This is a genomic window from Litoribrevibacter albus (assembly GCF_030159995.1).
In the GTDB taxonomy this organism is placed as follows: domain Bacteria; phylum Pseudomonadota; class Gammaproteobacteria; order Pseudomonadales; family Litoribrevibacteraceae; genus Litoribrevibacter; species Litoribrevibacter albus.
The window spans coordinates 115,343-230,685 of record NZ_BSNM01000027.1 but is presented as its reverse complement, the minus strand read 5'-3'; the positions used below and the strand labels follow the sequence as shown (position 1 = coordinate 230,685).

The following is a 115,343-nucleotide window of genomic DNA, read 5'->3' as shown; positions in this document are numbered from 1 at the left end:
AACAGTGGATCGTCGCGTTTGACGCGTTTCGACGTGTCCGGATTGTGTTTTGGCGAATTACTGGCTTCCTGTGGAAGATGGCGATAGCCAGGAATCTCTGAAACGGTATCTCCGTCCGGTACAAAGAAAAATTGATCTTCAGACAGTGGAAGTTCTGCTTTGATGTCATCAATGGATTGATGCAGTTCCGATCCGACGATAACACCTTTAGGATTAACGATCGAAATACTGTGCGTGAGTACTTTGTGTGTCTGTGCGGTATTAACCATCGCCGCCGCAACACCGATTTTTGCCAACGCCGCAATGGTAATTAATAGCTCGGCGCGGTTATCCATCATCACTGCGATGGTGTCACCAATCTGATAGCCCTGCGCTTCCAGGAAGTGTGCGATTTGATTGGCTCGTTGATTAAATTCCCGATAGGTGATGTTGCCCTGATCGCTTTTAATCGCAATACCATCCGGATTACGTTTAACGGCTCTTTCGATACACCATGCAAGCCCGTGATTCTTTTCCGGATTGGTGTTGTTTGCCAGTACCAGACCTTTCACTACGTTATGAAGGTTTGCAAGCAATGTTGGTACTCTAGGCAGGATTTGTTTGAACTGAATAGTTTGTTGTACTTCTGACATAAATTTCCCTTGTTTTCTTTATTCTGTTGTCTGTCGTTTATGTCTCTTTGGCCTTTTCTTTCCCTTCGGAAGGAAGGTTCTCCCTGAATTAGCTAGCTGGGAGATCCTATCATAAGATAGCCAAAGTGGAGTGTTTGTGCAGGACAAACATAGCGCTCTGTCTTTACGATGTAAAGATTTTAGAGGTTTGTTGTCTGGGTCTACTATAAAACTGAATTTGGAAGAATCGAATGGCCGAAATGAAACCAATTATTAGCATTACTTACTGTTGCCAGTGTCAGTGGTTATTAAGAGCCGCGTGGATGGCTCAGGAACTGCTTTCAACGTTTTCTGACGATCTCGGCGGTGTCACTTTGATACCAGCTACGGGTGGGGTCTATCAAATTGAAATTGATGGTCAGCTTATCTGGGAACGAAAGCGTGATGGCGGGTTTCCTGATGCTAAACTGATCAAACAAAAAGTTCGTAACTACGCATGGCCTGAACGGGATTTAGGACATGTGGATAAATAGTAATAATCAGGAACAGCGCAACGTAGCGACGGCGATGGTTATTGTGTACAGGGAATATAAGGCGTTGGCTTAGTGTTAGTGACATTCAGGGAGGAAAATATGGTGAAAGAACAGGCATCAACCTTAGTATCGAAAGTTGGACGAAGATATCGATCAAATCGAGTGGACGCGCTGGTCGAAGCATCAAAGATTGATCATGTGGTGATTGGTTCCGGTATCGGTGGGCTCAGCTGTGCGGCGAGCCTGGCTAAGATGGGACGAAAAGTTCTGGTGTTGGAACAGCATTACACGGCGGGCGGGTTTACTCACAGCTATGAACGAAATGGCTTCGAGTGGGATGTGGGGGTTCATTATGTTGGGCAGGTGGGGAATCGCCTGACCGGACCGGGCGCATTGTTTCATTGGATGTCAGAGGGACGACTGGCCTGGGATAGTCTGGGCGAGGTCTATGATGAATTTATCATTGGCGGGCAAACCTATCGGCCGCCCTTGGGCAAAGGCGCTTATCGTCGATTCCTGGAATCACATTTTCCAAATGAGACTAATGCCATAAAACAGTACTGCCACTACCTGTTTTCTGTTGAGCGTTGGCTACCTTTATTTTTTGCAGGAAAAACATCGTCATTCCCGGGGGCTGCCTCCATCGGTCGAACCGTAAGTAAGCTTGTGCCCTCGTGTTATTACCAGACGACGGCCGAAGTGTTTAATCAATTAACGGATAATGTGGAGCTCAAGGCTGTATGGTCGGCACAATGGGGTGATTTGGGATTGCCGCCAGGTCAATCTTCTTTTTTTCTTCATTGTCTGATTGCCAATCATTATATGAGTGGGGGCTGGTATCCTCGGGGGGGCTCTTCTGAGATTGCTCGATCCATTTTACCGACCATCGAACAGGCGGGTGGATCTGTCATGACCTACGCAGAGGTGGCTCGCATATTAGCGACTGACGGTGCAGTGACCGGGGTAGAAATGGCGGATGGTTACCGTATCGCATGTGATTCGGTGATCAGTAATTGTGGTTGGTTTAACACTCAATCCTTGTTGGATTTACCCTCGGCTAAGCGTTTCAGTAAACCGATGGAAGAGAAGGTGGTTGAGTCGTCAGCCTGTCACATTTGTTTATATCTTGGTTTTGATGTGGATATCTCCGAGTTAGGTGTTCCAAAGGGAAATCGTTGGCTTCATCACTCTGCGGATTTTGATCAAGCTCTGACAGCCTTTGAAGAGGATTCAACGGCTGACTTTCCTTTTGTGTATGTCTCCAGCTCTGCGGCAAGAGACTCCACTTGGCCTGTTCGTCACCCAGGAAAGTCGGTGATGGAGCTGGTGAGTGTAATTCCGAAAACCGAGTTCTCTCAGTGGTTTGGTTCTCAGTGGGGAAAACGGGACACTGACTATGAAGAACGAAAGACCTATTGGAGTGAGCGGTTATTGGCCGTGTTGTATCAGCAATATCCTCATTTAAAAGGGAAGGTGAGTTATTACGAACTCTCTACGCCTTTGTCGACGCATCATTTCATGAAATACCAGGACGGTGAAATTTACGGTTTGGCTCATACGCCCCAGCGTTATCTGCAAAAAGGGCTGAAACCAAAAACGGAAATTGCTGGATTGTTTCTAACCGGACAGGACGCTCTGACCTCTGGTGTGGTTGGTGCAGCTATGTCGGGTGTGTTTAGTGCCGCAGAAGTGTTAGGGGATACGTATAAGCGTCAGTTATGGCGAGGTGTGAAAGGGATGCTACCTAATGCGGGTGGATGGCGTTCGATGATCAGGCAGAAGAAAGCCCCTCAGTCCTAGACGAAACAGTGCAGAGGCGAGACCCGTTTGAGGCTGTGGCGCGTTTAATGTGTATAGCTTTGAATACGTTGAGTATTGATTGGGTGACTATGTGACCCCTGTTAATGGTCGAAGTGGGTTAAGTGTGCGAGTATAAGGCATTACTTGATGTGCACCGTTGTGATGCTTTGCGTGCGCTGTAAATTTTACCTTCGAGATGTTCGGTGGTTGGTCAATGAACATGACGTTGATCACTATAAGGAGAGCAGAATATGTCCATGTCTTGGGACACCTTGTTAACCCGAGAGCGATTGGGGAAATCTTCGGCAACACAAGAAGAGTTAGCCAGAACGCCTTTCCACAAAGACCATGACAGGGTGGTGTTTTCCGGTGCATTTCGTCGTTTGGGTAAAAAGACTCAGGTACATCCTGTGGATGAAAATGATCACGTTCATACGCGATTAACCCACAGTCTTGAAGTCGGATGTGTTGGGCGTAGCTTAGGTACTCGGGTGGGGGAGTATCTCAATGACGTGACTCCTGAATGGATCAATCCCGAAGACATCGGTGTGATTGTTCAGGCTGCTTGTTTGGCGCATGACATAGGTAATCCTCCGTTTGGTCACAGTGGTGAAGATGCCATTCGACATTTTTTCCATGAGGCGGCTGAAAAAGGCATGCTGGATGGTCTTTCTGATGCAGAGAAAAGCGATTTACTGAATTTTGAGGGGAACGCTCAGGGGCTGAGGATTCTTACCCAACTGGAATATCATCTCTTTGATGGTGGAATGCGATTGACCTATGCCACTCTCGGAGCCTATTTGAAATACCCTTGGACGTCTTTGTCGTTAAAGGATAACCCAGCAAACAAAGGTAAGTTTGGCTGTAATCAGTCGGAACTTGAGATCATGCGGGGCATTGCGGATAAGCTTGGGCTTATTAAACTCAGTGATGACACCTGGTGCCGACATCCCTTGGTGTACCTGATGGAAGCGGCAGATGACATTTGCTATGCCTTGCTGGATCTGGAAGACGGCTTGGAGATGAACATCCTTCCCTATAAGGAAGTAGAAGCCTTGATGTTTGAGTTACTTCAGGGGGATATTCCAGACACCTATTGGCGCATCAACGATACCGGAACCGGCCGTCGCAAGTTGTCCATGCTACGTGGGAAGGCGATTGATCATTTGGTGACGGCGACAGCTCGTACCTTTATGGAAAAGCAGGATGACATCCTGAATGGTCGGCTTCAGGGCGATCTGGTAGAGCATCTGCCGGAGCGCGCTCGTAAGTGTGTACTCACTGCTAAAAACATGGCCCGGGAACGCATCTTCAATAGCCGCAACAAAACCTTGTTGGAAGTTGGGGCGTACTCGGTACTTGAAGAGCTATTGTCTGCCTTCTGCAGTGCCGTCCATCAATTCCATCAAGGCGGCGGGCTGAATTATAAAAATCAGCGTGTGATTGATTTAATGGAGTATCGGGCACCTCAAGCGGATTGGAGTCTGTATGAGTGCTATATGCGGGTGGTGGACTTCATAGGCGGTATGACCGATCGTTATGCGATTACAATGGCACAACAAATTTCTGGTCGACCTCTAGGATAAAGTTTTGATCATAATGTAAACTCTAGCGTTGGAAAATGAGATCAGGTCATCAGGATCTGAGGTGATAACAGCAAGGATGCGATCATGCCAAGGTCATTAAAAGTTGCAGTCGTCGGAGCAGGTGCTTCAGGAATCGCTACCGCGTATTACTTAAAACAAGCGGGCTATTCCCATATTACGATCTTTGAAAAAGAAGAACGTATCGGCGGGAAATGTTTGACCTTTAAGCATGGCGATCATGAGTTCGACCTTGGTGCTAACTACATTACCCCTTATTACCATGAAGTCCTTCGTATCGCGAAAGAACTGGATCTTAAAACACAGCCAGCACCGCAACGTAAATCCTTCGACCTAACCACCGGCAACTTTTTGAATACCTTACGAACTACCTTGATGGGTAAGTCGTTATTGTCGTTTGGTGCCGCCTCCGCGAAATATTTGTACCTCGCCTTTAAATACCGTAAGCAGATCAATGAGCCTGGGTTTACCGAGTTAGAAGCCTGTCCTGAGTTGTGTCATCCCTTTGGCAAGTGGTTAGACATCAATGGTATGTCGATTCTGCGTCAGTTATTTCTGATTCCTGTGACTATTTTTGGCTATGGCGCGTTGGATGACGTTCCTACACCTTATGTCCTCAAATACATGGATGCGAAGAATTTCTTATTGTTGGCAAGAGTTGGTGCAGGATTGTCGAAAGAATGGCCCAGGCATTTTCTGGATGGTTATCAAGGGTTCCTTAATGCCATTATTCGCAGTGAGCAGTTGGATGTCCGTTTAAATTCTCACATCGTTTCGATCAAGCGTACCCCTAACGTGGTGGTTGGGTTAGCTGATGGTTCTCTGCATGAATTTGATCGCATCGTTTTTGCCTGCCCGTTGGATAAAATTCTGCCCGTCATAAGTGATGCCAGTGAGCATGAGCAAGCCTTGCTCTCTCGAATTAAATATCGAAATTATTATGTGTCGGCGTGTGACGTGGATGGCATGCTGGATATCACCACAGATGAGTTGCAGTTGCCGCCCGCTAAGCCATTGCCTGCGATAGGTCACCCTTGGGGGATTGTGAAATTCTGGAAGGATTCCGATGTGAATCTGTTTTTCACTGTGGGTGATGGGGAAGACAAAGATAAAACTCAGCCACAGGATGCCTTACCGGCTGTAACGCCGAAAATGGTGGAAGCGAATATCCGCGCTGATGTTAAACGGATGGGCGGCGTGTTTCAGTCTGTGGTGCATCAGCAATTGTGGACGACCTTTTTTCCGCACGTTGAAGCGGCTGACTTTATAGACGGATATTATCAGCAACTGGAACGACAGCAAGGCAAATTAAATACCTATTACGTGGGGGCGATCATGGCCTTAGAGTTGGTTGAACCTATCTTTAACTACAGCAAACAGTTAGTGGATCAACACTTCAGCTCTTAGCCTCGTATTCAAGGACGAACGTATGTCGAAATTAAGAAGAGTATTGGTTGTCGGAGCCGGGGCGGCTGGCTTATCTGCGGCCTGGTACTTAAAGAAGAAAGGATACCAGCACGTAGATGTGGTGGAATCTTCAGGGCGCGTGGGTGGCAAGTGCAAAACCATCAAACATGAGGGAAAACCTTATGAGATGGGCGCGTTCACTGTGACACCGGGTTATCGCAATGTGCTCAAGTTAGCGAAGACCTTTGGGGTGGCTCTCGAACGTCAGCCGCCAAGATATGCCTTTTCAATGCGACGCAAACAAGTGATGGCGATCAAAGATGCCATGCTTAAAGACTTTACCTTTCTTACGTTGTTTTTGTCGGTGCTTCGATATTACGGGAAATTACTCCGTTATCGCAGCGCTTTGTCGAAACCGGGGTTAGCATCCAAAGGGTCTTCCAAAGTTTATGACGAATTGGCCCAACCCTTTCAGAAGTGGTTGGTCGATAACAAGATGCTTGGTCTTCAAGGGTTGTTCCGCATAACGATTACCGATATGGGCTACGGTCGCTTTTCAGAAATTCCTGCGCTCTATGTGCTGAAATATCTTAACTTCTGGAATTTTACCACCTTGCTATTGTATGGCGCAGGTTTAGGTAAAGGGCTACCAAAACGCTTTACTCACGGGTTTGAATCACTTTGGCAGTCGGTGGCGACCTCTCTTAACGTGTCTTTGAATACGGATGTTGTATCGATTAAGCGTGGCGAACAAATTCAGGTTGAGATGTTGTTTCATGGCACCACTGCGAAACACAACAAACAAGAAACCCGAAACTACGATGCTATAATTGTTGCATGCCCTCCTGATCGGTTGATGGATGTTATGGATTTCAACGAGTCAGAGAAGGCTCTGATGACAAAGTTCCGCTACAGTCCTTATGTGGTCAATCTCTTCGAAGTCTCCGGTATGCCTAATGAGGTCATTGGTGCGATAAACGAAGAAAAGATCGGTGATCCGAAAGAAATTATGCGTCCTTGGGCGACCGCTAATGGCGCAGTTGCCTACAGCGTTCAAAAAGGAGATTTGTCTGATGACGATATTATCCATCAAGCATCACAGTCAATACGAACCTTGTACCGTCATTACCCGGTAACTGTTGACGGACACATACATACCCAGAAGTGGCATTATTTTCCTCATGTCACCTCCGAAGAGATTGGTGATGGCCGGTTTTATTACAAGTTTGAGCAGTTACAAGGGCAGAACAACACCTATTACACAGGGAGTTATTTGTCCTTTGAAACGGTTGAACTGGCAGTCAGTTATTCCAAGCAAATAGTCAGTAAATTTTTCTAATTTCAGCAAACAGAATTTTTAACAGTAGCCGAGCGTTATGCAATTAACTGAACATGCCACCATTGAACACAAACCTTTTGAGTTACAGCGAAAGAAAGGTTTGAAGTCACTTAAACGTCATTCCATTACCCGTTTGGTCGGGATGGCGATGTGTACCGGAACCGGGGTTGCTTACCTATATTATGAAATGGGCCACCCTTTATGGGCCTGGTTGATTTGGGCTTATGCCAGTCTGCTTCATACGCCGCTTTGGTATCTGATTTGCCGTCAGTCGAAGAATATCCTTAAGGCTGAACAGCGAGTGATGATCCTGGATTTCTTCATTTTTGGTCATTTCATGGCGATGGTCGATTTTCAGCCCTGGGTTGTGTTTGCGCTGTGTATGGTGACGACAGTTAATACCCTGACCGGGGCGGGGCTCAATATGATCTTTAAAGCGGTACCCAGTATTTTTGCGGGTGCTTTGATCACGGTTGGCTTGGTTGGTTTTAATTTTCAAGCCGAGTCATCGTTGGTGATTATGGGGCTGTGTATCGTCGGGGTGACCTTTTATACCGGCTATACCGCGTTTATCGCGGGGAAATCGATGCGTGATTTGCGTACCAGTCGGCATCAAATTCAAGAGCAAGCCAGCGCTCTTAAAATGTCGAACGAGTGTCTTGAGCAAAGTATTCAGGACCTGAAGCAGACCAGTTTTGCCTTGGCACAGTCGGAGCAGGAACGTATCGCGGCGGAAGTCCGTGAGAAGACCAAAGCTGCATTCCTGGCCAATATGAGTCATGAGCTAAGAACACCAATGAACGGTGTGATGGGCATGCTGAGTTTGCTGAAAAGTACCGGTTTAAACGATGAACAGCAGAATTACGTGTGTACCGCCGATAATTCAGCCAACACCTTGCTGCTGTTATTGGATGACATTCTGGATTACGCCAAGCTGGAAACCACCAGTATCGGTCTGGATGTGGATACCTTCGAAATCGAAGATTTGGTGGAAGAGGTACTACAAATTTACGGTGAAGAAGCGTTAGCTAAAAACGTGGATCTGGTGTACTGGCATGATTACGGCATTCATTACGCATTACGTGGTGATCCAAATCGTCTCAAGCAAGTCTTTACTAACTTGATCGGCAACGCTATTAAATATACGCCTAAGGGGCATATCATCGTTCGTTCCCGGATTGTCGGTGAAGATCCTGAAAGTTATCGCATTCGCTTTGAAGTGGAAGATACCGGCATTGGTATTTCCGAGAATAAGCAAAACCATGTCTTTGAGGCCTTCTATCAGGTCGATCAATCGAATACCCGAAGCTATGGCGGTGCAGGTTTAGGGTTAGCACTTTGTCGTCAGATCTTACGTCATATGGATGGCATCATTGGTCTGGAGTCTGAACAAGGCCGGGGCAGTACCTTCTGGTTTGAAGTGCCGCTAGAGAAAAATCCTGAGCGCTTGTATCAAATCAAGCCTAACTTCGATGGTGTGATGTTGGTGGTTGATGCAAACGTGATCAGCCGGGATAACTTGCGTCACCGTGCGAAAGCTTTGGGCTGTGATGTGATTGCCGTGTCGAAATGGCATGAAGCAGAGGCATTGCTCGAACGTGAACATAATGATGTGATTTTGCTGGTGGATGTGGATATTACCAGCAGCGACGAGTTCCGTTTATGGCGTACGGCAGGTGGCCGGACGGAATTGAGCTGGGCATTAATGGGCTGCACCAGTGCTCGTTATAGCTTGCCTGATTGGTTGAAGGGGATGTCACCGCAGTTCCTTAGCAAGCCAATCCGACAGAAAGAGCTGGCTCAGTATTTGGTGATGCAGAAGCCGATGAAAGTACAGGTCACCGGTATTTCGGCAGGCCGGATTGATGAGCAATTCAAACCGATTCAGAATTTGAACCAGCTGCTGGCCGGCAGTTTGCTCAGAGGCACGGATGTGGATTCCTCCTTCGGTCATGGTCATCAAGTGTTGGTTGTTGAAGACAATAAAGTGAACCAACGAGTTGCCGTTGCGAGACTCCAAAAAATGGGCTTTTTGGTGGATGTGGCTGATCATGGTGAACAAGCGCTGACTATGGTTTCAACCTGTCATTACGATCTCATCTTCATGGATTGCCAAATGCCGATCATGGACGGCTTTGAAGCGACCAAGCGAATCCGAACGTTAGAAAAAAGCGGACGAATCAATACGGTGCCGATTATTGCTATGACGGCTCATGTGATGAATGAAGATAAGGCCAAATGTTTCGATGCCGGCATGAATGACTTCTTACGGAAACCTGTGACTCAGGATCAGCTGGTTAAGACCATGAGAAAGTGGCTTTCTGAAGTCAGTGTGGCAGAAAGTAAATTAGACGTTTAAGGGGTATGTAGCTCAAGGTTCTTATGCCAGTGTTCGATCATTCGTTGCTGAGCATCTAGCAGTCCGTTAAGGGTTTGATGGTAGGGGATGTCATTGTGGCTCAGTTCCCTTAATCCAAAATATATCGCTTCCAGTGTAGATAGGTGCTCTGCGCTGGGAGACTTCCGGTGATGATACTGATTTTCGTGCCCCTGTAGATTGAGCTTAGGCAGTGTGTGTAACTCAGCGTGGGTATGGTAGATCTTGGCGGCCTTCTTCCAGGTTCCATCAATGGCAATGAGTGCGCTTGGCTTTGTACGGGTCAGATTATCATTCCGCTCGTTGCCTTCTCTTCGATTTGCCTCTGTGGCAGAGGGGATTGCAGAGCCAGCGTTTTCTTCAGGCCACAAGAGAATAGGCGCGTAGTCTCTTTGAATCCGTGTCAGTGTGTCTTTAAACTCTTTACCAATAATCAATTCCGCTTGGCTTAAACACAATTGTGCCAGTTTGGCCGTGCCTTTCGGGTGCAGTCGTTCTTTTGCATGCTGGAGAATAAATACGGGCGTCTTATTTGCTACCGGTTGCACAAAAGAACAAAGACATCTGGATGGGGGGCGTTGGCAGGTTAAGCAGAATTGAGTCATAAAGGAATGAACATTAGATGTCGGAAATGAACTTTGTATTGCAGTCGATTCCTTATTTGGAACGACAGCCTCTTATACAATTTTACAAGAGCAATCGAGAAAAGATCAAAATTCATCGATCAGATCATTGCTATGCTCTGGTGGACAAGTGGGAAAAGGATCAGCAAGAAAAAATAGTGGCAGCGGTCAAGTTCTCTGCCTTACCCGATGGGGCGTGGCTATTACGTAATATGCTGGTGGATAGGGCCTATCGAGAGCAAGGACTGGGACATCAATTATTATCGGCACTTTCTGATGTGATGACTCAACTCAATCAGCAAGGTAACTCTCAAACGGATGTAGGATTGTATTGTTACCCTTGGTCGGAATTAACGCCTTTCTATTGTCAGCACGGATTTACCGAACGTTCTTTATGGGAGAGTGACGGGCAACTTTCAACAAATGTGGAAAACGTATCAACGAATGTGGAAAGCGCATCAACGAATGTGAAAAACGTATTAACGAATGTGGAAGACACATCAGTGGATGTAAAAGCTCAGTGCTTATCTGGTGAAGCGGTCGAACGATATCAGGCCTATCGAAAGCGTGGTTTGGATATTCGGTTTTGTTACTGGCAAGTTTAGAGTGGGATACCTCGGATCAGGTTATGAGGTGGAATGGCATGGTCGGTTTATAATTAGGTTGTGAGTTCTAGAAATTTTCAATACGGTGCACAGCAATAGCGAACTAGAAAGCGAGAAAAAGTGATGAAAATGAACTCTAAAGCACTTGCAGATACTGCTCTTACTCAAGTCGATAACATTGGCTTCTATTTGTCTGTTTATGGCGTGACCGATAAAGTAAACCGTCACAACCTAATGGCAGGCGTGTTCGATTCTATGCAGCGTTATAACGGCGAGAAAGAAAGCCTTCAGGTTCGTATCAACACTGCGCGTGTTCGAGTAGAACAAGGTGTTGAAACCATCAAGCAATTGAACCTGACTAAGCCAGAAGGTTTTCACAACCTGACGTCTTTGGTTTCAGAGCAAGTTGATCAAGCGGGTAAAAAAGCAGAATCTTTGGCAGGTAAGTACGTGCCAGCGGCTAAGCCACTTGTTTCTAAGTTGAATCAATTACGCGCTCGTTTCGTATAATTTGATTATCTTATTCAGTTGCCAGTAATCGAATAATTTATCGTTACTAAGACCGCTTTTTAAACGCAGGTCAGACAACTAGAATATCGAAAGGCCTTCCAATGCATATTGGAAGGCCTTTTTCGTTTTGGCCTCGTTTGAGTAATTGATAATGCAGAAATCCCAGTCCAATTTTTTCCATCTGTCTTTGGTCTTGATGGCCTTTTTTACTTGGGGAATTACGCCTTTGTATTTCAAATGGCTGGGACAAGTCCCGGCCATTGAGTTGGTGGTTCATCGGGTGATTTGGTCCTCGGTGGTTCTCTGGATTCTGCTTTGGTTCTCGGGCTTGTGGCCGGAGTTTATGTCTATCTGGAAAAACAAGTCGTTACGAAATCGTCTTTTGTTGTCAGGAATTTTGATCACGGGCAATTGGTTGGTCTTTGTGTATGCCATTTTGACGGATCAGACGGTCGAAGCCAGCCTGGGTTATTACATCAATCCGCTAGTGAGTATTGCGATGGGTGGTTTGTTTCTTGGAGAGCGACTGACCAAGATCCAGTGGGCGGCGGTGATTATGGCAATGGCTGGTGTTTTGGCGGAAATCTGGACGGTAGGGAAGTTGTCGATGATTGCTTGTTCCTTGGCGTTGAGCTTTGCTCTGTACGGCTTAGCCAGGAAAAAGATGACGTTACACCCGACGGCTGCATTGGCGGTAGAAACCACCTGGATGATTCCCTTTGCCTTGGTGGCGATGGTGTATGGTAGTATTAATCTCGATTTTATCTTCTTCTCGCACGCTGCCGACATCGCGTTACCTTTGATGTTGGCGGGCATCGTTACCGTTATTCCATTACTTCTTTATGTGTCTGGGCTTCCCGGTGTTAGTCTGTTTGCTGCGGGATTTGCACAGTACATCGCACCTTCTATGGTGTTCTTGCTGGCTATTTATTTGTTTGGAGAAACGGTCCCTGATCAGCGCTATGTGACGTTTGGGTTAATCTGGCTGGCAGTGATTGTGGTCACTTGTGAAGGACTGTTAAAAATGAAGCGAACGTCTCGCAAAGAGAAGTTGGCCTAAGTTGAGACTCGTTCTCCGTCTTCACTCTAGGATCAGGATGACGGAGAACGGCTTGTCTGGCTCTTGTAGAGTTTAAGCCTTATAGAGCGCCTTGAGTTCATCACAAATCAGCGTTAATCCCTGCTGAACGTGTTCTGGCGATTGGGAGTAGTTAATGCGAATGCACTCATTCTTATGAGCCCAATCCTCGTTTTCCATCCCCGGGAAGAAGTAATGGCCCGGCACTACAATTAACCCTTTTTCTTTGAGTCGCTCATAGAAGGCTTGTGAGTCGATAGGAAGATCCTTACACCACAGCCATAAGAACATCGCGCCTTCCGGCTTATGAACTCTCACGGGTAATCCGGACAGATCAGACTCTAATTGTTTGATGGCCAGATCACAGCGGGCTTGATAAAAAGGCTTGATGACCTCGCGGCTTAGTTTAAGGATATCCCCAGATTCCACCAGAGGAAGAGCTAGTCGGGCGCCAATACTGTTCGTTGCCAAACTGAGAATGGCGTTGACGTTGCTGATCGCCTGAACGATTTCCGGCTTTGCAATCACGATACCTGTGCGGGCAGCGGGCAGACCGAACTTGGATAAACTTAAACAGAGGATGATGTTGTCATTCCAAATCGGTGTTGCTTCACTGAAGATGATGTCGGGGAATGGCGTGCCATAAGCGCCATCAATAATCAGCGGTATTTGGTGTTGTTTCGCCAGCTCATCCAGACGCTGAACTTCCTCGTCGGTCACCACATTGCCTGTCGGGTTTGTTGGCCGAGAGACGCAAATTGCAGCCGTGTCTTCATTGATGGACAGTGCATCAAAGTCCACACGGTATTTAAACTGGTGTTCACCGATCAGTTCTATCTCTGGTTTACAGGCTTTAAAACAATCTTTACTCAAGCCTGCGTCCGCGTAACCAATGTACTCTGGCGCCATAGGAAACAGGATGTGCTTGCGACTCCCTTGTTCTTGTTCTCCTGCCAGAAGGTTAAACAGCATGAAGAAAGCGGATTGGCTACCATTGGTTAACGCTATGTGGTCTTCGGTTAGAGGCCAGCCGAATTCTTTGCTTAACAAGCTGGCAAGAGATTGACGGAAAGCTTTCTCTCCCTGCGGCGTATCATACACACCAATAAACTGTTGGAGTTCGTGTGTGTCTTGTGAAATATCGATCAGTCGTTGTCGAATGATGTCTTCAATTTCCGGAATATGTGCAGGGTTGCCTCCGCCCATCATGATCATATTACGTGAGTCCGGGTTTGCCAGGGCATTTCCTAAATCTTCCATTAAATTCAGGATGCCGGATTCGCTTGTAAATTTTTTGCCAAAGGCCGAAAACTTCATACTTATTGCCTTGAAATCATGTTAGATGAAGAAGCTACTTTATAGCTGCTCGATGCTTACTTAGAGTCTAGGAGACTTCTCAATAAGTTCCCTAGATGTCCTTTTCAGAAAGTTTAACACTTTAGTTAAAATTTCAGGAGTGCACTGATTTAAAGCGCTTTGTTTTGATAAAAAAATCTTTGTTTAAAGCAGTGATTTGGTGCACAAAGTTAGGGCTCGTGTGTGTTTCAATGGGTAAAATATGCACAAATAACCATGTCAATGTTTCGCTCAGTATTTTTAGACCGAAAAAGAATGATAAAAATGGTTTTCTAGCTATTGACTTTTATAAGTTGTTGAAAAATATAGTATTTATTTTATTGGTTAAAAAATGATCAATTTGGGTTTGTGTACGATTTATGACGCTTTGAGGACTTTTTAATATCATAATCCACAAAGTTATCCACAGATTTTGTGGAAAACCGTCGCGAGCCCTTATGTTTTCATAGAAGAGCTCGAACGTGCATTTAGAACGCCAATAATTTAACTGAAATAGCAATCACAACCGTCATAAAAATGGGCTTAATTAAGTGCGCGCCTTTGGAAATGGCCAGATGTGCACCTAACCAGGCTCCGATGAGCAAAACCAGGCCCATTGCGATTCCAATCATCCAATTCACATGACCCAATATCGCAAAGGTAACCAGCGATGTGATGTTACTAACAAAGTTCATGGCCCGGGCAATGCCCGACGACTGAAGCAGCGATTGTTTGTACAAGATAAGATTGGACACTACCCAAAAGGAACCGGTACCAGGCCCGGCGATGCCGTCATAGAAGCCAATACTGCATCCTTGTGTAATTTTCACAGCGTTTGATCTTGGATAAGGGGGGCGGTTGGTATCCAGATTTGAGTAATTTTGAAAGAGCATATAGATCGCCACGCCAATAATGATCATGGGAAGCACTTGGTTAAGTATGTCGATACTGATCAGCGAAGCCGCAATGGTTCCTATTATCGCGCCAGCCAGGGTTGCAAAGAGCAACAACAGCCAGTGTTTGGGGTTGAAGATGCCTTTACGAATAAATACCAGGGTTGCGGTGAAAGACCCAAAAGAAGAGCTTAGCTTGTTGGTGCCTAATGCCAGATGCGGCGGTAATCCGGCCATCAGCAGAGCTGGGATTGTAATCAGCCCACCGCCGCCGGCGATTGCATCAATAAAGCCGGCACTGAACGCGGCCAGTAACAGTAATAGCCAAGTGTGCCAATGGGGCAATAAGGTTGCTAATTCGTTTAAAAGATCCATCAAGTGCAATGCTCTTATCTGAAGGGATATGAGCACGCACTTTATCAGATTTTTAATGGACTCGTAGTTGTTTTTTGACCAAGCGGACAAGCGTTATCGCGCACAGTAAAAGACCCAACACCAGAAGCGGCTGTCGTACACTGATTGATACCATTTCCAGGGATGAGCGGGTGAAGGACAGCAGTGTTGGATGATGCTTCATCCAGGCAACCAAACGAGGTGACATCCGATAATAAGAATCAACTAACCATTGTCCTCCTGGCATTTGAAGCAATACCTGATCACGGAAACTGCGCAGTGTTGAAAGATCCTGGTGGCCGTTGGGGTACACAGCGGAGGCGATGAAACAGCGGCTGTCACTGCTTTTACTGGATTCAGTGGTGTTATTGGTACTTGCCGATGCAACCCGTGCAATGATTTCTCCGTTCACTTGCCCGTCGAGATCAAATTCCCCGCCATCTTCCAATACAAGACTTGCGTTGCTGCTGGCAACCTGAGCAATGCTGGTGTCTGTGGCGTTTTGCCACTGATTGCGAGTATCAGCGAGGTAGATCTCATTGATTTGGCCTGAGTTTGAGTTCGCCAACGTGATAGATATTTCACTGGCTTCCGCCGAGGTGATCGGAAGATTGGAAATTAATATCTGCTGAATCAGCTGTACTGTTACCTCGTCGAGGCTATCAAAGCTGCTGCTGTTGAGTGCCTGAATGCTGCTGAGGGTTCCTGCAGAGGCGGATACGGTCAATGTTAAGCTTTGCTGATCGGTGAGCTGCATGCTTCCAGCGGCACGATCAGACACGATCATGGTGAAAGTGCGGCTGTCTTTTTGATCTGTACCTGTGGGATAAAAATCGATGGCGAATGTATAACTGCCTATATTCGTGACGGTTCCGGTCAACTTTCCGGTGGAAGAAAGGGAAAGACCTGTCGGTAATTGGCCGTTAGCGAGGGTGAAGGTGCCACTGGCTGTGGCGGTTAATTGCAACGACAGCTCACTGTTAAGCCCAACGGTTGGCAGACTTTCGGTTAACCAGAAGTTTTCGCCTGAGTCATCCGTAGAGGTGATGATGGTATTGCTGTAGACCGAGAATTCGGTGGCCTGACTGTTGGTCGAGGGATCAATGTAGTCATAACTGCCACGCAAACGGTAATAATATTTTTGCTCCGGATCTATGGTGTCTTGATAGACACTGTTGGGCGCGGTGACTGAGGCAATTTCCTGATAAACCTGACCGGGCACTCCTCGTTCAATGCTGATGACATCGGCGTTCTGCGGATTATTCCAGGACAATGTCAATTGGCTGTCGTCACGCTCGAAAGTGACGCTACTGGGGGCGACGATGGTTCGTTTGATGAATACCTGGTTGGATGCTTCCGCGTTGCGATAGAGCTGAAATACGCCTGACTTACTGTTAGCAGGTAACGTCAACTGAATCAACTCATCGGTTTGTTGTTGAAAGCTGGTGATGTCGGTTGCGGTTTCGCCTGACAGTAAGAACTCGGTGTATCGCGCAGTATCCACATTGCTGAGGTCGTAGCCGTAGAGTTGATAACTGCCATCATTGGCTTCTGCCCTAAATAAGGCCAATGGCGTGCTATCAATATTGGATAGCGCTGTATTGGCATTCACCACAGCAGGCTGTAACAGGTTCCATTCAAGTTCGGAAATGGCTCGTGCCGAGGTGAGGATTCTGGCTTTTGCCTCTGCGGCGGACTGCGTTTTTTCGGCCATTAACAAGGCGGCAATACCGGCAACTATCGGTGAGGCCATCGATGTTCCCGTGGAATTTGCATACTGACCATTCTTCCAGGTGCTATAAAGATTAACGCCCGGTGCGGCGATATCTACAGTGGTTAATCCAAAATTACTCCTACTGTAGAGTTGATCGGTGAGACCGACATTGGCAATGGACATCAGGTTGTCGTAGGTCGTCCGTAAATTTGCAGGATAGACCGGGGTACTGTCGTTGTCGGAACCAAAGTTACCTGCTGCGGCGATGACCAGAACGCCCGCCTGATTAGCCTGTTCGATGGCCGATTCAATTGCACTGCTGTAACTGCTGATGGTCAGGGAGGTATTGATGATGTCTGCGCCGTTGTTCACCGCATAATTGATGCCCGCAGCGACGTCACTGGTGGAGCCAGAGCCGTTATCCCCGAGGCTTTTTACAATCATCAGTTCTGCATTCCAACAGACGCCTGTGACGCCTACCTGATTATTGCCCACAGCGGCTAATAAACCCGCCACGTGACTTCCGTGACCAAAATTATCTTCAATGGTTGATGCGGCACAATCGGTGCGAACACAGGCGCCATTGATGTCGTCAATGTATCCGTTATTGTCGTCATCAATGCCATTGTCTGCGACTTCATTGGGGTTTATCCAGAGATTATCGGCAATGTCCGGATGATCCTGGTCGACGCCGGTATCGACAATCGCCACGACCACAGAACGGCAATCGGTCCGAAGATCCCAGGCCTCTTCACTGTCGATTTGCTGATGATGATTGGTGTTGTTACTGGCGTCGGAGAAAACCGGGTCGTTGGGAATTAAATTGGTTGTGGCTGAGTAAGTACGTTCTGCCATGATGACTGACGGATGAGCTCTGGCTGCCAGTAAGAGTTTTTCAACAGAGGTGGTGTCTGATGCGACCAAAGACGCTTGCCAATGGCTTCCGGACTTGAGTATTTGCACCGGATATACAGGTTTGCCTGAGAGGTAAATTGAAATCTGGTGAGGGTCTTCCTTAAACAACGCGACGACGGTGCGATCGTCAGATAATTGGTTACTTATTGGTTGTGCTTGTACCTGTTGTATCTGCAGAGAAGTAGTTAAGAGGAATAGCAAAAACAACGAGATTAAATGCAATGGGTAATTTGTTTTCGGAGTCTGAGAAGTCGAGTGTGCTGTTAGGTTTAGAAAGTCCATATTCTTCAATTGCATACCATTTGCCTGAACATAACGAAGGTTCTTTAACCATAGTTCATCAGGCTCGTTTTAGCTGAACTGAATGGTTTCAGAAAATCGAACAAGACGTTCAGAGATAATGTCGGTATCTCTGAACGGAGGTTGATGTTAGAGAAAGGATTGGTAACCCCTGGTGGGTTACCAATCCGGTTGCTTTGCTTTGATTGTTATCGGTTTGGACCGTTATTGGTTTGGACTGTTATTGGTTTTGAACCGTTACATCGGTTGCTGAAAGAAGATCAGTGAACGAGAAACTCAACTGACCTGCGGTCATTGTGAATGAATGCAAGCAGTATTCACCTGTGCCTGTTTCTTCAAAACCAACCGGGACAGTTTCAAACTTGTCTGTGGTGTCGTTGGCTACGCCATCCAAGTCCTGACACACCTCAACCTGATTAATGTCGTCCCAGTCACACAGCCAGTTTTCATAGACGCCTACTTCAAACTGATCTATCGAGCCGTCGCCGTTCAAATCGTCGCCTTCCACGGTATCAACAATTCCATCCTGGTCTGTGTCAGACAGGAAGTAAGTGTAGTTCCAGGTACCGCCGAGCCAAGTGCTGTTGACGTCGTCCCAGATGAACTTGGTGAAGACTCCGGAGAAGCTTTCAGTGATTGGGCTACAGTTATCGCCATTGCTGGTGGCGGCCGGTTGTGCGATCAGACCGGATGCTACAGCAGCCTGGCTGGCCATGATTGACGCAGTGATGTCTGGTGACATTGCATCAGGAACAATGGTGTCAGGTACGGTGGGCACAGTTGCTGCCCCGTTGGTTTCTTCAAACTGGAACATAAACTCAATGAGTGTTCCGGTAATGCTGGTGCCTCCGGTGATGGTTGGTCCTGCAACGTCTGTGAGGCTGTTGGCATCATCAGGGAACGTGGTGCTTCCGGATTCTGTTTCAAAATCCAGGAAGGTGGCTTGTTCAAAGCCTGCAAGCGTTTCCAGCTCTTGAGTGTAGACATCAGCAAAGTTTTGACCGTCACCCCAGTTAAGCGTAACGGTACCGTTTGCTACGGTAATCTCTGGTTCCTCAAACTGGAACGGAACCGTGGCTAGTCCGCCTTCTACGCTAAAGCTGCCATCAGGCGACCATTCTTCGTATTCAGCAAAGAGTTCTCCCGTGTTGAGAATATTACTGTTACCCACTTCCGGTTGATAACCTTGCAGCAGGGTTGCCGGGCTGGCAAAACGTTCAACACACACTTCAGCTCCGGTGAGATCGTCGAAGGATGAGGCGATGTTGCAAGAATTATCCATATTTGGATCATCCCACCACCATACGGCGGTTTCACCTGAAGTGGTTGTGGATTGTCTGAGTACGGAAACATGTGTTGTTTCGCCCAGCCATTGCATCATGATTTCATTGGCCAGTTCCTCTTGGTCCATCTCGGTATCCATTGGGACGTCAAAGGCTGGGGTTGCACCGCTGGCGCCATTGCCAAAGAAGGCTTCCACCTCAGACATAAAGGTTGGCATACCCACCAAGTGCAATCCCACGATTGGCTGATCGGTCATTTCCAAAAGGTCTGCGATAGTTTGAGTGCCTGCAACGTCGGGGTTGAGGTCAATCGCCGTACTGGTGTCATCAACCGGTGAGGTATTCAGCAGTTGTAAGGTAATGGGAGCATCCGCAGTCCAGGTGGCATGTACCAGGTTCAGTTCGACGCTGTGAGCACCGGAAGATAGGGTAACAAAAGACGAAGTCGCAGAAATCGGAACCGTTTCTGCGTCCGGAGCTGCAGTATCAAATTGGTAGGCCTCTATTCGATACTTACCCGGAATCAGGTTGATGGAGACAGACGGTGAGCCAGCGGTCAGGACGCTGGGTTCTCCAATGGCAGGTGCATCTTCCGGCAAACACTCCCAATCAAAGAAACCACTCTCATGTAAGCATTGAGCGGATAGCTTAACTACCTCAACGGCTTCTTCAATGCTGCCTGCTTCCGATGGATAAAACGCGACAGCAATGGATTGGGCATTGGCATCAATGGCTGCTGCCTGTGCTGATTCAGGGAAGGCTGCAGAAATGTTGACGCTTGCCGTTTTAGCGATGCCTTCTGAGGCGCTTGATGAAGAACCTATCGAGTCCGAACCAGAGCCGGAACCGCCGCCACAGCCAGTTACTAGCCAAGCAGAAGCAATACAGGTCGCAAGTAATTTGGTTTTCATGATTTTTCTCCTTCCGATGCCGCTGCTAAGCGGCATCTTTTTAAAATGAAATTATTTTTTTAAGTTGATGTTATTGAACGATTACTGTTGTATCGCTTGGCTCACTGAAGACGTCGATTACGACAGTAGCCTCGGTTGTTTTCGTTGCCGGTTCACCTGGTTGGCCGTCACTGACCGACACCGTGGCGGTATAGCTGCCTGCTTCCAGAGTGCCTGCCGGAATGGTCAAGGTGGCGGTACTTTGCATGATCGGATCGATTAAGCTGCCACCGGTGACTGTCCAGGAGTAGACGAGTGATTCAATCGGCGTTACGTCATCCTGGGCAACGGCCACAACAATGATGTCTTCTGCATTGGTCGCAGGACTCTCGCTGTTGGTCAGTACCGTTTTGTTGGATGGCACCTGAACCGTCGGCGCTTGGTGCTCTTGAACCAGATAGCTTCGAGTCTCTGTGGTTTCATTTGCTGCGGTATCAGTGACCGTGACAGATACGGTGTAGTCACCCGCGCTGAGCGTACCGGAGGCAACGGTAAGTTCAGGATCAGTTCCCGTAATTGGCGAACCGGAACCGTCACTTGCCTGTACTGACCAGCTGAAGGTCAAGTTCTCCGGTAAGGTAAAGTCGTCATCCACAAACGCTTTGAAAAGAATGTCTCTGACATTACCTTGGCCTGCATCAATGGCGGAGAAGGGTACTGAGTAAATGCTGCCAACAAACGGCGCAAGGTCTTCGAGTACGTTCAACGTCATGGTTGCAGACGTAGACAGAGCATCTCCTGCGGTTGGTTGATCCGTTACTGTGACCGAGACAGGTAGTTGACCAGAAGAGCTGGTGGTGACTTGACATTGGTTCGTTGTCGATGCCGTGTCACAACCTGTCCATGCATAGGTCATCGTATTTGCATCAGGGTCAAAGGCTTGAGCGGTAATGGTGACTGTGTCGCCACTGCGCGCATCAATCATGCCTCCTGGTCCAACAATGATGCCGTTAGCAACGCCACCAAAGGCGCCGTCTACACGGAACGAGTTGAATCTAGGTGGTTTGTTACCAACCGGGTCAACAATGATGGTGATGCTGGCAGTGCCTGTGGCCTGCTGATCATCCGTCGCGGTAAAGGTAAGAGTGTGCTCACCTACCGTATCTGCGGTATAGGTAAATGGCTGGCCTTCGCTGCTTGGGGCTGTACAGGTGCCACCTTCACAGGTTGTGGCAGCAATGGAAGTAACTTCACCGTCAGGATCCCAGGCAAATACCTCGACATTGACCGTATTGCCGTTGATCATGCGCCAAGGTGCCCATGCCCAGACTTCCGGCGCTGCATTTTGCAGTTCGATATCGACCGTTTGTACGCCATCGGTAAAGCCGCTGGCTAAGACGTCGAACTCTTGTCCTGCTACATTGATGACACCGTCCTGATCACAAGGAGCACCGAACGAATACGTTCCTTGTTGATTGGTGTTACCCCAGTTGAAGAACTGATTAGACGCATTGAACTCGAACCAGAAATACGGTGCCGGTGTGGTATCGGATTTAGTAATCGTGCCCGAAACTTTACATTGGAGCGGGTTCTCTAACAGACCTTCGAAGGTCAGTTTGATATCACAGTCTTCGCCGTCTTCTGGCACTGCACTGGCGCCTGTGAGGACTTCATATTCATTGGTGCGCCAGTTCCAAACCTGATAGGTAAAGGTGGAAGGATCGGCGCCGTCAGACAGAATACTGCTGAAATCCAGATCGCCCTGATCAATGTAAGCCCATTCCCATCCGGTTGGTGATTGGATTTCGAGACTGCCATTGTAAGGTTCCAGATTATCGCTATCACTGCCGTCGAAGTGGATCGAGCCCATCAAACACAAGGTCTGAGCGTTTACTTCAGGACGAATAGGCCAGTCGAGGTTGACCCACTTAATCCACTCATTGCCTTCGGTTACGGTAATTTGAACGAACAAATCCGGGGTGACGTTTGCGTCTGGTGGTACAGTTCCGGTGTACAAGGTGTAGTCTTCATTCGCGACATCACTGAGTACTACCAGGGTTCCGTTACCTGCAAACTTCCAGCCGTTTTTGTAGATATAGATTGGCACTTGAACGCCTTCGGTGTCAGCGTCTGTGTCTTCGGTGATGGTGTCGTAACTCTCAAGCGGTACGTTGAGCGTCATAATGGCGGCATCGCCTTCGGCAGCGGCCGTTGCACCGTCGGTGGTACCACAGTTACTGTCGATAGACAGGTTGTCTCCGTCCTGGTTTTCTAATTTCACCTGGCTGAATACGGATGAAACGAGACGGTAGGTTTCGTCATTGGCGGTGGCATCCAGATTGATGCCGTTTCCTCCGGCGGTGTCATCCCCTGTACCTTGGAAACTGCCCGGGAAGGACTGAACATCGGTCTGATCGTTCGGGTCGAAGTAGGCAACCCTCGCTGTAACCGCTGTGGTGTCGGTAGGCACGCAATCCTCAGGAATTGCCATATCCAATAAGGTGCTGCTGTCTGCTGAGGCTCGGGCATCGGCGAATTGTTGACCGGCTACCGCAGCCACTTCACCGTTGCTGTATTTAATTAGACCTAAGCGGAAGGTGCGTTCACCAGAGGCAGTGATGGCCAATTGATCACGGCTTTGAGTGACGACCGTTTCTTGACCAAGTAAGGCTCTCAGACTGAGGGTTGCACCAGATTCAAAACCATCGGTAAATACCTTTTCACCGACGATGTAACCATCTTTTTGAATGGTGACTTCAATGCGGGTCAGGACGCTGGCTTCCGAGTTTTCAATGTCGGGCACGGTCACGTTGAATTGCCCGTTATCATCGGTTTGCGTTACCGCAGAGAAGACCGTTGCGCCGGTTTGATCGAGGCCAAGAATGTTCACTGTCGCCCCGTCAATCGCAACGCCGGTTTCGCTGGTTGTTGCAGCGGCTTGTGCGGATGATGATCCGGATACCGTCCCGCTGACCACCATGTCTTCATACACTTGCACGGTTGGATCCGGGTCTGGTTGATTGTCGATAACAACTTGGGTTAGATCGGCATCCGGGTTGGTGGTTCTTGCATCAATGGCATCGGTCGTCGCATCGTCCACGAAGGTGTCGAGGGTTGCGGCGGTTTGGGTGGATAGCAAATCGTTCTCGATAATCGCGACCGATAAATCACTGCTGATTCTGTCCAGCGTGACACCATCGCCGTCGGCATCGCTCAGGTCAGAGAGCAGCACAAATGGTGTAGTAAAGGTTGCGCCATTTTGAGAGGTGTTTAACGCAGCCAATGTCCCGGCAGCTTCAATCGCAGCGGCCGTCAGGTTGCCATTAAAATCGGCGGTGATTACCGGAAATTGACTGTCACTGATGTTGTCAGTTGGTGTTCCGGTCACTGTAATTCGGTAGAAACCGTCGGCCAGTCCCGTCGTCGAAACAGAAGCAAGTGCAGGTGCTGGTGCGGCGGGATCTGTCAGGATGGTGCCATTGGCATCAACGTAAAAGACAAAGAACTCGCTCAGACCTGTGACGGCGGCAGCATAGGCCGGGTTGAATAAAAAGGCTTTGAGCGCACGATCCATCTGGGTAGCGGCTGATACCGTAGCGACACTCGGGTCGCAGCTACTTGAAACATTACTGTTGTCGACGCAGACGGTGAAGGTCGTTGTTTCGGCTCCGCTGGTTCCTGGTCCTGAACTTGAGGATGAGTGTGAACTTTTGTCGTTATCGCATCCTTGGAGGAAGAGGGTTGAAGCGGCTAGCACTAAGGGCAATATTGGTTTCCTGAGCATTCCTGTCACTCCCTAAATAGCCTGGAATAGCTTCTTTATTGTCTTGTTGCTACGCGATGGCCGGGCAGCTGACCGCATAAAACAAGGGCTGAAATTTCAGTATAGAAAGAGCTTTGGAAGTGAAATCTTGTCCGGCTGGAATGTTTTTTATGTTTGTAGCAAAGAGGCGATTCGGATCTATAAAATATCAATCACTTAGCTTCGAAAAGAGGATTGTGTGAGATTATGTCTTGTATTTAAAAGGGGGATATCGCACGCGATTGTGTGGTGATGTAGTAATTCTAAAGTGTCCGAAGATGGGTTTTTAATGGAGTGCTTTGTGTGGTTATTTCATTCGAAAATGGCTTGGGCATGATGGACAAAATGCCTCTTTTGGGCATGGCTATCTGGTTGAATTTAGTGATATTCGAATTCAGTGATGTTGGAATTCAGAGGCGTAGGAATTGCGCTCGGCTGATGTTTGTCTGATGAATGATCGTGCGCGAAACACCCCCATTTAAAACCTGTTAAGCGACAGTGAGAGGTGTTCTGCGTTGAAACCGTTACTCCACTTTGAATTTATTGATGATCTGATTCATGTTCACCACGATGTCGCCCAGTTCTTCACTGGAATTAGCGGCCGACTCTGCTGCAGACGCTACGTGATCAGACAGTTGGCTGATGGAGGTGATACTCTCATCAATACTTTCTGCAGCGGTTGCCTGTTCTTCCGTAGAATGGGCGATCTGATGATTGGTCTCCGCAATGGCTGAGACAGATTGAACCGTTGCTTCAATGGTGTCGTTGGCTTTTTGCGACTCTTCATAAGAGTTGGTTACTTCGGCCTTGCTTCGTTCCATTTGAGCAACGGCGTCACTGACCCCTTTTTGAAGGGCTTCAATCATGGCCTGAATTTCGTTGGTGGAATCGCCGGTTTTCTGTGCCAGTGCTCGCACTTCATCGGCCACCACGGCAAAGCCTCGGCCTTGTTCTCCGGCGCGAGCGGCTTCAATGGCTGCGTTCAATGCCAACAGGTTGGTTTGCTCCGCAATACCGCGAATTACATCTAACACTGAACCAATGGCTTGACTGTTTTTCGCCACTTCACTGATGGACGACACGGTATTCTCGACCTGAGACGACAGCTGGGAAATATTGCTGGCGGTGGTATTAATGATGCGCTCGGTTTGTTGGCAATGTTGGGTCGCATCGTTGGATTGGTTGACCGCTTCTTCGGTGTGGTCGTTGATGCCTTTAATGGTGATCGCCATTTCATTACTGGCAGCAGCCACCATTTCTGATTGTTTTCTGAGTTCTTCCACCACTTGAAGGTTTTGTTCGCTCAGGTTTTTACTTTGTTGAGAGGCTGAGGCCAGTAAATCGGATTCTTTGGTCAGCTGCTGAATGATGCTTTGGAAGGTGGACAACATACTGTTCAACGCGGTAGCGATGTCGCTGATCTCATCCCGGCTGTTAATGTTGATGCGACGGGTCAGGTCGGACTCTTGTTCAATCTGTTTAACCTGATGGGTTAATAGTCGGATAGGGCGGGTCACGGATTTCGCTACTAATACCCCAATCACGATACTGATGGCGGAAGCAATAAAGAAGATGTAGACCATCTGTGTTTGCATTTCGGTGCCATCGGTGATGTTTTTCTGGCTGGCGGTTTTTACCTGTGAAACGGCTTCTTCAACTTTGTTACCCGCGCTAAATACCCCTTCACTGGCTTCCTTTACTGACAGTGCGGCCTGTTCAAGAATGGTTTCGAACATGGCGTTCATGGCACTGCTGTGACTTTGAGAGTCACCGACCTTGGATTGGATCAAACGCGGTTCAGCGCCTTGCTTGTTAAGATCAATGGCTTCCTGAATGGTGGTGTTAAAGTCTTCCAGATATATGGTGACAACGTCAGCGGCTTCACCCAATTCTTCATCCAGTGAGATGATTTTTTCGAGATCGGCGCGCAGCTTTTCTTCGGAAATGTTGGCTTCTTCGATAGAACGGCTGTCAGTGGTTATGGTGGATTCTAATCGCCACATCAGATATCGGGAGTAGTGGGAATATGCGCTTAAGGTGACGGCCTGAAGATCCATCTTTTCTTTTTGTTGCGTCAGTAAGTTTTTTTGTTCAGCAACGGCGAGTGACTGATTGTCCAAAAACTCATTGGTATGTTCGATGCGAGATACCACCAGATCCATTTGGGTTATCAGCCAACCAAAGGTCAACAGAAGAATGATCAAGAAGGCAACATTCATGAACTGAGATTTTAGAAAGATAGATACACGCATAGTTTTCTCGCTGATGTTTGTTGTTCAGACATTCCCTTGAGTAGAATCGCTTTACTGTTATCGGCCGCTGACTTACTTTAATAATAGTTTTATCTATTAATCTTTGAGTGTAGACCGGAAAAGGTTGTATCTGTGTATTTAGTCAAAGGCGCCGAAGTATATTCCCCTCGTCATTTGGGTCAACAGGATGTGTTAATTGCTGGTGGTCAGATTGTGGCGATGGCAACCTGTTTGGAGACTCCTGATTCTCTTCCTATTAAAGTCATTGATGGCTCAGGAAAAATCCTTGCTCCCGGGCTGGTGGATTCATTGGTTCATATTATTGGCGGTGGTGGCGAAGGCGGGTTTACCACACGTACTCCTGAGATGCATTTGTCCGATGCAGTGAAAGCCGGAGTGACTACCCTGGTCGGTGTACTGGGAACGGATTCGGTGACGCGAACACTGACCAACCTTCTTGCTAAGGCCAATGCATTGGAAGAAGAAGGGCTGACGCTCTACTGTCATACAGGGTCTTATCAAACCCCGGCACGTACGTTGTTTGATGCCATCGATAAAGACATCATTCTCATTGATAAGTTTATTGGCGTGGGGGAAGTGGCCATTTCGGATCACCGATCCAGTCAACCGACCACCCAGGAGTTGGCTCGCTTGGCCGCGCAAGCACGAGTGGGCGGTATGCTGTCAGGTAAAGCGGGAATTGTCTCTGTTCACGTAGGAGACTCGGACACTTGTCTGCAACCCTTGTTGGATGTGGTGAGTAATACCGACATTCCCATCACTCAGTTTTACCCTACTCATATTAATCGTACTCAGACGCTACTCGATGCCGGCAAAGAGTTTGCCCGTCTTGGTGGCTATCTGGATTTAACTGCGAGTACCACCCCCGAAATTCTCGCCGCCGGTGAAGTGAAATGTGCGGAAGCCTTGGCACAGTTATTAGAGGCGGGTGTGCCTGCGAGCCAGATTACTTTCAGCTCAGATGGCTTTGCCAGTTTGCCTGACTTTGATGAAGCCGGGCGTCTGCGAGGTTTAAAAGTGGGCACGTTGACCAGCTTGTTATCTGAAGTTCGTGATGCCGTATTTGATCATGATGTGTCGATCGAAAATGCCATAACGGTGGTGACTCGAACTCCGGCAGAGGTACTAAAGCTGCCCAAGAAAGGCCGAATTGAAGAAGGTGCCGATGCAGACCTGATTCTTCTGGATGCTGCTACGCTTGAATTAGATTCGGTGTTCTCAAAAGGCCAGAAAATGATGGCTGATGGAACCGTTCTCAAACACGGTGTATTCGAAACGAATGCCTGTTAATTCTGGTAAGTGAGTTTTCTCTGATAATGTCTGATTCCAAGACTCAAGACGCAAATTCTGGCTCTGAAGCACCAAGGGTGGTGCCTGTGTCTGGCACTGCAGGTAAAGGTCGCAGTGATTTTCCGATGGTGTCCGGTGAGCTTCGACAATACGTGGTGTTGTTATTACCCGGTTTCTCAAATTTGGTGTTGGGGTCGGCTACCGCCCCGATTATGGCGACTAACAGTATTCTCGGGGAAGACTTGTACTGTCTGAGATACGTAGGGTTTGAAACGTCACGAGTACAAGCTGAGGCAGGTAACTGGATTGAAGTTGAGGCGGTGGATACGATTGAAAAAGGCCATGCCTTATTGATTTGTGGTGGTTCGCCGGTGTCTTATCAAAGCCACCCGGATTTGGTGGCTTGGGTGCGTGCCAATGCTTATCGATTCAATACCGTGGCAGGGTTGGCAACGGGCGGTTTAGTAATGGCGGAAGCCGGGTTACTGGTCAATCATAGGGCGGCCATTCATTGGTGGAATGACGCCTTTCTGTTTGATCAATTTCCCAACGTTCGTATTGTCGAAGACAGCTTTGTTGTTGATCGGAATCGTGCAAGCAGTCGTGGTGGTACTTCGACGATGGACATGATGACCTTTTTACTGGCTCGCGATCATGGCGCCGAGTTGGCGGAATCGTTGGCCCAGCATTTTATTAGGGCAAGGATCGGGGGGACGACTAAGACCCATCGTAAGTTACTGACAGACCAACAAAATACCGAACAGCCAAAACTACAAAGCGCCATTGAATTAATGGAAGCCAACATCGAAGAACCTCTGTCCACCGACGATCTGGCCGGTCATATCGGCATTTCCCGTCGTCAGTTGGAGCGGTTGTTTAAGAAATATCTGGATTCCGTACCGTCGAAATATTATCAACAAATACGCCTCGAACGGGCGCGTAATTTATTGCATCAATCCAGTCTGAGTATTATGGAAATTGCGCTGCAGTGCGGTTACTCATCCGGTGCCCATCTAAGCACCAGCTACCGTAATAACTACGGGATGACGCCGAGTGAAGAACGACGCCGTAAAGCGCAGTTTCAGTGATTTTTAAGAGATCTGTTTCAGTGATTTGTTTTAGACATCTGCTTCAATACGCCTTTGATTCTAACAGGCAATTTCCAGCGTTCGCTCTGTCGGTAGTTTGAACACCGGCTCGTCCAACAGTGGCACAGGAGATAAACGCCTATCCAGTCTGATTGCCAGCTCCATAACTAGGTCCAAACGTGGATACAGCCGATCCAACGACAGTTGTTCAATGTACATTTCCCGAATGTCCATGAATACATGTCGCAGCAGGCTAGGGTAGTGCGAGTGGTTCCGGGTTTTTAAGATATTTACGGCCTTTCTGATGCCATACCAGGTCAGCGCTTTTTGATTGAGAACGGCATCAATTCGTTCAAGCTCTTGGCGCAGATGGCGCTCTAGTTCATCCATGGTCATTGGTTGTAATCCCGTTTCCTGTCGAAGACAGGTCTTTATGCTCTGAAAGTTGCTTCTTGTTCTTTAAACAAAGCAGTTATAACTGCTTTGTTTTATGACCGTTCTATGACGGTTTCAATTGAGTATGGTGCTAAGTTCCAAATTGGCAAATTGAGTGATTCATTTTTGGTACGTTTTTCATCCTTTGGTGATAAACGGTCGTTTGAACTCATCCTATAGTTCGTTGAAAGTTCGCAGTTTTATAAGCACAGGTCGCATTTATGAAATAGGGACATGCGCTTTGCACATAGAATTTCTCCATATCTTTTTTACATGCTTTCGTTTGAGAAGCCGCTAGGATGAATTCATAGCCTTCGACTTTTCAGACCGCTCGATGGAGACATTGCGAATGACCACTGAAACGAAAACCCCGGTAACACGCGCGCTATTTGATGAAGTTATGGTGCCAAACTACGCACCAGGAAAAATGATTCCTGTGAAAGGTGAAGGCTCACGTGTTTGGGACCAGGAAGGCAATGAGTACATCGACTTTGCAGGCGGCATTGCGGTAAGTGCCTTGGGTCATGCTCACCCGGCGTTGGTGAGTGCGTTGACTGAGCAAGCGCAGAATTTATGGCACGTGAGTAACGTGTTGGCGAATGAACCCATGCTACGTTTGGCTAAGAAACTGACCGACCTGACCTTTGCAGACAAGGTGTTCTTTGCGAACTCAGGCGCGGAAGCCAACGAAGCCGCCTTCAAATTGGCACGTCGTTATCACTGGGAACATTCCGGCCCGGAAAAGAATGAAATTATTGCTTTCAACAGCAGCTTCCACGGTCGTACCTTATTTACTGTATGCGTAGGTGGTCAGGCGAAATACCGTGAAGGCTTTGAGCCAGCGGTGGATGGTATTCGTCATGCGAACTTCAATGATTTGGCGTCTTTGGAGGCGATCATCTCTGATAAAACCTGTGCGGTTGTGATGGAGCCGATTCAGGGTGAAGGCGGTATTCTTCCTGCGACTCAAGAGTTTATTGAAGGTGTTCGTGCGCTGTGTGATAAGCACAATGCGTTGTTGATTTTTGATGAAGTTCAAACCGGTGTCGGCCGTAGTGGTGCGTTGTATGCCTATCAAAAATACGGTGTTACTCCAGACATTCTGACCACGGCTAAATCCTTGGGCGGTGGTTTCCCAATCGGCGCTATGCTGACCCGTGGTGACATCGCGAAGAGTTTAACCATTGGTACCCACGGCAGCACTTACGGTGGTAACCCAATGGGCTGTGCGGTTAGTGAAGCCTTGCTGGACATCGTAAGCCAGCCAGAAGTGTTGAAGGGTGTGGAAGATAAAGCGGCACGTTTCCGCAAGCACCTGGAAGACATCAATGCCAAGCACGGTATCTTCAAAGACATTCGAGGTTGCGGTCTGTTAATCGGTGCTGAGCTGGTGGATGAGTGGCAAGGCAAATCCAAAGATTTCTTAAACGCGGCGTTAGAGCACGGCGTTATGGTGTTGGTGGCGGGACCGAACGTGGTTCGTTTCGCACCGTCATTGATTGTTGAAGATGAGTTGATTGATCAAGGTATGGCTGCGTTTGCCAAGGCCGTAGATCAATTGGTGGCTGGGTAAGTTAGCCCCAAGTTTAACGGGCTGATTGGTATTGATTTGCCATTAAGTTGATAGCGAATTGATAGTGAATTAATCAGCCCTTAACGGTTCGAGGTGAGTGGTGGAAGGCAAGAGTACCGGGTTTCCGACTGGCGCTTTCACTGGGTATCACCCTCACCTCAATATTTTTTAAACGTACCCTATCCATATACCCGAGCACTATCAGCCCGAATTAGGAGAGTCCTATGTTGGTTGTTCGTCCTGCCGATCATTCCGATTTAGCAGGGATTGAAAAACTTGTCACCAGCAGTGAAGCACGCTTAACCACTTTAAGTAACCAGCGGGATTTACTGAGTCAGCGTATTGAATTATCCCGACAGTCGTTTTCCTGTGAAAAGTCGGTTGCAGGCAAAGAACGGTTTTTGTTTGTGATGGAAGACTTCAGCCTGGCGGATAACGGCGACTCCAATGTTGTTGGGGTTGCGGGCGTGGATGCCTGTGCTGGCAATGGCGCGCCGTTTTATAACTACCGTAAAGACGAGTTAATTCATTCCTCGCATCAACTGGATGTCCATAACCGTGTGCCGGTGTTGTATATGACGCATGAGTTAACGGGAAAAACCCAGCTGTGTTCCTTGTCGATCCAGCGCGAATACAAGCAGGGTAATGCATTGGAATTGTTATCCCGCACGCGTTTGCTGTTCATTGGTTTATTCCGTGAGTTTTTCTCCCGCGAGGTGATTGTCGAAATTCAAGGCAAACACACGGAGGATGACGGTTCTCCTTTCTGGGACAGTCTGGGCCGACATTTCTTCGATATGGATTTCAAATCCGCCGACTATTTCTCGGCCATTAAAACCAAGACCTTCATTGCAGAGTTGATGCCGTCTCATCCTATCTATGTCCCCTTGTTGTCTGCCCAGGCACAAGCCGTGATGGGCAAGCCAAACGATGCGGCGTCCATCGGTTACCAGTTGTTGTTAAGGGAAGGGTTCCGCACCAGTAAACACCTCGATATTTTTGATGGTGGCCCAACTCTGATTGCACGTCTGGACGATATTCATACCTTGAAGAACTGCCACTACAAGCGTTTCAGTCAGGCTGAACAACGTCCGAAAGGCAGTAAGTTCATGGTGTGCAATCCGACGTTATCCGATTTCCGCTGTGTCCTGACCTCGTTGGATGAGCATGAACAAACCGTGGAACTTGAAGCGCAACAAGTCGAAGCACTGAGGTTGCAAGAGGACGATCGCATTGCGGTCGTACCTTTCTAGGAGGTCTTAAGATGATTGTGATTCGACCTATTGAACAAAAAGATCTTGGCGACTTGTTGAGAATGGCTCAAAACGCAGGTTCAGGGCTAACGACCTTACCTGCCAACGAAGAATTGCTAGCCGCAAAAATTGAGGCGTCGGAAGCGTCATTCAGTCAACGGACTGATGAGCGTCACCGTTTCTATATGTTTGCATTGGAAGACACCGAAGCGGGCTGTATTGCCGGTGTTTGTGGTCTGGAAGCCGCTGTTGGCTTAGGTGACGTTTGGTACAACTATCGGGTGAGCACCACCGTAAATGCCTCTTCTGAATTAGGCATTCACAAACAAACGCCGACCCTGTATCTGACCAATGACATGACCGGCTGCAGTGAACTGTGTTCGCTGTTTTTGGATGCCGATTACCGTAAGGGCAATAACGGCCGTTTGTTGTCTAAGTGCCGTTTCCTGTTTCTGGCGCAGTTTGCTCATTTGTTCAGCCAGAAAGTGTTTGCCGAGATGCGTGGCTATTCGGATGAAAACGGCGTCTCACCGTTCTGGGAATCGCTTGGACGTAAGTTCTTTTCTCTGGAATTTACCCGAGCGGATTACCTCACCGGTGTTGGTCAGAAATCCTTTATCGCCGAGTTGATGCCGAAATACCCGATTTATTTACCGTTTTTGTCTGAAGAAGCACAACAGACGGTGGGTAAAACTCATGACAACACGCGACCGGCTTTGGCCATGCTCAAGAGTGAAGGCTTTAACTACAACGGCTTGGTGGACATCTTCGATGCCGGGCCATTGGTCGAAGCCTTTGTGGAAAACATTCGTGCCGTGCGTCAAAGCCGTTTAGTGACGGTGGAAGTCGGTAACGCGAAACCTTTTGATGACACAGACAGAGACCCTCTGTTGGTGTCCAACACACAGTATGAAGATTTCAGGGTGACGTTATTTAACAAGTCCTCGCTGGTTGGCAAGTTGTTGTTGATCAACAAAGAACAAGCCGAGCAACTGCAAGTAAATACCGGTGATCAGGTTCGCATTGTTTCTCTGCGCGAACCCCGTTTGGACGCCCAAAAAGAGCTCGGCGTGAAAGAATCTTCTCAAACAGAATTTGGAGTACAGGAGCATTAATATGGACCCTCGATTATTGATTAACGGCCAATGGCTAGCGGGTGAAGGTGAGGTGATTCAATCTGCCAATCCTGTCTCACAAGAGATTATTTGGGAAGGAACGTCAGCCTCAGCTGCACAAGTTGATCAGGCGGTAAAAGCGGCAAGAGCTGCGTTTCCTGCATGGCGTCGTACACCGCTTGAAGAGCGTATGGCCTTGGTTCGTCGTTTTGCTGAATTGTTGGGTGAAAACAAAGATCACCTGGCAGAGTGCATTGGTAAAGAGACCGGTAAACCACTCTGGGAATCGGCCACTGAAATTGGTGCCATGATTGGTAAAATCGAAATTTCCATTAAAGCGTATGAAGAGCGGACTGGTCGTCAGGAAAGTGATGTGGCTGCCGGTCATGCGGTGCTTCGTCATAAGCCGCATGGCGTGGTGGCGGTATTCGGGCCTTACAACTTCCCGGGCCATTTACCTAATGGTCACATTGTACCGGCATTGTTGGCGGGTAATACCGTGGTATTTAAGCCCAGTGAAATGACGCCAATGGTGGCAGATGAAACCCTTAAAATCTGGCTGAAAGCCGGCTTGCCAAATGGCGTGATTAATCTGGTTCAGGGCGCCAAAGAAACAGGAATTGCATTAGCTGGTCATTCCGATATCAACGGCCTGTTCTTTACTGGTAGTTCTGCAACCGGGCATTTGTTGCATAAGCAGTTTGCCGGTGCGCCAGGAAAAATTCTTGCGTTGGAGATGGGTGGCAACAACCCGCTGATTGTTCATAACCCTGAGAATCTCGATGCGGCGGTTCACCATACCGTGTTCTCGGCGTTTGTGTCTGCGGGTCAACGTTGTACGTGTGCCCGTCGTTTGTTCGTTCCAAAAGGCGAGCAGGGCGATAAGTTCATCGAGCGTTTGGTGGCAGTAACCAAGAACATCAAAGTGGGTGATTACAACGCAGAAGAGCAACCGTTCATGGGCTCTCTGATCTCGATTCCTGCGTCCGAAGGCATTCTTAAAGCGCAACAAAACTTGCAGCAACTGGGCGGCCAATCTTTACTTGAAGTGACACGCTTAAAAGAAGGTACGGCCTTGTTGTCGCCGGGCATTATTGATGTCACTGCGGTGACGGCACTGCCTGATGAAGAGTATTTCGGCCCCTTGTTAAGTGTGATTCGTTACGACTCATTCGAAGAGGCTTTAGCCGGTGCGAATAACACCGAATTTGGTTTATCCGCAGGTCTGTTGGCAGATGACCCTGAACTGTATGAGCAGTTCCTGGATGAAATTCAGGCAGGGATCGTGAATTGGAACAAACCATTAACCGGAGCCAGCAGTGCCGCACCGTTTGGTGGTATTGGAGCCAGTGGTAACCACAGAGCCAGCGCCTACTACGCGGCGGACTATTGTGCTTACCCAATGGCCTCTCTTGAGGATGAAAGTTTGTCTGTACCAGGCAGCTTGTCCCCTGGATTAACACTGTAAGTTAACACTGAAATTGAAAAACAAGTGCGCCATTTATGGCCCGGTTGATATGGCAGAAATGAAGGAAAGACCATGACTGCATACGAAGTGAATTTTGATGGGTTGGTTGGACCGACTCATAACTACAGCGGTTTATCTTATGGGAACGTCGCGTCTGAAAGTAACGTAAAGCAGACGTCGAACCCTAAAGAAGCGGCGTTGCAAGGGCTTGAAAAAATGAAAGCCCTACATGACCTCGGATTCAAGCAAGGGGTGTTACCGCCACAAGAGCGCCCGAGTATTGAAACCCTGAGAGCGTTGGGCTTTACCGGCTCAGACAGTGAAGTATTAGCCAGCGCAGCCGTGCATGAGCCTGTGGTGTTGGCGGCGGCCAGTTCCGCCTCGTGCATGTGGACGGCCAATGCCGCTACAGTATCGCCAAGTGCGGATACTCAAGACGGCAAAGTGCACTTTACTGCTGCGAATCTGAATGCCAAGGTGCATCGTTCTATCGAACATGAAACCACCACCCGCATTTTAGAAACCATTTTTAACGACCCAAACCACTTTGCACACCATCCGGCGTTGCCTGCAGTTTCACAATTTGGTGATGAAGGCGCAGCTAACCACACCCGTTTCTGTAATGAATACGGTGAAGCCGGGGTTGAGTTCTTTGTGTATGGTCGTGAAGCTTTCCGTGAAAACGCGCCAGCACCTAAAAAGTATCCGGCACGCCAAACCCTGGAGGCATGTCGGGGAATCGCGCGTTTACACGGTCTTTCACAAGATCGTGTGGTCTATGCCCAGCAGAAACCGGAAACCATTGATGCCGGTGTATTCCACAACGATGTAATCGCCGTTGGGAATCGCAATGTGCTTTTTTATCATGAAGAAGCCTTCCTGAATTCGAATCAGGTGATTGAAGAGATTGACCGCAAATTGTTGGGTACAAGTCTGGTGCCAGTGATGGTATCCAATCAGGATTTGAGCGTTCAGGACGCCGTGCGATCTTACTTATTCAACAGCCAGTTACTGAGCCATGACGATGGCTACATGACCTTGGTGGTGCCGCATGAATGTCGTGAAGTGCCGTCGGTATCCAATTATCTGGATTCGTTGGTGACGATGAACACACCGATCAAACAGGTGAAAGTGTTTGATCTGAAACAGAGCATGCAGAATGGCGGTGGCCCGGCGTGTTTACGTTTGCGCGTAGCATTGAACGAAACCGAACTGGCGGCGGGGCATCAGAATGTGTTGATGAGCGATCAGGTATACAAGGATCTGGTCACCTGGGTTGAGAAACACTATCGTGATCGTATCTCGCCAGAGGATTTGGCCGATCCTAGCTTGTTGGTGGAATCGCGCACCGCGTTGGATGAATTAACGCAACTGTTGAAGTTGGGTTCCATCTATCCATTCCAGAAAGGCTAGATCCTTACTCTCTACATGAAAACCAAAAAGAGGTTCATTGCGAACCTCTTTTTTTGTCTGCTCCCGCAGTGTGTACCGCTTGATCATCACTTGTGTACCACTTGATTATCAGTTGCGTACAGACCATTTTATGAATTGATTCTCGGTTTGTTGTCCTTTCATAAAAATCGCACACAGTCTTCATCGTTTGTTATCCGACCTGTAGCAATTGCTCCGTCTAATAGCTCCTTTTAATCCAAAACTATAACCATTTGATTAAAAATTGGAGCTCTCATGCGAAAATTATTATTAGCTTCTGCCATTATGAGCAGTAGTGTTTCTGCCTCTCTGATGGCTGCACCGGTCATCAATGAGGTCGACAGCGACAACCCGGGTACAGATACCGCCGAATTTGTTGAACTGTATGATGGCGGCGCCGGTAATACCTCTCTCGACGGCTATGCCTTGGTCTTCTTCAACGGCAGCAACGACACCAGTTACATGACCATTGATCTGTCTGGTCAGGTAACGGACAGCAACGGTTACTTCGTGGTGTGTGGTGATGCCGCCAATGTGGTCAATTGTGATCTGGATGTGTCGCCGGACAGCAATTTGGTTCAGAACGGAGCCGATGCGGTGGCCTTATATCAAGCAGCAGCCAGCCAGTTCCCGAATGGGTCAGCGATCACAACCAATAACCTTATCGATGCGTTGGTCTATGACACCAACGATGGTGATGACAGTGGCTTATTGCCTTTGTTGAATACAGGCCAACCGCAAGTCAATGAAGGTGGCGCGGGCGATAAAGACAGCCACTCGAACCAACGTTGTGGTGAAAGAGTTGCCCGTAACACCGATGGCTATCAACAGCTTGTGCCGACACCGGGTACGGTGAATGCCTGTGGTGGTGTTGATCCAGATCCTGAGCCAACTCTGGGTGAGTGTGGTGATCCAACGGTTGAAGGCTATGCACTGATCAGTGCTGTGCAGGGCAATATCACAGACATTTCAAACGATGCGTCGCCACTGTCTGGTCAGAAGGTGATTGTTGAAGCCATTGTAACGGCGGATCTACAAGGCGGTACATTGGCCAACGGCGATGCTTCTTACCAATACAGCGGTTTTTGGTTACAAGAAGAAGCGTCTGACAGCGATGGCAATGATAATACCTCAGAAGGTGTTTTTGTCTATGACTACCGTAATGTTGTGAATGTTGGCGACAAAGTTCGCTTGATGGCATCGGTGGCTGAATTCAACAACGCCACTCAGTTGAAGAGCGTCGATGAGCTGGTGGTGTGTTCTTCAGGAAACGACCTGCCAACCGCTGCGTCTGTAACCTTGCCGGTTGCATCGCTTGAAGCGCTGGAAGCCGTAGAAGGGATGCGCGTTCAAACCAACCAGGAACTAATAGTCAGCGACTTATTCGGTACCGGTTATGGCTTCGGTAACTACGGTCAGTTCGTGGTGTCGTCTAAGTTGCATTATCAACCGACTGAAATTGCTCTGCCGGGGTCTGCGGAAGCACTAGCGGCCGCAGAGGCGCGTCCACTCGATGTATTGTTAGTGGATGATGGCGTGTCTGCATCGTATCCGTCGTTCATTCCATTCCCGGATGACTCAGGTTTCTCGGCGGATAACCCGATGCGTATCGGATACCGCGTACGTGATCTTGAAGGAGTGATGCACGGCTGGCGTAACAACTATACGGTGATCCCTTCGAATCTGACCATCGACCCGACCGCACCTCGTACACTTGAACCAGTGATTTCGGAAGAGGCGGATTTGGTGGTGGTGGGCATGAACGTGCTTAACTTCTTCAATGGCGATGGCCAAGGCGGTGGTTTCCCGACCTCGCGTGGTGCGCCAAGCTACGATGCGTTCACTATGCAGACGGATAAGATCGTGGCGGCATTGACTGCAATGAACGCTGACGTTGTTGCTTTAATGGAAATCGAAAACGACGGTTATGATGCCAACAGTGCCATTCAGGATTTAGTGGCTGCATTGAATACGCAACAACAGCCGGGCAACGAATACCGCTTTGTTAATCCAAATGTGGATGCCATCGGTAGTGACGCGATTTCAGTGGGGCTTCTCTATCGTTCTGCGAAGTTGAGTCCAACGGGCGAGACTGTGATCCTGAACAGTGATAACTCGCCTGTAGACGAGAACGGTGACCCGCTGTTCATTGATGACAAAAACCGTCCGTCTTTGATTCAAAGTTTTGATTACCAGGGTGAGACCTTCACCTTGTCTGTGAACCACCTTAAGTCCAAAGGGTCGGCGTGTAACGAAGCCAACGAAGGTCAGGATGGCCAGGGCAACTGTAACCTGACTCGTACCAAAGCCGCACAAGCCTTGACTCAGTTCTTAGCGACTCAGCCAACCGGTGTTGAAACAGACAAAGTGATGATCTTGGGTGACTTGAATGCGTACAGTCAGGAAGATCCAATGCAGGTATTCTACGGTGACGGCTTTACTAATCTGAAGTACACCGACAAGGCGTCTGAAACCAAACCTTTCTCCTACTCGTTCAGCGGTTTTCTTGGCAGTTTGGATCATGCATTGGCGAGCGATGGCTTGGTTGAGCATGTGGTGAGCGTGGATGCCTGGCACATCAACTCCGTTGAAGATTCAATGGTGGATTACCTCACCGAAGCCAATGGTCAGAGCTATAACTCGGTGGATAACTATGCCTCTGCCGATGCCTTCCGCTCCTCGGATCATGACCCTATTGTGGTGGGATTACGTTTTGAGAACAGCGCACCAATGCTGAAGGAAGACATTCCGACATTATCCTTAACGGGACTGGATCAAGAAGTGGAGCTGGACTTGGGCGAGTACTTTGTGGACGCCAATGGCGATGAGTTGACGTACCAAGTGCAAGGCTTACCTGCTGGGTTCAGCGTGTCAGATGAGGGCGTGATTACGGCAGAGCTTTCGGACGCCAGCTTTGATCATCTGCCTGCGACGGTTTCGGTGACCGTGTCAGATGGTCGTGATTCCGTGAACACTGAGTTTGATATTGTGGATAACCGTCCGCAGCCAAGCCCTTGGCAGCGAATTATCGACTTCCTGACGTGGCTTTTGGGATTGATTTTCGGTCGTTTTTAATGGCTTAGATTACGATTTACATCGTATGTCTATGATAGGGGGAGCTAGGCTCCCTCTTTCTTTATCAGAGGAATCGGCCTGATCAGGTCGCATGTGAGTAACCGCTTATCAAATAGCTGTGTCTGTGGGTGGAAATCCGACTAAATTTATAGATATCACTCAGTGCGCACTGCTGGGCGCACCAGAACTAGGTAGTCGCTTATGTCTCAGACAGAGTGGGTTCTTCATTCCGATCGTTTCAGTCCTTGGCTAAAAAAGTGGCAGCATACCGTTAATGTTATGGCTGAAGCCTGCCATGCGCCTGCTGCTTTCATTGTTCAATGCACTTCCTCAGGGCTGATGGCTGTGGTTGCTTGTGAAAAGCAACAGATCAAATACGGTACCGGGGATGTCTACAGCTATGACATCAACCTCTACTGTAAGAAAGTCATCGAAACCAAAGACCCGCTTTATGTCCGGGACGCGAGTAAAGACCCCTTCTGGGATGACAATCCCGAAGCGGCTGATGGCATGGTCTCTTATTTGGGCATGCCTATTTTTATGCCCGACGGAGATCTCTTTGGAACTGTCTGTGTGATGGACATTGCGCCCACCAATTATGACCCTGTGTATCCTAAGCTGGTGGAACAGTTCAAAGACATCGTTGAAGGTGATTTGGCGTTAATTCAACGCAATAAAGAACTTGAAGAAATTGCCATGAGTGATGAGCTGACCGGCTTGTATAATCGTCGGGGATTTCGGATTTTAGCGCATCAGCAACATAAACTGGCTTGTCGTATTGGCTGTAATTTGGGCTTGCTGTATCTCGATATTGATGACTTGAAAGAGATTAATGATTTGTTGGGGCATGAGGCGGGTGATGAAGCCATTATTGCGCTTGCCCGAGGGATGGAAGCCTGTCTTAGGGATAACGATATTTCCGCCCGAATCGGTGGCGATGAATTCGTTGCTTTAGTCTTGTTAACTGAAATCGACACCTTACCGGCGGTGATTCAGCGGATGAATCGTTTCCTTAGTGATCAGGTTTTACCTTGTGGCCGACCGTTGAAAGTCAGTATTGGGGGCATCCTTGTTCCTGAAGTGGATATGGATTTTGATCAGTTGGTGGAATCGGCGGATCAGGAAATGTACCGCACCAAGCGTGCCAGAAAGGCGGGCTAAAAAGGCCAGTTGGTTGGTAGCGGTGATCATTCTCTACCTCACAACTGGTAAGTCAGGTTGCCAATCTCTGGATTCAATCTCGATCCCGTTTACTTATTCGTCTTATTGGTTTTTTTGAATGAAGGCTTTTACGGCCTCAATGATCTCCGGCGTTCTTACGGCTTTGTTGTGTCCTAATTGCTGAGTGAAAACAAAGTCAGCTTCTGGAAAGTGAGATTGCAATGTTTTCCCCACTTCAGGGCTCACTTGGTGATCCTGATCGTCATAACTGAAAAACTGCGGAATAGGCTTGGATTGGTTCCGTAAATCATAGTTAGGCCAAAAGTCCGGGCCGAATTTCTTTTCCATCAATGCGTTATGTTGATCGATCACTTCACTGGGTAAAGACAGCTGATGTTTAAAGGTATGTACGATGTGTGTCAGACACATAGGGGTGTTCAATACCGCATGGAAACCTGCCTTTGCACCGTTATTTATTGCATGATGACTGGATAACCCGCCAATGGAGTGGCTGATGATGCCGGCGATCGTTTGATGTCTGGCAATCATTTGAATGATCTCACTGATTTCCTCTGCGTTAGTGGTGTTTCCTTCCGCTAAACCATGACCTGGTGCATCGAAGCTCAGTACACGATATCCCGCTTTAACCAGCGCTTGAGTCATTTGTCGAAACTGCCCCGAATGGCCACCCCAGCCGTGAACGGTTAATACGGTTGGGCCTGCGCCCCATTGATACAATGGAATGGCCTGACATTTATAGCTCAGCAGTTCCTGAGATGCCGATTTCAGCCAACTGTGGTCGGCCTCGCTGATCGGACGATTCTGGGGCGTAAACCAGATCTTATGTGCCAGCTTACCGGCGGCCCGTGTCGATACCATATTGACTGCACGTACCGTTTTCCCCGCCCAGATGAACGGGGCAGGTTGTCTTTGCTGCGTAATGTAGTCTTCAATATGCGAAAACCATTGATGTTCTGCTCTTGAATGCCCAGGTTGCTGATCGTACTTATTGCGTGACGTTGATTCAGTGAACGTTGCCGAGGCGTTCATTGATGGCGTTGCGTTTTGGGTCGCACTGTTCATAGCTGGCTCCTCAGTCTACTCATTGAACTTGAGACCATCATATTCATGAACCTCTGAAAAGCGGGATGTCTTTAACGGCGTAAATATGGCCTTTTTAGACAAATATCACTTTTTAATTCTTGTGGCTGTAAAGGCATTAAAAATGTCAAATATGACACCCTTGGGGTGGCTAAAACTGCATCTATAATGTTGAATAAGCCATTGCTTGGTGTGATGTTATAGAAGTCAGAAGAAGGTGAAGGATATGCAAAAGACTCGAATTTCTATCTTGATTGGGGATCGTTGTCCCGCTTCGGGGATCTTTTCTGTCGTGGATACGTTAATCGCTGCAAACTATACTCACCGAAAATCGTCCGGTGTAGAAGAGGATATTTTTCCTTATCAATTGATCGGCCGGAATCAAGAACACAGGGCATATAACGGTTTCCCGATTGGCCCTGTGACAGTGATTGATCCTGATGACAGACCCGACATCTTAATCGTCCCCGGCATGTTGCAAGCCACCACTGATGAACGACGGTTAGCGCAATCCCTGGTGGTTAATGAAGATTATGTTCAGCTGATTCGAACCTGGCATCAGGCCGGAACGGTGGTGGTTGGCGTGTGTCATGGTAACTTTCTGGTGGCGTCGTCCGGTATTGCTTCCGGTAAAGCGTTAACGACGCATTGGCTGATGGATTCTCTTGCTCAGAAATTGTTTCCCGAGCAGGTCTTCGATGTGAAGCAGCTGGTGTTGGATCATGGAGATATCATCAGTGTCGGTGGCGCATCGGCTATTTCGAAAATGGTGTTGTATCTTATTGAACGCTTCCACAGTCGTGAACTGGCATTGCAAGCGGGTCGGCTGATGTTAATTGAACCCGCACAGGATTTTCAAACCCCGTTCAGTATGTTTTTACCCAATCAAACACACGGAGATCCCTACGTTTCACAACTTCAGTCCTTACTGGAACAGCATTTTCAGGACGTCGAATCGTTACCTGAATTAATGACTCAGGTGTCGATCAGCGAGCGTCAATTGACTCGCCGTTTTAAGCAAGCTACTGGGGAAACACCGATTGCGTACTTACAGCGTCTGCGTATTGAATTTGTACGTCGGGGGTTGGAGACCAGCAACAAGCAAGTAAACAGTCTGATTTGGGAATCCGGTTATGAAGATGTGAGTTCCTTCCGACGATTGTTCAAGAAAACGATGGGGTTAACCATGACCGAATATCGACAACGGTATGGCTTGCTGCAACGTGCAGTCAGTTATCAATGATTTCCTGATTGTGGTTTTCAAACACAAAACCGTAGTGAGGCTGACGGACATCAATTTCTGATTCAACAAACACAGTGTTTCTGGCAAAACACCACCGAGACCATCAATCAGGGCTACACTGATAGATGATTCATTTAAGGTGGTGATTATGCTGTTTCGCTGGGTGACGATAGTCTTGCTACTTGGGGTTTCGACCTTACTTTCAGCGCATGAAGTCGTAATTCCCAGAACCTCTCATTTTGAAGCCAGAGACAGTGGTTATCCCATTGATCTATTAATCTTTGTCCTGAATAAAGCTAATTTTAAACATCAATTAAGAGTCACCAATGGCTTGTATTCCCAAGCTCGGGTTGTGGAATCGTTAAAAAGAAATCGGTTGGATGTCTATTGGATGGGAACCTCCAAGGAGTATGAGGACATTCTTCATGCCGTTCCTTTTCCGATTTACCGGGGCTTTCTGGGCTATCGTATTTTTATCATTCATAGAGATAATCAAACGAGGTTCAATCAGGTACAAACGCTGAATGATCTGCAGCATTACATTGGTGTTCAGGGGCTGGGATGGAGTGATATTCCAATCCTTGAGTATTCTGGCCTCAAGCAATTGCAAAGCTTGTACGAAAACCTGTTTAAGATGATTAATCTCGGTCGGGGCGATTATTTTTCACGCAGCCTTCAGGAAGTCTATGGCGAGTTAAAGAGCCGAAAGCCAACCTTGCATAGCCTTGCTGTGGAGGAAAACCTATTGTTGGTGTACCCGTTGGCGATGTTCTTTTTCACCAGTCATGAAAACGTTGAATTGAGTTCTGCCATCGAACGAGGCTTTACGTTGGCCTATCAAGATGGGAGTTTATTGGAGTTCTTTTATAATCATCCAGACATTAAGAGTGCGATCGAACAATCTCGATTGGCTGAACGTCGTCGCATTGATATCCCGAATCCCAATTTATCGGAACGTACGTTGGCAATCCCCAAAGAATACTGGCATCAATAGTCAGACAGAGATAATAAGAACAGAACGGACGTATAGCTTTTTTGAAATAGCAACGAAAGATTTAAACAGGAACGTAAGGTATGAAAATTGGAGTGGTCAGTGAGAATACCGGCTTAGGCATTCACACCATTCGATATTACGAAAAACAAGGGTTGATCAACCAGCCAGAGAAAGATGCCAGTGGGCATCGCGCATACAATGTTAAAGATGTGGATCTATTAAACTGGATCGCCTGCATGAAAAACTCGGGAATGCCACTCAGTCGAATCAAAGAATACTCTCTCGCCTTTTACAATGACGACAGCGCCACCTGTTTGAGTATTCTCGAAGATCATCTCGAACATCTGAAAGAACAACAGAAAAGCATCGAACACTATGTAGATGTCACCGCCAATAAAATTTCACGTCTAAAACGCTTGACCTAGACCATACTCTAGATTGCTAGCATTGCTTTCATACCGATTTTAGAACGATTAAAGGAGATAGGTTATGAAAGTTAATGTTGCTATTTTGAATGCCTTTGTCGATGACAATCGTGGAGGTAATCCGGCGGGAGTTGTCTTGAATGCCGATGAGCTAACCAATGAACAGAAACTCAACATTGCCAAACAAGTTGGCTTGTCAGAAACAGCGTTTGTTTCCAAATCTGATGTCGCTGATTTCAAACTCGATTTCTTTACGCCCCAGATGCAAATTGCACACTGTGGGCACGCCACCATTGCTACCTTCAGTTATCTGTCTCAGCAAGGTTTGATCCCTTCACCGAATACCTCCAAAGAAACCATTGACGGCGTTCGTCAGATTGAAGTGAAAGGTGACGTTGCCTACATGGAGCAACTGGCTCCTAAGTACACAGATCCGGTAGGGGATCACGATCGAATCCTAACTTCTTTGGGGCTTTCAGATGACGCTTCACAAGAAAAGATCTTGGCAAAACCTGTGATTGCTAACACAGGAAACGGCTTTTTAGTGGTGGGAGTGAACAACATTGAGCAGCTTGAAGCGATACAGCCGAATCAACCGGAAATCGACGCCATCTCCGAAAAGTATGATCTGATTGGCTACTACGTTTTTACAACCGAAACCAACGTGCCTGGGCGAGATGCCTCAACCCGAATGTTCGCTCCGCGTTATGGCATTCAGGAAGAATCGGCAACCGGCATGGCTGCAGGTCCGCTGGTATGCTATCTGCATGATTACCTGAACATGGATAAAGACCACTTCGTGATCGAACAAGGCTATGCGATGACGCCTGCGTCGCCCAGTTGCCTCGATGCCCGGCTTTCAAGAAAAGCAGGTGCGATTCAATCTCTGATTGTTGGTGGGGTAGGCATGGCCTCTCGGTTTGAAACGGTTGAGGTCTAGACGGGATATTTCGCCGATTCAATACGAATCGGCGGCTCGTTACTATTCCCTTGCTTTACTGCTGGTACACCATTAGTTGCAATGCGAAAAATGGGTTTGGTTCGACTCTGTTTTTCGCACGCTATGTTTTTTAGCTAATGAGATGAGAGCTGTAGTACCCTCAAACTGGGCACCCGTTCCTGGCCAATAGAAACCTTCATCATCTTTGCAAAGCGTCACTATAACTGGGTTTTGGTCAATGATAGTGTCTTCGCCTTCTTCTACGAACATCGAATAGTTGATGGTGGAGAGCTCTTCACCTCGAAAGGTCTCTAAAACCTGTGCGTAATAAATATGTTGTTCTGTGAAATCTGGCTGGTCGGATGGCAGAACATCAACACGAATATGTTTTACTACGGCCGAGTATGGTGTGTTTTGAATCGCTTCGACCAGGAATGACTCTTGTTCGGAAGGCTGCTGGTTATTTGCCGTCGCAGATGTTTTGCAGGCAATTAATACAACTGTCAGAGGGAGTAAGAGTAGGCTTTTCATGTCTAAATTCCTTTTGATTATGCTTCGCTTCCTGCAATTTCATCACTACTACGAGTGTACATTAATCACAGCTCGAAAACGGATTTGGATCGAAGTAAGTGGACTATTCGGTTTGGGAATCAGGGTATGAAGTACTCGGTTATTTACAATTGTTTAAAATTTATTCAATAAAGGTTTGACTTAGGTTGGTTAACCCTATACATTGATCGCAGCTAGAAAGTAAGCCTCTCGTTTTTAATCTCCATTTCGTTGCATTTCTGAAGTTCATCGTCCTGTAGTTTTTAAATTAAGTCTGTTTTTCCCGCTATTCATGCCTCTCATAAGGGCACATTTATAATTTATCTACAGGATAATATCTTATGTCTAATACAGTTACTGGTACCGTTAAGTGGTTTAATGAGTCAAAAGGTTTTGGTTTTATTTCTCAAGAATCAGGCCCTGACGTTTTTGCTCATTTCAGCGCAATCGTAAGCTCTGGCTTCAAAACATTGGCTGAAGGCCAAAAAGTTGAGTTCACTGTGACTCAGGGTCAAAAAGGCCCTCAAGCAGAGAACATCATGGCGCTATAATCGCCAGCGAGATCTCTTAAAAAAGCAAGCTTAGGCTTGCTTTTTTTGTGCCTGTAAGAAATCGGTTCTCAATCAGTTGAGATGCGATTCCCTGTTGGGCGTCGTTGGTTTGCAGGTTATCCTTGGTACTCACTCTGGAGAAAGGTCAGAGGAATACGACGTAGCGAGGATTTCATTATGTGGCAGACACGATGGCAGGCGTTGATGGTTCGCTTAGGGCTATCAGAGAATCAAACAACGTTTGATTCTCTGATAGCTGCTTACTCCGAAAAACATCGACGCTACCATGATCTGTCGCATTTAGTGGCGGTATTAGAATCCTTGGATCAGGTTGAGGAATTGACGAATCAAAAAGACCTGATCGAACTGGCGTTATGGTTCCATGACGCCATCTATAAGACTAAGTCTTCTGGTAATGAGGCTAAAAGTGCTCAGTGGGCACGCACCTTTTTAACTGAAAATGAAGCCAATGAAGAAATCATCAATAAGGTTGTTGAGTTCATTATGGCGACTGAGCATAACTATGTGCCAGTCGACGAGGATCAAAAGCTTATTGTCGATATTGATCTGGCAATTCTTGGTCGTTCAGAAGAGGTCTATACGAAATATCAGCAGGATGTGAGACAAGAATACGCCTGGGTTCCCAAGTTTATTTATACTCGGAAACGAAAAGCCTTACTGATGTCGTTCCTGGCGAGACCTCGCATATATTCTTGCGATGCTTTTTATGAAACGCTGGAAGCTAAGGCCAGACAAAATATGAGTCGAGAGTTGGAAGGGCTGGGTTGATTTGTCTAGGGAAAACCAAAAAACGGCAGCTGAAGAATTTGCTATTACGCAAAGGAAATCTGAGCAACGAATCAAAGTGTTTGGATATACGCTACTCGTGATTATTTTTAGCGCTCTTATCTACGGCTATTTATCTTGTCTGGATACTTTTGGTGAAGATGCAGGCTGTTCAAGCATTTTTAGAGTGGTCGCGCTCTTTTTTAAAGCGTTTAGCTAGTGGAAATCCATTTAATGAACATGGATGAGTAATGAGAATATTCACAATTATTTCTAGCCAACCTCAGCTTGTGGAACCTGAATTAGATGGTACAAAGTTAGATTTATTTTTAGCTGCTGTGTCATGGATACTACTGGTTCTTGCTTATGTCTATAACGGTGAATGGTCTCTGGTTCTGTTCATCCCCGCTCTAATTACCACGTTTCGCTGTTTGCCTAAGCCATATAAGGATAGAGCTAAAAAACCGGAAACAGAGTCTTGCTATGACTTTGAAATTTTGGAGTTCGGGGAAAATAGCTTAATGCATAAAAGGGGGGAGGTAATCGTTTGGCACATACCTTATGAGAGGTTAAAAAGCCTTCAATGTCATGAATACGATACTGGTATCTTTCGAACCGTTAAAAATAAAGAATATTTAGTGTTAACGAACGACAGTGATTCTTATTTTTTGACTGACAGCATGGACGAATCTCAGTTTGAAGAAATTCAGTGCGAAATTGAGAAAGTGAAACTGAAGGAGCAAGCAGTCGCATGAGTCCAGACTCAAGGAAAGTAAGTCACCTTAAAGCTATGCTGGTGGGTGGTGGCATTGTCGGGACGATAGGTGCATTTCTTGGCTTTATGGCAGGTCTTACTCTCGAAGGCTCTGGTAGTGGTTTTTTAATAGGTTGGATCATTGGCGAAATATACGGTGTGGCAACGGTGTCTGACTCGCTCGAATAATTAAATTCTTTACTTCCTGTATTATTTTCAAAATTGCAGTTTTGCTTACCTAATGGCTTGTTCTACATAGAACTTTAAATCCTTACGCTTAATACAAATACGGCTACACTGGTAAGTTGTATACGGATGGAGGGTAGGATGTATTTGCGTTTTTTCTTCGTGTTGATGTTTGTGTTATCAACAGTGGCTCCTGCCAAGGAAGTCGTTATTCCGAGAACATCCCACTACGATGCGCGAGATAACTTCTATCCTGTTGAGCTTCTCCAGTTCGTTCTTAAAAAGGCCGGGTATGACTTCACATTAAAGGTTTCTGAGGATATCTATTCCCAGTCACGTATTGTGGAAAGAATCAAAACTAACAAGCTGGATGTGTTCTGGATGGGAACTTCGGCCAGTTATGAAGAAGAGCTGCATGCCATTCCATACCCTATTTATCGAGGCTTAACAGGGTACAGAATCTTCATTATTCACAGAGATAATCAGGTGGATTTTAATGAGGTCAATTACCTTGAAGATTTACAGTCGTTTAAAGGACTTCAGGGGGTAGGTTGGTCTGATATTGAGATTCTTGAATTTTCTGGGCTGAAACAGGATCAAGCCTTGTATGATAATTTATTTGAAATGATTAACTTGGGTCGAGGGGATTATTTCTCACGAAGCCTTCCTGAAATATTCTTTGAGTTGGCTTACCGTCAAACCTGGTTAAAAAACCTCACGGCCGAAAAGAAGCTCTTACTCGTCTATCCATTTGCTTTGTTCTTTTTCACGAATAAAGGCAATACCGAATTGAGCTCGGCCATAGAGCAAGGTTTTCAATTGGCCTATGAAGACGGTAGCTTTCTCTCATTCTTCTATCAACATCCGGATATCATCAGCGCAATTGAACGGGCAAATATCGATCAACGTCATCGCATTGAAATCCCGAACCCTGCGTTAACCCAGAAAACACGCAATATTCCAAAGCGTTATTGGCATGAGTGAGGGTAGTGATTGAATGATTGGAAGGGCTCTTCGTTAAGAGTAAAAAACCGGGGCAGAAAGTCTCCTACCCCGGTTCATATAGCTTTAATAATTAAATGCCACGAACATTCCATTATTGTTTTATGATACTGCCCGTGTTGGTAATACAAGCCATCCCAGTGTTATCTATAACTGCATCTTGAGCTGTACTGCCAGCACATTTTTGAGTGGACGAGGGGGTAGTGCTAGGTAATGAGTAGATATTGATTTCATCTCCTATTGTGACGAACTGATTCTCAATGCAGCGACTAAAAGAGACATTCGGCGCGGCAATTTCACCAAGGATATTTCCTGTTGCTATATCCCTGACTATGTATTTCCAGTTTTCAGTGTTGTTATTAGATTGGTAAAAAGCGTCTTCTAGTAAATAGTTCGAACATAAGGTGGGAGGGCTTCCCCATAGCCCTTCAGCTGTCCAGATCTGTGACCCTTGCCTTGAACAATGAGCTAACTTGTTCGTGTTATTTCCATGGCATACAACTTTGTCTTTGGCGCCAAGGTTGATTACAGATGCCTGCTGACCAAAGTTTTTCCCCGTAGTGGTTATAGCATTCTCCGAAACTTGGTATTCATCCCCCATAAAGCCAATGAAAAATATCTCGTTTTCATATATGGATAAGGAGGCTATAGAGTCTGGTAGTCTGGGCCAGAAGGCTATTTGTTGGCCTGAAAATGAGAGTTTAATGAGTTGTTCTATAATCTCATTATTTTGGAGACTCTCTGTTAATAGAAGCAGTCCATCATTCAATAGATAGACTTGTTGAATTGCATACACATCCAGTTTCTTACTTTTTTGTACATCAAGGTCTTCAGTTAGCCAAAGTAAGTCCCCATTTCTTTCCCATGCCAGGTAGTGCGCAGATGCTGAGTTAGGTAATAGTTCTATGTTGCTTACTGTAGGAAGAGGCATTGATTGCTCAACATGGCTACAACCAAAAAGCAAAACGGTTAAAAACATAAGGATAAGTTTCACTTGATCGCCCTAACGATATTCAGACTGAATACAGTCAAGGTTAGGGGGTACTTGAAATAGAAAATATGAAACAAGCCTCAATCTGTGGCTTAGAAACAGGATTCTTAACGAAAGGTTAACGCCCAAAACCAAAAAACCGGGGCAGAATGTCTCCTACCCCGGTTCATATCGCTCTTTGATCTAACCTCTTTGATCTTACAGGAGTCAGATCACTTTATGCATCACACGGCTCTTATTTCTAAAAGCTGTTATACACCACAGCAGACATTGACTGGCTCTTGGCGTTTTTGATGGTGGTGTACTTGTCACCTTCGCCCCAAAGTTGCCACCAAGCCAGTTCCTCACGTTGTTCCAACGTTAGGTTCATGGTCAGACCGCCAGCACTGTAGTTGCTGGTGGAGGCTGTCATTACGTTGCCTGTTGCATTGCTGATGGTTGCCCCGTGACCTGCGCCTTCCGCCATTACTAATGGGTAATGACTCGGGTAGAAGCTGCTAGGTGCCGGGTTGCTTTCCACTTTACCGTTCATTGCCAAGTCTGGCAGACAGCTGTCGTAGCTGCCGTTGTCAGCTGCGCCACAAGCCGAGTGCAAAGGCACAACCGAGTCGTCAGAACCGGTAATGAAAGGTTTGGTTACGCCGCCGTATTCAGAGCCTGCGCCGACCATACGTAAGCGAGGTACGTAGGACACTGAGGTAGCCATAGAACGCGCTACGCTCGGTTGCAGGTTATGAAGTACGCCCATGTTTTGAGGTTGGAGTTCAAAACCAAGGAAGGCTTCAGAGGCTTCTTTCATCGGCCACATGTACCATGCGTCGTTGTTAGCAGCTTGAATGGCAACGTCTGCCAATTCAGTACCACCACCCGCGCCGGCAAAGTCAATCGCAGCCAGGATGTTCAGCGGTTGAAGACCTTGTGCTTCTAACCAGTGTGTTTGGTTTTCCAACATATAGCGGGCAACCAAATCACCGGTAGAGTGCGTTACTAATACGCAACCATCGTTACAAAAACCCGCGCGCGAAAGCTCGGTGATTTTGTCATAGATGCGTTCTGCGGTTTTGTCCTCGATGCGATTGTTGGAATCCCAATCGATACGAGCGTCCGCATGTTGTAACCAGAAGTCTGCCCAATAGTTTTCACCATTTTGACTTACTTGTTGGTCGGTTTGTTCACCAGACATCAAGTTGCCTGGTTGGAAGCCATGGATAGCAATTACGTTTTTTCCTGCAAGTTGTGCACTCGCTGGTAACGCCGCCAGCATTCCCCCTGTAATGATGCATGCAGATACAGCAATTTTCTTAAACATCATAACTCTCTCTTATTTTTATTGTGTTGTCGTTTTCGTCGACACTTACATGTCGATGTGAGCGATGTGTTTCCTCCATGAAAGGAACCTTGATTCAGTTCCTACCGTCCTTCTTCGATCACCCTAAACCAACCATGTGGTGTACTGTGATCCGAAGTCGTGGGTTAAGTCCGTTATCGTCCCGTTCTTTAACCTTGGGATGTGGATAACGTTCTTAAAAATTCCACCTTTGCCTCTATGTTTAGGTCAACATAGGGGCTTTGGTCGTAGTCTTTAAATGGATAGCCCTGAACGTCGTACTCTTTGTCGGGTACTTCTCCATAACCACTCTTTGCACCTGGCTTTGCCGGTAACATTTTTAATTCGAAATCACCTAACTGATACGGGCCTTCATCGTGTTTGGCCGACAGTGCGCTGTAATGTGCTTTTAATTCAATGGTGTCGTCGTAAGCACTGAATTTACCTTTAGCGCTGAGATTCATCAGTGGCTCGTTGCTGTCGCTGTAGAGATTTGCTGAAAGCAGATAGTAGCCGTCATCTTTCAGAGTAACGTTTACCGGGATGATCAGATGCGAGCCTTCCACATAGGCATTGGCTACGTCTTCTACCGTTCCGATTTTATGACTGATTTTCAGTGGAGTACGAATCTCAAAACGATCACTGTGGTTGGCTGCACGCACAGTGGCGACCACATAGAAATCTTGCTCATTTGGGGCGTTTACTTCCGATAAGATCAGTGAGCCAGACGCTTGGTTTTGGCTGAATGTGACCTGATCTGCCGCTGAACCTTTCGTGAAAACGGGTTCGCCATCGGCAGTCACCAACTGAAATTGAGCGTGCGTTAGACTGGTGTCTTCTCCCAAATTGGCGGTTGCAGTGACTTCAATGGTTTCGCCCCAGAAAAACTGAAACTTGTTTAACCCTAAAACGAGATTAAGGTCATCACCTAAACCCAAACCGCCTAATGGTAAGGACGTTGGAATATGACGATTAGGGATAAACTGCTGAAGATTACTCGCACTGATTGGGTAGGAATACGAAGGGAACTGGCTTTGGTATTCGTACATATCGGCTACGCGTTGTAGTTGAGCTTTCATTTCGGCGTTGGCAAATGGTGTCGCTTTAGCCTTTGGCGCCGGAACTTGGCTATTGACGATAGGGGCAGGAGAGATCGGGCCGGATGGCACGGAATCACAGTTCGTTTGGCAGCCAGACGTAACTTCGTTTTCTTCAAATACCACGTTGGGTGAGGAATCAGAAAAATTTAGCGCAGAGAAGCCCATCAGTAGCAAACTACCGAGAAGAACAACACTGAGTGCTATGATTTTTGGCGACTTCATTTCTGCCTGATACCCCTTCAAACGACAGCTTCTATGCTGAAAGGGCTTTGCGATACACCGGAAACTTATGGATAAGTTTGCTAGTGCTTAGCAAGAGCATCGCGTCCTGCGAGATGTTCGAAATTCATAATTGTTTATTTTTTGAACTTTATACCATTGCACCAAAATGGACGGAATCTAATTTTTGTAATGATTTTTTGCTATATATTCATTCAATAAAAACCTGACCAAAAACTATCACCCCAACGGGTGATAGGATGTTAAGCCACGAAAATAAAGGGGTTGAAGACGTTGTGGTATGTTCGGTGGGCGTTTCGCTACCCGTATTTGAGTCGCTAGAGCGGACTTATTCAGAGGCTCCCTAGATTAACCCCGTGGAACGGGCGGTTTTCTGAATCCACTGGCGAACCTTCATGATGCTCGGCTCGTTACGGCGACTGGTTTTGAAGGCAAAGTAGAATTTATCGTCGGTGATGAAGTCGTGACAGGGTAGCCGGATGAGATCGGAGTCCCGATCCGGGTCGTACATATAATCATTTGTCAGTGCGATTCCTTGGTGATGGCGGGCCGCTTCGAGTGTCAAGAGCATGTGACTGAACTGCTGATAACGCACGGTATCCGGTATCGATAATCGTCCTGCATAGGCCCAGCGCTGCCAATCCTGTTTAGGTTTATCGAAGATGGAAATTGTCGATAGCAACGGGAACTGGAACAGCAGCTCGGCTGGAAGATGCGCCGGTGTTAATGTATCGATTTTCCCCTGTTGATACAGGGTGTCACACATCTGGTTCCAGTAACTTCGGCTGCAAATAGGGAAGAGCTTCTCAATGTAGAGCAAGTCCATGCTGTAGCCTTTGCTCTCGGGCTGAATGGTTACAAAGCAGTCTGCGGTGTGATCCGATAACACAGGGTTGTCGTTTTTCATCTCTAACTGAAGATCTACTTCAGGATGGTTACGCTGCAAACTGGGTAAATTGGGAATCAACCAGCGTACTGCAAATGAACTGAAAAGCGCCAGACGAATTTCTGAACTGGCAACCCCCTGAAGCTGTTCACTGGCTCGCTCAATCTGGCTCAGGCTACTGGAAATCGCTTCCCAATAGTTTTGACCTTCTTCGGTGAGTGACAGCTTGCGTCCCTGCCGAGTGAATAGGTCTTCCCCTAAATACGATTCCAAGGCCCGAATTTGATGGCTGATGGCACTTTGGCTGACATTCAGCTCGTCGGCGGCTTTGGTAAAGCTGTTCAACCGAGCCACGGCTTCAAAGGCAGGCAGGGCGTTTAGGGGAGGAAGCTTCATCAGTAATTCCGGGCTTAATGGATATGTCTTTAGTATCTAAAAAACTAATGGTAACTAATATATATCATTTTTAATCATGCTGCTTGAGTCCTATTCTATCTCTATGTTGTTCATTCTTTGTTCGGATTTGATGGTGTCTCCGAACTTAGATTTAGGAGTGGGATATGTCTGGGAAAACCGTTAACAGTGCGATCTTTTTGCTGATCTTAGGCAATGGCATGGCCATGGTGTCGGATCTGATTGTAAAAATGCAGGGCGAAAATGTAGCCGTATTTCAGTTCGTTGCGGTTCGTCTGGTGATCATGCTGATGCTGTTACTGCCGTTCATTAAGAAGGTGGACTTTGACCGTTTGTGGGAAGGTGGCCGGCTCCAGTTCATTCGAGCGCACGTTAGTTATGCGGGCATTTGTTGTATGGTGGTGGCGCTGAGTACCTTACCACTGGCGACCGCCAACGCCATCTTCTATGCGGCACCATTATTAGTGGTGGTGTTTTCAGTGCTTTTCTTTCGCGAGACCTTATCCAAGTCGAGCCTTTTTGCAGTGGTTAGTGGATTTATTGGCATTTTGGTGATCCTCCGTCCGTTGGAAATATCCTGGTCGGCGATCAGTGCCATCGGTGTGGCTTGCTCGTTGGCGATCAGTGCTACCTTGGTTCGCAAGTTACCGAAAGGGCAATCGACGGTTCACTCGATGTTAGTCAGCCAAATCATGATGGTGCCGATCGCAATGACATTAGCGATCTGGGAAGACGCGGCGTTTGATACAGATACTTTGTACTACGCTTTAGGCTCGGCGGTGTTTATTTCGATGTACAACGCTACCGTCTTCATGAGCTACAAGTGGGTGTCCCCTCAGCAGGTGACCAGTGCTGAATATACGGGAATGATCTGGGCAATCCTGTTGGGGATTTTAGTCTTTGATGAAGTGCCGGATGCCTGGCTGATCGTGGGCAGTAGCTTGATCATCTTACCGCTGTTAGGGATAGCGTATCTCGAACGTAAGAGAAAGCAGTTTGGGCGATTGGCGACGTCTTAGAATTTATCGTTTATGTATTTTTGATCCTAGCTTCGGCTGGGATTTTTTATGATTTTTTGTTGGTGGGTGTGGTAGATTTTATTTTTATCTAGATATATTTGGAATAATAAATGATCAGGTTAATTGCTGTTGTTTTAATCTCTTTTCTTTTAATTTCTTGTTCAGGTAGCAAAATAAAGTCTGTAGCACCTTTAGTCTCTGAACACTTAGATGAAATATACAATCATCAGTATCTCATAAAAGATAATGTGTCTTTTGATCGGTTATCGTTCAAGTATTTTGGCGATGAAAGAAAGTATAATTCTGGTCGAACACAGTATATATACTTTGCTGAAAGTCGCATGCAACCATTGATACTATCAAGTACTACATATTGTATGAACGAGGCTTTCGTATCAGGGTATCTTTTCTCAGGGAAAAAACGGTATCTGGAGTATGTGGAAAATAAAACAAATTCTATAGTTAACCTGATCGATGACAGGTGGTTAAGTGACAAATCTTTTCTTTACGAAGTTGTGTCCGAAAGGGAGTTAATCGGTTACGTATATATCGGTGCAGATGGATGTAAAATCTATGAAATTGGTTTAGTAAATTTAAATATTGATCTAATCACTTTTAAAAGACTAATCTCAAATTTCACCTATAACCAGAGTTAAGTTTCGTCGTGAGTGAATATAACCGAACACAAGACAGACCCTTGTAACGTTTAACTGCTGATGAGAAAGATAAAGGAGGTCAATTAAGACCACTGGATAGCTGGGCTTAGTTCTGGAGCCTCGATTGAACATGAACCAATTAAGACAGTCCTCACGAGTAAGTATGCTGAAAAACCGCCTATGCTCATTAGCTTTATAGCCTCTGTGTGCTTAGATGGATTTCAATACTAATAACCTTATTTTACTCTCTCTTCTTACTTCTCATTGCAGAAATTAATCACCTGATTAAATACGATAAATTATATTGCTTAACGACGAGCTAGACTGAGTCTAATGTAGTAACGTTTCCCCGTCCGCTGTTGTCTGGCAGCACGATAATAATAACGTATTGATAGGCTTGATATGGCAGCTCTTCCGAATCTTCTCAAACGCAAGTGGTCTTTCTTCATCGTAGTTGCAGTGGGTTTTCTGGTGCTGGTGACGGTGGTGAAAAACAAAAAGCCGCTGCCGGTTATCGATGTCTCTGAAAAAGCGACGCTGGTTGAGACGATTCCTTTGTCTGAGCGGGTGATGGGCGCGCAGATTATTGCCTTTGGTCATGTAAAGCCGCAGAAAATGTGGCAGGCCATTTCGGAAGTGGAAGGTCGGGTAACTTACAAAAACCCGTCATTAGAGCGTGGTAAATTCATTGATAAAGATACCGTGCTGCTGACCATTGATCCGTTGCATTATGAGCTGCAATTGGCTCAGGCGAAGGCGGATTTTGATTCGGTGACGTCAGAGCTTGAGCGCCTGGTGATCGAAGAGAATAACCTCAAACTGTCATTAGATATCGAACGTAATCAGCTGACCATTGTTGAGCAGGAAGTAAAGCGTAAGAAAAGCCTGCTGACGAAGAAGCTGACATCGCAATCCAGCTATGATCAGGAACGCCGTAATCTGCTGGTTCAACGTCAGAAAGTTCAGGATCTTGAAAACCAACTGAAGCTCATTCCTTCGAGAAAACTGGTGTTAGACGCCAGTCATAAAGTGCAGCAAGCTCGCGTCTCTGATGCCGAGCGTTTACTTGAAAAAACCGTGGTTAAGATGCCCTTTACAGGGTTGGTGGTTGAAGAGAACATCAATGAGGATGAACTGATTTCGCCAAAACAAATCATGGTGGTCGCGCACGACTGGAGCGAGATGGAAGTGGAAGCTCAGGTGGGTGTTCATGATATGCGCCGGGCCATGCGAACCGTCCCTGATGAGATCAAAGTGTCGTTGCAAACGGCCAATCCCAGTCATTTGTTCCCGCAGGCTGAGGTGGTGATGCACACTGCTGGTGAAGAAATTATCTGGTTGGGGCAGCTGACTCGAATCAGTGGCGAAGTCGATCAGTCTCGTGGCACGGTAGGTTTGATTGTGGAGGTTCAGCAAGATCTTCAACACATGGAAATTCGTAAACGCCCGCCGCTGGTAGCTGGCATGTTTGTGGAAGTTCGTGTCACCGGGAATGAGCAACCCTTCCTGGCGGTGCCTGCTAAAGCGGTACACGATGGTCGGATTTATGTGAGAGATCAGGATAAACGATTACGGATTCACCCTGTGCGCGAGTTATTCAGCAACTCGGGTTGGGTGGCGATTGATAGTCTGTCTCCCGATAGCGGTTTGAAAAAAGGGGATGAGGTGATCGTAACGGATCTTATTCCTGTGATTGAGGGGACGTTACTGAAAATTCCTACAGAACTGAAAACTCCAGTAGAGCCGAAAACCCCTGCAGATCCAGCATCTACATCCACTCCTGTTGTTCAGGAGGGGTAAGCCATGTTGCGATATTTAGCGGCCCACCCAACGGCGGCCAATTTGATCATGCTGATGTTGATGGCTTTGGGCTTAATGGCCGCGCCGAACATTAAACGTGAGACCTTTCCTGATAGTCGCCCTGTAAAGGTGGAAACCAAAGTGATTTGGCCGGGGGCGTCACCCGTGGATGTGGAAGAGTCCATATGCCAACGCCTTGAGGATGCGGTGGAAGGTATTGCCTTCCTAAAAGAAAAGCAGTGTGAAGCCTTGGAAGGGTATGGTCGTCTGATCGTCGAGATGGACGACAAAGGCGATGAAAACCGTTTCATTAATGACATCAAAACCGAAGTGGATGCCATTGATGACTTTCCTGATGAAACTGAACGCCCAGTGGTCAGTCAGCAGAATCGTTTTGATCAGGTTGTGAGTATCGCGGTTACGGCGGATACCTTCCAAACACATTTGAAGAGCTATGCCGAAAACTTAAAGCGTCGGATTCAGCGCTTGGATGGTGTGGCTCAGGTCAAGATGCAGGGTTTCTCTGAGCGTCAGTTGCGTGTGGAGTTGTCCGTTCCCTTGATGCGCCAGTACAACCTGAGTCTGGCGGACATCGCGGCAAAGATTGAACGTCAGAACATCAAGATGCCACTAGGGCAGTTAGAAACCACCGATAAGACCTTGCTGTTGCGTTATGACGAACAGCGCACTACGGCTCAAGAGTTGATGCTGTTGGTGGTGGCATCGAATCAACAAGGGGCTGAAATTCGTCTCGGTGATATCGCGACCGTTAAAGATCAATTCGAGTTGGATGAAGAAAAGATCTACTTTGATGGTAAACCGGCGACCATTCTCCAGATCAGTAAATCAAAGGCCGACGATGCCCTGGTGGTGCTGGATGAAATCAAAGCCTTTTTGGCAGCGGAGGAAGAGCATAAGCCTGCCGGCGTGAGTTTGACCTTAACTCAGGATCGCACCTCGATTGTGACGGATCGTTTAAACATGCTGGTGGAAAACGGTTGGCAGGGGTTCATTCTCGTTGCGATCACGTTGGCGTTGTTTTTCCGTGTTCGTTTTGCCTTTTGGGTGGCGATGGGGCTGCCGGTGTCCTTCCTTGGCACCCTGTATGTGATGTCTTTGTTCGGCATCAGCATCAACATGATCACCATGGTCGCGTTGTTAATGGCCATTGGTATCTTGATGGACGATGCCATTGTGATTGCCGAAAGTATTGCGGCCTATGTACATCGACGTCGAAGTGCGCCGGATGATACTGACATAGAGTACGAAGACGGTCTGGATAAGTCCGTCATTGATGGCACGATGGAAGGCTTAAATAAAGTGGCTGTGGGTGTTGTCTCCTCGTTCTTGACTACGGTGAGTGTCTTTATCGGATTGGCCTTTATCGAAGGTGAAATCGGTAAGGTGTTAAAGTTTATTCCCATTGTGTTGTTGGTGACGTTGGCGGTGAGCTTGATTGAAGCATTCTTCGTGCTGCCAGGTCACTTATTGCATTCCCTGAAAGAACACCCGGATGAAGATGACAAGGGCAGCCTGAAAGGGCTATCTGCCTTCAAAGATAAGTTCAATGATCGTTTTGAGCAATTCCGAACAACCACCTTGGTGAACTCTGTAGAATTTCTGGTGACATGGCGTTATGCCTTTGTGGGTGGTGTGATTGCGTTGCTATTCATCACTTTTGCTTTACCGGCCGGCGGCCTGCTGCGTTTTTCTCCCTTCCCGGACTTGGATGGGGATTTGGTCGAAGCGCGCGTGTTATTGCCACAAGGGACGCCGCTAAAAGAGACGGAAGCGGTGGTTGCCCGAATTGTAAATCAGGCAGAAAAAATGAATCGGGAATTGACCCCCGAACAGCCTGATCAGCAACCGTTGGTTGAGCACATAACCGTTCAATATAACTACAACCCTGATGCCTTTGAGCAAGGTTCTCACATTGCCACTGTTAAGCTGGATCTGTTATCGGCGGAAGAGAGAACCTCCAATGTGAACGAATTTACCTCGCTATGGCGTGAGGGCGTTGGTGAAGTGCCTGGTGTGATTGCATTGCAGTTCAAACAGCCTACCATTGGTCCGGCCGGGCGTGCCATTGAAGTGCGATTGAAACATGAAGATTTGGATGTGCTGTCCAAGGCGTCCTGGCAGCTTCAGAACTACCTCAGCCATTTCGATGGGGTCAATGATTTGATGGATGATCTTCGTCCAGGGAAAGAAGAAATCAATGTCCGAATTCGACCGGGAGCAAACAGTTATGGTGTTGACAGCTTCACCATTGCTTCCCAGCTTCGCTCTGCGTTCCAAGGATCAACCGCTGATGAAGTGCAGGTGGGTTATGAAACGCTCGAAGTGGATGTACGTCTTTCCAAAATTGATCGCAGCTTGTTAACTCGCTTCGATAACTTCCCCATCGTGTTAGCGGATGGTAGCCAGATTCCGTTAGCCACCGTGGCCGAGATTACTTACGAGCGAAATTATGCCCGAGTGAATCGTTATGAAGGGTTAAGAACCATTACTGTGTTTGGCGATGTGGATACCCATATTACCAACGCGGCTGCAATTTTGGCGGAAGCTCAGTCAGAGTATTTTGACAAGCTAGAAGCCGATTTCCCTGGTTTGACTGTGGCACTGGAGGGGCAATCTGCTAACAGTGCTGAAACGGCCAAATCTATGGTGAGAGCATTCATCGTTGGTCTATTCGCTGTGTACATCATTCTCAGCTTCCAGTTTAAAAGTTACATCGAGCCCGTAATGGTGATGCTGGCAATTCCATTGGCCTTGATTGGGGTGTTTTGGAGCCACTTGCTGATGGGCTATGAACTGACCATGCCGAGTATGGTGGGCTTTATTTCCTTAGCAGGGATCGTGGTCAACGACTCCATATTATTGGTGCAGTACGTGAAATGGCATGTGGAAGAAGGATACGGTGTTCATCAGGCTGCGGTGATGGCCAGTAAAGAGCGTTTCCGTGCGGTTTTCCTGACCTCAATAACGACTATGGCGGGCTTATTGCCGCTGATGTTTGAAACCAGTTTACAAGCGCAGATCTTGATTCCGTTGGTTCTTTCTATTGTAGGTGGTGTCTTTGCGACCACCTTGTTGGTGCTGTTTGTCATCCCTTGCTTGTATTGCATCATGGATGATCAAGGGTGGATTGGAGAAAAAGGAGCGCGTTAAAACGCGCCTTTCCATTGCTCCGTATCTACAAACCAGCGTTCTTCATGGATTTTGTCGCCTGTAAATTTGAAGAGCACTGCTAACTGGGATGCGGGTACTTTTTCGGATTTCCATTCGACAATAGAAACCACTTCATTTCCGCCCTCAATTTGTCGAAGCCCTGTGATTTCAAACCCCGGTGGAAGTGCCTCTCCAATGCCATTCAGTACATTGCGAAAGGTGGCTTTCCCTTGGACTACGTTGGTTTGTCCCGGCATGATAAAAGCCATGTCATCCACATAGTCTTCAATTAAAGTATCAAAATCTCCTCGGCCTACGGCATCCCAACCGCTAGCAATGATGTCAGAAAGGCTCATGGTCTTGTCCTCTGTCTGTTATTGCTTATGTTAGATCTGATGTATTGATCGTAGCTGGTTTTCGCCCGAGTAATGAGGTTCTTTTAGCCCTCATCAGAAACACAGGTTTTCGATATTGATACAGTGGGATGATGGTTTTCAATAGAGGGGATATGAGCAGAAATTGCATACAAAAAAGCAGGACGAGATACCCCTCACCCTGCTCAAACCACTAACTAAACCTTTTAAGAGAAACCAATATCAGAATCAGCTCTTCGATGCTTTCTCTGCGTCTTTGGCTTTATCTTCTGTTTGATCTTGTGCTGGCTTTTGTTCTTCACCACCACAGCTTCCGCAGCAACCCATAGTGTTTTCCTCTGTTGATTAACGACGGAAGAAATAATACCTGAGTGTTTTGCTTGGGTAATTGATTTGGATCAGAAGATTAGATCTGTCTCATTCATCATGCTATGGCTTGCTCGTAATTTTTACGCCTCCTTAATTCTCATAAGAACCATTCAAGCTGTCGTGGGATTACCTTCAAATTCTTGGAGAATTCCAGTACAGTGCTGGCCGTTTTGATTTCAGTTTCGTGGTCAGACTGGCCGTCCTTCGATTTAACGATTAAGTGAGTTCGTATGAAGCGCATCAAAGACTTTTCTTTTGTTGGTAAAGCTCTGACTAAGGTTTTAGCAAAGAAAATTACCTTTCATCCTGCATCAGATAACATGCAAGAGATTCTGGCGGACTATCCACAATTGGTTGTGGCATTAAACCACGGTCCAATGCTTGGGCCCTTGGCGACAACCATTGCGCTTAATAAGCTGTATTCAGAAAACGGTGGTGGGGATCGTAAGCCAATTGCCATTATGTGGCGCCTGTTCTATCAGATTCCGTTGTATAAGTATGCGATTCAGTACATTACTCAGGTGGACAGAGGACTGAACTTCGATGAGTTTCTCGACAAGATGGAAAACGGTGGGTTTACTGATTTGCTGGTTAAGCCGGAGGGAGAAAACTGTAACTACGGCAATGGCTTGGATATTGAACCTTTCCTTAGCCCTCGCTTTATTGAATTCGCATTGCGCCTGAACGTGCCTGTCTTGGTGATGGTACATCAAGGTTCAGAGCAATGGGGAACGACGCTACCTGTGTCCTCAAAGCTTGATCCATTATTGAAAAAACTACCTAAGAAAAGCTACGACCGCATTCGAGAAACGAGACTGTTAAACATCCCGAAACTTACTCATCGTTTAAAAGAACTGAAGGTGATGTACAAACTGTATCAGCCTGAGATTACGTTGGCGGATTTACCGGAAGATCTAGAGCAGCGTAAGGCGCTGATTGCTGAGGAGTCTGAGAAGGTCCGTACTTTGATGCAATCAATGATCGACACGTTGAAACAAGGCTAGTGCGGACGAATACAGGCGTTCTCTAAGCACCAATTCAAGATTCGATTCAAATATAAAAGCGACTTATTCGAAGAGAGTAAGTCGCTTTTACGCATTTAATAGATATTGTTTTCTTCGTCAGGTAAGCCGACACGGTCTTTATTGGTCAAATTGCTTTCGGTATTTGATAGCACGTAGCCGGCAACCGTCCCAAGCAGAGCCGCTAAGGTTTCACTGCCAAAATTAGTGAGCACCGCAAAAATCACCAAACAAGGCAGAAAGACCAGCACGCCAAGTGCCTTAATCGAGTTTGATCCGAAGTCTTGTTCCAATACATGAAGACGGTAGAAGGTGAGTGCTATGCCCATAAGCATGGCGATGACTGCACCTATGATTGCTACAAAGTGAATCCAAGTAAGTTCCTGTCCCTGCATGATGTGTTCTCCCTGTTTTAAATCCGTAGCACCGTTAGTTTAGGTCAAAAATCCAGAAGAAGTGTGACACCAATAAGGATTTTATTGGGTGATCCGCTTGGCTTTTAGAGTGAGAAATTAACGATAATTCACTGTCCGGTATTAGTTGACCACTACACATCGACCTATGTGCCTTAGTTCCATATTTAACACAGCGTTTAATGGTAAATTTGTTCACTGTTATTTTTATTGTTAGGTAATGGTGATGACTAAACTATTGGTGGCTTTCCTTATTGTGTTTCTCTCCGGTTGTTCTAGTGATTTCGATAAAACATGTGAATTCTTTGTGGAGCTTTCACAGAGTCCTGGGATTGATTGGATGTCTGCTAATGATAAAAATATCTTCATAATGGAAAGAATGAATACGTTAGAGGATGGGGATGCAAAAGCTGCTTGGAATGCAATTACTTATGCCGTTCCAGAAGAAAAGTATGAATTATTTGAGCAGGTTGCTCATGATTCTGAAGGTGGAAAAGACTGGCAATGTAGCGCAATGAAAGTATTGGTTCCTTCTATTAAACCAGAAACAACGATTCAAAAGGACTCTATTAGTTTGAAATCTATGGGTGTAACTAATGAGAAAGAAGCCGATTTTAAGCCTAAGAAATCTACTTTGCCTTTACTGTAAAAATCTAAAAAAAATAGAGCTCTTTCGAGTTCATTAATATTTCTCTCGCCCCCCCTTGGCTCTAGTGAACGTTATGGCTTAAGGGGGCGTTAAAAATATCATGCTATTTTTTCCTTCCTATAACCCGCCGGTGTAATTCCATACCAGCGTCTAAAAGCTCGATGATAACTGCTCAGGTTGAGATAGCCGAGGTGCTCCGCAATGGTTGCGATGGACCATTGGGTGTGGGTGAGTAAGTGCTTGGATTGTTCTTTTCGATAAGTATCTAAAATATCTTGATAGCTGCTGTGCTCTTCCTGCAGTTTACGTTGCAGCGATCGCAAAGACAGGTTGAGACGTTGGGCGACGTTTTCCGGTGAACAGACACGTGGACCCAGTTCATGAATAATGTGTTGAACGTGGTGACGTGTTTTTTCTTCTTTCGATAGTTTAGTCAGAATCTGTTGGGCCAGTATTTCATGAAACGCCAATAATGACGGGTCCGCAAACTTCACAGGTAAAGCTACATCCTGCTGGGTGAGTACTATCTTATTGTCCGTAGCGTTGAAATAGATCGGACAGCGGAAGATGCGATGATATACATCGAGAGAGTCTGGTTCGTCATGTTCAAAATGAACTGATGTCGGAGTCAGTGACTCTGTTGAAATCATTCTAGCGATATTAATCAGCGTTGAGAGCACTCCTTCTATTTGGTAGTGCGTAACCGGGATCAGGTTCTCGTTTGGCGTATACAGGATGTTGCAGAGCTCTCCCTGATGCTTGTATGAGATGACGCCTCCCTCACTGACAATGCTTGAATACTTCACCATGTAATCAATTGCGGTGTCTAAGGTTGGGCAGTTCATCGCAATTGGCCCAAAGGCATGCAGAGAGCCCAGCTGCATGTTCTCTCCCACGTGTAAACCGAGATATGGATCCTTGGTTAGTGCCACCGCACGCAACCAGAGTTGGGTCATTACCGTCATATCTAGGCGAAACTCGGGTTGCTTTAGATCGTCTTCTGATAGGGGTAACTCATCAAGTAAGTCCGATAATGTCACGCCAGCATTGATGGTGGTATCAATTAAGGTCTGAACATAACTTTTGATGACGGATTGCTGCTTTGCCATGATGAAAACATCAATGTTTAAGGGATATGTCAGAGTATGAAAGTTTGGCGCCAAATGCAAAGTCTGCTGCGTGTGCTGTGACATACTGAATGAAACAACTCATTTATATTGATGTTTCTATGGGATAGGTTCAGAGAAAAAGCGGGATGATTTTAATACTACTACCAGATTCAGATTATGACCCAACCGAATCGGCCGTGCCTTGGCAGGCATTAATCAATGCCGGCTTTGAGGTGTGTTTTGCCACACCGTCTGGCAAGGTCGCGTATGCCGATAAACGGCTGACGGAATTAGGCTTCGGTGTGTTATCGACATTTTTTATGACACGAAAAAGAGACATAGATAGCTACCAGAAAATGGCATTAAGTGAGTCATTCAATAGGCCGCTTAAACTCAGTGATCTTACGCTGGATGGGCATCTCAACGTCGAAGGTATTCTTGTCCCGGGCGGACACGCGCAAGGGATGAAGACTTTACTTGAATCGGCACATGCTCAGACTTTAATTACTGATGCTTTTAAGAAGGATATTCCCGTTGCGGCTGTCTGTCATGGCGTGTTGCTTCTTGCCCGTTCGATTGATCCGGAAACTGGGAAGTCGGTGTTATTTAATCGAAAGACCACCGCATTGCCTAAGTGGATGGAATTATTTGCCTGGTATGCCACCAAGCCCAAATTGGGTGACTACTATCGAACGTACCCTGTGTCGGTTGAGGATGAAGTTAAAGCCAGCCTTCAACATACCAGGAACTACAGGTTAGGGCCGATCCTACCGTTTCGGGATAAGCCCGGTGGTGGCGGGCCGGTGTGTATCGTAAGGGATGGCAATTATTTGTCTGCTCGTTGGCCAGGTGATTGCCATACCTTAGCGAGAGACTTTGTTGCCTTGCTAAAAGAGCAGATCTAACCGGGTTGGTTCGTACTGCGTCTGGAACGCCGAGGATTATTGGCATTACGGACACCAGCTTCTATGCTTTTGTGATATGCGTGATGTAGGTCTTTCAGTATGAAACGTTGGGCGCTTTTTGATATGGCAGCTGGTTTACAGGGGCTTGTTTTGCTCTTTTGGGCCAGTATTAGCGGTGCGGAAGAAAATGCATCAACAACTCATCAGCTCAAACTCGCGGTTGGTGAGTTCCCTCCTTATATTTCCGAATCCATGACGGGCTATGGCTTGATGCCTAAGCTGATTTCCAAAACCCTGAACGACATGGGCTATGAGGTCAGCTTTCAATTTTATCCTTGGGCAAGAGTCAAACAGATGTTATTGGAGGGAAAAGTGGATGGTTCCGTAAGTTGGGAGCCCAGTGATTCATTAACTTCCAATGTGCTGTTTAGCCAGCACTATATTGTGGGGCAGAATCTATTTTATTACCTGAAGGGATCTGATTTTCACTGGAATACATTTGAAGATCTTAAAAACTATAAATTGGGGGTAAACATTGGGTATGAGTTTGGCCCTGTTTATGACCAGAGAAAGCATGAATTGAACATCTACGATATTCCAGAAGGTAAGTCGGGTTTGGGTATGCTCTTACTGAAAAGAATCGATGCCTACCTCAATGACAGTTTGGTGGTGCAATTCGAAGCGCAACAATTTTATCCCAATCAAATGGCGTCATTTGAGCAGAGCCCAACTTTTCATGCCTATGAATATCATTTGTTGAATCTGTCGGCAAAGCGGGCTGAGAACAAACGTATTATGACCGCTTTTGATGCCGCGATAGCAAAACGGCTGGCATCGAATGAACGCTTAGAAAGCGACTCATGGAAGTTCGAGATAAAGTCCGAGTGAATTGGGGAATGAATTTATCCCTGCTACCCGATCTCTCGCTTATAGAATTTGGTATCCACGGTCATGATAGGAAACGCCTCAGGAAGTGCCGATTTCAGGATTTCCGAGAAGCCATTTTTTTCATAGAAACGATGTGCTGCCAGAAACTTCGATGTTGTTCCTAAGTAAATGGCTTTGAGTTGGTTTGCTTCTGCCCAGTCAAACGCGGTGTTGAGTAATTGATTCGCAACGCCTTTTTCTTTACCCCGATGAGATTCGGCCACAAACATCTTCCGCAGGGCTACTGTATCGTCCCCGATGTCCAATAATGAGATGGTGCCAACGACATGGTCGTTATCTACGGCCACCCAAAAATTGCCTTTTCCTGTGATATAGAAATCTTGGATGTTCATTAAATCGGGTTGATCGTCGGCGGTGATGTCTAAATCAAATTCAGAGCGTTGAATACCCACAATCAGTTGAATGATGCCGTCTTGATGTTCATCTTTATATGCTTCAATGATCATTACTTTTTATCCCTAATGTATCTCATGCGCTCGGCTTGAAGATTGATCATTCATAAGTAATTGTTGGAGCTATGAGTGATAAAAACCACCTTTTGGTGGTGCGCCGATCAAGGGCATAGCGGCGGCCATGTCTTCTTGAGGGTAGTTGTCCAGAGAGGTCTTATGTGAGTCAGCAGAATCCCACACTTCGATCACTACAAACAGGCTGTCGTTATCGTTACTTTGCAGTACTTCGCAGGACTCACACCCAGGTGAGGAAGAAATGTAAGTTTTCAATGATTTCAGGAAGGTGAATAATTCGGTGGCTTTACCTTCAGCGGCTTGGAATTCATTGATTCGGGTAATGCTCATAATTGTCCTTAATATTTTTATCGTTTAGAGGGTATGAATGTCGATCTTTATGCGCCCAGCAATGGCAAGTGTTTAATCCGTTTGTATTGCATGGCCAGAGTTAAGCAGTGTCGAATAATGTCTTCAGGAAGATCCTTATTCACATCAAGTACGATGGCGCGATTGCCTTCAAAGGGTAGTGAGTTGGAATACAGCTCGCGAAAGGTATCGACCAGTTTGGTTTGGCAGTGAAAAAACAGGTAGTACTGATCCGGTGTTTTTTCTTTCCAGTCCATTCTGATTGGGCTACCGCTTTTGACTTGGAAACTGGGTTCTCCCCACTTTAACGCTTCTTCAACTTTGCCCAAATTTACGCTTTCCGCAATATCGAGAATCAAGGATCTGAGTCGTAAAAGGCACGGCCGGACATGTGCAGGATAACGATCAAATATTGCTTGAATGTCCGAACTCATTATTTGCCTTTCCTTGCTGGGTTTTCTATTAGATTCGTTCATCAAATATGGCATATTCGACAGCTTTTTCTGCGTGTATCGCTGTGGTGTCCAATAACTTAATGTTGGTATCCGACTGTTGAACCAGCATACCTATTTCCGTACAACCAAGAATCACGGCTTCCGCACCTTGATCGGCAAGTGCATTAATGATGCGTAAATACTCTGCTTTAGAGTCAGGCTTGATAACCCCTAAGCAGAGCTCTTCATAAATAACGCGATGGATGATCGTTCTGTCTTGTGGCGAGGGGACTAACACCTCAAGCCCGTAGTTGTTGGTGAGTCTGCCTTTGTAGAAATCTTGCTCCATCGTAAAGGCGGTACCTAATAAACCTACCTTCGTGATTCCATCTTTCACCAGTACCTCTGCGGTAGCATCTGCAATGTGGAGTAACGGAATCTGGATCGCTTGTTCAATGTCCGGTGCAACCTTGTGCATGGTGTTCGTGCAGATCAGTAAGACGTCTGCTCCCGCTGCTTCAATACGTTTTGCGGCTTCCGATAAAATCTTTGCAGTACCTTGCCAGTCGCCTGCGTGTTGAAGCTTTTCAATGGGATCAAAATCGACGCTGTACATAGCGATTTTGGCAGAATGTAACCCGCCTAATTGATGTCTGATGCCTTCATTGATGGCGCGATAATAGCCTTGTGTACTTTCCCAACTCATACCGCCCAATAGGCCAATGGTTTTCATGTGATTCCTCTATCGCTGAGCGCGTTTGTTTTTATGTTTGAGTATTTCTAGAACAGTGAAATAGAGTACGCCACCGACGGCACCACTGTATAAACAAAGCTTGTGTAGGGCTTCTATCGATATAAAACCTAAAAATGGGTTGTGGCGATCGAATGGATAAAAAGGTTCAAGGTCACTGTGCATGATGCTATCCAACAGTACGTGACTGTAGGCACCAATAAAGGCGGATAAAAAGGTTACCCACCATGCGATTTTTACCTTCCATTCCTGATTAAGCCCGAGCACGAATAGTCCGATTTCTGAAAGATATTTACCTGTCAGTGCTGCAAGCAAAGCCAGTAGTGTGGCCCCCACGTAAGTATGGCTGAAGCCGTGAAGATGACCTTCGCCTGTGATCAGTACAATCAAAGGCTGGATGTCCATGATGATCTGAGTCCATCCGAACACCATCAAACTGAAGCTGCCTTGGAGTAGAGCTTTGATGGCGATTCCTGGCCCCATATGAAGTGGCGTAAATGGCATAGTGGTTTCTATACCTGTTCAGGCATATGCAAAAACCGAGTGAAAATATCGGCAGGGCGATTTAATCCGCATTCGGTAAGTAGCATCCCTACATTGCCTCGATGATAAGCGCCGTGGATGATTAAATGATCCAGAATCTCTTCTCGTGTCATACGCCCTGAATCACCATCGGTGAAGGTAAACTCGACTTCTTCCTTCAGCGAGGTTGGGCTGAGTTCTTGAACATAACTGATCAACCAGGCATCGGTTTCTTCGATGCGTTGTTTTAGTTGAGCCAGCGTTGGTGTTTCAGGTGTGTTGGTTGCGGAGAAGGAATGAGCGACACCTTGCAGGTGTGCAATGAAGATTTTATCTACGACCAGCGTGTGATTGAGTAAGCGAATGGCGGTGGTCCATTGATCAGGTTGTTCGTCTTTGTTTATCTGTTTGACGAGTTCCAGTAACTCCTGATTTGCCCAAGCTTTATAGCGGAATTTGTTTTCCATCGTTTTCTTCCCTAATGCAGTAATAATCCGCCTCTGTATTTCCTTGAGAAGCGCTTGCTTATATTTTCATCCATGACGAATCAAAGCAAGCAGAGAGTTTATTGAAGAGAAGGGCGCTTGAGTGGTTAATTAATTCGGGACCAGAAGGTCATATCAACCGTACTTTCATCAATAAGCTCCAGATACTGTAATGCCACTGGATTAGACAGCCACTGCTGACAATATTCTTCCGCTTTCTGTTGGCTTGTGGCGATGGCAACATCGGCGTAGAGGCCATCTTTGCCACGGACCAAGAAATGCATGATCAGCTCTTCCTGCTGAGAAAGAAACTGAGATTCCACCTGTTTGGATAACTCAATCAAGATGTCTTCCGATACGCCTTCTTTGAGTTTAAAGGCAGCGAATTCCATACCGCCAATTGAGCCAATGTTGTCTTTTAGAATCATCACTGAAGCCTCCTGTTATTAGATGAGGCCAGAGTATAAGAGCTCCCTACTGACAACTGCTGTCAGTAGTTTTTGATTTTTATAAAGACGGAGTTGAATTTGGCGATCGTGTGGTTACAGAACACTTTCAAAACACTCAAGCTGTGGCGGACCCATGTAAATATCTTTGCGACTGCCTGCGTTAGCATGCGCTTTTCGAAAGGCTTCTGATTTTGTCCAGGCCTCAAATGCTTCCCGTGATTCCCATACCGCATGTGAAGAGAATAGGGTGAATTCTTCATTGCTTTGGCCTTGCAGTAGATGGAATTCCTTAAAGCCCGGTACTGTTTCAAGGTAAGAATCCCGGCCTTTCCAAATCTCGATAAAGTCTTGTTCACAGCCTGGTTTGATTTTGAAGCGGTTCATTGCGATAAACATAGTGGTCTCTAAATAATCGTGTTTTGATTTTTATCTGGAAATGAGTCTAGGACAAAGTTATAGAGAAAGGCTACTTTCAGAAATTTTTGGGTTTGGTATCGGGGGAGAAAGACATAAAAAACGAGCGGGCCATTTCTGACCCGCTCGTTTTAGTAATCATTAAACAATCCGTTTATTTAATTGCTTAACGATGAACGCTTGCATCGGCAAAGCAATATCTGCTTCTGGAGAATGACTTTCGATTATTCAAATAATTCTCGTGAATCAGATGGCCAAGTGCATCGTCATGGGTTGCTCTGCTGTAGTTGTAATCTGTGTAGAAATCAGCTGTTTGAGTGAATTTTTGTTGTTGCCCTTCATCACCATATTCGATGGATAGCGTAGATTCTCTGGCAATGAGGTCTCCCGAAATGCGTTGGTTAGTCAGTGTTGATAAGCCATTTTCATCGTAGGCATACTGCAATCTGTAAGTCAGCTGGATTGGGTCTCCTGCCTGTTCACGGTAACCCACTTCACATTGGGTTAAGCGCCCCATCTCGTCATAAGTAAATGGTGCGGATGATTGATAAATTAGCTGCTCATCTGCATCAAATAAAGTGGCTTCTTTTAAGGTTAACAGACCGTCTTCGTTGTAGGTTTCGATATAAACGGAGGTTAAACCGTCTTCAACAAGCGTCTGCGAGACGGTGTTTCCTTCATAAGTAAAGGTATAGATCGAGTTAGATGTCGGATTCTCACCGTTTATATCAAACCCGCCTCGGGAGATATATCGTTCAACGCGACCTTCGTTGTCATAGTATTGCGTGTCGATAGAGATCGGTTTAATGACGTTCCCATCTGCATCCACTTGGTTTATCGTTTTATTAACGATTCGGCCATTTTCATCGTATTGATATAGCGTGTTCTGCAATGTATCAAATGTCCCATCGCCATTATTGTCGATAACATAGCCTCGTTCGCTCAGACGAGTACGGTTGTCTTGATAGGTGTATTGGGTAAAGTTGGTGTTGCTAACGGTGGTTAGGATGTCAGAATAATAAGTGTATTCGTAACTGGTTGGCATGTTGAAATCATTCCAGGCACGATCATAGACGAAGCTTCTGTCATAACTGCCATTTTTGTCCCCGTCTACACGGTGAGTTTCTTTCGTTACGTTACCGTTATCATCGTACTCGATTGATATTTCTTCTTGTTCTCGGCCATCTTTGGTCATAGCCGTCGGCTGGCCAAACTCATTTAGGACATAGTTGGTACTGCTAACAAACATGGGGGTAAAGTCCAGCTCTTGTGCTCTGATTTTAGCGCTGACAGTAATGCCACCAAGTTCATACAAGGCTTTCAGCGGAGTCGCTTTATCCATGGCTAAAGAGATCCCGGTCTCTTGCTGGAAGGAGATCATCGCTTCGCTCTTAAAGAAGTCTTTGAGTGGCAACGCAAAGGTATAGTCAAGACCTTCTAATGCGGTTATCCATTGAGTTTGGGTCAGATCAAAACCGTTACTTGCATCCTTGTCACTATCCAGTGCCAGCAGGAGTTGCATCACGTTGGAAGCCTGGTGAAGCTCAGATATCTGTGCCAATTTTGGGGTACGATTGAGTGCTTCTAGTTGCGTTTGAACTTCATACTGTTCATGCAAACGCAGCTGAATGCGTATGTCTTTCGCGGTACGAGGTAACGTGAAGGTGTTGTCCATCAATTGGAACAACGTCAAGTTTGCTTGTGGAGTGATCGTTGCCAACTCGGTTTTACCCAGAGTAAAGGTAACCTGCTCACCTTCTCGATATTCAAATGCCCCTCGTTCTGAGGTGATTCCGGAGCGCGTTTCTGTGCGGTAAGGAAGCCCTATAACCGTATCCAGATACCCAATCTGAACTTCGCCTGCTGCTACTTTTGCTCCTGAATTTGCGTCTGAATCAGAGCCTGATCCTGAGCCCCCACCGCACGCTGTTAATACTGCGGATGTAAGTCCGACAAGTAGTGTTTTTTTCATTATGTGTTCCAACCCTATGTAAGCATGTAAATATAATTAGGCGGGCAATCATAGGGAGATCTCAGAAGGCCGTGTATGAGCCAATTTAGGGGAGATGAGGGGGTAAGTTTGGGGGAATACCCTAATTTGCACTATTGAGACAGGAGGGTCGATCACTACTATAGTTAACCCACAAAACGGTGGTTGTTTATGGGCTGACTTTTGGCTCTTTTCTACCGAGTTACGCTGTGACAGTTTGCGTTGAGAATACTGTCTATTGAGAACATCCTCCTTTTGAGGACACCACTATTGAGTACACCATTCCTTGAGGACATCATGTGAGTGCTACTGCTGATGTTATAAGCCGGGCCATGGAGGACTTGATTCATGCAATGAACATTGATGTTCATAGTGCAGTCTGTTGGTCAGGATGGATAGATGTTTTAGTCGAATACAGTGGTGCCCTTGAGGGACAACTCAACATACCCTCACTAAACGTTGCTCTCACAAGGCCGGTGAAAACCGAACATAAGAGTATTAAACAGCACGTCAGCAACCATTACAGCCGCAACTGGCAGGTGGAAGGTCATCTGGTTGAACTCACCCTTTGCTTTGATCAAAACACAGTGATGGCTGAACGATTAATGTGGTTGAGTCAGTTTGATGATTGTTTGCTGTCGTCTTTAACCATCGGAGTCAAACACTCACAATATATTGGTCAACGCCGGTTGGTTAATCTGGCGTTGGATACAGTTCGTCTGGCGATGCTGGAAGTTGATCATAATAGCCGTATTCTGCACACCAATTATTTGGCGAAAGAACTGATTAATGACAAAACCATTTCGGTCAATGCTCAGAAGCTCGCCAAATTAGGATCATCAAAAATCACCGATTACCTTTCCGACCCTTTGCCCAATGAAAAAGTCAGTTTCCGTTATCAAGCGGGTGATAACCTCTACGAATGCATGTTGCTTTATTCGACGGACGAGTTGTTTGCATGGTCGAGGAAGCTAGGGGTGTATTATCTGACGTTAAAGCCATTGGATAACTCGCCCAACGCGAAGTGGCTGACTCAAGGTTTTGGGTTGAGCGACTCTCAGGCAACGGTTGCAGGTTGGGCGTGTTGCGGTAAGTCTGCCAAGGAAATATCGGCGTTAACAGGGTTAAGCGTCAGTACAGTATATTCCTACCTCAAAGCGATTTATAAGAAGCTCGGTGTTCAAAGCCAATCACAAATGGCGGCGATGATCTGGCCTAATATTTTCTGATAGGTCCTAGCGTCGATGTTTACCGATCCCAAACTGATCACTCTCTTTATTAATCGGCTATACAGTGCAGTGACCCGGCCCGGTGATCTGTTAAACATTCTTAGTGATCTGCAGGAGCAGATAGACTCGCCTCATGCGGCATTTCAAGTCGAAAACCTCGAAACACATGATTTAAAAACACTCCATATGCTTGGTTACAACGAGCAGTCAATGCAAACCTATGAAGATTACTTTGTAACCTGTGATCCCTGGACAAAAACAGCCTATGCCCGAAATCTGGACAATGGTGTATTCATCACGGGTCAACGAATTTTGTCGGATAAAGATTATAGAAACTCGGAGTTCTATATCGACTGGGGTAAGCCGTTTGATGTCTGTCATGCCATTGGAACCTCTTTCCTGCTAAGTGACGGCTACCATGCCAAAGTGTCTTTCCAGCGTGGCCGAGAGCAAGGGGCGTTTTCCGAAGAGATCGAAGCCGCCTTGAATCTTCTTCGGCCCCACTTCGGGCACTACATTCGTTTGGCTCCTATTTTTGAAGTTGCCAGCCGGTATCAGTTTCATTGGCAGTTCTTTATTCACCAGCTTGATCGCCCGGTGTTTGTCGTTGATAAATCACTAAAAGTCATCATGATGAATCGAGAGGCGGAACAGTGGATGAAGGAAACAGCCTTGCTTGGTGTATCTCATGGGCAGTTGTTTGCCCCGGATTCCCGACAGCACAGTCATCTTCAGAAAAGCATTGATTGGGCCAGTCATCCTGAAACGGCTAATTCTGCAACCTTGGGGTTTGTTCAGCTTTATTCTGGAGAACAATCCGAAAATCTGTGGACCTTACCTTTGATCGACTTCGAACAGTCGGGCTACGATTCCACCGGCATGGCTTTGCTTATTGCCCGCAGGCGCATCCCTCACTGTAAGATGGTGATGGAAAAGTTCTCGCTCTCCCAGCGACAGGCAGAGCTTTGTTTGTTGATTCTGGAAGGCAAAACGCTGGAAGAAATCTCTCAAGATATGAATGTTGCACTCAACACTACACGCAATACGTTGATTGCTTGTTTTTCAAAATTGGGCGTTCGAAATCAGGTGCAACTTATCCAGCTGTTGTTGACGCGGTTGTAGGGAATCAACCTCGTACTTGTCTGAGACATTAATCTTCTCTCAATGTCATATGTATTAACGGGAATGGATTACCTTGGCCGTCCAATTCCGAACGGCCGGTTTGAGTAAAGCCCAGACGCTCGTAAAAGCCGATGGCTTTTGGGTTTTGTTCGTTCACATCCACCTTCGTGGCGTGCAGGTTTTCAATGGCAAACTCAGTGAGCTTTCGCCCGATGGATTGGCCTATGTGAGCCGGATCGACGAACAACATTTCAATGTTTGAATCACTAACGCCAATGAAGCCTAGAATTTTGTCGTCGCCGTTTTTAACGCAACGCAAGTCTACTGCATCAAAGTAGTGTTGGAGGATAAGTGGTTTGAGTTCTGCAATGTTGTCTTCCGGTAGGAAATCGTGTGTCGCTCTGACCGAGGCTTCCCAAACCTCAATGAGTTCTTGGTAGTTGTCTTTGGTTACTGCTTGGATGTTCATGGAATTCCTTTTTTAGAGCATCTTGAATGTTAAATCGTTTTGTTGGTAGGGCTTACCCAATCTCAAATGAGGTAACACCAAACAACCGATCCAGTGGGATGTTTGGAGTTTCGCCCGTATACATTCTTGCCGTCTCAAATGACACTTGCATGCCGTGGCGTTCTGCCAGTGATACGGCGGCTTGGTTAACCTCTGGTGTATCCAGATAGACAGTGTCTGTTGTGTTTAGTTTTGATTTCAATGCAAGAAAAAGCGACTCCGCCAGTTCCGAACTGTCTGCCAACAGTGGCCCGATTTTATAGCCCTCGCGACATTCACGAATCACACCATAACCCGCCAGTTGTCCATCATTCATGATACCCAAAGCATGGCTGTCTGGTTGGTTAATCCAACCTTTTAAGAAGTTAGATCGTTTGGCTGGGAAAAACGGCTGATCGTAAGTTTCGATGGTATCGAAGGGGAGGGAAGCCAGTTCCACGATGTTGGCCTCTTCAGGCGCATTCCCACCACCTAAGCCTTCGTATCGAATGTTACTGTAGGCGAGTTTGAAACCTGACTTTTTGTAATTCTCTTGCTGAGCGACGACACCATCCAGAGCAACGTTTGCCCCTTTAAGATACTCAAGTGCTGCATTCCAAATCTGAATACCGTAGCCTTTCCCGCGATACTCTGGCTTAACAATGTAGAAGCCAATAAAACCGAAGTCATCGTTGTATTTCACTGCGGAAATAGTCGCAATCGGTTCATCGTTCAGATAGCCAATAAGAAACCCGTTTGGGTCTGCGGCGTGATAACACTCGGCATCGTGAAGGCCAGGATTCCACCCTTCTTGTGCTGCCCATTCCACAGCAAGCGCTACTTCTTGTTGGTTCATCGTTTTGATGGTGTAGGTGTTTTGCATGTGTCCATTCCTTGGGGAGCCTACTGAAGGCTAGTTTTGTATTACACACTATAGATTAGAAGATGCTTGGTCTATCAATGATAAAAGTCGTCTATAACTTAGTGGGAAAGCAACTAGTTTGAGTGTAATTTGTGCTGTGCCATCCTGGTCGATATATCGTTCACTATCTTCGTGATAGCTGAATGTAGATTGTTGAAGTCTAGTTTTTAGAATGCCCAAGTCTTTTAACTTTTGCATACCGCTTCCAAATTCGTCGTATAAACTATCTATGCTTAAGTCGATATTTTTTTGACTCCCAACATATGAGATATCTTCGATTACATTATGTTCTAAAATGTATATTAATTCGTTATTTTCTATATATGTTGATCCAGCTAAGTTTCCTTTTCGCTTATTTCGTGTTGACTGATTAAGCCACTGTTCAATTGTGCTTAAGGATTCTATCATTTCAGAATCATTTAAAGATTCGGCAGCAGAAAATATTAGCTCCTCAATCTCGTTGGCAGTACGATTTTCAAGACATAGTTCAGCAGTTAAAATTCCAATAATGCGGGGGCCAATATCTTTGGACTTGGCTAGGCTAACCCTCCTATAAGCATCAAATACAATTTCACTTCCTATCTCTGTTGATAAAATCTGTTCTATCTTTTTTGATATGTCCTCTTCAAAGTCACCATCTTGGCGCACTTTTAGTAATCTATGCTGAAACTGGAGAAAAAAGTTTTTAGCGCGGTAATGTGTCCATCTTTCAATTACATTAGAAGCAAAAGATTTTGCTAATGTGTTAGCAACAGACTTAAACGGTATTTCATTGATATCATCCATGATTTAGTCTCCTATTAGCTGATTTGGCTTTTGAATAACTTGTTCCATTCTAAATGGTTTGCTGTTCGTGGTTTCACCAATATAGTACGAACATACGTTGATCACTAGTTAAGCTCTTACCTGAACAAAAACTCCTCAGAAAACAGTTCATCTCTTATCACAATATCCTTTCCGTTTTCTTCCCAAAGATTATGCAAATGCAGCTCGTAAGCATGAAGCAGGTGATGACTTGGGCCTAGCTTTTGATGGTCGAATTCGGTAAGAGTTTTGTCGATTCGTTTGAGGTAAAACTCGCCGTTATTGCTGTAGATTTTGTCACCGAGAATTGGGTGCCCTAGGTGAGCCAGCTGAGCACGGATTTGGTGCTTCCGGCCGGTAAAGAGTTCGCATTGGATGAGGGAAAACTCACCCTGTGATTTCAGCAAGGTAAATCGGGTTTTGCTGGGCTTGCCTTGCCCAGTGTCTACTACGTGCATTTGGCTGCGAATTGGGCTGTCTTCGATGGTGTTGAGGTCGCATTCAAATTCCAGCTCGCTCCACGGGGGTGTGCCGTAAACCACGGCGCGGTAGATTTTCCGTTTGATCAATGATTCCAACTTTGATTGATAACGCTTGGCAATGTCGTTGTTTTGGGCGATCAAAATCACGCCGGAGGTTTCCAAATCCAATCTATGAAGTAAGTGGGCATCAGGCCAGGGGCTTTCTCGACGAAGTAGCTGAATTAAGGTGTTGTAGACGTTTCGGGTGGTGCGATTAACTGGCAAGTTGGCGGGTTTATGAATGGCGGCAATTTCATTGTTGTGCCACAGCAGTTGCCAGCGCGTATCCACTTCGGCTTCTTGATAATCAGGGACGGTATAGGCAATTTGCTGACCTTCATGAACCACAACATTTTCGGTAATGACTTGGTTATCCACTGTAATCAATTGCTGATCTAAAAGTCTCTGCCATTGTTCAGCTGTCAAATAGGGGATGCATGGCAGCAGGCATTCAAGTAGAGGTTGATCGGCTTGATTTGCTGAAATGATGAATGAAAAGTGCGCGTCTTGAGCCATTAAGAGTTAATCAGTGTGAGTGTGGAATAAAGGGGAAAGTATGACAGTAATTGAAGAGCTAAGCTTATAAAATAGCGATGTGAATTCCTTTGGAATTAACTATTTTTTGTTTATGTGTTTTGGTTAGACATCGACTGAGAGTTGAATTGTGTCGCTCAAGCAAGGATCGATAATAGGGTTATGTCTTCTTATTACTGTATGGGTAAGGGGGGGCTATTCTCTGGAGTTAGAGGCGCTCTACACTGAGAGTCATTGTCATGAGCTAACGATCCGCGCTGTGCCGAAGAGGGTGTTGGTTGGAACAGAGGTTCAGAATATTTCTGAGTTTTATCGAGCTAACACTGAGTTTGATGGTGCGTATTCTGCCGAAATGGGGGGTGCGACTTTGGATGTGACCTTCTTCCAACAGTTCAGTGAGTTCTCGTTAACCAGATCCTTTCAGGAGCCAGGAGAATCCATCAGGAAGGATCTGTTTCCTTCTGTTTGTCAGCAGGGAAACTTCATTTTTGCGGATGGCTTAATCGGTTCCATGACAGACCAAGGGCTGTTGATTTGGGAATCACAACAGAAAATTGAAGAAATACCCACTGATTTGTGGATCTTATATCGACGATATAAATAAGGCGGTGCCTTTAACTGTGAACACCGCCTTATTGATTAATTGAATGATGTCAGAATCTATTCAATTATTAACGCGCACATCCGCTATCCGGCGTGTCTTCTACCACACTGTAAAGGTGCGACCAGTAGTCTTCCCCTTCGATGGCTTGTGAGCCCATTGCGCCAGCGTTTTTACCTACGATGTAGATTTCTTCTAAAGGTACGCCGCCTTGGCTGAAGCCTTCGATGTCGGTGGTTGCATTACCATAGGCACGAACAACGTCCAGGCCAGCCGCTTTTACTTCTTCTAACACTGCAGCTTTGTATTCCGCCGTTTGGAATAATCCGGTTTCGTTGCTAAGCGTGGTGCGAAGGGTCGCTTCAGGTACGTCTAGGTGGTCGCTCAACCAGTGACGTGTGCCTTTGGCGTACCAGTAAGTACGAGCGGTAATGAACAGCGGGTGGTAGCCTTTTGCAACGTAGTTGTTCACTAGCTCAGCTGCACCACCACGAGCATCAGCGGCTTCGATGCCCGTGTAATCAAGGACTTGTTCAAGGTCGCTGGTGGTCAGGGTTTCGTCGATATCAAAGACAACTGCCTTGGTGCCAGGCTTCACAACGGTGATGTATGAGTTGGCTTCTGACAGATCTCCCACTACAACCATTTTCACTTGATAGTGGCCTGCGTCTAATCCGTCTACGTCCACGTAGATTTTACCGTCGCTGTTGGTTTTGTATTTGCCAATGTATTGCCAGTCGGACATTTCGCCGCCGTAGACATAGGCTTTAACGTATTCAAATTCCAGATCCTTATGTGCTACTGCGCCGTAGTCGAATTTACCGATCACAGTGGCTGTTTGGCCTTCACCAATAATGGTGTCATGGCCCATGTGGAAAGGGATGTCTGCTGATAACCATTTGTTCCAGAAATAACGGAAACCGTCTTTGTCTGGATAGTAGAAATACGGTGCGTTATCCAGGTTGTTAAAGTCGGTACACAGCGGCGTATCGTTTGCTGAAACGTTTGTTACAGCACTTAGGGCCAATGCGCCAGAGGCGACGATAGGTAATAGTTTTTTCAACATGTGTTAGCTTCCTTTGTCTTGTTTTTATCTGAGCTATGGAATCGAGGTTGTAATGTCGTGGTCGCGGATAAGCCATTGACTGTAAATGAGTCGCTGACCGAAGGTAGGTGTTTGACCCGGCCCAAATAAAGGCGCCTATCCTGACGAGTCACTGTGACAACTGTATTGCAGATTGAGGTCACTACCGGGGTTCGAAGTGCCCATTCGAGGTGGTTTGTTGAAAGCGTTTTTTGAAGCTGTTAACTAAGTCATTTCGTGTAAGCTAAACGTATGGGTAATAACCTATAGGCAATAAAAAACCCCGACGAGTCGGGGCTTGATTCGAAAGAGTGCGAGAGGCTTATCGTACTGTCTTACTGATCGCTTCTTCTAATTGTTCATTTCGTTTATCCAGAAGCGCTTGGACGTTCTTGGCATCTTCAATCAGCTTAGGTATCTCAGACAGCGGTATTGTGGTTAGACTAATGCCTGAGACGCCGTCGGTGTTGTTGGCATTCGCATTGCCCTTGCCATTATTACTCGAGGCAAGAGCTCGTTTAATTCGTTTGACTGCTTCTGGTTCCAGCCCTTCTAAATCAAGATCTTCTTCTTTCTTTTTGGAAGACGTCGTTAGCACATTGGCCGCGTATAGAGGTCTTCCCCCAGGCATAGCCTCTGCGTATTCCGGTTCTTCAGGCATTTGAAGAGACTGAATTACATTGGCGTTAGGATTGTATTTCAGGGTTTCGTGATTTGAACCTTGAGCTTGGTTATCCGAGAAGTGCCATTGGCCGTTTTCGTCTTTCCACTTATAGACGGTGGTTAGCTTGGACGAGGTTTCAGAGGCTGAGACATAGGCTGATTCAGACGAGGCAGAGGGGGCAAAATCTGTGACGTCCATAATGGGTTTACCGTCAGGTCCCTTAAGAAACATCGGCGCGACGACTGCACCAACCACTGCTAATAACATCAGCTTAATGAATATTTTCATACTAAGACGTCCTGTCTGGCAAAGTGAATCCGTGAATTTTATGTACTCTATAGTATTTGTTGGGCTGAAAAAAGGTCTCCTTTGTAAGACCGTAACCTATTTATGTGGACGAAATGCTGACTGAACAGTTCAAGATGGACGTGTTTGGTTATTCCTTTTTTGGGCTGCAGTGTTGATGAAAACCCATGCTTTAGTTGTATCAAAGACGGCTTGTTCCGATGGGACTGAACTATACTTCTGACACTCTTATGAGATAAGTGGTGAGTATATGTCTGGTGAAAATAAGTGGTCATTGTCGATGCACCAGATTGAGTGCTGCAACTGTAGTCATGGTTGTGGTTGTCAGTTTGGTGGATTCCCTGACAGTGCGGACGGAAGCTGTCAGGCAATTCTTGGTTTCCTGATTATCAATGGGCAATTTAATGACTTGGATTTGTCCGGTCTGAAGATGGTCTTTGCGGCGATGTGGCCCAAAGCCATTCATGAAGGCAATGGTAAAGGGGTGTTGTTCATTGATTCTACGGCGACTGCCGAACAGGTAACGGCCCTGGCGACCATTATGTCTGGTCAGGCGGGCGGTATGCCGGTTGAAGCCATTGCCGGAACGTTTACCGAATTTGATGGGCCAATTCAGGCGCCAATTAGTATGGTGGTGGATGACAAACGCTCGTCGTTTTCTATCGAAGGCGTGTTAGAGGTTGAGCACACGCCACTGATGAACCCTGTGACGGGAGAGGAGCAAAACGTTCATATTACCTTCCCAGATGGCGGTTTCATGTGGGACGACGGTAACATCGGTGAATCCAAAGCCATGTCGATCAAGCATGGTGGAATTGCCTTTGAACATGTGGGGCATTTCGCCGCCAAAGCGGTTTCTAATTGGAGTAACTAGGGAATCTCTCAACCACTAAGGAGCTCAGCTTTGGATTTCAAGTTGCTCAAAGAGCGTGATCTGAATACCTGGCTTACGTTAATCACGCTCTTGATCTTTATTCTCGCCAGTTGGGTTTATATGGTCTTTTTTATGACCATGAACATGTCGCCTGTAGAGCAGTGGCGTTATTCCGACTTACTGATGTTGTTCGTAATGTGGGCCGTGATGATGGCTGGGATGATGTTGCCTTCTGCCACCCCAGTGGTGATGCTGGTGGATCGCATGAACCGACAACGGCTGTCGCGCCACACTGCGTATACCCGAACCGTGTATTTTGTGGCTGGTTATCTGCTGGTGTGGGCGTTTTACAGTGTCATCATGACCTTATTGCAGTGGTGGTTACATCGTTGGGCAATGCTCTCTCCGATGATGACCAGCGCCAGTGAAGGGCTCAGCGCGGCCTTGTTGATTGTGGCGGGCATCTATCAATGGTCGCCACTCAAACTACGATGTCTTAATTTTTGTCGCTCGCCCTTGAGCATTCTCTCAACGCACTGGAAGGAGGGGATAAGCGGCGCACTTCAGCTGGGCATTAAACACGGTCAGTATTGTTTGGGCTGTTGTTGGTTTTTGATGGCATTGCTGTTTGTCACAGGAGTGATGAATCTTAAATGGATTCTGATTCTAACCATTGTTGTGTTGATCGAAAAAGCGATCACTAAAGGCGTGTGGTTAAGTCGGATATTAGGTGGTGTGTTGGTTATCGCTGGTGGGTGGATGTTGGTGCCCTAGTCGGTATGGAAAAAGGCGGATCGAATGTCAGTGTTGTTTCTTGGTATTGAGTTGTCTTCCGACATTCAACATCGATTAAGTCAATATTCTCCGGCGCAAACCCGGCACATTCGACCTGTGTCTCCAGAATTGTTTCATATCACCCTACATTACCTAGGCGAGGTTCCTAAAGAGCGGGTTCTGGCCTCATTGAATTCTCATAGCTCGGTTCAGGATATCCCCGGGTTTGACGTCCGTATTCATTCTTTAGGTGCGTTTGGTCGTAAGACTCAACCGGCTGTTTTATGGGCGGGTGTCGAGCCGATTATGCCTTTTCAACGACTGCATACGGCGCTTTGCCCGATTGTTGAAGACTGTGGTGTGGAGGTGGATTCACGGCCTTATCACCCTCACATAACGCTGGCCCGGGGAAGGTGGCAATCGCGTAGAACTCAAGAAGATGATCAGTCCATCGTTACTTTCTTTGATCAGTCGTTAGAGGTCATGCCATTGACTGTGTCGTCTTTTGTCTTATTTGAAAGCAAATTGACGGAGCAGGGCCGTGCTTACCCCGTCATTCAACGATATGATTTGGCTTAAGCGTGAGCAGAGTAAGGCGTAAGATCTTCCGCCCATGTCTTAAACTGCGTTTCACCACCCGCTTCAATCTGAGTGCTCATAAAGTTCAAAAACGCACGTATCTTGGCGGGTTGAAACTGGCGTTTGGCGTAGACCATCCATACCCCAAATCCCTTACCCCGAACGAAAGGTGTGACGGGCACCAGCTCCCCCGAATTTAACCAATCGCGTGCCAGGAAATGAGGCATTTGTGTCAGGCCCAAGCCTTGAGCGCAGAGTTGGGCCATCGCCTCGCCGTCATCCACAATGAAATCTTCGCCAGGACTTCGAGCAAGTGCATGTTCTGGCTGATTAACGAGGATCGGCATGAGCTTACCTGTCTGTTTAAAGCGAAAACGAATCCAGGGGTGATCGTAGTAGTCGTCTTCAGAAACCGGAAGTGTGCTTTTTAGATTGTCCAGATAGTCAGGTGATGCGCAGGTGATGAAATCCATCGGGCTGAGTTGTTTGGCAATCATTGAGGATTCATCGAGTGAACCACTTCGAATGCATATATCGACGCCTTGTTCGATCATATCCACATACGCGTCTTCGAGACTCAGGTCGACAGTTATCTGTGGGTACTGCCGATGAAACTCGCCTAGTAAGGGCAAAAGATAGCGTCGACCATAGGCCACAGGCGCGTTAATTTTTAAACGGCCTTGTGGCGCATCGTTGCTTTGTACCAGTTGATTCTCGCATTGCTCCAATTCTGTCAGGAGCTTTCGTACCGTTTCCAGATAGGCTGTGCCAGCTTCGGTTAAGGTCAGTTGGCGAGTGGTGCGATGAAATAAATAGAGTTTGAGATCGCTTTCCAGACGCGCAATGGCCTTACTCACTGTCGAGGGTGATAACCCCAGCGCTGAAGATGCAGAGGCAAAACTGCCGCGGTCCACCACTGTGATGAAGAGTTTTAACAGATTTAACTTATCCATAGATGCCGTATTTCGAAGGACTGACTGAGCACATTATTACTGATCTCATTATTACTGATCAGGCTGAAAGTATTGGTGAAAAAGTGTCATTAGTGAAGTTCTATTCGTGATATTTAAGCACTTAATTCTTAGGCATAAAATTCGTATCACCTTTTACTTACGTTTAATTTAATTGCATTTACTGAATAGGAGACCTGTTATGACGGGTAGAATTCGTGGTTTAACAATGGGCGCGGTGTTACTCAGTGCTGCCGTATCCGGTGCAGTGATGTCGACTCCTGCGATGGCGGACGACAAGCGCATTGGCATCATCGTATTTGATGGGGTGTTGAGCTCCGATGTGACGGCACCGATTGAAGTGTTCGGTATTGCCAGCAAGAAGAGCTGGTTCTCTGATTATGAAACCTTAGTAATTAATGTTGGGGAATCGGAACTGATCACCACCGAAGAGGGCATTACCTTAAAAGTAGACGCTCATGTGAAGGATCAGCCGAAGGTTGATGTGTTGTTGATGCCGAGTAGCTACGACATGGATTCCTTGCTAGAGAACCAGGCTTTGATTCAGTACATTCAGAAGACCTCTAAAACCGCTGACTGGATGGCAAGTAACTGCTCTGGTGCTTTTGTGTTGGCTGAAGCCGGCGTGCTTGATGGCAAGAAAGCGACTACTTGGGCAGGTGGTGAATCGGACTTGGAGAGCGCCTACCCAAAGGTGGATGTCCAGTTCGATACCAACTATGTGATCGATGGCAATGTAATTACGTCCAATGGCAGTGTTGTGAGTTACCAAGCAGCGTTGGCTTTATTAGAACAAATGTCCTCTGAGCGTCGAGCTAAGGAAGTGGAAGAAGCGCTTCAGATGCAACGAGTTTGGAAAGTAATGTGATATTTAAATTAAAGAATGAAGTCTAATTCTTTACAAAATAATGAAAAATCGGGGTTATTCACAGTTTCTGTGGATAACTCTGTTATTAAGTTCTGTGGAAATCGCTCAAACGCCCGTTTTAAGCGGAAATTTAAAAAACGTATCAAAAATGTACTGATTTAATAAAGTCTATAAAAATCAATTAGTTATGATTTTTGTGGGTTTATCTGGAACAAGATTGAATTGTTGTTCTAAATATGAATGTAATCTTAAATCGAATGTGAATAATCATAAAAATATGCGTTGACTTTTGATTTTTTGGTTCATTTCGTGTGAATTGGTTATCGAATGTACATCAAAGTTATCCACTGTTGCTGTGTATAACTTATTGAATAAGTGTCTAGTAAGTCGCTCAACCCCTTATAAATACTGGCTTAGAAGAAAGTGCTAGAATTTTGTTCAGATCAAAATTAGTACAGTAAGTCAGCTTTTTTGCTTGTGGATTAATGTAAAAATCAAGCATTTTATGCGTAGATTTATTGCAGGGTGATAAATGGTCTAGGCGTTGAGTTATTCACAGTGATCTGGGCTAATCTAACCTAGTGACGATTCATTTATAGAAGGGAAGGCGTTGAAATGAAAGAACATGGAAAAATCAATTACGTGGAATACGCAGCAAAGGATTTGACAGCGACGAAAGCCTTTTTTGAGAAGGCTTTTGGTTGGTCGTTTCTGGATTACGGTCCGGAATACGCCGCCTTTTCTGATCAAGGTCTGGATGGTGGCTTCTATCAAGCGGCGCTAACCTCCAAGGCTGAACATGGTGGCGCACTTATTGTTTTGTTTAGTGAGAATCTGGAAGAGACGTTGGCGGCGGTGGAAGACGCGGGTGGCAAGATTGTAAAACCGATTTTTTCTTTCCCTGGTGGAAGACGCTTTCATTTTGAAGAGCCCAGCGGCAATGAACTGGCTGTGTGGAGTGAATAATAAGCCTATCGCAGATAAAAACAGAGCTGATGCAAGATCAGCTCTGTGGGTTATGAAACGTTAGGTTTTACTGTTCGTTAATAGCCCGGACCAGTATGTAACTTAGATGGTATAGCCCGGAAGTAATTAGTGTTGTAGTCCTTCTCGTCTTCAGTGCTGTTCCATTTCTCTTCTAAGGTTTTCAAATCCGCCTGTAACTGATCGAATACAGGTTTCATCGCACGTTTGTAGTTCTCGTCAATACCGTCTAATAAGTAGGTGAAATCATTCATCAACAAGGTGAATCGAGCGCGACCGGTTGCCAATGCAACGTAGGCCAACGAACGCCATTCATCAACGGCGGGTGTGCCCAGATCTTTTGGAATTTGTGGTGAACCAATACGAGGATCAAGCGCTGCTTTCACACCCGTAGTGCCATACACCTGGTGACGAACTACCGTATGGTGGATGGTATCAGAGGCAAAGCGCGCGACACCTTCTTTGGTCTGGAACCCGTGGTAGCGTTCTGGCAGACCGTTTACAAGCACTTCCAACAGGGCTTTGTGGAAATCTTGTAAGTAGCCGTCGTTTTGCACCGCTTGATCATCCGGATAGATGATGTCGATGAGCGCTGTGGTGTACTTGTGCCAAATCGCAGCGTATTCCAACTCCCAGTTAATACAGGCATTTGGAAGGATCTTAGCTTGTGCTTCCCCTGGCTGAATAGGCATGGTCATCAAGGCCGCACGTTCTTCGAAGTTCTCGTCTTCCCCGTATTGGAAGTCGTAATAGCAGTCGTTCAGGTGATTGATCAATGCGTCATGGGTGGTAGCAAAGATTTGGTTGAATACCGCCCCTTCTTGTACCAAGTGTTCTGTAGTGATTTCTTCTGCCAATTCATGAGAGAAGAAGTGCAGATATAGGAAGGTACGGAAAGGGTGCTTCCATTGGCCTTGGACATCGAAGGAGTTATGCATGGCTACTTCGACAAGGTTGTAGGTCATGTGGATTTCAGCCAAGTGCTTACCACTGATCACCTGATAGTACATGGAGGCCAGAACCAGACTTTCTGCGTAACGGAAAGTGCCTTCATTGGGATTGGCAGGAATCTCCTGAGTCGTATGTGGCGCAACCACCGAGACCAGTTCCAGACGTTGGGTTTGGGCATTCACTTTAAAGTACGCTTTACCACCGTATGGCTCATAGTCTGGCTTGGTTTCGTATCGTTCGAGGAAGGTGAAGTCGGAAACAAGATAGCCCGTGCCTTTTTCAGGGCAGGCTTTAGCAAAGGTTGCTGCCACGCCAAACTCTGTGAGGTAAGCGAGCAATTGACCTTCTTTATAGGCTTCGATCACAGGTTCCGGAGTTTTCTCCATGTGACCGCCGTAACCAGGAATGGTCATGCCGAAAATGTTCTTGGTGAAGAGTGCCGGCCAGAAGTCGTGTCCGTCACTCCAAACCGGCATACGAGGCTTGTCTGTGATTGGCACTTCGACTTTCGCCTGCGGGAAGAAGTGATCCAGCAGGGCAATGACTTTAAAGATGCCAACGATCTTATTTACCAGCTGTTTAAAAATAGTGACGTTCTTTTCAAGCTTCACCGCAGCCGGGATTGACAGGCTTTGTAGCAAGAACTCCGGATGCACCTGATAGTAAGGCTTCAACGGTGTCTGTTCTGGTGGGTTGTTGTCGTAGACCTTACTTAGGTTGAATGGTTTAGGGAAACGTTTAGCGCTGACCAGGAAGAAATAGAGAGGTGTCCAAATCAATTGGCTGGTCTGTGAACGCCAAGATGCTAGTGTCTTAGGAGACGCTGCCGCTACGGCAATCAGACCTAATGCACAGCTAACAATAAAGCCCCAAAGCAGTAGGCTGCCTGATGGCAAGGCAATGGCTCTGTCAGCAGAGAATGAGCTGTCCGCCTGCACGGAGGTCATGATTGCCATAAACAAAAGCACACCGGAAACTGAACTGATTACATGGAACGCAGTGCTCTTATACGGATTAGACGTACCAATCAACAGGGAGGTTAATTGCAGTGCGGCCTGACCAATCAGCAGTTGAGTTACAAGCTCTCCGCCTGGTGGATGAGTTGCCGCGCCCAGCACGATCAGGATTTGCACCACTTGGGTTGCTAATAACGTGAGGCTGACAGCTGTTTGAGCGCCACCATAGAACAATGCGAAGCCTAAGCCAAAGGTGGCTGCACCTGAGAGGTAAAGCAGCGCTGTTCGCATTTCAACCTGAGCAATCATCATACTGCAGGTGAAGAAGAACAGTGACGCAACCACTGGCGCGAGGTTTAGGAAGCGCACACTCTGGATGAACTGACCAAACTTCGTGCGCATCAACTGGAATGGGTGACCAGTGACCAATAACGATCCTTCGTATAGGAACCCTAAGCCCGCACCAAAAATGGTGAATAAAAATGGAATCCAAGTCCAGCTTGCCTGAGCGCCTGTTGGAAGGTCTTTAAAAATGGCCAGCGGGATTAAATCATAGGCGAGCCCGGTATCAGTTAGTTGCATGAACATCGCCACGGAAAGCACAGTCATTAACAAGAGGCTTAACACCGATAACAGAGAACCAAACACCGAGAAGGTGGGAACGGCTGGTGCTTCAAATCGCACGGCAGTTGCGTATTGAATGTTCATCACCGAGTCGGCGGACTTTTGTGATTGGGACAATGACGTCTCTGCATTGGACGTTTTCAGCGTGGGCGGGGCTTGGTTATTCCCGGTCGTTTGGGACTCTGTAACGGAAGGTATGTCAGTAGACATCGAACTAATCTCCATTTAGTTAAATTTCTCGTCTGCTGGCGTTAATACTGCTGAAGTACCAACTGCTACCCAAGCGGGTGTTCTGATTCTATAAACTACGAAAAAAGCGCCAGTGAAACGTTGTTTCTCGAAAGGGGTCGTCTGCTTTAAGCCAGCTGGGCGCTGGTCTCAAGGCTAAGATTCAAGCTAGCAGACATAATTGGAATGTCGTTTCAAATACAACAAAATAAATACAAAAGTACTAAATATTTTTCACAAAAAAAGACAATGGCTATTGTGCTTGTAAGCCCTGATAGACGGGAGGATGCAGCTGATCAGAAGACGGCATAGGGAGTTAAGAGTTTAGTCGTAGGAAAACATCGATATGTCTTGTTTTGACAATCCATGTCTCCTGATATTTTTGAGTAACCGCTGTCTGGAGGACAGCGGCTGCTTCTTTGACGATCAGTGTTTTCTCATTCTCTGCCGCTAGCGGCAGAGAAATGGTGGCTGAGAAATTAACGCTGATACAAGGCTTCCAGTGTGGCGGTTTCAAGCGCGTGGGCGTTCAGGTAATAGCCAACCAACGCTGCACTGCCATCCGCTGGTAATTCCAATGTGTCTACATCCAGTGCAAATACTTTGAATTGGTAACGGTGGGCTTTGTCCCCCTCCGGCGGACAGGCACCGCCAAAACCTTTACTGCCATAGTCCGTGCGGAATGTCTGGCTGCCAGCAGGCATAGTGCTGTTATCTGATCCGGCACCGCTTTCCAAACTTGAGACTGATGCAGGAATGTTTGCCACAACCCAGTGCCACCAGCCGCTGCCGGTTGGGGCATCCGGGTCATAGGCTGTGATGGCAAAACTCTTGGTGTTGGCAGGCGCGTTTGCCCAGCTAAGTTGCGGCGACAAATTGCTGCCACTGCAGCCAAACCCTGCAAACTCCTGAGCTTTTGGCATTTTCTCGCCAGCGTTAATGTCAGAACTGGTTAGTGTCATATCCGCATGGGCTGAGGCCGTTGCAAAGAGGCTGGTCAAGGCAAGGCTTAGAACTGTTTGATGTGGTTTCATGAGAGACTCCTCTAATTTCTATCGAGTGCGTTCTATCTATTTGTTTCGATAAGAAAGAGTCTATCGATCTGAAAATTGTTTGTTCGCCGCAAACGTTCAAGAAATTGCCTGAAACGGCCAAATTGACGTTTTGGTAAGACAGATAACCTCAACAGTGCTTTTGAGTCGGATAGATACCTACTCCACAAGGATGCTCAAGGCTATTAAAGTTGAGGGTATTAAAGAGACGAGTATTGCAGGTATGGGGATTGCAGATATGGGTATTGCAGAAGCATTAAGAAAATCACAGCGCCTGTCTTAGTTCGCTTGGCGTTGTATGAAAGCGTTTCTTGAAGCGTTCGCTGAAGCGAGACGCCGATTGATAGCCGCATTCCAAGGCTACCTGACCAATTGGTAGAGGGCTGGTTTGAATTAAACCTAAACCATAGGTGAGCCTGAGATCTTCCAGTACTTCACGAAACCCTGTGTCTTCCTGTTGAAGTCGACGGCGCAGGTTGGATTCACTGGTGGCTAATGCGTTGCACACCTCGTCCAGTTTCCATTCTTTGGCAATGTCTGTTTGTAATAGGTTTACAACCCTGTTTCGCCAGGTGGGGGTTGCGGGACAACGGAGTGTGTCATCTAACTCAAGATGCGTCAGTAACGCGGCTATTTCCTGACGACGAGACGCTAATACACTGGCCGGTAAGCCGCTGCCACTTAGGCTCATCAGTTGTTGAATCAAGGTCAATATCGACGCCGGTGCTGAGCAGATTTTGATCTTATCGGTATTTCCGTTTCCGGTTCTGTGCGGGAAATCTTCTGGTACGAAGGGAATCACCAGCGCCATGTAGAAGTCGTCTGGTAGATTGGCAAAGGGGAATTCAAAGCCACTCGACACAAGCAGCAGGTTTCCTTGCGGGCAATCCGTCGCAATAGGCCCGGATATTTGTTTGGTACCACGCAGCACCAGCATTAACGTAGGCTGGAAGAAATGGACCCTATGCAGCTGTTGCTTCTCTCGGCAATGAAAAATTTGCACAGGGAACTGAGGGTCTGCCTGTTCAATCAGTGCCTGAGCTTGAGTGATAAGTGGCGCCAGTTGCATGTCCATTGCCTGAAAGTGGAATAAGAACTCTTAATTATTCTCAGGATCAAGCAACATATCAATATGTGGAATACCGTCTTCCAGATACATTTCTGAAATGGTTTTGAATCCCAGGCTACCGTAGAACTTTTCCAGATGCTGTTGCGCACCGATTTTGATAGGAATTGCTGGTGTGGCTTCCCAAACGGCATCGATTGAACGTTGCATCAGCTCATAGCCCAGTTTTCTGCCTCGGGCTTTTTCTGATACCACCACCCGGCCAATGGCCGCTTGTTGATCTAGTACACTGCCTTTGTGTTCCAGACCTGGCGGAATTAGGCGGGTATATGCAAGGATTTCATCGCCTTCGCTGGCAAACAAATGACGACAGTGTTGATCAAGGTTATCCAGATCTGGGTAAGGGCAGTCTTGTTCAACAACAAAAATATCAACGCGCAGCTTGAGGATCTGATACAGCTGTTCCAAAGACAATTGATTAAACGCCAATACTTGCCAGTTGATCATGATTTTTTACCCGTTTTCTATGGAGAATTTTTAAGGCTGATAATTTGCCATGATTATTGGCTATTTGCACAACTTTTTGGCTGTAGTATTTACGGATAAAGCTGTCTGAAGCAGCAAAAGTGATATTGCTGCTTCAGATTTTTCTGACTAATCAGTTGTGATTATCCAGTTTCAAAGGGTTTGGAGGTTAAAGAGGTTTACCCTTGCAAATCCTGAGATGCGAGATACTCGTCATAAGTGCCTTGGAAGTGCACTAACTTGTGATCCTTGATCTCGATGACTTGAGTTGCCAACGATGAAACGAATTCACGGTCATGGCTCACGAAGATCAGTGTGCCTTCGAACATTTCTAACGCAAGGTTCAACGCTTCGATGGATTCCATGTCCAAGTGGTTGGTCGGTTCGTCCATGATCAATACGTTTGCATTGCTCATGATCAGTTTCCCGAATAACAAACGGTTCTTTTCACCACCGGAACATACGCTGACTTTCTTGCCAATGTCATGAGAAGAGAAAAGCATGCGGCCAAGAATGCCTCGGATGGATTGCTCATCGTCTTCCGGGCGACGCCATTGGCTCATCCAATCAAACAACGTCATGTCGCAATCAAAGTCGCTGCTGCTGTCCTGAGGGCAGTAACCTAACTTGGCATTTTCGGCCCATTTGATTTCGCCATTGGTCGCGTTCAGCTCACCCATCAAACACTTGAGGAACGAGGTTTTACCGACACCGTTTTCACCAATTACCGCCAAACGGGAGCCCGCTTCCAGAATAAGGTTGCCACCATCGAACAGGTGATCGCCTTCGTAACCGAAGCCCATGTTTTCAAGGATAAAGGCTTGTCGGTGCAGCTTTTTCTCTTGCGTGAAACGAATGAACGGGCTGACACGGCTGGATGGTTTGATGTCATCCAATTTAATCTTATCAATCTGTTTAGCACGAGAAGTGGCTTGTTTTGCTTTTGATGCGTTGGCTGAGAAACGGCTAACGAATTGTTGAAGTTCGGCAATTTGTGCTTTCTTCTTGGCGTTATCGGCTTGCAAGCGTTCACGTACCGCCGTTGAGGCAATCATGAAGTCATCGTAGTTGCCTGGGTAGATACGCAGCTCACCGTAGTCGATGTCTGCCATGTGCGTACATACGGAGTTCAGGAAGTGACGGTCGTGCGAGATGATGATCATGGTGCTTTTACGTTCGTTAAGCACGCTTTCCAACCAATGGATCGAGTGGATGTCCAGGTTGTTCGTTGGTTCGTCCAGCAGCAAAATATCAGGATCAGAGAAAAGCGCCTGAGCAAGAAGCACACGAAGTTTCCAACCCGGAGCCACTTCGCTCATTGGACCGAAGTGTAGTTCTTCTGCAATGCCGGCACCCAGTAGAATTTCACCGGCACGCGATTCGGCCGTATAACCGTCCATTTCTGCGAACTGGGTTTCCAGATCGGCTACTTTCATGCCGTCTTCTTCCGACATTTCTGGTAATGAATAGATGCGGTCGCGTTCTTTTTTGACTTCCCACAGTTCTGCGTGGCCCATGATTACGGTGTCGATCACGCTGTATTCTTCAAACGCAAACTGATCCTGATTCAGTTTACCAATGCGCTCGTTAGGCGTTAGTGACACTGTGCCAGAAGTAGGTACCAGTGAACCGTCCAGGATTTTCATGAAGGTAGACTTACCGCAGCCATTGGCTCCGATCAGACCGTAGCGATTGCCTTCGCCAAATTTTACAGAGATGTTTTCAAAGAGCGGCTTGGAGCCAAATTGCATAGTGATATTTGCTGTCGAAAGCACGAGAGGAATCCTGAATTGAGATGGACAAAAAATGAGCTGCGTACTTTAAGGATTTCTCGGGTGACAGTCGAGTGATATTTACAGTTGAAAGGTATTTAACGTTGATTAGTTTTTAAGGCCGTCGGCAATTTATTGGGGTAGGATAGCGGGTTTTTAGTTCTGTTTTTGGAATTCTGGCAATGAAACTCAGTGCACGTCTACAAACTTTGGTGAATCTTGTAGAAACGAGTGGTGGACCGGGTTTTGATCATATCTGGGATACTTGTTGTGATCATGGCTTGTTAGGGCAAGCTCTACTATCTGATTCTGCCTTGAATGGCGTGTCGCAAAACAGACCCGTGATTCATTTTGTGGATGTGGTGCCTGAGTTAATGGCGCAGTTAGAAGCCCGCTTGATTGCCCAGATGCAAGATCATCAAGATTACTGGCAAGTACATTGTCAGGATGTGGCACAACTGAATCTGTTGACGTTTCCCCCAGAAGACCGGCACTTGATCATCATCGCCGGGATTGGCGGCGATTTGATGATTGACATTATTCAGGGGTTGTTAAAGTCGATTGGACACACTGGGCACTCTCAACGTTTGTCACGCATCAGTTTTCTATTGTGCCCGGTTTATCATCACTATCGTGTTCGTACTTTCCTGGCAGAGCAGGGGCTTGGTTTAGAAACAGAAGTCCTGGTAGAAGATAAAGGTCGCATGTACGAGCTATTGAACGTCTCGTTTAATGCCTCTCAACCTGTGGCTTCAACTGGTGACGAGATGTGGGATTTTTCCAGGCCCGCGCATCTTCGCTACCTTAAACAAACCATCAAACATTATCGTCAGGTCGTCAGACGTAACCCGGAAGCGCAGGCTATTATCGATGCTTATCTGTCGATTGCCCCTTCATCGATTAATCTCTGATACAGCCCTTCCGCCAATTTTCGGTAGCCTGCGGTGTTCAAATGAATCGGGTCAGATTTATATTTCGGGCTACGCAGTAAATCTGCAAGTAAGCTCTTTTCCAAAGGCACTTGGTATTCTTCTGCCAATTCGAGATAGAAAGGCGCGGCATCTGAAAACAGCTTTTTTTGAGGCACGGCGACGAGTAGCACTTGAGCGTCATGTTGATGTGCAATTTTGATCATCCGGGCAAGGTTATCTTTGGTTTGGCTGGCAGGTAGGTTTCGTAAAATGTCGTTACCTCCTTCTAATAAAATCACCAGACTGGCTTGATAGTCGATTAAGGTCTGTTCAAATCGCTCAAGACCCTCAGTGGTGGTCTCTCCTGAGATTCCAGCATTTATTACGCCTTGCCCAGTTAATTCTTCTAACACTGCGGGATAGGCAGTCGCCTTGTCGGTCCCTACGCCTTCGGTGAGGCTGTCACCAAAGGCCAGAATGACATCATGTCTGGAGATTGGCTCTAACCTGGAATCTGAGCAGGCCACCAGTATGGCAGAGCAGGCTATTAAGACGGTACGGAGTATCAGGGGGAATCTGGTAATCCAAAATCGACATGTCATTGGCACGGCATCCTTTTACTGTTTCGTTGGCGCACTTATCTCTGTGACTTCATCGGATGCTAAAAATATCCGTTTATTTTGAGAAATCAGAGGCGCATAATCCGGCCAAAAAATTGTTAGGTGGGGCAGGATTTTAAGATGCATGTGCTGATATTGAGTTTAATCGCGTTAGCGTTTGTCTTAATTGTTATCGAAGATGTTATTCATTTGAATAAGGCTAAATCAACGCTTTTTATAGGATCGTTGGTTTGGATCTTGGCGTTCATGTTTCCCGAGGGGGGAAATGTAGAGCATGTTAAAGAAGGCTTAAATGAAAACCTTCTTGAGATTGCAACGCTTTGGTTGTTCTTAATGGCAGCAATGACTTTTGTGGCCTATCTCAACCAACAGGGATTGATTACACAGCTGGTCTATCGATTGTTGCCGAGTAAGATCAAGTTAAGGTCGTTGATGATCATGATTGCTCTGTTGGGGCTGTTGTTCTCTTCTCTGGCCGACAATATTACCGCCTCTTTGATTATGCTTTCCTTGCTGGCCTCGTTAAAACTGGAGCCCAAACAAACGCTCAAGTTTGCGGCTTTGATTGTGTTTGCGGTGAACTCTGGCGGTGTTTCTTTGATCACGGGTGACGTAACTACCTTGATGATCTTCCTGGCGGATAAGGTCTCCATCACCGATCTTTTCTTATTGATCGCTCCTGCTGTGTTTGGTGTGATGACGCTGGCGTTGTTCCTGATGCGCGGTATCAAAGATGAGGTGACTTTACCTAAGTTCAGACGTCCGATTGCCTTTGCTGATAAGTTGATTGCCTTGTTATTCCTGCTAACGATTGTGGGTACGCTAGGTATGAGTGTCGCTTTCTCTGTGCCTCCTGTTTTGACCTTCCTGTTTGGTTTGTCGGTAATGTTCATAACGCACAGAATCATCTACAAGAGTGAAACCAAGCCAAACGTATTGGAATATGTGCGTGAAGTGGAGTTCGATACCCTATTGTTCTTCCTCGGTGTATTGCTGCTAGTAGGTATGCTCAAAGAGCTATCAGTGTTGGATTTCCTACCTCAGTTGTATCAAGTGATGCCTGTCTATGTGGCGAACTACTTTGTTGGGATCTTGTCAGCATTGGTTGATAACGTGCCGCTAACAGCTGCGATTTTGAAGTCTGGTATTGAGATGGATACGGCCGATTGGTTGGGGCTGACTTACGCTGTGGGCGTGGGTGGTTCGCTGTTGATCATCGGTTCTGCGGCCGGTGTGATTGCGTTAAGCAAGCTGACGGAATTGACTTTTATTACCTATCTGAAGTTCTTCCATTGGTTGCTGGTGGCCTATACGGCGGGGTATTTGGCTGTGTTGGCGATCGCAAATATCTAATAGAACCAGAGTGTATTTTATGAAAACCCTGTCTTCGGACGGGGTTTTTTATGGCAGTATTTTAAGCAAACAGAGCAATTTCGATCAGGATTTTAGTGCCGTTTGAAAGGCATGATGAGACGGTATCTGACCTGGAAGGATGAACATGAAAGATAAGCTGATTGCTTATGATGAGCGGATGTCGCGGGTGTGTGATTATGTGAACCGGCACCTCAATGACACTCTGACACTTGAGACATTGAGTGATGTTGCTGCGTTGTCTAAGTACCACTTTCATCGGTTGTTTAAAGCCCATATAGGGATGAGCGTGATCAACTTTCTGCAGTTGGCCAGATTGAAACGTGCCTCGTTTCGTTTGGCCTTTGAGAAAGACATTCGCATCATAGACATTGCCTTTGAAGCGGGGTTTGAAAGCCCTGAAGCATTTGCCAGAGCGTTTAAGCGAACCTTTGATCAGTCGCCTTCTGAGTTCAGAGCGAAACCGCAATGGCCTGAGTGGCATAAGCGGTTTGAATACCAAACTCAGATTGAAGGAGCTGTCCAGATGGACGTAAACAAACAAATGGACCTAACCAAACAGTTGGATGTAAAAGTTGTTGATTTTGAAACGACTAAGGTGGCCTTGTTAGAGCATCATGGCTCACCGGACAGGGTACTTGAAACCGCAGGAAGGTTTATCCTGTGGCGGAAAGAAACCGGGTTATCGCCGGTAAAGAGCAGTAAAACCTTCGGCATCCCCTACAGTGATCCGAACACCACTGAGCCTGAACACTTCCGGTGGGATGTCTGTGGCTCGATCCGGGAGGACGTTCCACCCAATGAATATGGTGTGAAAACAGGTGTTATTCCAGGTGGCCGTTGTGCTGTGGTTAGGCATAAAGGCAGTCATGATACCCTAGAGCAGAGTATTTATTATGTGTATCGGCAATGGCTACCTGATTCAGGCGAAGAAGTTCGAGACTATCCGTGCTTTTTTCATTACTTGAACTTTATTCATGAAGTGGATGAGTGTGATTTGCTGACGGATATTTATTTTCCCTTGAAGTGATGACCTACTTTCGTTTACTAATGGTGGCTTGCTGTCAGTAACACAGAATGATTATTTAAATATCAAAGGATTGAATTTACATGTCACGCAGTTCCTCTCTCGTTAAAGCCCTAAAAACCAGTCTGAAATCCCGAGGCTTTAAATACGTAGATGTCGCCAATGCTCTGGATTTGAGTGAGGCCAGCGTTAAAAGGTTATTTGCGGAAGAGAACTTTTCGTTGAAGCGGCTAGACCAGATCTGTGAGCTGATAGGAATGGAGTTCAGTGATTTGGTGGATGTTAGCCGCCAATCCAGCGCGATTCGTTCTTTAACGATCGAGCAGGAAAAAGAAATTGTGAACGACATCTCTTTGCTGATTGTGGCGAACAGCGCTCTAAACCGTTGGAGCTTTGAAGACATTCTGAGAGTCTATGAATTCAGTGAAACCGAGTTAGTGCAGTATTTGGCAAAACTGGATCGATTGAAGCTCATCGAACTGTTACCGGGCAATCGTATAAAACTCTTGGTGGACAGAAATTTTAGCTGGCAAAAAAACGGGCCCATTCAACGTTTCTTTGAAGAAAAGTTGGTGATGGAATTCTTCAGTCATCGCTTCAATGATCCTGGGGAGAAACGTCAGGTGTTGGTGGGGATGTTGTCGAGAGCTTCCAATGAGGCATTCCAACGCAAGCTTGAGCAGTTGGCTGAACTGTTTCACAGCCTACATCTGCAGGACGAAAAACTCCCGGTGGAAGAACGCTTTGGCACCAGTGTCATTACCGGAATGCGTTTGTGGGAGCCGAAAGTCTTCGAATCCAAACGCCGGGTAAAAGACGAACGTAAGTTTTAGAGTGCTGCTGATCGGCACTCTAGTGAACGCCTGATTGAAACTCGCCTTGCGCTAAAAAACTTTTCACCTGAGCAATGACGTTGGCATTTTTCATCATGAATGGATGAGTCACCGGCAGCACGATGTGCTGTTTCATGCCTTCTACTTTGGTATTGGAAACGGACACTTTTCCGTCATCTTGTCCTGGCAGCAGAGTCGAGAGGATGAGATTGATGCTCCGTGACCCCGCGATGATGCCTAATTCAAAATTTGCAGGGCCCAGTTGTCTGGGAATGCTGTTTTCTTTTGTGCCTAATTCGAGAGAAGAGGGGCCACCGATTAACTCAAAACCGGGTAGGCCGTGCAACTTATCCACAACCTCGCTCCCTTGATTGGGTGGCCCAAGCATCACTACTCGTCCGAGGTTTTTGATCGAATGGTTTTGCAGATACTGTCTTACCAATATTCCTCCCAGCGAATGTGTCACAAAGTGAATTGTGGCGGTATCCGGGCATTGAGTCAGTGCCTGGTTGATATGCGTTTCTGCTAAATGAGGGATTGAACCGGATCTCGATGGATAGTCATGATTAACTGTGGTGTATCCGGCTTCTTTCAGTGCGCGATTCAGTTTGGACATGGATCGCTTTGTTTTCGCCAGTCCGTGAAGCAGTATTACGCACTCGTTTTTACGAGTTGTCAGGCTGGTTGTGGTATTTCGGTGATTTTGCATTTCTTGCTGCGCTTGGATTGACGGCATGGCAACACCTGTTCGGCTGGCATAAACAGAAGTCGTAAGTGTTAGAAAAGTCAGTATAGGAAGTAAAAGTTTCATCGCTTGTTGTTTCACTACAAATTAATAGCGTCTCTTCAAATTAATAGCGTCTCTTCAAATTAATAGCGTCTCTTCAAATTAATTGTGTCACTGGATCTCTATGGCAATATCCCGAGCTAGGTGGCTCGGGATACTTTATTGCTGGTTTTATCAGGCATTGTTGTTTTTCGTCTTTCTAAGTGAGCTTAACAACACTGGCAACAGCAATAGCACAAACCAGATGTCGCTTGATCCGCCGCCAGAGCCACCGCTCGGATATGAGCGATGTGTATTGAACGCTGGTTGTTGTGCATCTTTTCGGTTGTCTCGAACGCCCTGAGTGGCACGTTGTTGTCGCGCGGCTTGCTCGGTTTTAACGCGCTTGTCGTTGTTGCGTGCAATGTTCAGCTGTTTAAATACTTCTTCTCGCACCACAATCATTGAGGTGTAGTTGGTCACTAAACCGTATTCTTTTGCGAGGTCGGTGATGGCGTCTTTAAAATCGTCTTCATAACCCAGGTAGTCTATTTGATTCTGAAGGTCTTCGATGGTTGCGAAGGCCCACAGACGCTCGATCTCTGGATTCAATTGGCTTTGTGCAGGGAACTCGAACGACGTTTTATAGATCTTCTGTTCACCAGAGACTTTGCCTTTAATAGTGACGTTGGCTTTGCCTGATCCCCAATAGTGACCAAATAGGATCAGCTGTTGACCACGGTAGACAGAACCGATTTTCTCCGGTGTCAGATCTTTTACCTTGATTCCGTCAATTTCGATTTCCATATCATGGAAGGCTTCATGAGTCAGTTTGCTGGTGGCGAGCATCATTTTTCCTACGATGTCATCACTGTTGGAAACGCTCATCGCAAACCCATTGGAAATTTTTGCCATGCTGTTCAATAGCGGTCTATTCGCGCTGTTGCCCATGACGAAGGTAAACAAGCGAACGTCGTATCTTTCCAATAATTTCAGGAAGGCTTTTTTCTCGGTGGTACCGACATTGGCAACGCCGTCGGTAACCAGAATTACTGCACTGGAACGGTCAGCGTCCAGATCATCAATGCCTTCTTCTAATCCGCGATAGAGATTTGTACCTCCTGTAGGTGATGTGTTTTCCAGTTGTTGGGTGTAACTAGTGACGTTTTCAGGCGTTGCCAGTGTGTAGCCACGGGTGATCTCGTTGGCGCTGTCGTTAAACAAAATAATGCGGAAGCGGTCATTGGGATTTAGTTGACCAAGCCCTCTGTTCACCCCTTCGATCAGGCTTTGATACTTACCTTGCATCGACCCAGAGAAATCCAATACGAAGATCCAATCACGCCCTTCATTAATCTGCTTCAAGTCATCGCCCGGTGTGATGGTCATCATGAAGGTGCCTCGGGATTGATTCGGCTCTTTGTGTGCCACCATATCTACTGCACCAGGCAGACCCTTTTGGTGACGCCAGTACACAACGATGTCCTGATCGAGTGTCTGAACAATGTTTTGTGTGCCTGATGGTGTGGTCGATGGTAAGGTCGACGCACCTTCCAATATTTCCTGGGTATTTGCTTCACTGTCTACCAGGTTGCTTGCCTGACTGTTCTGCATAGAGATCGACCATTCCTGATTCGACGTTGAGCTGGCAATGGCTTGCGGGTGCTTTGGCAGGCGAACGTCTTCAATCGGATAGGACGAGCGGATTTTCATGTTGAAGCTGAAGGCTTCGGTTACCTTGTCGTTATAGGACCAGAAGGCAAGCTTCTCTTCATCAACTCCACCATCCTCAAGCGGGTATACATACTGACCAATGCCGTGATCCGTATGAACTGCCTGGATATACACCAGACGGATTTTTACATCCTGTTTCGGCAGAACAGGGTAAACACTGCTGTAGAATGTTTTGTGGTCATCTTTCTCTGTCAGTGCGGTTTCTCGCCCTTGAGCTTTCTCCTGTTCGTAAATGTTTCTGGCTTCTTCTTTCTCTAACACTTCGCCTGTGACGGGTTGTCCGTCAATCCAATAAGTGAACTCGCCAACAGCCGCTTTTTCCGGGACAGGAAATGAATAAAGCGCCTCAAGGGACGTATCGTTTGGATTGTAAAACACCTGAGTCACGCTGGTGATGGCATAACCATCTTCTACCGTAACCTCAACATGGTGCTGTTTGATTTCTAATTCAGGAAGGCTGCTGTTCATCGGGGTCATCAGACCCGCAGCACTTGCAAGCTGGGTTAGGGAAATACCCAGTATCGTAATGATCGATGTTTTGAGATATCTGGTTGCTATCTTTACCGTGTTCATAGCGCACTCCGTTTGTTAATTCGTAACAATCAGAGTGGAATTTAGAGCTAAGAAATCAGGCGCTCAATGAAAACAAACCAAGTTGAAATGAGTGATTCTTGGGGTATTGATAAGTGATACTTTTAAATAAATATGTTTAGGATTTGTTTTGGTGCGCGGATTGAAGATTGATGGCCGTTTACTGCGACATCATGTTTTTGAATACCTTAATATCTTTACTTAATCCGTCTAAATCAGGATAAATATCGACAGTTGATATACCTAGGGTCCTCATCTGAAATCTTATGTACTCAATATTATTTGGTTCAATGTCAAGCCTGATTAGAAATGGGGATTCTGATGATTTCTGTAGCTCTTCAAAACCACATTTTTTTCTTCCGTGAGCTGTAAAGCATGCTTTTTGATTGAACATGCGACGGTCAAATCTATTCGGTAGAAATGCTAGTGGATAATCAGGTAGATTTTTTGATGCCATTTCATATTTAAGTATATTTTCTTCATCTAAGGGTTCTCGAGTTAGGCTGTCAGTAAAAAAAATCAGTCTATGATTAGTGCTTAGTTCATTTAGCATATGGGGGTTTAAGCACCATACACAAGGACTCTCAGCTTCAGATTCAATAGCAAAAAATAAAGCTACCAGAGCACTTTCAGTCCAGTCTAATAGCCTGGTTGGTAAACCATAGTGCTGACCTAATTGCATCCACTCCCAGTGATTAGTAATTCTTGCAATTTGGGGCAGTAAAAGTCTTCCTTTATGAATGAAGTCAGAGATTAGTTCGTATTCATCGTCAGGGCTGTATTTCCAAGAGGTGCTTCTAGTAATCGAAGGTATCAATTTATAACTGATGTTTGATTGGCCTCTAAACCAAGGAAGATCGTTACCAAATAAAGTGTGTACTTCCTCAAGATAATCAGTGTATTCAGCAATGTCTCTTATTTTTAGTTTGGATTTTAGAACTTTTGTTGTTTTTAGTTTCTTGAATTCCATTCTCTATGAGGTCCGAAAGATAATAAGATTAATGACAGTCTATAGAAAACAAAGAATTTGTTTATGATAATTTTGAAATCAGAGAAGTAAATGTTGTCCAGAGCCGAGTTGGACTCGCCACGAAGTGAGCGCTTTGTAGAACTTATTAAAGGAAAGGATTTTCAAGTTTAAGTAAGGAGATGGTGCCCAGAGGCGGAATCGAACCACCGACACGAGGATTTTCAATCCTCTGCTCTACCGACTGAGCTATCTGGGCATAGGTAAGTCATGATGACTTTAATTGAAAAAGCCCCGTTCTATCGACGAGGCTTCAACTCTTTATTTAGAAATAAAGTGGTGCCCAGAGGCGGAATCGAACCACCGACACGAGGATTTTCAATCCTCTGCTCTACCGACTGAGCTATCTGGGCTAAGTGGTGCGAATTAAACAGGGATTTCGGATTTGTGTCAACTGCTATCAAGTACTTTTTTCAGTTTTTTGACGAAAAAATGTCAATCTGATCAAAGTGTAAGCAGTTCTGGTTAAATCCTAATCGCTCTGTTAAATGCTTAGTCGTTTTTGTCTTCGGTCTTGCTGGCATCGACGGTTTGTACATCGCCAGCGTCTTTCACAGGAACAAAACCTTCGACTTGCTCGAAGTCGGCATTGTCGAGGAATTTGTCCATTTCTTCCTGAACGAATTTACGGTGTTCAGGGTTAAGCAAGTTCAGGTGTTTTTCATTAATCAGCATGGTTTGGTGGCTTTGCCATTCTTGCCAGGCTTTTTGAGAGACGGTTTCAAAGATTTCCTGGCCTTTTGCTCCTGGCATTGGCGGAACGATCAGACCCGGAAGTTCTTTTTTGTATTTTCTGCACAGTACAAGTCGTGACATGTTGGTTTCTCTCTGCTGTATATCTCTAGGGACGTTAGCCTGCCAGGTGGCGTTTCAAGGTTTCTATCAGGGTCACCATTGGCGCGGCGGTTCCCACCGTTAATTCTTGCTGCATGTTATACCAAAGGCGCCCTTGAGGTTCCATTATCTTCGAGGTGTTTGGGGCTGAATCTTTCGCTTCTGGCCCGTTTTCAGTGAGCTCACACAGCACTGGCGTAATGTCGAGATGATAATGGCTGAAAGTATGGCGAAACGCCGGCCATTCTTCTTTCTCAATGTGATCAGGCAGGTTGTACTGTTTGGTGTCCGGTTGATGTTCCGGAACGCAATACAGGCCGCCCCAAATACCGCTGTCAGGTCGTTGCTGTAAAAGCAGTTCATTTTGATCGTTAAGGATCATCAAGAATCGTGCGCTCTTCACCGGCTTTTCTTTCTTTGGTTTTGAATGAGGAAAGGCGGTCGGTGTGCCCAGTTCATAGGCTTTGCATTCAGGTTGTAACGGGCAAACACCACAGGCAGGCTTGGAGCGGGTACATAGAGTCGCTCCGAGATCCATCATGGCTTGAGTGTAATGGCCGGTGCGCTCTGGGGGTGTATTGGCTTCTGCGATGCGCCAAAGATCTTTTTCCACTTTACTAGTGCCTGGCCAGCCTTCAATGGCATGAAATCGGGTCAATACACGTTTCACATTGCCGTCCATGATCGGTGCCGAAATGCCCATTGATATTGACGCAATAGCTCCTGCGGTTGAGCGGCCAATGCCGGGAAGTTCGACTAAGCCATCCACTGAGGTCGGGAATTCACCCTGATATTGTTCGGCAACCATTTGAGCCGCTTTGTGAAGATTTCTGGCTCGTGCGTAATAGCCTAACCCCGTCCATAGGTTTAGCACCTGATCTTGAGAGGCATTAGCCAGATCAATAACCGTAGGAAAGGTTTTCATGAAGCGTTGGAAATAGGGAATGACGGTCTTTACCTGGGTTTGTTGAAGCATGATTTCTGACACCCACACGCGATATGGCGTAATCGGGTTTTGCCAGGGTAAATCTTTGCGGCCGTACTGATCGAACCAGTGCAAAACGGTTTGATTAAAAGGCGTTACATTTGCCATGAACAGAGGTCTTTTGATGTGAAAGTATTGGGGATTTAAACGTTCGGCTAAGGATATCGAAGGATCAAACAATATCAACCTTCAAGTGTGGGAATCGTTGAGGGTAATGAGGGAATCGCTGTGCGTATCGAGCGCATCGTTCTGCGTATCAAGAGCACCGTAAAACTATTTCTACCTGTTTTTACCTCTTTTGACCGTTTTTAACCTTTTAACATAGGAAGGCTCTTAGTAGCTTTTGTCTAACAATATTACATCTGGGGGCGGTTATGATCAGGAAAACACTGGGTTGGATAGGCGCTATTGTGTTGGGCGTGGCTGGGGTATATCACTTCCTGTCTTTCAATCCGTCGGCCTCGTACCGTGATTCTTTTGTCTCCAGCGATGTTCAAGTACCGGCATTAGCTGTTGAAAGGATTCCCAGCCAACAACTGCTTTTGCCTGAAATATCAGAACAAACGCCGCTTGCTGAGTTTATGGATGAGGGAATGCGTCATCAGTTTAAGAAAGTGGCCCAGCAGTATGCATTGGATGTGCAGTTTCCTGCGTATTCCAAACCGCTGAAAATGACGGATTGGGCTCAGCTCAATCCGCTTCCCTTTGTTCCGCAAAAAATATCCTTAGACACTGCTGAGGATGTCAGTGCCGAGATCATTTTGCCTCACTTTCAGATTACCCGTGATGATGGGCTGACTGTGCAGGTGCGCGTCTATGGCGAGAGTGCCAATATATCCTCGGCAAAGATGTCTTCGTTAACGGTGTCTTCGGTAAAGGTGGCCTTGGCGCATACTCATTCACCCAACAATGTGCAGTTGCAGTCTGAACTCCGTCGGGGTGAATCGGTGGAGGAAGGCGTGCTCTATGAGGGCGTTATTTCCAGCACGAAGTTAGCGTCGTTGGATGATGGGGAAATTCTCGTGCGTGCTTTGGTGAATCTTGAGCAAAGCGGCACCAGTGAGTTGGTTGCTACGTTCGCTCTGTCCGACAGTGTGGCGGAATTAACGGAGGTCGGTGACGCCTACATCGACGGCGCGGATCTTGTGATCCCGCTGAGTTTTGATGTAGAGGAAGCTGGTCTGTATCGCATTCGGGCCAACCTGTTTGATCAGGCCAGTGGTGATCCCATCAGTCATCTCAATTCATCGTTCAAGCTTTCATCATTACGCAATGAAGGAACCTTAAAAGTTCATGCGGCAACGCTACGACAGTCGGGCAGTGCAGGCCCGTATTGGCTTTCTGATTTTAGTGTCATAAAGGCACCGGAAGCGGCGGGAGAATCGTCGGCTTATGGACGAGCATCAGCCGAACAGTATCCGGTATCCGGCTTTGATTTGGATTCATACAGCAGGGAGGAATATCAAAACAGTTTAAATAAGAAACGCTTAGAGTTTTTACAAAAAATGTCTTCTCAACCTCTATAGTCTTCACAACTTCTATAAATGTTGGCGAGACACGGATTCATCGAAGATAACAATAACGATAGGATGATCTATGAAAAGGTTAAACAAAGTAAAACTACTGGGGTTTGCGGCCGCGTCTGTACTGGCTGCAACGGGGACTCCAAACATCGCCCAAGCACAAGTGGCAGGCCATAATGTTATTCTGGTTCATGGCTTTCAGTTTTCAGATTTAAAAGAAAAACCATCGGATCAGGAGGTCTATGACCGCCAGTTGATTCCGCAGTTTTGGCAGGATCGTGCCGAAGGTCGCTTGGGCTGGAGCAGTGCCGAACGAGTGGAAGGTCGCATTTCAGAACAGGTGTTTGAGCAGGCGAAGCAGCTTTCCATGCAGGGGACATGTGTCGATGGCTGTGTTTTGGTGACGCACAGTACCGGGGACTTGGTGACTCGTTACTTCCTTGAAAATCAGGAAACCTGGTTGATGAACGCCGGGCTTGAGCCTTTGGATATCATTGCTGTACTTGATTTCGCCGGTGCGGGTGGTGGTACAGAGCTGGCCTCTTTGGCTGTGAACATCGCCAGTAATGCCAGTATTCCTGATTGGATCAAGCAAGCCGTCGGTGGTGCGTTTGGTTTGGATCTGAGCCAAGCGGATATCAGTGATTTGGGCGTGGTTCAGGATCTGAACGTCTCCAAGGCAAGAACCTTGGCGATGACACCTAATGACATTCCTCATCTGAGATTCGCCGGGAATGGCGGCAATGTATTAATCAAACCGCTGATTTTAGGATCAGACGATGCCACGGTTCCTGCTCACTCTTCTTGTGGTGCTTCGGCTCCGGAAGCCATTGAGAGTTGTGCAAACAGTGTGTCTTTCACTGGAAAGCTGACGTCGGTGAATGGACCTGACGGGCTGTTGTATAACCATTACCCGGTATTGATGTCGAATAAGGCCGATCATGGTCAGGTGATTCGTGACGAAGCCACCGGGCCGGTGACGTATGTTTACAACGGATTTGATGTTGGCCTTCGTGTGGACTTTGAGGCTGAGTACAAATCAGTGCCCTGGTGGCAGTTCTGGCGCGAAACAGGCAATTTCCGTTTTGTTTCTGACTCGGCCGACCGTTCTGTGTCATCGCTGGTTTATGACACTTTGAATAATTAACAAGCAACGAACAATTAACCACGCTGGGAATAACTAACCAGGCAACAGCAAACAGGCACACGAACCGGGAGTATGTTTTCTGGCTTGTGTGCCTTCATTCGCTATTTTGTCTTTTCTAGCAGGGCTTCTCTACGATTGACTACTATTTAGTTTGGTTGATAATTATACAGATGTTTATAAAGTGGCTCTTCCTCTTGCCGATACTATAGTTAATAAAAAAGCCGTGAAATCAGTGCTTAAAAGTATTCTTTGAGACAATTTATGATTTGTATGGCTGTATAAAAAGTGTTCATTGATGCTGTTTGGATAAACGGTTGTATGGACTGGAAACCTGAGGGGATGGAAGTAGGTGAGCATTCGAATTAAGTTTGTGGTGACGTTATTAGCCGGTGTGATTTTACCTGTGCTAATCGTAGCAATCATGTCGTTAATGACAGTCCGGGATAGCGCGATTACGTCTTTTGAAAAGCAAAGTACAAATGAAATACGGCAAATCGATACGGCGTTTTCTTTGTATCTCAATGGATTAGCGGAAGATGCCGTCTACCTGGCTTCGACAGAGATTATCCAGAATCTCGACAGTTCCGTCATGACCTATATGGATAAACCGTCTGAACCTATGACACCTGAGCAAAACAGCGAGGTGGAGGCAAAAGCTTTCCAGCTGTTGAAAGAATTTGGTGAATCTCGTCCTGATCTGGCGTTTGTGTATCTGGGAATGAGCAACGGTGGTTACATCCAGTGGCCCAAAGGCAACAACGTTGCTAACTATGATCCAAGAAAACGCCCTTGGTATACCTCATCGATTGGTAATGCATCTGAGGCGGTTCGTGCGCCTGCCTACGCCGATGTTACAACGGGCACCCCATTATTAGATTATTTGAAAGTATTTCAGGCCAAAGATGGCCTAAAAGGTGTGGTGGGTGTTGATGTGACGTTGGCTAAACTAACCACAATGGTTCAGCAAGTGAAGTTCGGTGAGCAAGGCTATTTGATGCTGATTGAAGACACCGGCGTGGTTTTGGCCGATCCATCCAATCTGGACCATAACTTCAAAAAGTTAAACGAGTTAGGGAATGTATATCAGGAATTAGCTTCCGCAAAAGGTATGGTTCAAGTTGAGTTGGATGGTAAGCCTTGGTTTGCCAGTATCTATGAATCACCTTCTCTTGGATGGAAGTTTATCGGGCTTATTCCAGAGTCCGAGGTCTTTGAGGCCGCCAATAAATTAGCCATGACCATCAGCTTGGTCAGTATCTCGTTGATTGTGGTGTTCGCTGCTATTGGTCTTTGGTTATCCAGTGTCATTACCAAACCGATGCAGGTAATCACTCAGGGCTTACAAGAGATTGCCAGTGGAGAAGGGGACTTAACCCGTCGCCTAACAGTGAAATCCAATGACGAATCCGGAGTAATGGCGGATGCCTTTAATACCTTTGTGGATATGGTTCATACGCTAATTTCAGAGATCAAATCCAACGCCAGTCAGGTTGGGGAAGAGGCGGATGGTGCGCGTCGGGTGTCTGAGCAGGTTCGTGAGATTTCTGATCAGCAATCCCGTTCGATTGAACAAGTGTCTACCGCGTTCCATGAAATGGTCGCGACCTCAAATGAAGTGGCTCAGAACTGCAGTCAGACGGCATCGTCTGCCGATGAGAGTCAGCAACAAGCCAGCCAGGGGCGTCAGTTCATTCAGGAAACCTCCGAATCGGTGAATATTCTCGAAGACATTATTGTTGACTCAAATAATGCGATGTCGGAGCTGGCCCAAGAAGCCAATAACATTACTTCGATTCTGGATACCATTCGTGGCATTGCTGAACAAACCAATTTGCTCGCGTTAAATGCGGCCATTGAAGCGGCTCGTGCCGGAGAGCAGGGTCGTGGTTTCGCTGTGGTGGCGGACGAAGTGCGTACTTTGGCGCAGAAAACGGCCGAATCCACCGAGGAAATTGATAATCTGATTTCGTCCCTGAATAAGCGCACTAATGTGGTGTCTGAAAAATTGTCCAGCAGTCTGGAGCATTCTAAGCAGACGGTAGAGACGACAGAGAAAACCAAGGCGGTGTTCGAATCTATCCAGCGTTCAGTGACCAATATTGGTGATATGGCTACTCAGATTGCGGCGGCAGCGGAGGAACAGCACTCGGTGGCTGAAGACATCAACATGAATATTACCGATGTCCATAATGAGGCTCAGAAAGCCAATGAAGCCTCGGTGCAGTCTCATACGAACTCACAAACCCTGAGTCAGCTTTCTCAAGAACTTACAGCGCTTGTGAGCCGATTTAAAACCTGATGCGTATATTAAATCAATATAGGCTCGCTAATCTGTCTATAGTGTTTATTGCCTTAAATTAAATAGGTTGTATTCATGCAGGCATTGTTATCTTTTCCCTTGATCGCGCTGCTCCTGTCTTTCTTCGGGAGCATCGGTCTTGTTCACGCCGATACTGTGTATTTAGACATTGGTGAGTGGGCTCCTTTTACCTCTGAAAAAGACCCTGATGGAAAAATCGCAGAGACCCTCGTCAGGGAGGCTTTTGCTCTGGAAGGGTTTGACGTTGAATATAATTACTACCCCTGGAAACGAAGCTATGAGCGCATTAAGAACGGTCAGAGTGACGGAACCTTTCCTTGGTTCGTAAACCCGGATCGTGGCGACAATGATTACTTTATTATTTCAAAGGAGCGTTTATTCAGGGATAAAGAAGTGTTCTTTTATCACGTTAATCGCCCTTTTGATTGGAAGGAGTTCTCCGATCTTAAAAACTATGTAATTGGTGGCGTGATTGGCTATAGCCATGTTGTTCAATTGGCTAATCACGGTATTACGGTAGAGGCTGTATCAAACGAAGCACAGAATTACCGAAAACTGATGGCTGGTCGGATAGATGCTGTGCCTGGTGGTCAAATAGTCGGCTACTACATGATTCAGAAAATGTTTCCGGAAGCTAAAGTCCGAATGATTACGCATCACAGTAAGCCGCTGCGTGAAGCGGATATGTTTATGTTCTTCAGCCGGAAAAGGCCAAGGAGTCAAGAGTTTGATGCGGCGTTTTCCAGAGGCATGAAAAAGCTGAAAAGCTCAGGACGCTATAGTACAATTCTTGATCAATAAAAGTTGTCTATCTCGTCAGAACGGTTTTTCGCTGTTTTGAATGAGGTTTCAGGAGTTGAGCTGTATGACCTTGTTATCTTTATTAGCCCTCGCAGGAACTATGTTGTTACTGGCTGCTATGCCAGGACCTGGCGTGTTTGCTACGGTTGCGCGTGCCTTGTCGTCTGGTTTTGGTCATGCCTCTGTTGTGGTCTTGGGGATCGTCTCGGGCGATCTGGTCTTTTTGCTCATGGCTGTATTCGGTTTGGCAGTTATGGCGGAAGCGTTAGGCAGCTTCTTCACCATTGTCAAATATGTAGGTGCCGCGTATTTGATTTGGTTGGGAATCAAGCTGTGGCGTACTAAGCCTGAGGCTGTGAATATTGACGGAGTTAAAGAAAACTCCTGGATGGCCAATTATTTGTCTGGACTGTTCATTACCTTGAGCAACCCGAAAGTGATTATCTTTTATCTAGGTATGTTGCCAACGTTTGTAAACCTGACCGATTTAGGTGCGATGGATGTTTTTCTGGTAGCCACGGTTATTTCTGTCGTATTAGGGTGTGTGATGTTGGGGTATGCCTATTTGGCTTCAAAGGCGAGAAAAGCATTTCAGAATCCAGACGCCGAGAAACGTATGAATCGCATTGGCGGAGGCATCATGGTTGCCACAGGTTCGGTCTTGGCAACTAAGGGATAATCCACTTTTATCTAACTAAGTTGGAAGTTTATAGCGAGGCGTCTTAATGGCGCCTTTTTTTATGTGTCTGTTTTAATGTACGGTTATTAAATGCTTGTTCAACAAAACAGCATCAAATCGTCATAATCACTTTTTAGTATCTCTCGACGTTTGTGTTAAAGATCTTCCCGATTTTTGGTTGTACTCAGACAAGATTCGATTTCATAAACCCTGAAAGGGAATTCGAGATCCCTGAAGAATAACAACAGCGATGGAGATACCATGCGACTACTAGCACTTATGATCAGCACGTTGATGGCGCTGATTACCATGAATGTACCGGCTTATGCTGCGCCAAAACACGATATGGAACAGCGTTTTGAGCAAATCAAAAATCACTTTGAATACCTTCGTAACCGTCATGCCAAGGCTCAACTCGGACCGCGTCCGTTTTATCTGGTTGCGGACATGGATCAGAGTGAATTGAAAGACAAACTGCAAAGTTGTGAGAAGAAAACCTTCCGTCGCACCAAGTTCTCTATCGGACACCGTGGTGCGGCAATGCAGTTTCCCGAACACACCAAAGAGTCTTACGAAGCGGCAGCCAGAATGGGAGCGGGTATTGTGGAGTGTGATGTCACCTTCACCAAAGACCGTGAATTGGTTTGTCGTCATGCACAGTGTGACCTTCATACTACAACAAACATTCTTGAAACTCCGTTGGCGCAAAGCTGTTCCGTACCACCAGAGTTTGATAGCGAAGGTAACCTGATTAATGCTGCCGATATCAAATGCTGTACATCGGACATCACCTTGGCTGAGTTTAAAACGCTTAAAGGCAAAATGGATGCGGCCAACAAAAACGCAACCAGCATAGCGGACTACATGAATTCGACAGCTAACTGGCGTACGGATTTATATACCGCTCGTGGCACCTTGATGACTCACAAAGAAAGCATTCAGTTGATCAACTCTTTAGGTGCAGATTTCACGCCTGAGCTGAAATCTCCTGAAGTTGAAATGCCCTATGAAGGGGAGTTCACTCAAGAAGACTTCGCTCAGAAAATGATTGATGACTACATTGATGCAGGCATTGATCCGAGTCGTGTTTGGGCTCAATCCTTCAATTATGATGATGTCATTTACTGGGTAAATAACGACCCTGAATTTGGTGAGCAGGCGGTATTTCTGGACGGTAAATACGATGTAAATGTCAGCCTTGCAGAGATGGAGTCCTGGGTGGCAAACGGGGTGAAAGTGTTGGCTCCACCAATGTGGATGTTGCTGGATGTGAACGGTAATGGAGAACTCGTTCCGTCTCAATATGCGATCAATGCAAAAACCGCTGGTTTGGAACTCATCACTTGGACGTTGGAGCGTTCCGGCTTATTGAAAGACAACGGCGGTTGGTACTACCAGTCTATAAACGGTGACAACGGTGGCCAGGACGTGATCGACAACGATGGCGATAAGATGGAAGTACTTCATGTACTTGCGCAAGACGTGGGCGTGATCGGTGTCTTCTCTGACTGGCCTGCGACTACCACTTACTATGCAAACTGCATGGGCATCAAATAAGCTGATTTGTTGCTTGTGAGAGTGAAAAGCCGATCAATTTAGATCGGCTTTTTTGTGCATCTTGGAATTTTTAGATTGTTAGGGTTTTAAGATAATCATGTATTTTTATGCGTTCTGGAAAGTTGGCTGAGCAGAGATTGCAGCGATTGCGGAAACTGCATATTCACGGTTTGCTCAAGCCCTTGCCATTGTTCTTCAAGCTCTTTTTGCCACGCTTCTGAAGAGTGATGGCTGATATGCTCACGCCATTCAGCCATGTTCCAGGGTGCATTTCTCATTAAGTCTGTGAGTTGAACCTGATGGTAGTCCCGGCCAACCAGAAAGTCGCCACGGGCATCGACGGCAATGAGATTTTCTTGTAGCAGAAACTGGCGAATTTCACTCCAATGATCACATCCCAGTTCACTTAAAAAGTGCCCCAAACTCTCCGCGCTGGTGGCGTGGCCTTCGGTGTGATTTCGCCACAGGTATTCCAGCACTCGAAGGCTCTGGTAGAACACCGATTCTTTAGACGCGTGTTGCATGGAGGACCAAGTGACCAGTCCCTTTACCCATTCCACTCCAAGCAGTGTGATCAACCAGGAAATATGAATCCACAGCAAAAATAGAGGGATGGCAGCAAAGGCACCGTAAATCAGTTGATAAGAAGAGAGATTGCTGACAAACCAGGTAAAGCTGAACTTAGCTAACTCAAACAGCGTTGCTGCTACAAGTGCGCCCGATAGGCCGGCACGCCAGGGTACATAACAGTTAGGAACAACAATATAAATCAGGCTAAAAGCCAGAACGTTCAGTAGCCAGGGCATCAGGGTATAGAGGGAGCTGCCTACATTGGCCCAGGCCAGTGTTTGCGACAGTAACTCGGAGGAGGCCAGCCAGGAGGAAATTAATAATCCACTGGCCAGCAAGATTGGCCCCAAGCTGATGATTGCCCAATACATCAGGAAGCTGACCATGCCCTTTCGGCGTTGGGAAATTCCCCAGATCTGATTAATGCTTTGCTCAATGGTTCGTAACAATAAGATTGCAGTGACAATCAGAATGGCCAAACCAATGAAGGTTAGCTGTGTCGATTGGCTGGCGAACTTCTGGAGATAGGTCATCACTTCTGTACCCGACGAGGGGACAAAGTGATTGAAGATAAACTGTTGGATTTGTTCGTTCGCGCTGCTTAATGCCGGGATGGATTTTAATACGGTAAACAACACAAAACTGACCGGAACCACGGCGAATAGGGTGGTGTAGGTCAGGGCTGCGGCCACCTGCAGGCAGTTGTCGTGCAGAAAATTAAGGAATAAGTTGCGTTGAAAGGCGAGTGTGGCTCGTAACCTGTTCATCATGGTTTCCACTGTGCATGCTTCTGAATGGTATGAATGAGGCTCATGAGTAAGGTTATTACTCGCTTTGATCAATTAACTGGAGAACGTACTCCGCCACAGCAAGAGAAGCGGTTAAGCCAGGAGATTCTATACCAAGTAAATGAATTAAATTAGGCAAGCCGTGTGTTTGTGGCCCTTCGATCAAGAAATCTTCAGCCGGATCGCCAGGTCCACTCAATTTGGGGCGGATCCCTGCATAACTGGGGTGCAACTTGTTGGCATCCAGAGCTGGATAATAGCGCTGAATAGCGGTTACCCAATCAGATTTGATGGCGTCCAGATGAGTTGATTCCGGCATTCGATAATCAATCGTGTCGAGGTATTGCGTGTCTGGTCCAAACTTCACTTGCCCAGCCATGTCGAGTGTTGCGTGTATCCCCAAACCGACGGTGTTCTTTTCAGGTACTGGATAAATCAAATGATGGAATACCGAATGGCCGGTGTAGCTGAAGTATAACCCTCGACAGTAATGAATAGCCGGGACGTCTGACGAATACATTGTCGCAAGTGCGTTTGCATGTAGACCTGCGGCATTGATTAACCAACGACAGCGAAGCGTCAGTGCTTCTCCTTGATTGTTGATGGCGACAGTCCAGCCTTGAGAGTGTTGTTCAATGTGGGTGACTTCCGCCTTGTATACGATCGCGTTGGCGGCATCTTCAATATCTCCCACCAACGACAGCATGTATTGATGAGCGTCGATGATGCCAGTGGACGGGGACAGCAGTGCGGAAGTAGCTTTGACATTCGGCTCCCGAGCGTTGACTTGTGTTTGGGTCAATTGTTCCAGGTCGAACACGCCGTTGGCTTGGGCTTTTAAATGAATGGCTGAGAGTTGTTCTTCTTCATCCGATGAAGTTGCAACAATCAGTTTTCCTAAAGGTGAGTGATCAATGCTTCTTTGCTGACAATAGCGGTAGAGTTGCCGTTTACCTTCAACACACAACCTGGCTTTCAGTGAGCTGCTTGGGTAGTAGATTCCGGCATGGATAACTTCGCTGTTGCGACTGCTGGTTTCTTCCCCGAACAGTGCGTTTTTCTCAACAACCAGGCATTCCTTTCCTGCATCCGAGAGACGTTTGGCGATGGCCAGGCCGACAACGCCGGCACCAATAACCAGGTAATCGGTGTGTAGATCGGTGGAATTTGAATTCGATGCGTGTGCTTTATTCGTATTAGAAGGCTTCTGCGTAAATAATGATTGAGACATGTTCCCTTCCGTAGGCATTACTCTCGATATTGATCATGCTCGAACTTTATTACTCTTGAAACTCACTATGCTCGATATTGATTATGTTGGAAATTCACTGCTCTTGAAATCAATTTTCAACAGGAATGTCGAGCTGCTCTTCGTCAGCAAAGGTCGAGTTGTCTGAAACCGGTTTGGACGTCGGGGCCTTAATGTAAGGAAGTAATCGCTTACAGGCCAGATCACTGGTTTCTTCGTATTCGGTGAGTGCCTGTGGCTCGCCATTCTGCATGATTACCAGTGTGCATTCGCCTTTCACATTGGTATCGATGAAGTATTGTAGGGATAGACGATCCATTTTTTGCGCGAGTTGATCCCGGTATTCGGTAGAGTGTTCGTGTAGTTCCAGCAGCTCGGGCTTTTCTGCTAAGACATAGAGGCAGGCTGCAATCACCAGAAAGATGGTGATGCGGCCAAAGCGATAGTTTTGAATCCTGTCGTTATACTTCATGCTCACTCGGGGTTATTTTATAGAGACTGGTGGCTGCAGTGTTGGAGACAAATTCTGCACTGTATTGATTTAGCCAGTCTTTCATTCGGACGTTTTGATCGCGTGTCAGTTCCAATAACACGACTTTTCCCTTTGCCTCGGCCAAGGTCAGATCCAACAAACGGTGGCCGACGCCTCGGTCACGAGTAACCTGACGAACCGTCAGATTGTTCAGCTTCATTTGGCCGGTTGATTCTTCGACGCTCATAGCACCAATGATGCGGTCATTGAAAAAAGCGCAGGCAATCCATTGGTTTTCAGGCTGATTGTGGCGTTGAAGCAGTTCTTCAGTGAAGGTGTCGGAGTTTTCGATCACCTGATCGTCGACAATAAGTTCTTTCAGTTCACCAAAGGTTTTGGTGAGGTCTATATGATCCTGGCCTTCTGGCGAGGTAACTTTTCTTAAAATAACAGGCACGTAAACGATCTCTTCTGTGTTTCTTTTAAGCTTAGCTGATCTGCTTCGGGAAGGGGAAGTCGCAAACTTGCTTCCAGAAACCCTGCCATTAGCAATGCATTAGCAACGAGTCGCATGGGCAAGGCAGTTATAAATGCAGACCAGCTAGAAAGCCGTTATAATAATCGCCCATTTGAATAATAGCGATTGTTTATTTTGATTCCTGCGGGAATCCCTTTTGGAGGCAAGCATGTCGGCACGTCAGGCCACAGTTGAACGCAATACCTTGGAAACCCAAATTAAGATCTCGGTTGATCTTGATGGTACAGGCAAAGCCAGCTTTGATACCGGGGTTCCTTTTCTAGATCACATGATGGATCAAATTGCCCGTCATGGTTTGATTGATATGGATATTGTGGCAAAAGGTGACCTTCATATTGATGCTCACCACACGGTGGAAGACATCGGTATTACTTTAGGTCAGGCATTCGCGAAAGCCATTGGTGACAAGAAAGGCATCACTCGTTATGGCCATGCTTATGTGCCTTTGGATGAAGCTCTATCTCGTGTAGTTATCGACTTCTCTGGTCGTCCTGGTTTGGAAATGCATGTGGACTTCACCCGTGGTTCTGTGGGTGGCTTCGAC

Annotated in this window: 103 protein-coding genes and 2 tRNA genes (2 of these 105 running past the window's edge); 54 read left to right on the top strand and 51 right to left on the bottom strand. The window is 46.5% G+C overall.

From position 1 onward, the window contains the following. On the bottom strand, positions 1 to 632 hold the start of the coding sequence (locus QQL66_RS20775) for a long-chain-acyl-CoA synthetase (RefSeq protein WP_284384147.1). The gene continues 1,186 nt to the left of window position 1, outside the view; 632 of the gene's 1,818 nt are visible here — the first part of the coding sequence; it begins with the start codon at positions 630 to 632; its stop codon lies off the left edge, out of view. A 230-nt stretch (positions 633 to 862) separates the two neighbouring features. On the opposite strand from QQL66_RS20775, the gene QQL66_RS20770 reads away from it, so the two are divergent. The 6 genes from QQL66_RS20770 (at position 863) to QQL66_RS20745 (ending at position 9,653) form a co-directional block, all read left to right on the top strand. Next, the gene (locus tag QQL66_RS20770) at positions 863 to 1,144 is read left to right on the top strand and encodes an Rdx family protein (protein WP_348524855.1); all 282 of its coding nucleotides are present in this window, start codon (positions 863 to 865) and stop codon (positions 1,142 to 1,144) included. Positions 1,145 to 1,243: 99 nt separating this feature from the next. Then, positions 1,244 to 2,944, top strand: coding sequence for a phytoene desaturase family protein (locus tag QQL66_RS20765; protein WP_284384145.1), 1,701 nt, complete (start codon positions 1,244 to 1,246; stop codon positions 2,942 to 2,944). 251 nt (positions 2,945 to 3,195) lie between these two features. After that, on the top strand, positions 3,196 to 4,530 hold the full coding sequence (locus tag QQL66_RS20760; RefSeq protein WP_284384144.1) for a deoxyguanosinetriphosphate triphosphohydrolase: 1,335 nt from the start codon (positions 3,196 to 3,198) through the stop codon (positions 4,528 to 4,530). 84 nt (positions 4,531 to 4,614) lie between these two features. Further along, positions 4,615 to 5,955: a protoporphyrinogen/coproporphyrinogen oxidase gene (locus tag QQL66_RS20755; protein ID WP_284384142.1), complete on the top strand. Its 1,341-nt coding sequence runs from the start codon at positions 4,615 to 4,617 to the stop codon at positions 5,953 to 5,955. Between the two features lie 22 nt (positions 5,956 to 5,977). After that, complete coding sequence (locus QQL66_RS20750; RefSeq protein ID WP_284384141.1) at positions 5,978 to 7,294, top strand: FAD-dependent oxidoreductase; 1,317 nt, start codon at positions 5,978 to 5,980, stop codon at positions 7,292 to 7,294. A 37-nt stretch (positions 7,295 to 7,331) separates the two neighbouring features. Continuing rightward, positions 7,332 to 9,653, top strand: coding sequence for a response regulator (locus QQL66_RS20745; RefSeq protein WP_284384139.1), 2,322 nt, complete (start codon positions 7,332 to 7,334; stop codon positions 9,651 to 9,653). Here QQL66_RS20745 and QQL66_RS20740 read toward each other — a convergent pair. Next, the gene (locus QQL66_RS20740) at positions 9,650 to 10,276 is read right to left on the bottom strand and encodes a tRNA-uridine aminocarboxypropyltransferase (RefSeq protein ID WP_284384137.1); all 627 of its coding nucleotides are present in this window, start codon (positions 10,274 to 10,276) and stop codon (positions 9,650 to 9,652) included. The two genes, QQL66_RS20745 and QQL66_RS20740, sit on opposite strands and share 4 nt — an antisense overlap. Positions 10,277 to 10,293: 17 nt before the next feature. Between QQL66_RS20740 and QQL66_RS20735 the strand changes: the two genes are divergently transcribed. From QQL66_RS20735 to rarD, 3 genes are all read left to right on the top strand, one after another. Then, positions 10,294 to 10,899 carry a GNAT family N-acetyltransferase gene (locus QQL66_RS20735; protein ID WP_284384136.1) on the top strand — a complete coding sequence of 202 codons (606 nt, stop codon included), beginning with the start codon at positions 10,294 to 10,296 and terminating at the stop codon, positions 10,897 to 10,899. 129 nt (positions 10,900 to 11,028) lie between these two features. Continuing rightward, a complete protein-coding gene (locus QQL66_RS20730) occupies positions 11,029 to 11,409 on the top strand; it encodes a hypothetical protein (protein ID WP_284384135.1) in 381 nt (126 codons plus the stop codon). Positions 11,410 to 11,560: 151 nt separating this feature from the next. Next, entirely contained in the window at positions 11,561 to 12,469 is a 909-nt protein-coding gene (gene rarD / locus QQL66_RS20725; protein ID WP_284384134.1) for an EamA family transporter RarD, read from the top strand. A 72-nt stretch (positions 12,470 to 12,541) separates the two neighbouring features. Here rarD and QQL66_RS20720 read toward each other — a convergent pair whose 3' ends face one another. From QQL66_RS20720 to QQL66_RS20695, 6 genes are all read right to left on the bottom strand, one after another. After that, positions 12,542 to 13,804 carry a valine--pyruvate transaminase gene (locus tag QQL66_RS20720; protein ID WP_284384133.1) on the bottom strand — a complete coding sequence of 421 codons (1,263 nt, stop codon included), beginning with the start codon at positions 13,802 to 13,804 and terminating at the stop codon, positions 12,542 to 12,544. A 506-nt stretch (positions 13,805 to 14,310) separates the two neighbouring features. Further along, a complete protein-coding gene (locus QQL66_RS20715) occupies positions 14,311 to 15,090 on the bottom strand; it encodes a TSUP family transporter (protein ID WP_284384131.1) in 780 nt (259 codons plus the stop codon). Between the two features lie 52 nt (positions 15,091 to 15,142). Further along, entirely contained in the window at positions 15,143 to 18,034 is a 2,892-nt protein-coding gene (locus tag QQL66_RS20710; RefSeq protein ID WP_284384129.1) for a S8 family serine peptidase, read from the bottom strand. 223 nt (positions 18,035 to 18,257) lie between these two features. Continuing rightward, a complete protein-coding gene (locus QQL66_RS20705) occupies positions 18,258 to 20,231 on the bottom strand; it encodes a hypothetical protein (protein ID WP_284384128.1) in 1,974 nt (657 codons plus the stop codon). 70 nt (positions 20,232 to 20,301) lie between these two features. Continuing rightward, the gene (locus QQL66_RS20700) at positions 20,302 to 23,994 is read right to left on the bottom strand and encodes an Ig-like domain-containing protein (RefSeq protein ID WP_284384127.1); all 3,693 of its coding nucleotides are present in this window, start codon (positions 23,992 to 23,994) and stop codon (positions 20,302 to 20,304) included. Positions 23,995 to 24,536: 542 nt separating this feature from the next. Then, entirely contained in the window at positions 24,537 to 26,264 is a 1,728-nt protein-coding gene (locus QQL66_RS20695; protein WP_284384124.1) for a methyl-accepting chemotaxis protein, read from the bottom strand. A 132-nt stretch (positions 26,265 to 26,396) separates the two neighbouring features. Here QQL66_RS20695 and iadA point away from each other — a divergent pair, with 132 nt between their 5' ends. Then, the gene (gene iadA / locus QQL66_RS20690) at positions 26,397 to 27,575 is read left to right on the top strand and encodes a beta-aspartyl-peptidase (RefSeq protein WP_284384122.1); all 1,179 of its coding nucleotides are present in this window, start codon (positions 26,397 to 26,399) and stop codon (positions 27,573 to 27,575) included. Positions 27,576 to 27,601: 26 nt separating this feature from the next. Then, positions 27,602 to 28,663 (top strand): GlxA family transcriptional regulator, encoded by a 1,062-nt coding sequence (locus QQL66_RS20685; protein WP_284384120.1) that lies wholly within the window; start codon positions 27,602 to 27,604, stop codon positions 28,661 to 28,663. Between the two features lie 60 nt (positions 28,664 to 28,723). Here QQL66_RS20685 and QQL66_RS20680 read toward each other — a convergent pair whose 3' ends face one another. Further along, on the bottom strand, positions 28,724 to 29,059 hold the full coding sequence (locus QQL66_RS20680) for a hypothetical protein (RefSeq protein ID WP_284384118.1): 336 nt from the start codon (positions 29,057 to 29,059) through the stop codon (positions 28,724 to 28,726). Between the two features lie 388 nt (positions 29,060 to 29,447). Here QQL66_RS20680 and QQL66_RS20675 point away from each other — a divergent pair, with 388 nt between their 5' ends. The 7 genes from QQL66_RS20675 to QQL66_RS20645 all read left to right on the top strand — a co-directional run bounded on the left by QQL66_RS20675 (position 29,448) and on the right by QQL66_RS20645 (position 40,174). Continuing rightward, positions 29,448 to 30,671, top strand: coding sequence for an aspartate aminotransferase family protein (locus QQL66_RS20675; protein WP_284384117.1), 1,224 nt, complete (start codon positions 29,448 to 29,450; stop codon positions 30,669 to 30,671). 224 nt (positions 30,672 to 30,895) lie between these two features. Beyond that, positions 30,896 to 31,924, top strand: coding sequence for an arginine N-succinyltransferase (locus QQL66_RS20670; protein WP_284384115.1), 1,029 nt, complete (start codon positions 30,896 to 30,898; stop codon positions 31,922 to 31,924). Positions 31,925 to 31,935: 11 nt separating this feature from the next. Continuing rightward, on the top strand, positions 31,936 to 33,039 hold the full coding sequence (astA, locus tag QQL66_RS20665) for an arginine N-succinyltransferase (RefSeq protein ID WP_284384113.1): 1,104 nt from the start codon (positions 31,936 to 31,938) through the stop codon (positions 33,037 to 33,039). A 1-nt stretch (position 33,040) separates the two neighbouring features. Then, on the top strand, positions 33,041 to 34,507 hold the full coding sequence (astD, locus tag QQL66_RS20660; RefSeq protein WP_284384111.1) for a succinylglutamate-semialdehyde dehydrogenase: 1,467 nt from the start codon (positions 33,041 to 33,043) through the stop codon (positions 34,505 to 34,507). Positions 34,508 to 34,579: 72 nt separating this feature from the next. Further along, positions 34,580 to 35,920: an N-succinylarginine dihydrolase gene (astB, locus tag QQL66_RS20655; RefSeq protein WP_284384109.1), complete on the top strand. Its 1,341-nt coding sequence runs from the start codon at positions 34,580 to 34,582 to the stop codon at positions 35,918 to 35,920. A 273-nt stretch (positions 35,921 to 36,193) separates the two neighbouring features. Further along, entirely contained in the window at positions 36,194 to 39,013 is a 2,820-nt protein-coding gene (locus QQL66_RS20650; protein ID WP_284384107.1) for an ExeM/NucH family extracellular endonuclease, read from the top strand. A 201-nt stretch (positions 39,014 to 39,214) separates the two neighbouring features. Further along, on the top strand, positions 39,215 to 40,174 hold the full coding sequence (locus QQL66_RS20645; protein ID WP_284384105.1) for a sensor domain-containing diguanylate cyclase: 960 nt from the start codon (positions 39,215 to 39,217) through the stop codon (positions 40,172 to 40,174). Between the two features lie 102 nt (positions 40,175 to 40,276). Here the strand turns inward: QQL66_RS20645 and QQL66_RS20640 are convergent, their stop codons facing one another. Continuing rightward, positions 40,277 to 41,257 carry an alpha/beta hydrolase gene (locus QQL66_RS20640; RefSeq protein ID WP_284384103.1) on the bottom strand — a complete coding sequence of 327 codons (981 nt, stop codon included), beginning with the start codon at positions 41,255 to 41,257 and terminating at the stop codon, positions 40,277 to 40,279. 244 nt (positions 41,258 to 41,501) lie between these two features. On the opposite strand from QQL66_RS20640, the gene QQL66_RS20635 reads away from it, so the two are divergent. From QQL66_RS20635 to QQL66_RS20620, 4 genes are all read left to right on the top strand, one after another. Then, entirely contained in the window at positions 41,502 to 42,518 is a 1,017-nt protein-coding gene (locus tag QQL66_RS20635; protein ID WP_284384102.1) for a GlxA family transcriptional regulator, read from the top strand. Between the two features lie 148 nt (positions 42,519 to 42,666). Beyond that, positions 42,667 to 43,512, top strand: coding sequence for a hypothetical protein (locus tag QQL66_RS20630; RefSeq protein WP_284384101.1), 846 nt, complete (start codon positions 42,667 to 42,669; stop codon positions 43,510 to 43,512). Between the two features lie 80 nt (positions 43,513 to 43,592). Continuing rightward, on the top strand, positions 43,593 to 43,937 hold the full coding sequence (locus tag QQL66_RS20625; protein WP_284384100.1) for a MerR family transcriptional regulator: 345 nt from the start codon (positions 43,593 to 43,595) through the stop codon (positions 43,935 to 43,937). A gap of 64 nt (positions 43,938 to 44,001) precedes the next feature. Further along, positions 44,002 to 44,877, top strand: a complete 876-nt coding sequence (locus QQL66_RS20620; protein ID WP_284384098.1) for a PhzF family phenazine biosynthesis protein — start codon at positions 44,002 to 44,004, stop codon at positions 44,875 to 44,877. Positions 44,878 to 44,949: 72 nt separating this feature from the next. Here the strand turns inward: QQL66_RS20620 and QQL66_RS20615 are convergent, their stop codons facing one another. Next, complete coding sequence (locus QQL66_RS20615; RefSeq protein ID WP_284384096.1) at positions 44,950 to 45,408, bottom strand: hypothetical protein; 459 nt, start codon at positions 45,406 to 45,408, stop codon at positions 44,950 to 44,952. Positions 45,409 to 45,767: 359 nt separating this feature from the next. Here QQL66_RS20615 and QQL66_RS20610 point away from each other — a divergent pair, with 359 nt between their 5' ends. The 5 genes from QQL66_RS20610 to QQL66_RS20590 all read left to right on the top strand — a co-directional run bounded on the left by QQL66_RS20610 (position 45,768) and on the right by QQL66_RS20590 (position 48,687). Then, on the top strand, positions 45,768 to 45,977 hold the full coding sequence (locus QQL66_RS20610; RefSeq protein ID WP_284384095.1) for a cold-shock protein: 210 nt from the start codon (positions 45,768 to 45,770) through the stop codon (positions 45,975 to 45,977). A 177-nt stretch (positions 45,978 to 46,154) separates the two neighbouring features. Further along, positions 46,155 to 46,766, top strand: a complete 612-nt coding sequence (locus QQL66_RS20605; RefSeq protein ID WP_284384094.1) for an HD domain-containing protein — start codon at positions 46,155 to 46,157, stop codon at positions 46,764 to 46,766. Positions 46,767 to 47,014: 248 nt separating this feature from the next. Continuing rightward, positions 47,015 to 47,518 carry a hypothetical protein gene (locus QQL66_RS20600; RefSeq protein ID WP_284384093.1) on the top strand — a complete coding sequence of 168 codons (504 nt, stop codon included), beginning with the start codon at positions 47,015 to 47,017 and terminating at the stop codon, positions 47,516 to 47,518. After that, positions 47,515 to 47,706: a hypothetical protein gene (locus tag QQL66_RS20595; protein ID WP_284384092.1), complete on the top strand. Its 192-nt coding sequence runs from the start codon at positions 47,515 to 47,517 to the stop codon at positions 47,704 to 47,706. The genes QQL66_RS20600 and QQL66_RS20595 overlap by 4 nt, the downstream gene beginning before the upstream one ends. 138 nt (positions 47,707 to 47,844) lie before the next feature. Further along, positions 47,845 to 48,687: a type 2 periplasmic-binding domain-containing protein gene (locus QQL66_RS20590; protein WP_284384091.1), complete on the top strand. Its 843-nt coding sequence runs from the start codon at positions 47,845 to 47,847 to the stop codon at positions 48,685 to 48,687. 112 nt (positions 48,688 to 48,799) lie between these two features. Here QQL66_RS20590 and QQL66_RS20585 read toward each other — a convergent pair whose 3' ends face one another. The 4 genes from QQL66_RS20585 to QQL66_RS20570 form a co-directional block, all read right to left on the bottom strand. Then, positions 48,800 to 49,699: a hypothetical protein gene (locus QQL66_RS20585; RefSeq protein WP_284384089.1), complete on the bottom strand. Its 900-nt coding sequence runs from the start codon at positions 49,697 to 49,699 to the stop codon at positions 48,800 to 48,802. Positions 49,700 to 49,937: 238 nt separating this feature from the next. Then, positions 49,938 to 51,008, bottom strand: a complete 1,071-nt coding sequence (locus QQL66_RS20580; RefSeq protein WP_284384087.1) for a hypothetical protein — start codon at positions 51,006 to 51,008, stop codon at positions 49,938 to 49,940. 185 nt (positions 51,009 to 51,193) lie between these two features. Further along, positions 51,194 to 52,345 carry a hypothetical protein gene (locus tag QQL66_RS20575; RefSeq protein WP_284384085.1) on the bottom strand — a complete coding sequence of 384 codons (1,152 nt, stop codon included), beginning with the start codon at positions 52,343 to 52,345 and terminating at the stop codon, positions 51,194 to 51,196. Positions 52,346 to 52,706: 361 nt separating this feature from the next. Then, on the bottom strand, positions 52,707 to 53,645 hold the full coding sequence (locus tag QQL66_RS20570; RefSeq protein WP_284384083.1) for a LysR family transcriptional regulator: 939 nt from the start codon (positions 53,643 to 53,645) through the stop codon (positions 52,707 to 52,709). 164 nt (positions 53,646 to 53,809) lie between these two features. Here QQL66_RS20570 and QQL66_RS20565 point away from each other — a divergent pair, with 164 nt between their 5' ends. The 4 genes from QQL66_RS20565 (at position 53,810) to QQL66_RS20550 (ending at position 60,309) form a co-directional block, all read left to right on the top strand. Continuing rightward, complete coding sequence (locus tag QQL66_RS20565; protein WP_284384081.1) at positions 53,810 to 54,682, top strand: DMT family transporter; 873 nt, start codon at positions 53,810 to 53,812, stop codon at positions 54,680 to 54,682. 110 nt (positions 54,683 to 54,792) lie between these two features. After that, on the top strand, positions 54,793 to 55,338 hold the full coding sequence (locus QQL66_RS20560) for a hypothetical protein (protein WP_284384078.1): 546 nt from the start codon (positions 54,793 to 54,795) through the stop codon (positions 55,336 to 55,338). 402 nt (positions 55,339 to 55,740) lie between these two features. After that, positions 55,741 to 57,138, top strand: a complete 1,398-nt coding sequence (locus QQL66_RS20555; RefSeq protein ID WP_284384076.1) for an efflux RND transporter periplasmic adaptor subunit — start codon at positions 55,741 to 55,743, stop codon at positions 57,136 to 57,138. A gap of 3 nt (positions 57,139 to 57,141) precedes the next feature. Continuing rightward, positions 57,142 to 60,309, top strand: a complete 3,168-nt coding sequence (locus QQL66_RS20550) for an efflux RND transporter permease subunit (protein ID WP_284384074.1) — start codon at positions 57,142 to 57,144, stop codon at positions 60,307 to 60,309. On the opposite strand, the gene QQL66_RS20545 is transcribed toward QQL66_RS20550, so the two are convergent. Beyond that, a complete protein-coding gene (locus QQL66_RS20545; protein WP_284384072.1) occupies positions 60,306 to 60,665 on the bottom strand; it encodes a nuclear transport factor 2 family protein in 360 nt (119 codons plus the stop codon). The two genes, QQL66_RS20550 and QQL66_RS20545, sit on opposite strands and share 4 nt — an antisense overlap. A gap of 617 nt (positions 60,666 to 61,282) precedes the next feature. Between QQL66_RS20545 and QQL66_RS20540 the strand changes: the two genes are divergently transcribed. Beyond that, on the top strand, positions 61,283 to 62,056 hold the full coding sequence (locus tag QQL66_RS20540; protein ID WP_284384070.1) for a hypothetical protein: 774 nt from the start codon (positions 61,283 to 61,285) through the stop codon (positions 62,054 to 62,056). A 95-nt stretch (positions 62,057 to 62,151) separates the two neighbouring features. Here the strand turns inward: QQL66_RS20540 and QQL66_RS20535 are convergent, their stop codons facing one another. After that, positions 62,152 to 62,469 (bottom strand): hypothetical protein, encoded by a 318-nt coding sequence (locus tag QQL66_RS20535; protein WP_284384068.1) that lies wholly within the window; start codon positions 62,467 to 62,469, stop codon positions 62,152 to 62,154. Between the two features lie 244 nt (positions 62,470 to 62,713). Between QQL66_RS20535 and QQL66_RS20530 the strand changes: the two genes are divergently transcribed. Further along, positions 62,714 to 63,136, top strand: coding sequence for a hypothetical protein (locus tag QQL66_RS20530; RefSeq protein WP_284384067.1), 423 nt, complete (start codon positions 62,714 to 62,716; stop codon positions 63,134 to 63,136). A 98-nt stretch (positions 63,137 to 63,234) separates the two neighbouring features. Here QQL66_RS20530 and QQL66_RS20525 read toward each other — a convergent pair whose 3' ends face one another. Further along, the gene (locus QQL66_RS20525) at positions 63,235 to 64,245 is read right to left on the bottom strand and encodes an AraC family transcriptional regulator (RefSeq protein WP_284384065.1); all 1,011 of its coding nucleotides are present in this window, start codon (positions 64,243 to 64,245) and stop codon (positions 63,235 to 63,237) included. 146 nt (positions 64,246 to 64,391) lie between these two features. Between QQL66_RS20525 and QQL66_RS20520 the strand changes: the two genes are divergently transcribed. Beyond that, on the top strand, positions 64,392 to 65,150 hold the full coding sequence (locus QQL66_RS20520) for a type 1 glutamine amidotransferase domain-containing protein (protein WP_284384064.1): 759 nt from the start codon (positions 64,392 to 64,394) through the stop codon (positions 65,148 to 65,150). Between the two features lie 99 nt (positions 65,151 to 65,249). Next, complete coding sequence (locus tag QQL66_RS20515) at positions 65,250 to 66,038, top strand: substrate-binding periplasmic protein (RefSeq protein ID WP_284384063.1); 789 nt, start codon at positions 65,250 to 65,252, stop codon at positions 66,036 to 66,038. Between the two features lie 23 nt (positions 66,039 to 66,061). Here QQL66_RS20515 and QQL66_RS20510 read toward each other — a convergent pair whose 3' ends face one another. From QQL66_RS20510 to QQL66_RS20470, 9 genes are all read right to left on the bottom strand, one after another. After that, entirely contained in the window at positions 66,062 to 66,544 is a 483-nt protein-coding gene (locus QQL66_RS20510; RefSeq protein ID WP_284384062.1) for a GNAT family N-acetyltransferase, read from the bottom strand. Positions 66,545 to 66,613: 69 nt separating this feature from the next. After that, the gene (locus QQL66_RS20505) at positions 66,614 to 66,895 is read right to left on the bottom strand and encodes a putative quinol monooxygenase (protein ID WP_284384061.1); all 282 of its coding nucleotides are present in this window, start codon (positions 66,893 to 66,895) and stop codon (positions 66,614 to 66,616) included. Between the two features lie 47 nt (positions 66,896 to 66,942). Next, positions 66,943 to 67,347: a DUF1801 domain-containing protein gene (locus QQL66_RS20500; RefSeq protein WP_284384060.1), complete on the bottom strand. Its 405-nt coding sequence runs from the start codon at positions 67,345 to 67,347 to the stop codon at positions 66,943 to 66,945. Between the two features lie 28 nt (positions 67,348 to 67,375). Further along, on the bottom strand, positions 67,376 to 68,080 hold the full coding sequence (locus QQL66_RS20495) for an aspartate/glutamate racemase family protein (protein ID WP_284384059.1): 705 nt from the start codon (positions 68,078 to 68,080) through the stop codon (positions 67,376 to 67,378). A 9-nt stretch (positions 68,081 to 68,089) separates the two neighbouring features. Beyond that, positions 68,090 to 68,602 (bottom strand): metal-dependent hydrolase, encoded by a 513-nt coding sequence (locus QQL66_RS20490; RefSeq protein WP_284384058.1) that lies wholly within the window; start codon positions 68,600 to 68,602, stop codon positions 68,090 to 68,092. A gap of 8 nt (positions 68,603 to 68,610) precedes the next feature. Next, complete coding sequence (locus QQL66_RS20485) at positions 68,611 to 69,087, bottom strand: DinB family protein (RefSeq protein WP_284384057.1); 477 nt, start codon at positions 69,085 to 69,087, stop codon at positions 68,611 to 68,613. 125 nt (positions 69,088 to 69,212) lie between these two features. Next, positions 69,213 to 69,533 (bottom strand): hypothetical protein, encoded by a 321-nt coding sequence (locus QQL66_RS20480; RefSeq protein WP_284384279.1) that lies wholly within the window; start codon positions 69,531 to 69,533, stop codon positions 69,213 to 69,215. A gap of 114 nt (positions 69,534 to 69,647) precedes the next feature. Then, positions 69,648 to 69,950 (bottom strand): heme-degrading protein HmuQ, encoded by a 303-nt coding sequence (gene hmuQ / locus QQL66_RS20475; RefSeq protein ID WP_284384056.1) that lies wholly within the window; start codon positions 69,948 to 69,950, stop codon positions 69,648 to 69,650. A 184-nt stretch (positions 69,951 to 70,134) separates the two neighbouring features. Further along, positions 70,135 to 71,940: an RHS repeat domain-containing protein gene (locus QQL66_RS20470; RefSeq protein WP_284384055.1), complete on the bottom strand. Its 1,806-nt coding sequence runs from the start codon at positions 71,938 to 71,940 to the stop codon at positions 70,135 to 70,137. A 317-nt stretch (positions 71,941 to 72,257) separates the two neighbouring features. Between QQL66_RS20470 and QQL66_RS20465 the strand changes: the two genes are divergently transcribed. Both QQL66_RS20465 and QQL66_RS20460 read left to right on the top strand, forming a co-directional pair. Further along, positions 72,258 to 73,187 carry a helix-turn-helix transcriptional regulator gene (locus QQL66_RS20465; protein WP_284384054.1) on the top strand — a complete coding sequence of 310 codons (930 nt, stop codon included), beginning with the start codon at positions 72,258 to 72,260 and terminating at the stop codon, positions 73,185 to 73,187. Between the two features lie 15 nt (positions 73,188 to 73,202). Continuing rightward, positions 73,203 to 74,309, top strand: coding sequence for a helix-turn-helix transcriptional regulator (locus QQL66_RS20460; RefSeq protein WP_284384052.1), 1,107 nt, complete (start codon positions 73,203 to 73,205; stop codon positions 74,307 to 74,309). A 28-nt stretch (positions 74,310 to 74,337) separates the two neighbouring features. Here QQL66_RS20460 and QQL66_RS20455 read toward each other — a convergent pair whose 3' ends face one another. From QQL66_RS20455 to QQL66_RS20440, 4 genes are all read right to left on the bottom strand, one after another. After that, positions 74,338 to 74,778, bottom strand: coding sequence for an acetyltransferase (locus QQL66_RS20455; protein ID WP_284384049.1), 441 nt, complete (start codon positions 74,776 to 74,778; stop codon positions 74,338 to 74,340). A gap of 52 nt (positions 74,779 to 74,830) precedes the next feature. Then, entirely contained in the window at positions 74,831 to 75,679 is an 849-nt protein-coding gene (locus tag QQL66_RS20450) for a GNAT family N-acetyltransferase (RefSeq protein ID WP_284384048.1), read from the bottom strand. A 48-nt stretch (positions 75,680 to 75,727) separates the two neighbouring features. Further along, positions 75,728 to 76,504 carry a hypothetical protein gene (locus tag QQL66_RS20445; RefSeq protein ID WP_284384047.1) on the bottom strand — a complete coding sequence of 259 codons (777 nt, stop codon included), beginning with the start codon at positions 76,502 to 76,504 and terminating at the stop codon, positions 75,728 to 75,730. 116 nt (positions 76,505 to 76,620) lie between these two features. After that, complete coding sequence (locus tag QQL66_RS20440) at positions 76,621 to 77,559, bottom strand: RluA family pseudouridine synthase (protein WP_284384046.1); 939 nt, start codon at positions 77,557 to 77,559, stop codon at positions 76,621 to 76,623. Between the two features lie 148 nt (positions 77,560 to 77,707). Here QQL66_RS20440 and QQL66_RS20435 point away from each other — a divergent pair, with 148 nt between their 5' ends. Next, positions 77,708 to 78,181, top strand: coding sequence for a hypothetical protein (locus QQL66_RS20435; RefSeq protein WP_284384044.1), 474 nt, complete (start codon positions 77,708 to 77,710; stop codon positions 78,179 to 78,181). A gap of 67 nt (positions 78,182 to 78,248) precedes the next feature. On the opposite strand, the gene QQL66_RS20430 is transcribed toward QQL66_RS20435, so the two are convergent. Continuing rightward, positions 78,249 to 79,244 (bottom strand): LNS2 domain-containing protein, encoded by a 996-nt coding sequence (locus tag QQL66_RS20430; protein ID WP_284384042.1) that lies wholly within the window; start codon positions 79,242 to 79,244, stop codon positions 78,249 to 78,251. A gap of 340 nt (positions 79,245 to 79,584) precedes the next feature. Continuing rightward, entirely contained in the window at positions 79,585 to 80,214 is a 630-nt protein-coding gene (locus QQL66_RS20425) for a DUF4124 domain-containing protein (RefSeq protein ID WP_284384041.1), read from the bottom strand. A 268-nt stretch (positions 80,215 to 80,482) separates the two neighbouring features. Here QQL66_RS20425 and QQL66_RS20420 point away from each other — a divergent pair, with 268 nt between their 5' ends. From QQL66_RS20420 to thpR, 3 genes are read left to right on the top strand one after another with little or no spacing between them, the layout of a single operon-like run. Further along, on the top strand, positions 80,483 to 81,106 hold the full coding sequence (locus QQL66_RS20420) for a DUF1326 domain-containing protein (RefSeq protein WP_284384039.1): 624 nt from the start codon (positions 80,483 to 80,485) through the stop codon (positions 81,104 to 81,106). Positions 81,107 to 81,136: 30 nt separating this feature from the next. Next, a complete protein-coding gene (locus QQL66_RS20415; protein WP_284384037.1) occupies positions 81,137 to 81,880 on the top strand; it encodes a DUF2182 domain-containing protein in 744 nt (247 codons plus the stop codon). A gap of 24 nt (positions 81,881 to 81,904) precedes the next feature. Then, entirely contained in the window at positions 81,905 to 82,459 is a 555-nt protein-coding gene (gene thpR, locus QQL66_RS20410; protein ID WP_284384036.1) for an RNA 2',3'-cyclic phosphodiesterase, read from the top strand. On the opposite strand, the gene QQL66_RS20405 is transcribed toward thpR, so the two are convergent. Further along, positions 82,456 to 83,412, bottom strand: coding sequence for a LysR family transcriptional regulator (locus tag QQL66_RS20405; protein ID WP_284384034.1), 957 nt, complete (start codon positions 83,410 to 83,412; stop codon positions 82,456 to 82,458). The genes thpR and QQL66_RS20405 overlap by 4 nt on opposite strands. Before the next feature lie 199 nt (positions 83,413 to 83,611). Between QQL66_RS20405 and QQL66_RS20400 the strand changes: the two genes are divergently transcribed. Further along, positions 83,612 to 84,298: a DJ-1/PfpI family protein gene (locus tag QQL66_RS20400; protein WP_284384032.1), complete on the top strand. Its 687-nt coding sequence runs from the start codon at positions 83,612 to 83,614 to the stop codon at positions 84,296 to 84,298. 615 nt (positions 84,299 to 84,913) lie between these two features. Beyond that, positions 84,914 to 85,264, top strand: a complete 351-nt coding sequence (locus tag QQL66_RS20395; RefSeq protein ID WP_284384030.1) for a VOC family protein — start codon at positions 84,914 to 84,916, stop codon at positions 85,262 to 85,264. Positions 85,265 to 85,341: 77 nt separating this feature from the next. Here QQL66_RS20395 and QQL66_RS20390 read toward each other — a convergent pair whose 3' ends face one another. From QQL66_RS20390 to QQL66_RS20370, 5 genes are all read right to left on the bottom strand, one after another. After that, the gene (locus QQL66_RS20390) at positions 85,342 to 88,023 is read right to left on the bottom strand and encodes a hypothetical protein (RefSeq protein WP_284384029.1); all 2,682 of its coding nucleotides are present in this window, start codon (positions 88,021 to 88,023) and stop codon (positions 85,342 to 85,344) included. A 497-nt stretch (positions 88,024 to 88,520) separates the two neighbouring features. Continuing rightward, on the bottom strand, positions 88,521 to 89,075 hold the full coding sequence (locus QQL66_RS20385) for a YbhB/YbcL family Raf kinase inhibitor-like protein (RefSeq protein ID WP_284384027.1): 555 nt from the start codon (positions 89,073 to 89,075) through the stop codon (positions 88,521 to 88,523). A gap of 283 nt (positions 89,076 to 89,358) precedes the next feature. Then, positions 89,359 to 90,162, bottom strand: coding sequence for a helix-turn-helix transcriptional regulator (locus QQL66_RS20380; RefSeq protein ID WP_284384025.1), 804 nt, complete (start codon positions 90,160 to 90,162; stop codon positions 89,359 to 89,361). Between the two features lie 30 nt (positions 90,163 to 90,192). Further along, positions 90,193 to 90,666 (bottom strand): GNAT family N-acetyltransferase, encoded by a 474-nt coding sequence (locus tag QQL66_RS20375; protein WP_284384023.1) that lies wholly within the window; start codon positions 90,664 to 90,666, stop codon positions 90,193 to 90,195. A gap of 197 nt (positions 90,667 to 90,863) precedes the next feature. Further along, positions 90,864 to 92,459 (bottom strand): ABC-F family ATPase, encoded by a 1,596-nt coding sequence (locus QQL66_RS20370; protein ID WP_284384021.1) that lies wholly within the window; start codon positions 92,457 to 92,459, stop codon positions 90,864 to 90,866. A 179-nt stretch (positions 92,460 to 92,638) separates the two neighbouring features. Between QQL66_RS20370 and QQL66_RS20365 the strand changes: the two genes are divergently transcribed. Further along, positions 92,639 to 93,367, top strand: a complete 729-nt coding sequence (locus QQL66_RS20365) for a tRNA (adenine(22)-N(1))-methyltransferase (protein ID WP_284384019.1) — start codon at positions 92,639 to 92,641, stop codon at positions 93,365 to 93,367. Here QQL66_RS20365 and QQL66_RS20360 read toward each other — a convergent pair. Beyond that, positions 93,331 to 93,969, bottom strand: a complete 639-nt coding sequence (locus QQL66_RS20360) for a GDSL-type esterase/lipase family protein (RefSeq protein WP_284384017.1) — start codon at positions 93,967 to 93,969, stop codon at positions 93,331 to 93,333. The two genes, QQL66_RS20365 and QQL66_RS20360, sit on opposite strands and share 37 nt — an antisense overlap. Positions 93,970 to 94,107: 138 nt before the next feature. Between QQL66_RS20360 and nhaD the strand changes: the two genes are divergently transcribed. The 3 genes from nhaD (at position 94,108) to QQL66_RS20345 (ending at position 97,218) form a co-directional block, all read left to right on the top strand. Then, the gene (gene nhaD / locus QQL66_RS20355; protein ID WP_284384016.1) at positions 94,108 to 95,340 is read left to right on the top strand and encodes a sodium:proton antiporter NhaD; all 1,233 of its coding nucleotides are present in this window, start codon (positions 94,108 to 94,110) and stop codon (positions 95,338 to 95,340) included. A gap of 145 nt (positions 95,341 to 95,485) precedes the next feature. Next, positions 95,486 to 96,388: an AraC family transcriptional regulator gene (locus QQL66_RS20350; protein WP_284384015.1), complete on the top strand. Its 903-nt coding sequence runs from the start codon at positions 95,486 to 95,488 to the stop codon at positions 96,386 to 96,388. Positions 96,389 to 96,468: 80 nt separating this feature from the next. Continuing rightward, positions 96,469 to 97,218: a helix-turn-helix domain-containing protein gene (locus tag QQL66_RS20345; protein WP_284384014.1), complete on the top strand. Its 750-nt coding sequence runs from the start codon at positions 96,469 to 96,471 to the stop codon at positions 97,216 to 97,218. Between the two features lie 19 nt (positions 97,219 to 97,237). Here the strand turns inward: QQL66_RS20345 and QQL66_RS20340 are convergent, their stop codons facing one another. From QQL66_RS20340 to mutY, 7 genes are all read right to left on the bottom strand, one after another. Then, positions 97,238 to 97,954: an esterase/lipase family protein gene (locus tag QQL66_RS20340; protein WP_284384013.1), complete on the bottom strand. Its 717-nt coding sequence runs from the start codon at positions 97,952 to 97,954 to the stop codon at positions 97,238 to 97,240. 225 nt (positions 97,955 to 98,179) lie between these two features. Continuing rightward, on the bottom strand, positions 98,180 to 100,291 hold the full coding sequence (locus QQL66_RS20335) for a VIT and vWA domain-containing protein (RefSeq protein WP_284384011.1): 2,112 nt from the start codon (positions 100,289 to 100,291) through the stop codon (positions 98,180 to 98,182). A gap of 178 nt (positions 100,292 to 100,469) precedes the next feature. Next, the gene (locus tag QQL66_RS20330; RefSeq protein WP_284384009.1) at positions 100,470 to 101,279 is read right to left on the bottom strand and encodes an FRG domain-containing protein; all 810 of its coding nucleotides are present in this window, start codon (positions 101,277 to 101,279) and stop codon (positions 100,470 to 100,472) included. 180 nt (positions 101,280 to 101,459) lie between these two features. Then, positions 101,460 to 101,535 (bottom strand) — tRNA-Phe (locus tag QQL66_RS20325). A gap of 78 nt (positions 101,536 to 101,613) precedes the next feature. Continuing rightward, a tRNA-Phe gene (locus QQL66_RS20320) sits at positions 101,614 to 101,689 on the bottom strand. A gap of 139 nt (positions 101,690 to 101,828) precedes the next feature. Beyond that, positions 101,829 to 102,152, bottom strand: a complete 324-nt coding sequence (locus QQL66_RS20315) for an oxidative damage protection protein (RefSeq protein WP_284384007.1) — start codon at positions 102,150 to 102,152, stop codon at positions 101,829 to 101,831. Positions 102,153 to 102,186: 34 nt separating this feature from the next. Further along, positions 102,187 to 103,263, bottom strand: a complete 1,077-nt coding sequence (mutY, locus tag QQL66_RS20310) for an A/G-specific adenine glycosylase (protein WP_284384005.1) — start codon at positions 103,261 to 103,263, stop codon at positions 102,187 to 102,189. Positions 103,264 to 103,529: 266 nt separating this feature from the next. Between mutY and QQL66_RS20305 the strand changes: the two genes are divergently transcribed. The 6 genes from QQL66_RS20305 to QQL66_RS20280 all read left to right on the top strand — a co-directional run bounded on the left by QQL66_RS20305 (position 103,530) and on the right by QQL66_RS20280 (position 111,182). Beyond that, positions 103,530 to 104,681 carry a hypothetical protein gene (locus QQL66_RS20305; protein ID WP_284384004.1) on the top strand — a complete coding sequence of 384 codons (1,152 nt, stop codon included), beginning with the start codon at positions 103,530 to 103,532 and terminating at the stop codon, positions 104,679 to 104,681. 70 nt (positions 104,682 to 104,751) lie between these two features. Next, positions 104,752 to 105,825, top strand: a complete 1,074-nt coding sequence (locus QQL66_RS20300) for a hypothetical protein (RefSeq protein WP_284384002.1) — start codon at positions 104,752 to 104,754, stop codon at positions 105,823 to 105,825. 349 nt (positions 105,826 to 106,174) lie between these two features. Then, the gene (locus QQL66_RS20295; RefSeq protein ID WP_284384000.1) at positions 106,175 to 108,124 is read left to right on the top strand and encodes a methyl-accepting chemotaxis protein; all 1,950 of its coding nucleotides are present in this window, start codon (positions 106,175 to 106,177) and stop codon (positions 108,122 to 108,124) included. A gap of 75 nt (positions 108,125 to 108,199) precedes the next feature. Beyond that, positions 108,200 to 108,946 (top strand): substrate-binding periplasmic protein, encoded by a 747-nt coding sequence (locus QQL66_RS20290; protein WP_284383999.1) that lies wholly within the window; start codon positions 108,200 to 108,202, stop codon positions 108,944 to 108,946. 64 nt (positions 108,947 to 109,010) lie between these two features. Next, positions 109,011 to 109,625 carry a LysE family translocator gene (locus tag QQL66_RS20285; RefSeq protein WP_284383998.1) on the top strand — a complete coding sequence of 205 codons (615 nt, stop codon included), beginning with the start codon at positions 109,011 to 109,013 and terminating at the stop codon, positions 109,623 to 109,625. A gap of 261 nt (positions 109,626 to 109,886) precedes the next feature. Next, positions 109,887 to 111,182: a glycerophosphodiester phosphodiesterase family protein gene (locus QQL66_RS20280; protein ID WP_284383997.1), complete on the top strand. Its 1,296-nt coding sequence runs from the start codon at positions 109,887 to 109,889 to the stop codon at positions 111,180 to 111,182. A 95-nt stretch (positions 111,183 to 111,277) separates the two neighbouring features. On the opposite strand, the gene QQL66_RS20275 is transcribed toward QQL66_RS20280, so the two are convergent. From QQL66_RS20275 to QQL66_RS20260, 4 genes are all read right to left on the bottom strand, one after another. Then, on the bottom strand, positions 111,278 to 112,519 hold the full coding sequence (locus QQL66_RS20275; protein WP_284383996.1) for a YihY family inner membrane protein: 1,242 nt from the start codon (positions 112,517 to 112,519) through the stop codon (positions 111,278 to 111,280). A 58-nt stretch (positions 112,520 to 112,577) separates the two neighbouring features. Beyond that, entirely contained in the window at positions 112,578 to 113,771 is a 1,194-nt protein-coding gene (locus tag QQL66_RS20270) for an NAD(P)/FAD-dependent oxidoreductase (RefSeq protein ID WP_284383995.1), read from the bottom strand. A 109-nt stretch (positions 113,772 to 113,880) separates the two neighbouring features. After that, a complete protein-coding gene (locus QQL66_RS20265; RefSeq protein WP_284383994.1) occupies positions 113,881 to 114,261 on the bottom strand; it encodes a hypothetical protein in 381 nt (126 codons plus the stop codon). Continuing rightward, entirely contained in the window at positions 114,251 to 114,718 is a 468-nt protein-coding gene (locus QQL66_RS20260) for an acetyl-CoA sensor PanZ family protein (RefSeq protein WP_284383993.1), read from the bottom strand. The genes QQL66_RS20265 and QQL66_RS20260 overlap by 11 nt, the downstream gene beginning before the upstream one ends. Before the next feature lie 229 nt (positions 114,719 to 114,947). On the opposite strand from QQL66_RS20260, the gene hisB reads away from it, so the two are divergent. After that, positions 114,948 to 115,343, top strand: the 5' portion of a protein-coding gene (gene hisB, locus QQL66_RS20255) for an imidazoleglycerol-phosphate dehydratase HisB (RefSeq protein WP_284383992.1). The gene runs 198 nt beyond the window's last position; 396 of the gene's 594 nt are visible here — the first part of the coding sequence; it begins with the start codon at positions 114,948 to 114,950; the stop codon falls past the right edge of the window.

Bases quoted from the DNA above. Each gene is read 5' to 3' on its own strand.
- QQL66_RS20490 (WP_284384058.1), bottom strand. From the start codon at position 68,602: ATGCCATTTACGCCACTTCATATGGGGCCAGGAATCGCCATCAAAGCT.
- QQL66_RS20595 (WP_284384092.1), top strand. From the start codon at position 47,515: ATGAGTCCAGACTCAAGGAAAGTAAGTCACCTTAAAGCTATGCTGGTG.
- QQL66_RS20705 (WP_284384128.1), bottom strand. From the start codon at position 20,231: ATGAAAACCAAATTACTTGCGACCTGTATTGCTTCTGCTTGGCTAGTA.
- QQL66_RS20350 (WP_284384015.1), top strand. From the start codon at position 95,486: ATGAAAGATAAGCTGATTGCTTATGATGAGCGGATGTCGCGGGTGTGT.
- QQL66_RS20485 (WP_284384057.1), bottom strand. From the start codon at position 69,087: ATGGAAAACAAATTCCGCTATAAAGCTTGGGCAAATCAGGAGTTACTG.
- QQL66_RS20480 (WP_284384279.1), bottom strand. From the start codon at position 69,533: ATGATTCTAAAAGACAACATTGGCTCAATTGGCGGTATGGAATTCGCT.
- QQL66_RS20275 (WP_284383996.1), bottom strand. From the start codon at position 112,519: ATGAACAGGTTACGAGCCACACTCGCCTTTCAACGCAACTTATTCCTT.
- QQL66_RS20715 (WP_284384131.1), bottom strand. From the start codon at position 15,090: ATGGATCTTTTAAACGAATTAGCAACCTTATTGCCCCATTGGCACACT.
- QQL66_RS20745 (WP_284384139.1), top strand. From the start codon at position 7,332: ATGCAATTAACTGAACATGCCACCATTGAACACAAACCTTTTGAGTTA.
- QQL66_RS20365 (WP_284384019.1), top strand. From the start codon at position 92,639: ATGAAACTCAGTGCACGTCTACAAACTTTGGTGAATCTTGTAGAAACG.
- QQL66_RS20730 (WP_284384135.1), top strand. From the start codon at position 11,029: ATGAACTCTAAAGCACTTGCAGATACTGCTCTTACTCAAGTCGATAAC.
- QQL66_RS20560 (WP_284384078.1), top strand. From the start codon at position 54,793: ATGATCAGGTTAATTGCTGTTGTTTTAATCTCTTTTCTTTTAATTTCT.
- QQL66_RS20420 (WP_284384039.1), top strand. From the start codon at position 80,483: ATGTCTGGTGAAAATAAGTGGTCATTGTCGATGCACCAGATTGAGTGC.
- QQL66_RS20315 (WP_284384007.1), bottom strand. From the start codon at position 102,152: ATGTCACGACTTGTACTGTGCAGAAAATACAAAAAAGAACTTCCGGGT.
- QQL66_RS20540 (WP_284384070.1), top strand. From the start codon at position 61,283: ATGAAGCGCATCAAAGACTTTTCTTTTGTTGGTAAAGCTCTGACTAAG.
- QQL66_RS20335 (WP_284384011.1), bottom strand. From the start codon at position 100,291: ATGAACACGGTAAAGATAGCAACCAGATATCTCAAAACATCGATCATT.
- QQL66_RS20700 (WP_284384127.1), bottom strand. From the start codon at position 23,994: ATGCTCAGGAAACCAATATTGCCCTTAGTGCTAGCCGCTTCAACCCTC.
- QQL66_RS20645 (WP_284384105.1), top strand. From the start codon at position 39,215: ATGTCTCAGACAGAGTGGGTTCTTCATTCCGATCGTTTCAGTCCTTGG.
- QQL66_RS20710 (WP_284384129.1), bottom strand. From the start codon at position 18,034: ATGCAATTGAAGAATATGGACTTTCTAAACCTAACAGCACACTCGACT.
- QQL66_RS20400 (WP_284384032.1), top strand. From the start codon at position 83,612: ATGACGGGTAGAATTCGTGGTTTAACAATGGGCGCGGTGTTACTCAGT.
- astD (WP_284384111.1), top strand. From the start codon at position 33,041: ATGGACCCTCGATTATTGATTAACGGCCAATGGCTAGCGGGTGAAGGT.
- QQL66_RS20455 (WP_284384049.1), bottom strand. From the start codon at position 74,778: ATGAACATCCAAGCAGTAACCAAAGACAACTACCAAGAACTCATTGAG.
- QQL66_RS20505 (WP_284384061.1), bottom strand. From the start codon at position 66,895: ATGAGCATTACCCGAATCAATGAATTCCAAGCCGCTGAAGGTAAAGCC.
- QQL66_RS20270 (WP_284383995.1), bottom strand. From the start codon at position 113,771: ATGTCTCAATCATTATTTACGCAGAAGCCTTCTAATACGAATAAAGCA.
- QQL66_RS20565 (WP_284384081.1), top strand. From the start codon at position 53,810: ATGTCTGGGAAAACCGTTAACAGTGCGATCTTTTTGCTGATCTTAGGC.
- QQL66_RS20640 (WP_284384103.1), bottom strand. From the start codon at position 41,257: ATGAACAGTGCGACCCAAAACGCAACGCCATCAATGAACGCCTCGGCA.
- QQL66_RS20280 (WP_284383997.1), top strand. From the start codon at position 109,887: ATGCGACTACTAGCACTTATGATCAGCACGTTGATGGCGCTGATTACC.
- QQL66_RS20755 (WP_284384142.1), top strand. From the start codon at position 4,615: ATGCCAAGGTCATTAAAAGTTGCAGTCGTCGGAGCAGGTGCTTCAGGA.
- QQL66_RS20515 (WP_284384063.1), top strand. From the start codon at position 65,250: ATGAAACGTTGGGCGCTTTTTGATATGGCAGCTGGTTTACAGGGGCTT.
- QQL66_RS20620 (WP_284384098.1), top strand. From the start codon at position 44,002: ATGAAAGTTAATGTTGCTATTTTGAATGCCTTTGTCGATGACAATCGT.
- QQL66_RS20395 (WP_284384030.1), top strand. From the start codon at position 84,914: ATGAAAGAACATGGAAAAATCAATTACGTGGAATACGCAGCAAAGGAT.
- astA (WP_284384113.1), top strand. From the start codon at position 31,936: ATGATTGTGATTCGACCTATTGAACAAAAAGATCTTGGCGACTTGTTG.
- QQL66_RS20290 (WP_284383999.1), top strand. From the start codon at position 108,200: ATGCAGGCATTGTTATCTTTTCCCTTGATCGCGCTGCTCCTGTCTTTC.
- QQL66_RS20545 (WP_284384072.1), bottom strand. From the start codon at position 60,665: ATGAGCCTTTCTGACATCATTGCTAGCGGTTGGGATGCCGTAGGCCGA.
- QQL66_RS20680 (WP_284384118.1), bottom strand. From the start codon at position 29,059: ATGACCATGGATGAACTAGAGCGCCATCTGCGCCAAGAGCTTGAACGA.
- QQL66_RS20430 (WP_284384042.1), bottom strand. From the start codon at position 79,244: ATGTTGAAAAAACTATTACCTATCGTCGCCTCTGGCGCATTGGCCCTA.
- QQL66_RS20675 (WP_284384117.1), top strand. From the start codon at position 29,448: ATGACCACTGAAACGAAAACCCCGGTAACACGCGCGCTATTTGATGAA.
- mutY (WP_284384005.1), bottom strand. From the start codon at position 103,263: ATGGCAAATGTAACGCCTTTTAATCAAACCGTTTTGCACTGGTTCGAT.
- QQL66_RS20750 (WP_284384141.1), top strand. From the start codon at position 5,978: ATGTCGAAATTAAGAAGAGTATTGGTTGTCGGAGCCGGGGCGGCTGGC.
- QQL66_RS20440 (WP_284384046.1), bottom strand. From the start codon at position 77,559: ATGGCTCAAGACGCGCACTTTTCATTCATCATTTCAGCAAATCAAGCC.
- QQL66_RS20460 (WP_284384052.1), top strand. From the start codon at position 73,203: ATGTTTACCGATCCCAAACTGATCACTCTCTTTATTAATCGGCTATAC.
- QQL66_RS20695 (WP_284384124.1), bottom strand. From the start codon at position 26,264: ATGCGTGTATCTATCTTTCTAAAATCTCAGTTCATGAATGTTGCCTTC.
- QQL66_RS20445 (WP_284384047.1), bottom strand. From the start codon at position 76,504: ATGGATGATATCAATGAAATACCGTTTAAGTCTGTTGCTAACACATTA.
- nhaD (WP_284384016.1), top strand. From the start codon at position 94,108: ATGCATGTGCTGATATTGAGTTTAATCGCGTTAGCGTTTGTCTTAATT.
- QQL66_RS20525 (WP_284384065.1), bottom strand. From the start codon at position 64,245: ATGGCAAAGCAGCAATCCGTCATCAAAAGTTATGTTCAGACCTTAATT.
- thpR (WP_284384036.1), top strand. From the start codon at position 81,905: ATGTCAGTGTTGTTTCTTGGTATTGAGTTGTCTTCCGACATTCAACAT.
- QQL66_RS20520 (WP_284384064.1), top strand. From the start codon at position 64,392: ATGATTTTAATACTACTACCAGATTCAGATTATGACCCAACCGAATCG.
- QQL66_RS20765 (WP_284384145.1), top strand. From the start codon at position 1,244: ATGGTGAAAGAACAGGCATCAACCTTAGTATCGAAAGTTGGACGAAGA.
- QQL66_RS20580 (WP_284384087.1), bottom strand. From the start codon at position 51,008: ATGATGTTTAAGAAAATTGCTGTATCTGCATGCATCATTACAGGGGGA.
- QQL66_RS20380 (WP_284384025.1), bottom strand. From the start codon at position 90,162: ATGCAACTGGCGCCACTTATCACTCAAGCTCAGGCACTGATTGAACAG.
- QQL66_RS20330 (WP_284384009.1), bottom strand. From the start codon at position 101,279: ATGGAATTCAAGAAACTAAAAACAACAAAAGTTCTAAAATCCAAACTA.
- QQL66_RS20650 (WP_284384107.1), top strand. From the start codon at position 36,194: ATGCGAAAATTATTATTAGCTTCTGCCATTATGAGCAGTAGTGTTTCT.
- QQL66_RS20770 (WP_348524855.1), top strand. From the start codon at position 863: ATGGCCGAAATGAAACCAATTATTAGCATTACTTACTGTTGCCAGTGT.
- QQL66_RS20385 (WP_284384027.1), bottom strand. From the start codon at position 89,075: ATGAAACCACATCAAACAGTTCTAAGCCTTGCCTTGACCAGCCTCTTT.
- QQL66_RS20450 (WP_284384048.1), bottom strand. From the start codon at position 75,679: ATGCAAAACACCTACACCATCAAAACGATGAACCAACAAGAAGTAGCG.
- QQL66_RS20555 (WP_284384076.1), top strand. From the start codon at position 55,741: ATGGCAGCTCTTCCGAATCTTCTCAAACGCAAGTGGTCTTTCTTCATC.
- QQL66_RS20390 (WP_284384029.1), bottom strand. From the start codon at position 88,023: ATGTCTACTGACATACCTTCCGTTACAGAGTCCCAAACGACCGGGAAT.
- QQL66_RS20635 (WP_284384102.1), top strand. From the start codon at position 41,502: ATGCAAAAGACTCGAATTTCTATCTTGATTGGGGATCGTTGTCCCGCT.
- QQL66_RS20305 (WP_284384004.1), top strand. From the start codon at position 103,530: ATGATCAGGAAAACACTGGGTTGGATAGGCGCTATTGTGTTGGGCGTG.
- QQL66_RS20570 (WP_284384083.1), bottom strand. From the start codon at position 53,645: ATGAAGCTTCCTCCCCTAAACGCCCTGCCTGCCTTTGAAGCCGTGGCT.
- QQL66_RS20375 (WP_284384023.1), bottom strand. From the start codon at position 90,666: ATGATCAACTGGCAAGTATTGGCGTTTAATCAATTGTCTTTGGAACAG.
- rarD (WP_284384134.1), top strand. From the start codon at position 11,561: ATGCAGAAATCCCAGTCCAATTTTTTCCATCTGTCTTTGGTCTTGATG.
- QQL66_RS20760 (WP_284384144.1), top strand. From the start codon at position 3,196: ATGTCCATGTCTTGGGACACCTTGTTAACCCGAGAGCGATTGGGGAAA.
- QQL66_RS20500 (WP_284384060.1), bottom strand. From the start codon at position 67,347: ATGAGTTCGGACATTCAAGCAATATTTGATCGTTATCCTGCACATGTC.
- QQL66_RS20345 (WP_284384014.1), top strand. From the start codon at position 96,469: ATGTCACGCAGTTCCTCTCTCGTTAAAGCCCTAAAAACCAGTCTGAAA.
- QQL66_RS20630 (WP_284384101.1), top strand. From the start codon at position 42,667: ATGCTGTTTCGCTGGGTGACGATAGTCTTGCTACTTGGGGTTTCGACC.
- QQL66_RS20535 (WP_284384068.1), bottom strand. From the start codon at position 62,469: ATGCAGGGACAGGAACTTACTTGGATTCACTTTGTAGCAATCATAGGT.
- QQL66_RS20550 (WP_284384074.1), top strand. From the start codon at position 57,142: ATGTTGCGATATTTAGCGGCCCACCCAACGGCGGCCAATTTGATCATG.
- QQL66_RS20285 (WP_284383998.1), top strand. From the start codon at position 109,011: ATGACCTTGTTATCTTTATTAGCCCTCGCAGGAACTATGTTGTTACTG.
- QQL66_RS20425 (WP_284384041.1), bottom strand. From the start codon at position 80,214: ATGAAAATATTCATTAAGCTGATGTTATTAGCAGTGGTTGGTGCAGTC.
- QQL66_RS20575 (WP_284384085.1), bottom strand. From the start codon at position 52,345: ATGAAGTCGCCAAAAATCATAGCACTCAGTGTTGTTCTTCTCGGTAGT.
- QQL66_RS20670 (WP_284384115.1), top strand. From the start codon at position 30,896: ATGTTGGTTGTTCGTCCTGCCGATCATTCCGATTTAGCAGGGATTGAA.
- QQL66_RS20600 (WP_284384093.1), top strand. From the start codon at position 47,015: ATGAGAATATTCACAATTATTTCTAGCCAACCTCAGCTTGTGGAACCT.
- QQL66_RS20625 (WP_284384100.1), top strand. From the start codon at position 43,593: ATGAAAATTGGAGTGGTCAGTGAGAATACCGGCTTAGGCATTCACACC.
- QQL66_RS20740 (WP_284384137.1), bottom strand. From the start codon at position 10,276: ATGACTCAATTCTGCTTAACCTGCCAACGCCCCCCATCCAGATGTCTT.
- QQL66_RS20300 (WP_284384002.1), top strand. From the start codon at position 104,752: ATGAAAAGGTTAAACAAAGTAAAACTACTGGGGTTTGCGGCCGCGTCT.
- QQL66_RS20615 (WP_284384096.1), bottom strand. From the start codon at position 45,408: ATGAAAAGCCTACTCTTACTCCCTCTGACAGTTGTATTAATTGCCTGC.
- QQL66_RS20405 (WP_284384034.1), bottom strand. From the start codon at position 83,412: ATGGATAAGTTAAATCTGTTAAAACTCTTCATCACAGTGGTGGACCGC.
- QQL66_RS20610 (WP_284384095.1), top strand. From the start codon at position 45,768: ATGTCTAATACAGTTACTGGTACCGTTAAGTGGTTTAATGAGTCAAAA.
- QQL66_RS20685 (WP_284384120.1), top strand. From the start codon at position 27,602: ATGTCTGATTCCAAGACTCAAGACGCAAATTCTGGCTCTGAAGCACCA.
- QQL66_RS20720 (WP_284384133.1), bottom strand. From the start codon at position 13,804: ATGAAGTTTTCGGCCTTTGGCAAAAAATTTACAAGCGAATCCGGCATC.
- QQL66_RS20470 (WP_284384055.1), bottom strand. From the start codon at position 71,940: ATGAAAAAAACACTACTTGTCGGACTTACATCCGCAGTATTAACAGCG.
- QQL66_RS20605 (WP_284384094.1), top strand. From the start codon at position 46,155: ATGTGGCAGACACGATGGCAGGCGTTGATGGTTCGCTTAGGGCTATCA.
- hmuQ (WP_284384056.1), bottom strand. From the start codon at position 69,950: ATGTTTATCGCAATGAACCGCTTCAAAATCAAACCAGGCTGTGAACAA.
- QQL66_RS20590 (WP_284384091.1), top strand. From the start codon at position 47,845: ATGTATTTGCGTTTTTTCTTCGTGTTGATGTTTGTGTTATCAACAGTG.
- QQL66_RS20360 (WP_284384017.1), bottom strand. From the start codon at position 93,969: ATGACATGTCGATTTTGGATTACCAGATTCCCCCTGATACTCCGTACC.
- QQL66_RS20735 (WP_284384136.1), top strand. From the start codon at position 10,294: ATGTCGGAAATGAACTTTGTATTGCAGTCGATTCCTTATTTGGAACGA.
- QQL66_RS20510 (WP_284384062.1), bottom strand. From the start codon at position 66,544: ATGATCATTGAAGCATATAAAGATGAACATCAAGACGGCATCATTCAA.
- QQL66_RS20530 (WP_284384067.1), top strand. From the start codon at position 62,714: ATGACTAAACTATTGGTGGCTTTCCTTATTGTGTTTCTCTCCGGTTGT.
- QQL66_RS20265 (WP_284383994.1), bottom strand. From the start codon at position 114,261: ATGAAGTATAACGACAGGATTCAAAACTATCGCTTTGGCCGCATCACC.
- astB (WP_284384109.1), top strand. From the start codon at position 34,580: ATGACTGCATACGAAGTGAATTTTGATGGGTTGGTTGGACCGACTCAT.
- QQL66_RS20495 (WP_284384059.1), bottom strand. From the start codon at position 68,080: ATGAAAACCATTGGCCTATTGGGCGGTATGAGTTGGGAAAGTACACAA.
- QQL66_RS20340 (WP_284384013.1), bottom strand. From the start codon at position 97,954: ATGCCGTCAATCCAAGCGCAGCAAGAAATGCAAAATCACCGAAATACC.